Genomic DNA, 98,667 nt, shown 5'->3' with positions numbered 1-98,667 from the left:
TATTTGCTCGCCCGGGCGAAGCTTGAACTTAACCGCGGGCGCCGTCGTGCCCGCCAGCACGTCGTTCATTTGCGCAATCTGCTCCACTGAGCACTGGGGGGGGGAGGAGGAGGAAGCGGCAATGATTTTCCCGCGCAATGATTGCAGCTGTGAAGGCAATTCGGCTTCGTTTTTTAGCTCGTATAGGGCCAGTACCTCCTTCAGCAACCCCGCGCATGGGTCTGGTTGCCCGTCTTTTAGCGGGACCTTGATCTTGCCGTAGTCGGCGGGCAAAGTCAGCGGCGGTATGGCCACGCTGCTGCGTTCGGTCGAGACGTTGTAGTACACGCCCGGGAGCTTGTGTTGGAGGTAGACGACGACCTCCTTGTTGGCGTCGACCGTAACGGTCTGGCCCACTTGGGAAGACAGGTCGATTGCCTCCGACATATCAGGCCCTTGCCTTTGGTCGTCTTGATTGCCGCCCTGTTGTTGCTGCTGCTGGCCGGAACCAGCCTTGTCCTTTTTCTTTTGCGCGGCGGCTGGTAGGGCTGCGCAAGTAATGATAGCGGCCATGCCCAAGCCTAGGCCCAGCCGCGAGAAAGCGTAGAGGTTTTGATGCATAAAGTCTAGTTATTAAAATGGAAACCTAGCAATAGGGTGTTTGTGGGTAAGGGTAGGCGATGATGCAGCAGAAAGGCTAGGAGCAAGCCCAGGCGCGGGCAGCGTTCAGATCGGTGAAGGCACGAAACGCGGGCAGAGCTCCGGAAGCGGTCAGTTCGCCGATGAGGGGGCTAAACAGCTCGCGGCTTTGGGCGTGGTCGGAAGGAATTACGCCGAAGCGCTGGAGGCCCATCTGGCGCAGCATGGGGATGACCACGGTGCGGGCCCATTCCACATCGGCGGGCGTCGTGTTGTGCAGGGCTTGGTCGTTGGATACCCAGCCCGACACCTGGTGCCGGCGGGCGAGCATGAGGGCGGTGATGGTGCCCGCCTGGAGCTGTTCTTTGGTAGGCTGGGCGTACCAATCCACCTCCAAGGCTAAGCACTCGCCGCGCTGCAGCAGTCGCACCCGGTGAAACGAAGTGGAAGAAAGCACCCGCGCATTAGCAGTGGGCATAGGCAGGCTGGGTTGTGTGATGTTGCCGCTCCGGCAAGAGAATCCAGGTACTATTTATCGCGAGTGGTTTTGCACAGGTGTGGTCGAAGGTAGCGGAAGTTCGGAACTCATTTTTACGAATTCCACACCTAAAAAAACCTAGCTATGGAGAAGCCTCGTTACCTCTTTCATGCACCCCTTAGCTCTGCGCAGAATGCCGCTTTGGTACGCTGGGCAGGTGTGCCCACGGATACAGGGCTGCGTTCAGTACCGCCAGCATCACCGTCCATTGGGGGCTGTCTTTGTGCAGTTCGGCCGCGGCCATTTCCACTAGCTCGCAGGTGGCGCGCACTTGACGCTGCCAGGGTGCGGGCATGTCGCACCTGGCCAGGCGGGTTAGCACCGGGAGGGCCTGATCGGGCAGGCTGCGCAGCAGGGCATGGTCGTAGGGTAGCTGTCCGGTCACGCCGTCCAGCTGGTGGTGCAATAAGTGCAGGTCTTCCAAACTGGACAGGGGGGCATACGTTGTACTAGGTTGTCCAAGTACACAATCCGAAAGCTTTCGGGCAAGGCTAGGCCTTAGGCTGCAGCGCCTCGCTCGAGTAGGCACGCAGGATGTACCAGCGCACCAGGGTTTTCGCAGCTTCGGCATGGGCCTGGTGCAGCAGCTGCCGGCTGTGCGCTACCGCCAAACCATACATCGGGGGCCGAGCCGGCAACGCGTGCAGCTGGTTCAGGCTTTACGTGGGCATGAACCGCAACAGGTCTTAAGGGCGGGGACGGTTGGTTTCCTGCAGCAAGGGCGCCAATTCCCGCACGAAACCTCATTGGTTAGAGTAGATGATTACCCTAGAACCCGTCGTGATGAATCACCATGCCCGGTATTGCAAGTCCCCTGCTCAACAATAGCTTTGCCGGTTGGGGACGCTTGCAAAGCCCCGGTACGCTGTATGAAAAGACGTGTCACCACGCGGTATATGTCCGGAGTGGGTTTGGTGGGGAGCGTAATGCTGCTGGGCGCAGCGTTTGCCCCGCCGGCCAAGTCCGTGGCTGATGTGCGCTACCAATTGGTGCTCCGGACCATCTTGCATCCGGTACTGGAAGCGGCCAGCACCAACGTGTACCAGTACCGGCGCATCAGCGGAAAAAGCGGCGAACAAAAGGTGTATTCGTTCGTGGGCAACTTCAACCCGGCCTTCTACCCGGATACGCTCACCCTCTTTCGGGACGGGGCGCCGGGACGGCCGGGTCCGGGAGTGGACCCCACAGGCAAGTACATCGTCCGCAAGATGGGTAAGGCCTACTACGGCAGCTTTGGCAACACGGGCACCTTCCTCCAGTGCATTTGGGGAACCACCGCCATCGACGCCGACTTTGAGGCGCGGTTTCAACAGGAGTTTGGCGTCAGCCCGCTCAGCGGTCGCCTGCTTACTGCCGACGGCAAGACGTGGCCCCAGTGGTCGGGCAAAGCCGTGTTGCTGGTCTTCCAGAAATACTACGGGCCGCCGTCCTTTACTTTCCAGCACACGGCCTACCAAGCGCTCTACAACCTGGCCGCCAAGGAGTATGCCCGGCAGTACGTCGGCTTGCTGAACCACCTGCTGGTTCGCCGGCGGCCTGCCTGGAACGCATTGTGCGCGCAGTACGCCGCCGATGCCAAAACCAAACCCGACTTCGACGGGTCCCTGGCCAGTGCCCGCGCGGTCGAAAAGCTCTTTTCTAAACAGGAGCGGGAGCAATTCCCGGACATGAACGCCTACCTGTACCGGCCGGTGGGGGAACTGATGCGCCGGCAGTGCGACGGCAGCCTGCCGGCGCTGGTGCACTGCTTTCGCACCATCTTGCAGGACTACGACCCGGCCGCGCTGAGCCAGCTGCAAGTACAATAGTGCCGGGCGGTGGGTTACTTCCTCCCGGGGGCGGGTCTGCCGCGGCTCCTTGAACATCCAGGTTGATAAGTTAGCGGGCGTGTTGCTCGGGCGTTAGCATAACGGGGCCGGCGAATAGCGTGGTTTTAGAGCTTTGGATAGGGTCAGGCGGTAACGAAGAAGCGTCGCATAAGCGGGATGCGCAGCTGAGCTTAATTCGCTCCTGCGGCTGCGCTGGAAAAGTTGAAGTGCAGCATCTGCTTGGACTTTTAAACGAGTTGAAGACCAACAGCAATAAGCAGGCGGGCGCCAGCTAAGATTTAACCGGTAACGCTGTCTTTGCAACGTATTTTCCGTGTATAATCGGGCCTGCAAACCGCTCATCCGCAAGCCAATTCAACTGGCTCCCGGCCGGGTTTCTATCTTCTGCTATCCATGCCCGATTATCGCTACGTCCGAACCAACGAGGCACGCTTCTACGCCGCCGACAAACACACTGGCGCCCGCACCAGCAAGGTCATCAACCGCCTGCTGATGGGCTCCTACGTGCGGCTGCTCAGCCCGGCCGCCGTCGACGGGTATTACCACGTGCGCTCCATGGGCAAGGAAGGCTGGATGATGGAGGCGGATACCACGGACCGCATGGGCTTGAAGCTGTTCTTCCTGGATGTAGGTCAGGGCGACGGCGCCCTGATGGAAGTGGGCAAGTACCGCTTCCTCGTGGACGCCGGCCCTGATTCCCATATGAAGTCCTACCTGGTCAAGTGGCAATACAAACACCTGCTGAACGCCGGGCACTCCGTGCACATCGATGGGCTGTTCGTAAGCCACTTCGACGCGGACCATTACAACGGCTTCACCGACCTGCTGGCCGACTCCCGCTTTACCTTCGGCACGGTGTACCACAATGGCATCGGCAAGTGCGCCAAGAAGGACGGCGCTTTTCAGCCGCCCTTTAACTCGGGGTTGGGCGAGACGTACACGACCGCTGCGGGCGTCAAGTACCTCAAAACCAACTTCGACTCACTCGAAGACCTAATTGCTCTGCGCGAAGCCGGCGGGCTTCAGGCGATGTTCGTACGCTTTATCACGGCGCTCGAGACAGCCCACCGGGAAGGGCGATTAGGTAGCGTTCAGCGCTTGCGGCACGACGATACGCTGTTGCGCGATGAAGTCATCGACGGGCAGCTCTTCCGCCTGCGAGTACTCGGCCCGGTCTGCACGCAAAACGACGGCCGCTGGGAGCACCGCTGGTTTGACGACGATTCGCACACGGTCAACGGCCACAGCCTGGTGCTGCGCGTGGAGTTTGGCAACTGCTCCGTTTTGTTGGGCGGCGATTTGAACATCCAGGCCGAGGAACACCTGCTGGCGCACTTTGGGGAGCAGAATCCGTTCGAGGTGGACGTGGCCAAAAGCTGTCACCACGGCTCGTCGGAATTCACGGAACAGTTCATGGCTCGGGTGAACCCCTTGGCAACCGTTATCTCGTCGGGCGACAACGAGTCCTACGCGCACCCGCGGGCCGACGCGATTGGCTGCGCCGGCAAATATAGCCGGAGCCAGCGGCCGCTGGTGTTTTCCACCGAGCTGGCCCGCTCCACCAACCTCGAGTCCCAAAAGCTCCTCTACGGAATGATCAACTTGCGCTGCGACGGGCAACGCATCTACATGGCCCAGATGAAGGAAGCGCGCAACAGTGCGGACGTGTGGGACTCTTACGAGGTGAAATAGGCGCGACCCCAGCGGCTATGACGAAAGCAGTTACAGTGTCAATGGCCTAAAAAGTTGCTAAAGTAGGCCCGACGTAACAATGCCTTAGTACCGATAACCCTGCATTATCGGTACTAAGTGGGTAGCTGTAACTGGTTTTGGGCGAAGAGTCACGTAGGGACGCGGATGAGGGTCATCCGTTCCGGTAAATTCTCATGGACGCCGCCTAGCTGGCACCCACGGCGGGAATTGCGATATACCGTGGGAGAACAGTGGAACCGGCATCCATGATTTCTGCCACCCGTTTTTGCCACCCAAAACCGGGTGTCAGGCCACCTGCACGGTGGGGGCGTGGCGCTTGAACTGCTCCAGCAGTTTGAGCACGTCCACGCCCACGTAGTGGTTAAAGCTTTGCTCGGTGGTGTGGCCGGTGGCCATCATCACCATGCGCTGGGGTACGCCCTGAAAGAGCTTCAAGTTAACAAAGGTTTTGCGCCCGATCTTGGTGCTGAGCGTAAGCCAGGTCAGGTGCACCAGGCGGGCAATGAGCTTGAGGTACTCGTTGACCTTGGGGCAGCGCGGCACCAGCTGCGCCGAGCGGCCGGCGTACTTGGCCGTCAGGGCCACCGGCTTGAACGGCGCGTCGTCGTAGTAGGGGATGTGGCAGGCGTTGCCGGATTTGCCCCGTTCCCACCGGATGATCTGCCCGCGGATGTCGCCCGGGCCCAGCAGGTCGGCGTCTTGGATGCTCATACCGGTGTAGCAGCATTGCAAAAATTTGTCGCGGGCCAGCTCCACTTCGGCCAGGTAAGCGCGGAAGGGCGCGCCGGTGATGCCGGCGTCCTGCTTGTCGGGGTAGAGGGCAAAGATGCGCTGCTGCAGCGGCGGGCTCTGAAAGTCCAGCGCGGCGATGCTCAGCAGCTCCTCGTCGGTCAGCGCGTCCACGCCCACGTAGCGGCTGTAGGCGGTGAACTTGCGGTACTTGCGGTTGACCGGCAGCTCGATGTCCTCGTCGCACCAGCGCAGGAAGGTGTTTAGGTGAGCCACGTACTTGCCGAAGGTGTTGAGTTCCTTGCCCAAGTGCTCCAGCACGTAGAGGCGGAAGGGCTGGTAGAACTGCACCAGGTCCATGTGCTCAAAGGCCAGCAGTTGGCCCGCGTGCTGCTCGTAAGCGGCCAGGCGCTGCCGGGTGGCATTGTAGGCTTTGAGTGTGTTGGGGGAAGTGGCCTTGCCGGTTTTCTTCGACACCTTGGCGCCCTGTTCCTGCACCCAGGCATCAAACCACTGCAGTACGGTCTGCGGCACTGCGGCGGTGGGCGTAGCAACGGGGGCCGGCTTATCGGGCTTGGTAACTGCTTCCACGGCCGCTAGAAGCTCCGCCTCGGTTAAGCGGCGGCGTTGCTGTTCAGCGGTGTCCTGAGCCAGCTCCGCCGCGTTGTGAATGTCGTCTAGCTTGGGGTTAATCTGCGCGTAATACGAGCCTTTCACGGCGCGTACCCGGCTGACTTCCTCATCCCAGTGCTCGGGGCGGCACCGCTCGCCGCTGCTTACCCGCACGCGGTGACCCGCCCAGCAGATTGTTACCTGAATGGGGGCAAAGCCTTTTTTATTGAGTTTGTCCTTGCGCAGCTGGCGGGTGATTTCCATAGATAGTGCGACAAACTAGGAAATAGCTATCGTATTTATGTATTTACGATGGCTTAATTAGCTGGTCATTAGCTGCGCGTTTTTCTTGTTCCCATCATGAGTCCATCTGTATTCTCCGCCGGTCCACAGGCACTGGGATACTTATATCAAATCCAGTACGCGCTTTATGCTTTATTGGAAGAGCGGCGTACTGAAGCCAAACTCGCCATTGAAAGTTTAGATGACTATTCTATCGAGGACGGGGAGCACACGCAACTGGGGCAGCTCAAGCACCATCTGAACACCAAGAAGCAAGCCTCATTGACAGCGACCAGCTCCGATTTGTGGAAGACGCTACATATCTGGGGGACTATGCTCAAAAACGGGGAGTGGAAGCCAGGAGATACCACCCTAGCGCTGATAACCACTGCCTGGGCTCCAGATGATTCGCCTGCTGCTTTACTACGTAGAGAAAATAGGAATGAGAAGGAAGCGCTGCGTCTTCTTGTGGAAGCGGCTACTAATTCTAGATCGAATGACGAAACGCTTCAGAAGAACTTCAGGACTGTGCTAGAACTAGATTCCCTGCAGCAACTCATGCTGATGGATGCCATTGTAGTGTTTGACAATGCTCCTAAGATTCATGATTTGCCGGATCTAATTAAACAACATCTAGTGTATGGGCCGCCTCCAGATAAGATCAAGCCAATCTATGACCGCTTGGTGGGCTGGTGGCATGAGAAAGTAGTGGAACACTTGGTGGCCGGGTCGAAACAGACCATTTCATGGCTTGATCTACAGATGAAAATTGCAGACATCACCAGCCAGTTCCAGCGGGATAGTTTGCCCATTGATTACGCTCATACTATCATCGAGGACGCTTATTTCGATGCAGAGCAGGACAAGATGTACGTGCGGCAGCTGAAACACATCAAGGCTTCCCCTGAGCGCATTTACTGTGCCATTGACGATTATTTTCGGGCGTTCGAACAACGCACTCGGTGGGCCAGTGACAAATTGTTAATCGACAAAGAGCTGGAAGGCTACGAAGGGACTCTGAAAAAGGAGTGGAAGCGTTACGTTGGGCAGTTGAAGATGGATTTGGATGACGAAAACGTTCTGGAAACCGATTCTGCTTGCGTAAAATTTGGCAGGCAGGTGCTGAACTGGATGGAGGCAGCTAGGATACCAATTCGCAAGCAGATGCCCGCAGGCGACGAATACGTCATGCGCGGCAGTTTCCATATGTTGGCTAACCAGGAGCTGCCGCCTATCTACTGGCATCCCAGATTTCTGGAGCAGCTGCAACAGGTTGTTGAAGCTACGGCCCAGTAACCTGTAGTGGCATGTTACCCTGGAGTCAACGGCCAATAGAAGTGGCTAATTTGTTCAATCCAGCTTATTGTGCCTTGCTGCTGTACGAGGCTGTAAATGCGCATCAGCAGGAAACCGGGCGGGGCATGAACTATGCCGTGGCTTTTGTCGTGCTGCCCGTGGTATTGCATAAGGAAACCCGCGAGTTGCTGCCCAACTCGGTCTCGACCAAACTTCACGCTTGGCTACAAGCTCACCCGCAGGTGCGCGTGGGATTTGCCGAGCGGATGCAGCAAATGGTACCGATTACCCGGGAAGGGTTGATGTTCGCCCTGCATCACGGGGCGCTAACGCTGGATGAAACATCGGCACTTGTAATCGGACCGCACCAGCCGGGTAAATTCAAAGTGAGCAAGGATTCCGATGCCACTTTCTGCGTGAAGAAGGCACAATTTGTAGGACGCTGGTTTGCCAGTATACCCGATGCAGTAGCCTTCTTGAGCGTTTGGGATATAAAAATCAATTAATCGCACACATGCAAATCAGATCCATTATTCTATACAGCTACCAGGGCGAAAAGCGCGTGGTACCGTTTAAGCTAGGCCAGGTTAATATCATCACGGGCGAGTCGAAGACGGGCAAATCGTCTATCATCAACATCTTAGATTTCTGCTTAGGGCGCCAAGAGTTTACAATGTTCGAGGGGGTGAACCGCGATGTGGTGGCGTGGTACGCGGTGCTCCTGCAGATTGGCCCAACGCAGGTGTTCATTGCCAAATCACCGCCTAAAGGGCACTCGGTGCAGCAGAGCCAGGGCTACATTACAGTTGGGTCAGAAGTGCAGATACCGGAGCTGCAAGACCTAAGCTTCAATACCAATGACACCCGGATAACAGAATATCTATCCAGCTTGCTGGGTATTGCTCCGAACGAAACCGTAGGCACGGCCAGCGAAGGAGCCGACGTGTTTCAGGCGACGCTCGACCACGCTAAGTTTTATCTGTTTCAAAATCAGAGCTTGGTAGCTAACCCCAATCAGCTATTCTGGCGGCAAAATGAGCCGGTTATCCCGCGGCATATACGGGAAACGATGCCCTACTTTCTGGGAGCTATCCAAGACAACCGGATGGCGCTTAGTGCCGAGCTACGCCGATTGAAGAATGCGATGCAGAAGCTGCAACGGGATGCCCGGCAGGTCGAAGATGCTATCAGCAAGCGTAACGAGGGGGCCAATAAGCTGCTGGTTCAGGCACAGTCATTGGGGATGCTCAAAGAGGAAGTTCCGGAGTCACTGTTCCTTGAGGCGCTTATCACGCTGTCCGGATGGACGCCGACGCCCACTGAAGCGAGACCTACGGTAAACGCTACCCCGCTGGAACAGGAGAAGGCCCGTGCTAAACAGATGGGGGAGGCCTGTAAGGAACTAGAGCAGCAGATAGAAGCGGCGGAAGAGCACATTCGCAAAGCCAATGGATACGCCGCGGCCGTCAAGCAACACGTTGACCGGCTTACGGCTGTGAACTTGTTTGATCGTGCGGGCGACGGCCACCATAATCGGTGTCCTATGTGCTCCGAGCCTCTGAAGGAAGACGCGCCACCGACGGTAGCAGCGCTGAGCACGGCGCTCAACCGAATGGAAGCGGATTTGGGTGGCATGCAGCGGCAACGTCCACAACTGGAGCAGTACTTGGCCAGCCGACGAGCCCAACTGGAAACCTTGCGGGGCGAGTGGCGGGTGGTCGATCAACGCGTTAAAGCATTGGTTCGATTACAAAGGGGCAGCGCACAACTGGAACGGGACGAGCAAGCGCTGAAACTGGTCGGCAAAGTAGAAGGCTTCCTCGAAAACATCGAGGCGCTGCCCGATCTGGCTTGGTTGAAAGCGCGCATCGAGAAGGGTAAACGCTACATTGAGGGGCTAGAAGAACAATTGAGTAAGAAGGCAGTAGAAAAAATCATTGCGTACAGCCTGAGCGTCATTGCGCAAGACATGACGGCCTGGGCCAAGGACCTGCAACTCAGTCACGCGGGCCATCCACACCGACTCGAATGGGGTGATTTGACAGTAGTGGCTGACCACAACACCACAATCCCAATGGAGCGCATGGGCAGCGGCGAAAACTGGTTGGGTTGCCACCTGATTTGTCTGCTGGCGCTCCATAAGTTCTTCGTCGAAGCCAACCGCCCAGTGCCGCGCTTTCTGGTGTTCGATCAACCTACGCAGGTCTATTTTCCACAACTCAATTACTCCACGCTTGACGGCACGGTACAGGATTTAGCAGCAATAGGAGCGGATGAAGCCGCTGTAAAACGCATGTTTGACTTATTCTTTAAAGTAGTTAAAATGCTGGGCCCTAATCTGCAAATTATCGTGACTGAACACGCAAACCTTGATACACCGGAATTCCAAGCAGCATTGGTAGAAGAGCCTTGGACAAATGGTCGGGCATTGATACCCTCGGATTGGATAACTGCTAAAAATAATCAGTAATAAAAAAAGCCGGCTAATATTAGCCGGCTTTTTTTATTACTGATTGCTAGAAGTACTCAGCTGCATAAGTGTCAAATTCATCGGCCGTAAAAACAGTCGCAAGCCCTTGCTTACCAGCAAGCATTCCATAACAAATGGAATGCCTATTACTTACTGGGCTCTGTAAGGAAGCAAGATTGTAGGTGATAAGGTCTTTGTCAGTAAGATGAAACATGACGAAGTATTTCATTCGTACATCGTCGCGGTTTAGTAATGCCTTAACCCCATCAGTATTTGCACTATAAAGCGAAAGCGCCGAGGTGATAATGAAGATACTCTCTGCAACCTTAGCTCTAAGTTCCTCTTTCATGCCTTGTACCCACGCCTCAAAATCTGAAACAAATGCTGATTCATTATCTGGAGGGGGAGCAGACCAATAACGGGCAATGTGTGCTGATGCATCTCTCATCTCTATAAAGCACACAAGCCTTTTTTCTGCATCAATATGCAAACAATCAGCTGACTTAATAGTCGTCTTTATACCTAATCTATTACAAAAATTGTCTTTTACATCATCAAAATGTATGACAGGGAATGATGAAGGGCAACAACTAGATGGAACGGTATTGATAGGAAGAATTTGAGCATTTAGCTCCCCTATTAATACAGATTTTAGATTATTCATCCTGTGCTTTTGCTCTTAAAAATGCAATCCTTTTCATCGGATCAGCTAATAATTTATAAAGGGGGGCAGTGTCAGCTGTTATGTCCGTAAAAGTGCAGAGACCGTCAACCCGCTCTGAAAGGTAAAATTTTGCAAATTTTTCTATTCGATAAATTTTTGTATACGCTTCTAAAGCTTGAATGAAGTAGGGGCTATGTGAGCTAACAACGCAGTATACGTTGTTCGATACTAATATCGCTATAACCTCGGCATAAATAATTTGCCATGCTGGATGAAGGTGTACCTCTGGCTCATCTATAATTAGTAGATTACTAGCTGCTAATACGCCAGCTCTAGAAAGCATCTGAATTATGCCTAGTGTTTTTACACCGGAAGCGGTATTAGATATTTTTACACTAATACTATCATTGGAGGAAAAAACAAATGAATCTTCCTCTGTATCGTAATACAGGCTGCCATTGATTGTCGTGCTGATAAGACTGCTTATGTGACTATCATAGATACTATTTGGTTCGACATCTTTAGAAGCAAAATTAAGCTTTTCCATTAAGTCGGAAGTCGAATATGAGCTTGAATATTCACCACTAGGTAGACGTGGAGTTATAATTAAATCTTCTTCAAAATTAAGTATAAATGGTGTTTCTATTAAAGTAGCATCCTCAAAAAGAGTTGGAATAGCAGATTCTGTTACTTTGAATAACTTTTCATTCAAAGCGTTTTTTCTAAATGTAGCTGATAGTATTTGTTTATTGGCATCTAATAATTTAATACTTCCCTTGCTTGTGCTCTTTTTGTTGTTGATCTCGCCTTTAAAGATTGAATTGAATATATTTTTTACTGAAGCGGCATAGGTTAACTGCGGCTCATGTTTTTCTGATAAGACTGCCTTTATGTTGCTGATGTATTTGTCTAATATATCATGTCTAACTTTGTTTAGATGATTTATTTCATCTTGACTGTCTTTTATTTCCACAAGGATGCCTCCAGACTCGTGTCTAACGAGTCTGCGATGTGAGCGAATTTCTATTTCATGTATGACTGTATCCTTTATATCTTTGCTGAGTGTATCAAAATTTTTTAACCCATTATCATTCATAAATTTTCTTACATCTCTAAATCTTCTCAAACTATTGTTTAATATTGAAGGAGATATATTGGTGCTAGAAACTTGTCTTAATTCAGATATTAACTCTGAAATTATAGGCGTGATCTTATTTTGCTGTACGGCTACAAATTCATCTTCTGTGTTGCGGATTGCTTTTATAATTGAAAATAAGGTCTTCCCAATGGTTGACTTTCCTGTATCGTTTAACCCACCAATAACGGTTAAACCAGTCAAGTCAATTTCGGCAGAACCGATAGGGCCAATATTTTCAATGCTGAGTTGCATGGGCAGAGGGGGCAGTTAAGCTTGAATGTCAAGCCAAGCAGTCGGAACAAAGGTAGGCGAGTATGTCATACCGTGTAGGACGTATTTACCATTCTGTTCAATCAAAGTTTTAATTGGGCCGGTTGTGGCTGCCGCGTAGCAGCTCAGGCATCTGGGTTCCTTCTTCCGCTGCATCTCCAGCAGCTGGATTGTGCGTTAGAGGGTGTAGTGATGCTCGTACAACAACGACGGGAGCGGGTAGGGCCCTGTCACGTTCCGCACGTGCAGCTTGGTGGCCGTGTGCTCCAGCACAAGCATTTTGATGATGACGCGGGGATTGTCCACCAGCGTCTTGTAGAGCGTGTCGCCCTGCAGCCGGTAGGTGTAAGGTACAACCAGTGTGGGGCGGAACCAGTGGTTGTAGGATTTCCACTCGGTGGCCGTTACCTCGCTGTAGTTTTGCCCGGGTGGAATCGGCTCTTCCCAGATGGTGGTGGGGGTGCCGCTGGCCAGTTCCACTTGGGTGTTGCGCACCAGGTTCCAGCGGCCTTCTACATCAACCGAAGGCGTAGGGTCTTTCTTCTTGGAGCAGGCCGCAGCCACGATGAGCAGCAGGCCAAGGAGGAAAGTGTGAAGATGTCGATTCATGGATTACTTCTTCAGCGGCATCTCCAGCAGCTGGATGAATAGTTGATCTGTACTCAGTTACCGCCGCGCGTAGGTGTCTTCATCTTCATGCCGGTCTGCGTTAGGTCCTACGCTCGTGCCGCGGAGCTGCAAAGCAGTGGGTGTGAGTTCCACAATTGCTTTCCGAATTGTGAGACTAGGAGAACCGGCGGACGTGATCAACAAGGTGTCAGCTTTGCGGACGAAGGAATACTGTGTGGTGTTAGGAGCTCCTCCGACGAGTTGGTCATGGCCATATTCAATGGTGGAGCCAAAAATCTTTATGTAAGCGCCAGGCCGCATAAACCCATCTCTTACGCTGGTGATTTGGCCGTTTGTAAACTGAGTGTGGGTGCTTTTCGTCAGGGCCCAAGTGCCTTCCAGCGAAGGTTCGGGGTCTTTTTTCTTGCAGGCAGCACCTACGACGAGCAGCAAGCTGAATAGGAAGGTGGATAGATGTCGGTTCATAATTGAATTGAGAGAGGGATAATTGGGCGGGTTAGACGTATGGCGCGGAATCCACTAATTTGAGAGGAGCAAAAGTATGTTTCTGGCAGCGAACAAGCACATTATAATCCAAGTTCTTTCGCCGAATTATGCTGCCGTACATTGTCTAGACGGGTGTAGCGCCGGATCATCGCGCTCGTCTTGTGCTTGGTTTGGTTCATGACCTTAGAGTCGTCAGCGCCGTTAAGTTTGGACACCGTGACAAACGAGGCCCGGAGCGAGTGGGCCGTGAACTGCGGCCCCAAGTATTGCTGCACAATTAGGTTCGTATACTTTGTAGTCATTCGCCGCGTAGTAACCTGATTGTTCTTCCGAAGCGACACGAATACAGGCCCCTTGGTGCGCCCCAGAACGCGTAGCCAAGCCTGCAGCGATCGAATTGGGCACAATGCTGAATCAGGGGAGTAGAAAATAGCCTTTTCTTCAGCTTGGCCTTCCTGGTTGGTTTTGCTTTGCCCCAACGTGACTACCAAGCCTTCTTCGTCAAAGGCTAGGTCTTCAATATTCAGCGCCTCAAGCTCGGAGCGGCGGAACGCCCCGGTAAAGCCCAGCAGCAGCAAGGCTCGATTGCGCAATCCGGCGGGCGTGCTCACGTCGATGCTCTTAATCGTGCGCTTGAACGAGGCCAGCGAAAACGCCGGCGCCTGCTTTTGCCGGGTTTTCTTTTCGCGGGCAATGCCCTTGAGCAACACCTTGATTTTCTTATCCGCTGTGGGCGAGTCCAGTCCGGCCAGTTCGTGCGCTTTAGCAATGGCCGCCGCATGCCGCTGAATAGTAGCAAACTTTTTCCCCGCGTCGGCCAGCTCCGCCAAAAAGCCCACCAGCGCCTCAACCGGTGCCGGCAGCGACGCGAGCCCGTGCTGATCGCACCAAGCGGTGAAACGCTTCCAATCGCCGGCGTAGGCGCGCACGGTGTTGGCCGCCCCGCGCAGGCCGGACTCGACGTAGCGGTGAGAGGACTCGAGCAGGTGCGCGGGTACTTGCGGGGCGGGCGCGGACGGGGCGGCGGGCAGGTTGCTCACGGTAGCTATATAATATAGGAGTAAGTCGCCGAAAACCGGCGCTTTTCTTGGGTACAAGATAAGGAACGATAAGTAAACCTTATCAGTCCTTATTGTTGAAGCCTTCATCGCCTTCGTTAAGGCAACGATGTTGCGGATCCAGTCAAGGGTGCGCTAAAAAAGGGTCAGTAAAACGATGTCGAAAACACCCCTGCAAAACGACCCTTACCGCGCCATTTTCATTGAGGGCTCTGGTGTCCGTTAAACGAGGGATAAATCAATAGTTGAGGCAACGTAAGTTTACCTGTTATCTGCCTCACATCGCCCATGTCTAAACTTACCCCTGTCCCCCTTGACGTACTGCAGCAAGCAGTGGAGGGCTTGTATCGGGCGTTCGGTGGCTACCCGCTCTCCTCGCTCGAGGGCTGCCCCTGTTGCGTGTCATCGGCCAACAAAGAACAGGTCACCCACCGCCCCCTGCGAGAACTGACCGAGGACGACCTGGGCCGGTACGCGGGTAAGGCCATGACCACCTGGGGCACCGTCGAGGATTTCAAGCACTTTTTGCCCCGGCTCTTTGAACTGACCGCTGAGTTTCGGGCCCCCTACGAGGAATTCGTGGTCTTTGGCAAACTCGACTACGGCCGCTGGCGCGCGTGGCCGGCGACGGAAATCGCGGCCGTCGAGCAGTACTTCTTGGCCTTGTGGGGCGTAATGTTGGTCAGTGAAAGTCAGGCGTGGCAGTTCCGCGACTACTTCGTGGCCTTGGCTGGCATTTACCCGCGCTTTGACGAGTTGCTGCAGCGGTGGGAAGCCAGCCCGAGCCCCGTGGCGTGGGGGCTATTGAGCGACGAAGTCTTCGAGCACAGCCGCGCCATTTTTCAAAACCAGTACTTTAATGGCCCCTTCTTGGCGTCGGTCCCACTGAGCCAACACTTTAGGGCCTGGGTCACGTCCCAGGCCGTACGGGACAAACTGCTGGCTGCCTTTAGCCAGTGCTCCGATGAAGCCGCCGCTGAGAAACTGGGCGTGGCCTATGACCTGATTGAGTACGAGCTTAAATACCCTAGCTGAGTTCAGCGAAACGGTAGCCTATGTCATCACGTCCATTTATGTCAACTGCTGTACATCACGAGACTTATATGCACGGAGACATGGAAGCCTGGTAATGCCACTAATTTTGCCACTAGGATGGAATTAAGTGCTGCTAATGCTTCACAATAAGCTTTATTAGTATTTCAAGTTTTCCCGATGGAGAAAATTGCAATACACTTTTGTAATAACCAGTTTGGAAGATCGTCCTAACAGGCATTCGCCCTACATTTGGGTATTTGATTTACGATTTGCAAATTGCAAATCGTAAATCAACGAACGCAATCCATGCGCCAGCACAACGGGATGCGGCCCCAGGATGTCGTACTTCTGCTCAAGGTACTTTTGCTGGAAAATACTTCCTGGCAAAGCAAAGACCTAGCGCAGGCATTGCAGCTGAGCCCAGCCGAAATATCCTTTAGCCTGAAGCGGTGCCAGTACGCCCGCCTGCTGGAGGGCAAAGACCGGCGGGTGGCAAGGCGGACCTTCCTAGAATTCCTGCTCTACGGGCTGCCGGTGGTGTTCCCAACCCAGCCCGGCCCCTTGGTGCGCGGCATGCCGACGGCCCACAGCGCTGCACCCCTCAACCACCAGGTCGTTGCCGAGCAGCTCTACGTATGGCCCGACGCGGCCAGCGACAGCTGGGGCAGCGCCGTCGAGCCCCTGTACCCCGGGGTGCCCCAAGCCGCCAATGCCGACCCCCAACTGTACGAACTGCTGGCGCTTACCGATGCCTTGCGCGTGGGACGAGCACGGGAGCGCAAGCTGGCCGGGGACTTGTTGCGAGCGTTTATGTTGCCTGCCCATGCCTAACCAAGCCAACCTGGCCGCGCTGCAGGCCGTGGCCCGTGCCCTGGGGCCCTTGCGGGAGCGGGTGGTCTTTGTGGGCGGCAGCACCGCCGGGCTTTACAGCACTGTGCCCCGCGCCGCCGAGTCGCGCCCCACTATCGACGTGGACTGCATCATTGAGGTAATACCCCGCATGGCTTACTACCAGTTGGAAGAGGAGCTGCGCGCTCTGGGCTTTCGCCACGACCAGTCCTCAAACGTCATATGCCGCTGGCGCGTGGCCGGGCTCACCGTGGACGTGATGCCCGTGGGTGAAGACAACATCCTGGGCTTCTCCAACCCGTGGTATCCCGAAGGTTTTGCCCACGCCATTCCCTACGGCTTGCCGGACGGAACGACCATTCGGATCATGCCGGCGGTGTACTTCGTCGCCACGAAGCTGGCGGCCCTGCGCAACCGCGGGATGAGCGACATCCGCCTGAGCAACGATCTGGAAGACATCGTGTACGTGGTGGACAACCGCGTGGAGCTGGCCGCGGAGACCGGCGCCGCCACGGCCGCCGTGCGCGCCTACCTGGCCGCGGAAATCAACCAACTGCTGCTGCACCCTGAGCTCCGGGAAGCCATCGACTGCCAGCTGCCCTACGGCTCCGGCGAAGACCGGAAGTACATCGTCGAAACCCGGTTGCGCGACGTCGTGGCCGCCTGTCAGTAAAAAACCCGGCCGGTTCCGGTTTGGTACGTCGCCCGGCTAGTTAAACGAGCGGGCTCTAAGCAAATCCGAGTTGCTGAGCTTGAGCTTGAGGTGGCGCCCGCCGCCTTTCTCGTACACCTCAACAAGGAGGTTTTTCTGATCCGGGATGGTGAACTTACTGAACACGAATACCTGCTCCAGCTGGCCGTCGGCCTCGATCTTTTTCAGGGTGCCATTATACACGTAGGTAGGGGCAAGCTCAATGGCCTGCTCGGCCGTGCGCTTGGCGACCCGCTTGTCCTGGATGTAGAATTTCACGAAATCCACGTCGTAGCTCACGTTGGACCGGTTGGCCAGGTGGAGCGGGAAAAACAACGTTTCGTGTTGGTAGCCGACGCGGCCCACGCGCGCCCTCAGCTGATTTTTGCTTTCGCTGGCTGCCATACCGCCGCGGGCCAGGGCCCGTTTGGAATAAGCGTCCAGGTTGCCCTGGGGAATGGGCGTATTCGACAGGATGGCTTCCCCCGCACCGGCATTGGTCGAAGCCGAAGCCGCGCCCAGATCCAGGCTGAGCACCTTGGGGTCGTGCTGGTAGTTGACCAGGAATTGGTACAGCTTGCCCCCGGAGGTGAGCACGGTCATGTTGGTTTCGGCCAGGCCCTTACCGGCCGCTTTCACGCGCACGATGTTCTCCGCGCCCGTGGCCTTGGCCGCCAGAATGCCGCTGTTGCCCAAATCGACGTAGGTAACCGGGTAGGGAAACACCAGGTGGGTGGTTTTCTGGTCGCTGACGTAGAGCGGGAGCACCGGCAGCTTGCCGGCAGCGCCTTCGTGGGCCGTGCCCAGGTCGAGGCCCAGCAGGCGCGGGTTGCGCTGGTAGTTCACGACAAAGGAATACAACGTGCCCCCGGCCGTGAGCACGGTCAGGTTGGTTTCCCCGAAGCCCGCGCCGGCGGCTTTCACCCGCACAATGTTTTCAGAGCCGGTGGCCTTGGCGGCAATCAGCCCGGCGCTGCCTAGGTCCACGTAGGTCACGGGCGCTGGAAAGACCAGGTGCGTCGTTTTCTGATCCGAGACAAAAAGGGAATAGGTCGGGAGCCTGGACCTGGCATCCCTGCCGGCCACCGGCCTGGCGCTGGCCAGGGTAGTCGGGGATTGCGCCAGTGCGGGAGCCGCCAGGCCAATCGTCAGCGCAAGGGAAAAGGCAATTCTCATCGGGAGCTTATTTAGCAATCTTCAACAGGAGCTGGTAGCCGGCTTTCAGGCGCACTTTCACCAGGCGGAGCTTCTTCTGCCCCAGCCCCTTCACGGCTGTCACGGCGACCCCGGCCGCGGCCAGCGTGGGGTCGGCGCTCATGGTCATGGCGTCGGCGGCGTTGAGTCCGTCGGCGCCGGCTTGCTTGGCCGCGTCGCGCGTGATGGCACCCGGGATGTGCAGGCCTTCCAGCCCGTCCACGTCGTAGACTTCCAGCGCGGCCGGAAAGACCCGGTTACCGGCTTTCAGGGTTTCAATGGCGATGCTAAGCCGCTCGCCCGAAAGGCTGCACTTGCCGTGGATGAAGGTGTTGGCCGGCAGGGTATGGCCGTTGACAACGGCCGTTTCCGTCAGGCGCATTTTTACCAGCGAGCCGCTGACGACTTCCTGCGATTCGTGAATCACGGCCGGCAGCGTGTTGGCGTCTTCGGAGGCCGGGCGGCCGTCGTCCAGCCCCAGAAACGAGGCCGTGCGCTTTCGGCTGGCACCAGCAGCTCCTAAGCGGGAGACCACTGCATCCTCGTCCACCACGTGCGCCCTGGTTTTGGCTTTCTTTTTCGCAGCGGCTACCCGCGGCGCCGCGGGTCGGGGTGCTCCTCCCCCACCGCTGCTCCCGCTTTGGGCCAGCAGCTGCGCCATTTGCAGCTGCGCGTCTTTCTCAGCCAGCTCCCGCTCGTGCTGGCTGCGCATGAGCGCTAGCTGCTCCTGGGGCGTCAGGGCGCCCGCTGGATTCGCGGCCGCGTCCGCCGGCGCACCGGAGTTGAGCTGGGCCTGCTGGGCGGCGATGAGCTGCTGCTGGGCCTCGACTACGGCCTGGTCAACCGAGCCGTTGGGGCCTGGCCGCCCGTCGGCGCCGATGGCGTAGGACAGGCCCGTGGGCGGGCTGGTATCCGGGCGCGCATCCACCAGGCCGCGGTTGCGCAGCGAATCCACCGGGGTGGCGTACGCTTCGAGTTTGCTCGCGGTGATGCGGGTTTCTTCCGCCGTGGGCAGGGTGGTGTTAAAGCCGGTTGCGACGGGCTGCGCTTCGGCCGGCTGGCCCTGTCCGCCCCCGCCCAGGTAGAACATTACCGCCAGAAAGGGGACGCCCACCACCGGCAGGAAGGTGGCCAGCTTGCGGGTGCGGATAAACTGCGGATCAAGTGGTTTGGTGGCCATGCGTGGAGAGGGGCGTTAGCGGGGCAGCGTGCTCAGGTCCGTGTTGCGCAGCACGCGCCAGTTCTCGATCAGAAAGCCGTGCGGGTTGTTTTCCGAGCGCGTGACGTCCCGCAGGGTGCATTCGGAGACAAAGTCGCGGGTGGTGACGGAGGTAGCCCGAATCACGCGCTGGTGCCCGTAGCAGCGGGCCACGATGGGCCGCTGAGCGGTGATCACCACGCTGTCCACGGTCATTTCGAGGCTGATGTTGGCGGCAATCAGGTCGTTGTAGAAGCCCTTCTCTTTGAAGTTCTGGTACTGACGCTTGGCCGAGTTGTCGGCCAGGTACAAGGCCTTGTTCACGTTGCCGTCGATGGCTTTCGGGTCGGGGTCCAGGGTGAAGAACAATTCGTGGAAGCGGGCCACGTGGCTGCGCGCTTCAACCGGGCGGTTGGCCCGGGCATCGCGGGCGCCGGCGGTGAGCAGCTGCCCGTTTTCCAGCACGTAGATGGTCTGGGCCGCCGCGCGCGAATGCTGAAAGGCGAAGTAGGCCACGGTGCCCGCCAAAAGCAGCGCGGCCAGGATGACAATTAAGGCCAGGGCTTTGATCTGCTGAAACGCCGTGTTGATGGTTTTAAGGGAGGCAAACATGGATGGAAGAAGCTGGTGAATAGAAGAGGCAGGGCTACGAGGAGCGCCGGCCGAATACCCGTTCCCGGATGGCGGTGCCGGCGCGGTGGCCGAACTGCTCGCCGCGGCTCAGGTAGCCCGTCCCCGTGCTGACGGCTCCGGCTACCCCGGCTGGCCCCATCCGACCGGCCGTGCCGGCTATGGCGCCCGCGGTGGCCGCGGTGCCGATCAGCGCGCCCTGCATGGCCCGGGCTACGCCGCTGACGCCCGAGGCCGCAAGCATCATGTCGGTGATGAAGGGAATTACTAGGTAGCCGGCAATGGCGATGCAGAGAAAAACCAGGTAGCCAAAGTCGGCCGAGTCGACGCCTGCCCCGGTGTTCAGGCGGCCGATGTCGGACTCGAGCATCATCACCTGAAACTGCCCCATGATGGCCCCGAAGATGTTGGCCACCGGTACCCACAGGCTGATGGTGATGAACTGGCCCAGCCACTTGGCGATGGAGCCGGTGAAGCCCGGGAAAATGGCGATGCCAAACGTCAGCGGGCCGAGTACTGAAAGAACGATGAGCAGGAAGGTGGCCAGCACGTTGACGAGCAGGCGGGCGGCGATGTGGAAGAGCTCCAGGGTGTTCTTCATCCATTCCCGGAAGTCCTGCTTGACTTCGTATTTCAGCTTGTCAAAGCCCAAGGCCGCCTGCTGGCCGAGGTTGTTAAGACCAGTTGGCCCTCCCAGTTCTTCTAAGCGCTTCTCGTAGGCTTCGTCCGTAGCAAAGTGTTCGTTGCCCGGCTGGCGGGCTAGCAACTCTCGTTTCTGCTGCTGCAGCGCATCGATGCGGGCCGTTTGATCGGTGCGCACGGAATCGGTGCTCGAAGCCAGTGCCCCCGTGATACCCCGCAGGCCACCGAGCAGCTGCGGGAAGAGCAGAATGGCCAGGCCAATCAGAAACGGGCGCAGCAGCGGGTACATATCGATGGGCTCGGCCCGGGCGATGTGGCCCCACACGCGGGAGCTGATGAAAACAAGCGCGGCAATACCGCCCACGGCGCGGCCCAGGGTAAGGAATTGCGCCACCAGCGGCAGCATCGAGTCATAGAGCCGGCCCAGCATCTGCTCCATCTGGAGCATCTGCATGGTAATCGAATTCAGGTCCATAACGGCGGGGAAGGAGGGGCGGAAGAAATGCTAGCGGGTGGTATTGCCGGCGCCGATGAGGGCCAGGACCGAGGCCCGGTCCTGCCGGGCCTGCTGCTGCTGATAAGCCACGGCCCGGCACTTGCCCGTGTAATAGATCATCAGGTGCTGCTGCTGCTGCATCTGGTCGGCAATGCGGTTGATGAACCTGATGCGCTGCGCGTCGGTCATCTGCGCCCGGTTGGTGGTCATGACGGTCGTCAGCTCGGCGATCAGCGCAATGTTTTCCTGCAGCAGCGCCTGGTACATGGCGGAAGCCTCCGTGACTTGCGCGGGCGTAAGCCCGCGTGTGCGCAGCTCGGCTACGCCGCAGGAAAACTGCGTAATCATGGCGCTTTGGGCATCGTAGATCTCCCGCACCCGGCGGTAGTTGCGCACCCCGGTGCTGATCTGCCGCAATCCACTGTACCACTGCGCGTGCAGGGCCTGGGTTTGATCGGTGATGCCCTTGATGGCCGTGCTGAGCTTCTTGACGTCACTGGCCAGCTCCTTGGCTCTGCCCTTCAGGGTGGCCGAGACTCCCTGGTGGAAAATCTGCTTGCGCGAGATTCCTTCGGCGATGGGGGCCGAAATAACGGCTTGGGCGAGGGCCCGCTGCGTCGCCAGCCCCAACAGGCTCAGCAGCGCGAGGGTGCAGCTGGTTTTCATCGAAGCAGGGGGGTTACCGGGCGCGGGCGCCCATGAACGATAAAAGGGTCTGGCGGTCCTGCTCCACCTGCTTGGCTGACTGGAGCAGCATCATGTTGCGCCGGGTGAAGTAGCTCACCAGCCCCAGATGGTCCGTGATTTTGGCGTCCAGCTGGTCAATGAACTCCAGGCGATCCGCATCAGTCATCTTGAGCATGGCCGGGCTTGTAACCGTGCGCAGGTCGGCCACGGTGTTGGCGCCCTCGGCCAGCAGTTTGGCGTACATGCTGGTCATCTCCGTGAGCTGCTGGGGGCTGATGTAGGGCGAGGTGCGCAGGACGTTGATGGCGGCAGAGTACTGCTGGATGATCTGGGTTTGCTTGGCGTAGATGGAGCGCACCCGGCGGTAGTCGCGCACGGCGGCGCTCACCTTCAGCAGCCCCTCGTACCACGCTTTGTGCTGCTCCAGGTTCTTGCGGGCGAAGGTCTTGGTCAGCTCCTGCTCCTTCACGCCGAAGGCCACGAGCTTGTTGGCGGCCGCTTCCAACCCTTTCATGGTTTTTTGCAGGCCGGTCTGCACCGCGCTTTGCCCTTCCAGCAGGGGCGCGGACACCACGAGTTGGGCCGATGCCCGGGTAGTAGTCAGCCCCAGCAGTGCCAATCCGACGAAAATGATCTTCTTGTTCATGGGGTTCTCGCATTGCGAGCGGTGCTTATTGATTCCGGGTTTCGGGATGCTGCAGGTACTTCATGTGCCGCTCAGCCGCAAATCGTGCTTGGCCAGTGCCTCCCTCAAAGCCCATGAGAGTTGGCATGGCTTGGGTGGCCGTTACATTGGGCTCTTTCGTGAGGGACAGCAGCATGGCAGCCATTGATTCACAGCGGCCAGTAAGACCATTCCAGGTCTTAACATCTTCGGGTTTGACCCGCGGCATGCCGCGCGAGCGAATTACCGTCCGCAACACGTAGCGGTACCGTGCCCAGCCGCTACGCACGACCGGGTGATCCTTGACCGACACGTCCAGGGCACTGCCCTGCCAGGCCGTTACGAACTCGGCGTATTTGCGCGCCGCGGCTTTATCGGCCGGCTCTGCTTTGGGTAGCGCCGACAGGCTATCGGCCAGGGCTACCGCCGCGGCTACCTCAGGCGAAACAGCAGTCGATGCGCTGAGAGCGGAAGCAGCTTGCTCAGGCGAGGCGGAGGTGGTAGCATCAACGCCGCAGCTGCTGAGCAGCGCCAGCACGCTCAGGGGAAGCAAGGTCTTGTGCATATTTTTTCCCTTTTGTTGAAGTCAAATGGCTTAGCCTGCCCGCAGCTCGGCCGCGTACTGCTTGATGGCTGTAGGCATGTCGCCGGTCTGGCGCAGCTTCTCGAACAGCCGCACCTTCTCCGTTTCCTCCGTGGTATAAGTCACATATTCCTCCTTTGACACCTCGATGGCGTACACCTTCGACACGACCCCGCCCAGGCTGATGAACACCTCGGTGTAGCGGCCCCGCGCGGGCTTGTTGTCGCGGTTGATGGAGAGCACCAGGTCCTTTTCCTTGGGCGTGAGCGAGAGCAGCTGCTGGATCTCCTCGAAGCGGCTGAGGAACTTGCGCTGGTCCAGCAGGATCTTGCAGTCGGAGTTGTTGATGATGGCGTCTTTGACAATCTCGTTGCCGATGATGTCGTCGATTTCCTGCGTCACCACAATGGCCTCGCCGAAGAACTTGCGCACCGTCTTGAACAGGTACTTGATGTAGGCCGCCATGCCAGGCGTGGTCAGCGCCTTCCAGGCCTCCTCGATCAGGATCATCTTGCGGATGCCCTTCAGCTTGCGCATCTTGGAGATAAAGGTCTCCATGATGATCAGCGTCACCACCGGAAACAGGATGGGGTGGTCCTTGATGTTGTCGAGCTCAAAGACAATGAAGGGCGCCTGCACCAGGTCCAGCTCCTTGTCCGAGTTGAGCAGGTAGTCGTACTCGCCGCCGCGGTAGTAGGGCCCGAGCACGTAGAGGAAGTTGTCGATGTCGAAGTCCTTCTCGCGCACCTTTTCCTCTTCCAGGACCTTGCGGTAAGTGCCCTTGACAAACTCGTAGAACGTGTTGAAACCGGGCTTGATAGCCGGGTTGGCTTCGAGCATCACGTAATACAAACTCACGGCCGTGGAAAGCGACACGTACTCGGACTGGCTGACGCTTTCGTCGTCCTTTTTCCAGAGCGCCTGCAGCAGCGTTTTGATGCTTTCCTTTTTCTCCACGTCCAGCTTGCCGGAAATCAGGAAGGGGTTGAAGGCAATCGGGTGGTCCTCCTCGTAGGTGAAATAGACCCCTCCGACCAGCTCGCAGAGGCCCTTGTAGGAGTTGCCGGTGTCCACCAGCAGCACATGGGCGCCCTGCTCGTAGTACTGGCGCACCATGTGGTTGGTGAAAAACGACTTGCCCGAGCCCGAGGGGCCGAGCACGAACTTGTTGCGGTTGAAGATGATCTGCCGCTTCATAGGCTCGTCGGAGAGGTCCACCAGCACGGGCTTGCCGGTGAGGCGGTCGGAGAGCTTGATGCCCTTGGTAGCCCCCGTGGAGCGGTAGTTGGTTTCCGAGGCCCAGAAGCAGACGGCCTGCTCGACGAAGGTGTAGAAGGTTTCCTCGCTGGGAAAGTCGCCGGCGTTGCCCGGAATACCGCCCCAGTAGAGCGCGGCAATGTCCACGGTGTTGTGCCGCGGCTTGCAGTTCATCGCGTTGAAGGCCGCGCTCACCAGCTTGCGCACTTCCGCCAGCGCGTCTTCGCTGGGGCTCCAGGTGAGCACGTTGCAGTGCACCCGCACCGGGCGACGCTTGTGGGCAATGAGCTCGTTGAGGTAAGCGTGGTAGTACTCGACGTTGATGGCGTTCTGCCGCGAGTAGAGCGCGAGGGAGGTGAGCCGGTCTTTTTTCTGCTCGAAGGTCTTCACCGTTTGGGCGGTGTTATCCAGGAACACATATTGGTTCAGGATGTGATTGCAGCCCAGCAGCAGCCCCAGGGGCGCGGCGAAGGAGATGGGAAAATCGGAGTGCTCGGTGCTGTAGGGCTCGTAGCGGATGTCGGTTTCCACCGAGGTGGGCAGATCGTCCAGGTTGGCCACCGAGAACAGGTTGCAGAGCTCCGCTCCTACTTTCAGCCCCTGGCTCAGGTCCAGGTCCACTTGCCGGGCCTGGTCCGATAAGTCCAGCGACAGATACTTTTCCAGCAGGCCGGCCGCGTGCTCCGTGCCCGCCAGCTCGTCGGAGGTCAGCCGGTGCGCCTTGATAAAGGGTGCGTTGGTGGGTCCTACTGCTTCCAGCGTGCGCACAAACTGACCTACGCTATCAAGGAATGCTTCAAGCACCTTGGGGTCGAGCATCTCCCGGGGCACGATGTGGCGCCGGGCCAGCAGCCCCGAGGTGCTGCCCCAGTTGGGGCGCTCGGACGAGCACTTGGTGATGAACAGGTAGCAGCAGTGGTTGAGGAAAGGCCGCTCGTGGAAGTGGCGCTCGTAGGAAGCCGACAGCAGCGTGCGCTCGGCCTCGAAGCCCGGGGCATACCGGTCTTCCACGTACCAGTCCTGCTTGTGCACGACGCAGTGGTCCGGCAGCAGGCGCACGGCCTTGACAAAGGCGGCCTGCAGCTGCGCGTAGTCTTCCCGCGAAAGGGTAAAGATTTCCGGCAGCTGTAGCCGGAAAGCCACGGTCACGTCCGCGTTCTTCGAGATAAGGCAATCCTTCTCCACCTTGTAGATGGGCTGCTTGGATTCCAGGGAGGCGAAAGGCAGAACTTTAGCGCTCATACGGCAGCAGGCACGTCCGGCGCGGCCAGGCGCGTCCGGTCGAATCCTCGTTTAGGTGTTGGAACAGGCGGCTGCGGCGATTGGTGAGGTACTTCGGTGAGGAACGCCGCGCCGCGGCCTTGCTCAGGCCGTGCTCGCCGTAGCGGCGGTTCAGCGCAAACACCCCGGCCCACATCCCGCCGCCCGCCGCGAAGCTGAGCAGCACCGTCAGCAGCAGCGGAACGCCTAGCAGGTAGCAGGTCACGAACAGGACAAACACCAGGGCGATGCCGGCCACGAGGAAGTAGATGTTGCTTCCCACCAGGCCTTTGAACTCCACGGGCTTGTTGATGCCCCGGTTCAGCTCGTAGACGGGCATACCGGCGGTTTAAAGGAAAAACGCGCGGACCACGGTAGCCACAATAACCAGGAAGATCATGGAGCCAAACCACGACACCGCCGTCTTTTGCGTGTCCTGGTCACCGGAGTTCCACTTGCTGTACACCTTGATGGCGCCCACCAGGCCCAGCACCGCCCCAATGGCGTACATGAGCCGGGTAAGCGGCTCAAAGTAGCTTGTTACCTGCGTGGTTGCATCCTGGATGCCGGCCGTGCCATTGCCGCCCTGGGCGTAAAGCAGCTGCGAGGTAAGCAGTAAACCCAACAGGGCCAGGGCAGTGAAAAAACGCTTGTTGATCATAGCGGCAGAAAGGGAGTGAGGTTGCGATGGGTAGGAGCAGCTCGGCTCCGTCAGATTTCGTCGGCGCCGAACAGGGTGGCCAGCTCCGCGTTGTATTGTTCCAGGTGCTGAGCCATCTGCTCGGCCAGGCAAGAGCCGTGCATGGCCGCGGGCATCTCGGGATTCTGCCCGGCCTGCAGCAAGGCGATGTACTCCGTGACGGAATCGGCGGCGACCAGCTGCGGGGTGGGCTCCGCGGTGATGATGTCCAGGGGCGAGGCCACGGGCTCGTCGAACGAGGCCAGCGGTTCGTAGCCGGCTGGTACTTCGACCACCTGAAAAGCATCAAGCTTTAGAGCGTCCCCGGTGGGCCCGGAAGAGGCCCCTGCAGGCGTTTCCGGAGCCGGCACCGCTTCTACGGGTTGCGCCGGCGCGGCTTGGGCTTCACGCCGGACAAAAGCCGCCAGCCGTTCGTCGGCTACTTTTACCAGGGTTTCATCCTGCACTTGCGTTTCTTCCGGGGCCGCGCCGACAACGGTATTCAGGATGGGCTCCTCGCTGGGGCTCTCGTCCTGCCCAGTATCCGTTGCGGTGGAGCGGGGCAGCGCTCCTTCCACGACAGGCTCCGTAGCATTGGGTAGGTTCTCGGCGGCACCGACTTCGGGCGATTCAAGTTCGGTCGCTACTTCCGCAGCTGCGGGGTAACTGGCACCAGGCGTGGCCTGCCCAAAGGCGGAGGTAGGTCGCACGAGCGCGGGCGGGGCAGCGCCACCGGCGGAGGCTCCGACGAGCTGTCCCCTCCCCCCTTTTCTGCCGGGGGTAAGCAAGAGTGTAAGTTCCTCGCGGTAGTAGAGCAGGCCAACCACCAGGTAGTAGAGGATGACCAAGGCCAACACAAACAGGCAGAACTGGCTCCAGGTGTATTCGCTAAGCATCGCACAACAATGGGGTGGCAGCCCTGCATCAACCGATGCGGGCATCAGAATCCAAACCGTAGTTCGACGAGGCAAACCTACCGACGCAAAGGAGCCGGTTAGTAGAAAGTTGACGAGTGGTCAAAAACAGGTGATGAATTGCGCGAGCCGCACACGAGCGGCAGGGAACTCGATACCGCAAGCCGTCTTCCTGACCGCGGAATACCAGCGCCCTGATGATGTCTCCTGAGTAGTAGGATAATGCACGTTTACTGCCAGAGGGCTCAACACACGCATGGCACCAACAGCTGTTCGACTTAGCACGGTTACGTGTTTAGTCGAATGAGAATAGGCTGATTAGCCAGGTGCGCATTCCCCGCTATAAGCCGGCGTTATCGGACCTAATAAGACGCTGTCACATCATCCAAACTGCAGTTCGGAAAACGTTACGAAGGCTGTAAGGTCTTGTGATTCTGGAACAGTTAGTAATACCTGATACACCATCACGCTATCGTTTCATCGCTTGGAGGTCAATAAGCGCTGGCCTTTATTGAATGACTATCTTGATCGCTATCACCTTCTACTCAAGCACAATACAGCATGAAAATTAACCTTTCGTGGTTAAGCCTAATAGGGCTTTTTCTTGCTTGTCAAAAGCAAGAAAGAGGGCTTAAAGCTCTACTAGTAAGAGAGAGGAGTTGCTGGATCCACCATTCCCGTCCAGAAACTGAATCAAATGCACTGTTCAGTTTTTGCACCCAGTTTTCTGTTTCCCAAGAGTTTTTCTTCAGCACGTACTCCTTCCGTAATTTTCAAATTGGAGACGACGGTCTGTCGGAAGCTGTATCAATTCACGCACCCACTCTTCACAGAGGAACTTGGTCTTACTCTGATCTGGATAGTGCATTCAGTATCGGCGGAAATGAATTTAAAATGATACGCTACAACGAGGATACTATTGTACTGAAGACAAAACAAGGGCACATGGAGCTTCTCACGCGAGTTGAGTAGCGCTATCAGCAGGTCATTTGCCACTCGGATTGTGTGCTTATCCTGTAGAATCCTTAAAAAAGTGCTAATGAAGCTTTAACAGATGGGCAGGCAAAAAACTACCATTATTCCGAGGAGCCCGTGAGAACTCACATTACGTTAAGCAACATTTCCGGGATAATAGAGGGGCTTTCTAAAGGCCCTCAGCACGGAAAATATCCTAATTGTAGAACAATAACGCTTTTATCACGAGTGTAGCCTCCTAAGTGCGTTTAACGCGAAGGCAACTTACTCAATCCATGTCCTTTGCACCAAAACGATGGCCCACTGATTGTTGGTGCGCTTTAAAATAGCTTCTCCTCCTTCATAGACCATACGGAAGCTGACGCGGGCATAGATGAGATCTTGGTCAAAGGTGACCGCAGTAACAAGGGGATATGAGGTGAGTTGCCAGTAACCACCCCAGTGTCCATACCAGATCTTTAACTGCCGTTCCAAAAAAGCTTGTCGTTTCTGGCCCTCCTTGCTGGCACGTACTGGCTGCATGGTTCCACGGTTGCCTAGTTGTGTATGCTGCGGGCCAAGAAAAGCCGTCAAAGTTTCTGTCAGCTCCGGGGTCAAGTAGATGCTATGCTTACCGGGTACCTTTATAACGGGTCGAAAATCTAAGAGGGAATCCACCAATAGGGAAGCCTGTCGCTCTTCCTCTCGAAAGAAGGATTCCCCCAATACACCATAGTTCCGGCGGGTGATGTCGGGCAGCTTGCCATTCACGCGCTGGATCCAAGGTGGCACTTGCTGATTGGAACCCGTTTTCGTCCGGTAAGGACGAGCAATGATAGAATCTATCTCGGTATCCGAGTAATACAGCTTCTCGGTCTGCTTAATCTTAAGGGTATTTTGCACCAATAAAAAGCGGGCCTGGCTGTAGAGATTATTTCCCCATTCGGACCCGCCAAGGCTATCTACTTGATGTGGTTTGTAAAAGGCCGTAAACACCGCATAGGCTTGCTGCTGATAGGGTGTAAGAGCGGCGAGTTGTGCGGCTGTGACAGGTACCGAGACTTGCTGCCAAGTTCGCAGAAACTGTTCTAGCTTGGCGGTAGACCCTTCTCGATAAGCCGCGTCAAGTTGGGAGAGAACTTGTTGGGCATAGCTTTGTGTCAAGGGTAGAAGCGATAACAGAAGCAAATAGGCGTACTTCATTGTAGCAAAAGGACGGGATTTGTGAAGAGGAGTATAGCATGCGCACCCAAGTAAAAGAGTGGTCTACCATATGATGCCTTATTTACCCCTTTTCCATACGGAAGAAGACGTGCCCGAAAACGGCGCTTTAGATGAAGACAGCTAGAAGCTTTGGAACACTGTATAACACGAATTTTCAGCACTTATCCTCCCAGGTAATGCAAGTGGGTATGGGCGTATAAAAGGTATGTCTGATAAGTCCTGTGGCTGTTGCAAAACGAATAAAGATCAAGCAAAGCTGATTGGGAAGCGCTAGCACTAGTACCATTTCTGCTGATTGGAGTGGGTGGTGGTGCAGGTACTTCTTCAGGTTGTAGGCCATGGCCGCGACGTACATCACCTTCGCCGCCCCGTCCCGGCCTTTCTTGCTGATGTGGCGCAAGCCGTAGTAGTTGATCAGGCTGCCTAACATGGGCTCGACCGTGGCTGCCCGCAGCCGACGCATGCGCTTGCCCAGGCGGGTGGCCAAGCGGTCCGTCATGCGCTCGTAGTGGGCCTTGTACACCGTGTGGTGTAGCCGCTTCTCCCGCGCCTGCGGGCCCTTGCATTGCTTCGCCAGTGGACAGGTCCGGCAATCGGCGGCCTTGGCCAGGTACCGCTTCTTGGCGTTGCCTTGCGCGTCGACGAACACCTTGTCAAAGGCCAACCGTTTGCCTTGGCGGCAGACATAACTGTCCGTGCCGGCATCGTAGGTGAAGCCGGCCCGCGCCGCCTGGTACTTGCCGTGGGGCGGGATGTAGCCGGTCAGGCCCCGGGATTCCAATTGCGCGTAGTTCTCGCCGGAGCCGTAACCCGCGTCGGCCACCACGTTCTGCAGGGCCAGGCCCCACCCGTGCAGTCGGTGCCGGGTCGCGTCGACGATGGCCAGCAGGTAGCGGCTGTCGCGCCAGTCGGCCAGGTCGGCCTGGATGTGGGTGATCACGTGCCGCGCCGCGTCCACGCTTACGCTGGCCGTGTACGCCAGCTGGCGGGGCTTGCCCGTTTTGTAGGTGATCCGCGCCTCGGGGTCGGCCGGGCTGTAGTGGGTCAGGTTGCTGACGAGCTGGCCGGCTTTCTTGGGCTGGGCTTGCTCGATGACTTCGTGGTAGCGCTCAATGCGGCGCAAGCGCTGCGGGGAAGCGGTGATGCGCGGGGCGGTGGCCGGGCGGAAGGGGTTCGCCGGCGCGGCCGGCACGGCGGGAAGTTTAGGCTGCAGCCGGCTCATGGAGGCGTTGGCTTTGATGTAGGCCGAGTCGATCACCTGGGTGTGCCCGCTCACCAAGCCCTGCTCGATGCACAAGCCCACCAGGTGCGTGAAGCAGGCCTCGAAGGCCGCCACCGGGATGCGCTGGCGCGTGCGCGAGAGGGTGCTGTGCCAGGGCAAGGGTTCCTCCAGGGCGTACCCCAGGAAGGCGCGGATGCCCACGTGCAGGTGAGCCAGCTCCAGCAGCTTCCGATCGGAGGTAATGTTCTCCAGGTGCCCCACCAACAGCAGCTTCACAAACACGACCGGATCGAGCGAAGGCCGGCCCATAGCGCTGTAATAGGGGGCAAGCAGCGGCCGGACAAAGCCGAAATCCACGGTTTGCAGCAGGTGTTGGTACAAGTGGTGCGCCGGCACCAGCTTCGCCAGCGCCGGCTGAATCGGGTGAAAGCCTAGCATGGGCTAACAACCCTCAGACCCGCTAGCTGTTGCCTTTTGCAACAGCCACTCCTGTTACGTTAAGTAGTAGCCATAAACGGGCTTAGCGACCTACCCGACGCCAAGCGGCGGCGAGCAGCAGCAGTACTCCGCCCAACCCAGAAACCAATACCGTGCCCCAGAGCCACCATTCTTCGCGCGAGCTAGGCCATTCCCAACGCCCGTGATGATTGCCAACGGTCATCACCAACAAGGTGAGGAAGCATATAGTGAGCAAGAAGGCCGCACCCGTTTTCATACTAGTATGGAAGTAACTGTCTTCAAGGTAATTCAACAGCTCCTAGTGCAGACAGTACCAGGTCAAATCCCCCTTTGCTAGGAGTGTATGCTGGATAAAGTGGAACCATGAGGATTGCCTCCCCGAAAAGCTGTTTGACTTAAGCCTTACTTATTGAACTAAGAACTTAGGCCCAAGATGAACGCCGTATCACTTCCTTACCCCCTGCTGTCTGAGCTTTTGCACACGCTGGCAGAGCGCGATAACAGCGGCCCAATTTGGGTCAAGTCTGATGTCTCCAGCTTGTGCTTGCATTTCGCTTAGAACTGCCACTTTCTCTCGGACCTGTAGGCACAGTTGCATAATCTCCGGGGAAATAGCGCTGGCACTGACTAACAGCTCCAAGTTGATTGGGTGAAAAAACGTGTGTACAGATACCATAAACTCTTCATACAGCACCTCTTCAAGTAGCTCTGCTTGTCCGTTTAGATCTACACCGCAAATGTTTACCGTATCGTCGAACCATTCAATTCTGGTTTGCAGATCAGGCGTTATGTCATTCGTCATGGGCTAGCTGATTAGTGGGACGCTTCATAAGGTTGATCGGCGGAGGCTCAGTTGCAGCCTTAGAAAATAGTATTGTCTTACGAGCCACGCGTGGTAGAATGCTTAAAGCTATTCTTGGGAAAGTTGCTTAACGTAATGGCCCTTATTGGACTCATTGGCTACGCTGGTAACTCCTGCGCCTCAAAGCCTTCCGCAATGACATAACAGGGGCCTATGCTTAACAAGCTAAAGACAGCTGGAGCATTAAGTTTGAGCTCAGCCGGTCCAAAGGATTTAGTTGCGGCACCATGTTTCTCACATGCTGCGACCACTGCCTTTGCTACAGAAGCAGGGGCACCATCGAGCAGCATCCCGCTCCCTTGTGTAAGGTTTTGCTGTAACCAGGCTACTGCATTATCATCACTCCGCCCAAAGAAATGACAGCGCCAATCACGCCAATTCTGGTAAATAGCAGTAATGCCGAGGTGAATATCTGCCAGTAAGGCCTCTGGGTTATCCGGCTTAGAGTTGATGTAGATCGTTACCATGCCCTCGTTGTAATCCAGTAACAGCGGATGGTGAGTGTATAGGGCTAACTGCCCTTGCCTGCCCGGTTTTAGCTTTGCCTCTGCCTTGCCTTTGAACACTATTCTAAAAGTGGCTTCTTCAATTCGCAAGTCTACATAGGTAGACTGCGCGAGTGCTATTGTGGCTGTTCTATGCGTCTCAACTAATTCCTTAAACATGGGGAAAGATAACAGAATCAAGAGCCAGACGAGAATTGCTCATGAACACTGTTTCCCGTCCGCTTTGCTGTGGTTTGTTCGGCTGGAGCTTGCTAAAGCCTCTTTGCATGATAATTGAACATAACGGCGAAAGAAAAGCTGAGTGAGATGGGAAGTACTCACGGAATCCTTTCTTTACATAAGGGTAGTTCTTTCCGCCACCGCGGGAAAGTACCACCCACCACAAAACTCGTGGGTTGCTTTACAATGGTACTTATACCTTACATCTTTAAATTCAGAGCGTGTTGGGGTTTCTAGATAGATTAAAAGCCCTGCTCTTATAATCTGTGGCTTAAATTGACTTCTGCAAATCCCCAACAGGCCCTTCCTCTTCTAATTGTTCTTTACAATGCTGTTAGCTCTTTTTCTGACGGAAACTACTCCCATAGCTATAACAGGCTTATTCATTATAGTCCCAGTTGTGATAGCCCTGTATGTTCCCATTGTCTTGTTGTCGCGGCCGAAATCGTCTGGCGCCGCTAAGCTAGTAGCCCTGGGTCTAGCTTTACTGCCGATTTGGCTCAGCGACGGATTGAACAACGAATTTGGATACATGAAGTTCGGCTGGCTGGTGCCGTTGTTTTTTTACCTCCCCTTAGGAGTTGTTCTTGTGCAGCTAGTACGTAGCATCCCTAAAGCTTAACCTTGTAGGAGCCAACCTTGCAAGCTCTGCGTTACGCTTGGTTGCCTTGGGCGGCGCGGAGCCAGAGGCGCTGCACCTGCTTGTGGGTGTAACGGGCCCCGCGCCGGGTGCGGAAGCTCAGCCCGTTGAGCTCGCCTGCTGCGCCACTCTCGCCACGATCAACGCCGTGGCCTAACGGTTGGCCTCGCTCGTGCGGGCGTTGGCCCAGCAGACAGCCAAACCCTACGTGGTATGTATATTCCAGGACTTGGCGTTCCTCTATCTTGCGTCCTGACGGTTGTGTCAGCTGTTGCTTACTAGAAAAAAAGGTTTGTCGCCACGGATGAATACGAAACGGTTTCGCTCGGTGCTGGTGCTCGCTGGCTGGCTGCTGGGCGTGCTCCTCTCGGTGCTAACGGCCTTTACGCCCGTAGAATTCCATCCCCTGCCGCTGGAAAACGGGCCGCGGTGGCTCGTTTGGGGGCTGGTGTTTCCGGTTGCCCGGCAGCTGCGGGCCCGCTTTCCCGCACTTGGGTTGGTCGGGGCAGCGCTCCCCTGGCTGCTTTGGGGGCCGCTGCTGCTCGCGCAGGGCCTGGCCGCGCTGGCTTCGCTGGGGCAACCGCGGCCGCCGGTGTGGTCGCGGGTCTGGCAACCGGTGCGCGCCTTGTTTTTCAGCGAGGGCGTGTGGCACACGGACCGGGTGCTGTTCCGGCGCGGAGCCGAGCTCGTCGCGGTTCAGCGCCTGGTGCCGCTCTCCGCGCCTACGGTGGTTGCGTGGCCGAGCCGAACCGCTGTCCTTACGCCGCTGGCGCCTGGCGTGCAGCGGGCCCAGCGCATCACCCGCGACGGCGTGCTGGACAGCTCGTGGCGGTTCGTCGACACGCTCCGCACAGATCATTACACGTGGCAGGCGTTGCGGCTAAGCCGTGATTCCGCCGTGCACCGGTGGGCCCGTCCGTGGCTGCAGGCGCGCCGCCGGGCCTTCTGGCTCGCCCAACGCACCGGCTTCCGGGAGCGCCTGGGACCGCCGCGCCCGGATGTGGCCGAGCAGCTGCCCGCGCTTACCCGGCGCGGAGCCCAGACGCTGGGCTGCGTGCTTGCGGTCGCGGGCCGCGACCGCACCGAAGGCTTGCGGTTACGCCCGCTGGTGCGCCGGGGCCACGCGTGCCAAGCCGTCTTCGCGCCCGGATCCGCCCACGACGATCAGCCCCGGAACATGCTATCGGTGCGCGCGGACCTGCTGGTTAACGGCATTCCCCATGACTTTTCGTGGCGCGTGGTAGGGGTCGGCGGGCCGGGCACGTACCGGTTGCTCCCCTGTTCCAACGGCACCTGGAGCACGGGGCAGCTGTTCGATCCGTGGCATTACCAGCAGTATTGCACCGTTGCGGGCGTGGTGACGATTACGTACTGGTCACCGGCACAACAAATTGTTGCCGGCGTTTTCGAAGCCACGCTGCAGGCCGGAGGCCCAGGCCAACCCGTTGCGACGGTGCGCCAAGGTCGGTTCGACCTTCGCTACAAGCAACAGTGACGCGGTACGTACCGGTCCCGACGAAGCAGTAGGCAACAGGATGGGGTGCCAGGCGTGCAGGGCAGCTAACCAACTGCAGGGGCACGGGGCCGAATGAAATCGGATATCGCCTGCTTATGCTGGAAGTACGGCCTTGTTCAACCGGTGCTTAAGCAACGGACCTACAGGACAAGACGCTAGGCCCCGTTGGTCGCCCGCTGGCAGAGGCGTTGCACCTGCTTGTGGGTGTAAGCGGCCCCGCGCCGGGTGCGGAACCCCAGCCCGTTCAACTCCGCCGCAATTTGGCTGTAGCTCGCTTGTTGGGCTCTTCTAGCCACGATCAGCGCCGTGGCCTGCCGGTTGCTTCGCTGCTCTTTGCGTTGTTCTGGCGAGCCGCTAAGCCCTTTTGCCGGGCTTCGGTGGTGAGGTTCTGCGGGGAGCCCAACTGCCGGCCCTGGCGCTTGAGCACGGCCAGGGCCTTGCGCGTGCGCTCCGAGATGAGGTCCCGTTCCTGCTCGGCCAGGGCGGCGAAGATGTGCACGGTGAACTTGTTGGCCTGCGGCTGGTCGGTGGCCACGAACTCCACCCCCGCGTCCATCAGGGAAGCAATGAAGGAGACGTTGCGGCTGAGCCGGTCGAGCTTGGCGATGACCAGCACCGCCCCGTGCGCCTTGGCCAGCTGCATGGCCCGGTGCAGCTGCGGCCGGGCGGCGTATTTGCCGGACTCCACTTCCGTAAACTCCCCCAGCACGGTCCCGTCCTTCACGAACACCTGCACCATGCCCCGCTGCGCTTCCAGCCCCAGCCCGGACTGGCCTTGCTTGGCGGTACTCACGCGGTAGTAGGCGACAAAGGCGGGCATGGCGTAGCAGTTTCAGGTTGGGGGACGCCGCGAAGGTATTGCTTGCCGGACATTTTTTAAACGAGCGTTTAGGTGCGGTCTGAGCGTCTGCTAGCGAGCCCTTGCTAGTGGTCGTTTGTTTCCGTTGGCGACTGGCGGGTGGGGTGCTCCCTGTGCTGAACCTGCGTTACCCATCGCATAAGGAATGGCAAGCTATAAAGCGTTATTGACGACTTCGGTTCAGGCATCGCTTTCTCGCATCGGGGTACTCGTGATGCCACGGGCATCGGTGCCCCTACGCTCAGCGTCGTCTGGGAAATGCAGAGCACCACCCGAGTGGGCGGTTGCCGCGCTCGACAGGTGCGCTGAGTCGCGCCATCGTCAACCAGCCGTTTGGCGTGTCGGTTGACAGCACGATCGAAGCAGCAAGGGTACTAACCTTCCGGCCCCCCTCTTCACCGTAAAAGGGTCCTCAAGGCAGATTGAATACTCCTCCACCGTTCCTTATGGGCGTTTGGATCGGGTCCCTCGGCAGCTGGTTCCAATAACGAACGAGTTTCCCAATGCTTTGGGAACCATGCCCTTGCCGCCATGGGCAGCAAGGCTAAACTGCGTTAACTGATGGAACATGCCGCGAATAACGAGGGCGTGCCAAGGTTTAATTGCAACCGTGGCGAAATGCATGGATGCAGCGCAGCCCCTGTTTTTCTTTCGTTGGCAAGCTTACCTTGCGAAGGTATTTCGGTCTGCATTGTGCGGACTATTGCCACCTTCTTGATGAAACACTTTTTTACGATCTTCTTCCTTTTATCGATTCTGCTCGGTTGGCTACGCCCTGGCGCAAGCAGCGCCCAGGTGTTGGATCCAACGTTTCGGCCGGTGGTGTTACAAGTTCCCTACTCGGGACCGCTCCAAAGCGGCGTGCAGCGCGTTCTCATGCAGCCCGACGGCAAGTTGCTGGTAGCAGGCGGCTTTGATTTTGCGCACGGCCGTCTGGCCAGCAAGATCGTGCGCTTGCTACCGGACGGAAGCCGGGACTCCACATTCAACCGCGGTGGGGTCGGAGCCAGCGGCTTTATCGGCGTGATGGCCTTGCAACCCGACGGTAAAATCATCATCGGGGGCGGGTTTACCTCTTATAACACTACCCCGACCACCACCCTGGCCCGGTTGAACGCTGATGGCACGCTCGACCCGGGGTTTTCCCACGTTCAGTCCGATTGGCTGCGCCAAGTAACGGCGGTAGCCGTGCAGCCTGACGGGAAGATTCTGGTAGCCGTCGCACCCAATTTTAATGCCGCGGTCGATCAATCCAACTTGGTGGTACGCCTGTTCGCGGACGGCACCCCGGATGCGTCGTTTCGCTTGGGCCTGGCCGTTGCCCCGAACACGAACTACAATATCCAAAGCCTGCTCGTGCAGTCCGATGGGAAAATCTTAGTTGGAAGCACCGGACTGGGGGTGAATAGCTCCACCTTAGCGCGGTTAAATGGCGACGGCAGCGTCGATGCCGGGTTCGCCGTTGGCACGGGCTTCAACGGCACGGTTACCAGCCTGGCCCAGCAACCCGACGGCAAACTGTTGGTCGCCGGCAGCTTCACGCAATTCAACGGCCAGGCCGCGCCAGGCGTGGCGCGGTTGCAACCCAACGGGGCTTGGGACCCCAGCTTTGCGCCCGGGACCGGCGCCACGACCGCGACCGGCGCGGCAAGCTCGATCCGCACCATGCTGTTGCTCCCCAACGGTTCGGTGCTGATCGGAGGCGTTTTCAGCCGGTTCAACGGCATCCCGCGCGGGCGCATCGCCCGGCTACACGCCGACGGCTCGCTGGATGCCACGTTCGCCACCGGGGCAGGAGCCAACAACCAGGTGGCGTCGCTGGCGGTGCTGCCCGGCGGGCAAGTGGTGGTTGCCGGCGCCCAGACCCAGTACGATGGCCAACCGGCCACGGGGCTCAGCCGGACGACGGTGAGCGGGGATGCTGATCCCGCGTTCGCGGCGTCCTTTCAGGCCCGGGGCACCGTGGAATCGGCCTACCCGCTGGCGAACGGCCAAGTCTTGATCAGCGGCACCTTTTCCGAATTCAACGGTGTTCCGGCATCCAGCGCGACGGTACAACGCCTCAACGCGGATGGGAGTCTGGACAATACGTACGCCACCGCTGCGGCGGGGCGGCTCTACGGGGCCACTTCGTCGGGAAGCTTTTACACCAATACCACCAGCGGCACCCAATTCCGCCTGCAACGGGTGCTGCCCTCCGGTGCCCTGGACAACACGTTTACCGCGTTGCCGTTTGGCGCCACCACGGAGGCCGGGGCAACGTTCACCTTGCGCGGGCTGACCGAGCAACCCGACGGGCGCTTGCTGGTGTTTGGCTATTTCCGAACGTACGGGGGGCGGGCCTGCAACAGCATCATCCGGCTCAACGCCGACGGCACCCTCGATCCTTTGTTCAACTCCCCCAATCCCCCAACCAGTACTCAAAACACCGACATCATCACGAGTGCCGCTCCGCAGCCGTCGGGAAAGATCCTGATTGCCTATTACTCTCCGCTAATCGGCGGCACCAAGCTGGCCCGCTTGCATGCAAATGGTAGCTGGGACACGAGCTTCGCGCCCGGGCCCGAGATCAGCGCGGCGAACATCGCCTCGGTAGTGGTACAGCCGGATGGCAAAGTGTTGGTAAGCGGAACGTTTACCAGCGTTCAGGGGCAGGCCACTCCGTATGGGTTGGTGCGGCTGCTGGTTGATGGCGCCGTGGACAGCGGTTTCAACGGCTTAACGCGCAGCTATTCGGTGACCGAGGCCCTGCCCGACGGCCGCCTACTCGCCTGGCAGGGCCGGTGGGGAAGCACAGCGTTGGTGCTGCTGCACTCCGATGGCCGCCAGGACAACACGTTCACGCCCGTGGCCGTTCCTTCGGGCTTGTTCGTCGGAGACGATCAGGTGAGTGCGGTGAGGCAACCTGCAAACGGCACGGTTTTGTTGTACGGCAGCTTCCGTTCCGTTGCCGGCCAGGCGCGCCTGAGCCTGGCCCGTTTGGCTTCGTTGACCCCCACCGCCTCACAGGGGCCTGCAGCCCAACCGGCGTTTGACCTGTTTCCCAATCCCACCAGTCAGCACGTAACGGTGCGTCTGCCAGCGGTGAGTTTTTCCCGGCCGGCCAGCCTGCTGGACCTGTCGGGCCGCACGCTTCGTAGCTGGAATGTCCCGGCCCATCAGGGAGAGCTCCGCGTGCACTTGGGACCGCTGGCCGCCGGGGTTTACTTGCTGCGCATCGCTGGGGCGAACGGGATCCATCAACAAAAAGTGGTAGTGACTCATTAACCGCGCGAGTGTACATTGCGAAGTAGCCGGAACCAATGGGTAAAGGGGGTGAAGGAGCGCAAGACCCGCTACCGGGGACAGCCCACCCGCTGGTACACCCGGCAGCTCCAGCTCCAGCAGCCGGCCGCCGCGCCGGCGTTGTTGCAGCGGCTGGAGCGATGAATAACTTACCAAGGTCGACGGTGAAAACAGCGTCGACCTTGGTAAATCTTCAATCAGCGGACTGTCACGCCCCACGGCATAGACTGCGTATGCGCTCAACCCGCTATTGGATACAAATTGCCTACGCACTGCCGGGAATCCCGCTGGAGTAAGCCTTTGGCGTGACGGCACATTCGCGCGAGGACGCGTACCAGGTGCTGCTGGCGTCGCCGTACTACCAGCCCGCGGGCGCCCAACATCGTGGCCGTAGTGGAGCACATGCCCAACATGGCGCCGCCTTTCCATCGGGGGTGTGGTTCCCTCGCCCCAACGGAACGGCAGGCAGGCAACCTACTCTAGAATGCGCAGCGGCCGAAGCGGCGAACTGGCCCGCCCCAAGTTGCTGCAGCAGTTGCAGCCTCAACGCGGTCGAGCGCCCGGGTGGCCCTTGATCTTCCTGGTATTTTCAGGGCTGAAGAATTTGTCCACGCTTGGGATTTCCTTCTACCCGGCGGATCATAAGTCCTCTAGAGCCCTTTAGTCGGTTCAGCACCGGGGCTGCGGCGCCGGTTGCGTGCCATCCCAGCAGGGAGTGGCGTTTCCCTTATTGGGCAGGAAATTGGCGGTGGCCGTGGATGACGACGCCGCGGTGGCGCAGGTATTTGTAAAGGGTTACCTTGGAGATGCGCAGGCGCTGGGCAATCTCGTTGACGCCGAGCTGCTGTTCTTGGTAGAGCGTCTCGGCCACGATGGCCGTGCGCTCGGCTTCCTCGGAGAGGCCGCGGCGGCGCCCCCGACCCGGCCGGGGGCCCGGGCGGCCGCTAACCCGGCGTGGGTGCGTTCGCGGATGAGCTCGCGCTCGAACTCGGCCAGCGAGGCAAACAGGTAGAACACGAGCCGGCCTTGCGCGGAGGTGGTGTTGATCGCGTCGGTCAGGGAGACCACCCCTACCCCCCGATACTCCAGTTCAGCCACCATGTCCAGCAGGTGCTTGAGCGAGCGGCCCAGCCGGTCGAGCTTGTAGATGTAGACTGTGTCGCCGGGGCGGAGCTGCGCGAGCAAGCGGTCGAGCTCGGGGCGGGCAGCACTCGCCCCTGACGCTTTTCCTGGTAAATGACTTCGCACCCGGCCTGGGTCAAGGCGTCGAGCTGCAGCTCCAGGTGCTGGTCGCGGGTGGAGACGCGGGCGTAGCCAATCTTCATGGGCCTTTGTACAGGTTAACCGTGGCGAAGGTCGGCACTCTTGTACTATGATTGCTGTACAAGTTTACTGAATCATCTCCAGCGTCTGAAGCTAAGGAGGACCGAATATTCAGGTAACGGATGAGCTGTACAAGAAAACGGCCGTTTGAGTTAGGGTCAAAACAGAACACGGCCGCCCCACCGGAATCGTTTGGTGGGGCGGCCGTGTGCAGGTGAAGCGGGGGACAGTCGAGCGCATGGCGGCAAGGAGCCGGCCACGGCGGCTCAGTGCAGCACCACGCGCTTGGTCAAAAGAACGTCGCCAGCTTGTAGACGCAGCGTGTACACGCCGGGCGGCAGGCCGGCCGCGTCCACCGGCAGCTGCACGCCGCCCGCGGGCAGCGCGGCCGTGTGCCGGCGCACTGCTTGCCCCACGCCGTTGAACAACACGGCCTCCAGCTGCGCCGCGCCCGCCACGGCGGGCACGCGTACGGTGAAGCCCCCGTGCGTCGGGTTCGGGTACACTTGCACGCTGGCCGGAGCCAGTCCCGCCGCGGCGGAGGTCGGGCGGGCCGGGACGAAGCGCAGCGTAAAGCGCCCGGCCACGGCCCCGGCGGCGGCCGTGAAGCGGTAGCTGGGCTGCTGACCCAAGTCCACCGCCTGGCCCGTGGCGGCGTCGTGCAGGTACACGCCGGTGCCGGCCAGGTCGCGCAGCTCGGCCGCGTCGAGGGTGTAAGTGCCAGCGGCGGGCACGTGCAGGCCCAGCGGCACGGAGGTGTGGGCGGTGAAAGCGGGCAGGCCGTTGATGCTCAACTCGGCTCCGGCCGCCAGCGTGTAAAGCGCGGGGACTTCGCCCGGGGCCTGCGGCAGCCGCACGGCGTCGTAGCGGTCGTCCACGCCGGCCGTGGCCCCGGCTTCGGCGTACACGTACGCCTCGTCGTAGGCGGGTGCGTCAATGCCCTGCAGCCGCAGCCGCACCAGCGGGCGCCGATCGGGTGCCGAGCGGTACAGCGGCACGGTGTGGGCCAGCGTGTCGAAGGTGGCGTTGAAGGAACCGTTCAGGCGCATGCCGGTAGTGAAGGCGAACGTAATCGCGGCCCCGGGTTGGGGCACGTACACAAAGAAGGCCTGCCCCATGCCGATGTACGGGTCGCCCACGCCGTTGACGAAGCTGCGGTACCGCCCGCCGTAGCGGCTCGTGCTCTGGTAGACGTACATCGCGCCCGACAGCCCGGAAGGCAGCACCGCTTTGCGCCAGTCCAGCGGGCCCGGGTACGGGTTGCCCAGCAGGTGCCAGCCGCCGGCGGTCCCGCCGGCGTTCGTGAGCGGCACGGCCACGTCGGCGTTGGGGAAGGTGCCGCGCCAGACCAGCGTGCGCCCGCCCTCGACCTGCACGGTGTAGCCACGCCCGGGCACGAGCGCCTCGCCCGCCGCGGCGGGCGCGACCCAGCCCCGGTCAAACGGCGTCAGGTCGGTGGCCGGGCTGGCGGGCAGGCGCCGCTCGTCGTAGCCGAAGGCGGTGGGGAACGGCGTGACCCGGGTGGCGGCCGCGGCGGCGTTGTAGGCGGGGTTGACGACCGGGGCGGGCCCGCCGCCGGCCAGGTCGGCGACGGTGGCCCCGACCAGCGGCACGCTCAGGTGGCGGTAGCCGGGGCCGGGGTTGAAGTCGGGGGCGATGTAGCGCTCGACGGTGACCGTGCCGCCGGCCCCGGGCTCGATCGACCCCCCGCTGCTGGCGTTGGTCAGGAACGCGGTCGTGTCGGCGGTGCTGACCAGGCGCACGTGGTGCCCGTCCAGGTGCAGGGTGCCGTACAAGCCCAGCCACTGCCGCACGGTCACGTCGTTGGTGAGCCGCAACTGCCGCGCGCCCACGCGCATGGAGAGCTCGGCCACGGTGGCGGGCAAGCCGTCGCCGGTGACGCCGATGCCCCCGTCGCGGTAGGCGTACATGTAGCGCCCGGCCGAGCTGAAGAGGCGGGCCCCGGTGACCTGCACGGCCCCGGACGCGGCGGAGCGGGTGATGCCTTCGGCCGCGCAAATGACGAGCAGGCCGTTGGGCTGCACCTCGAACGAACCCGGCCCGACGACGGGGGAACACACGCTGCTCTCGAGGATTCCGCCCGCTTCGATGACCAGCCGGCCGGTCACGGTTAGCGGCGCGGTCAGATTCACGTTGCCGCCGCGCTTGATCGTGACGTTGCGGTAGGTGCCGCCCGGCAGTTGGCGGAACGCGCGGGCGACAACCAGGTCTTGTTGGGCCTGGGCAGCCGGGGCCGCAAGCAACAGCGCCAGCGCAGGCAGGGCGGGTCGGGGGATAAGACGGAGCATAGCGGGGACGCCTAATCGGCGGGGAATGGGTGTAATCAAGAAAATGCGTGGCAAGTTACCGCGGCGGACCGGCCGGCTGGTCGCGGCCGCCGAAGAAAAAAACTGCGGCCGCGGAAAACGCATCACGTCGGCATCGGCAGGATCGAACGGCTTGCCCGACTAGGTTGGAGTCGCGGTCGAAGACGAGCAGGCGCAGGTAGGCCGTGGGCACGCCGTCGGGCAGCTGCTGCAGCGCCTGGTAGGTGGCCAGGCCGACGCTGAGCAAGGGCAGCACGCGCTGGCGCGTGGCCCCGTCCGTGCCGGGTTGTGGCGGGGGCTGCTGCAGCAGCGAGGCCACGAAGCCGGCGAGCGAGTAGGCCCAGCTCGGGTGCTGCACCGGCTGCCAGTACGCCCCGTAGGCCAAGGCGTCCACCACGTCGCCCTTGCGCACGGCAAACCCGCGCCTCCAACATGGTTCACCCCTATCCTGTACTTAGAGCGGTTTCGCAAACGCTGCGCCCGCTCACCCGGCCGGCTGGGTATGGTAGCCACAATGGTCAAACCAGTTTTTCGCGTCCTGGCTGCTGATCCAGGAAACGGCCGCTTGCAAGGCGGCTTTGAGGGCGTCGTAGCTGCGGGCCTGTGCCTCTCGGAGCTTGGTTTTGAGCTTGCTCCAGGCCTGTTCGACCGGCGCGAAGTCGGGCGAGTAGGGCGGCAAAAACAGCACCGCCACGCCGCGCTCGGCCAGCCACTCGCGCAGCCCGCCGAGGTGGTGCACGCGCAGGTTGTCCAAGACCAGCACATCGCCCTTGCGCAAGGTCGGAGCCAGGCAGTAGGCCACGTACAAGGCGAAGCTGCGGTAGTTGAGCGCCCCCTCCACGAGCTGCACGGCCCCGTTTCAGGGGCACGGCCCCACCCACGCGGGCGCCGCCCGCGGCCCGGGCGTAAGGGCGGGCGTAGTCCACGCGCAGGCCGGTCTCGTCCAGGAAGTGGAAGCGGGCCACGTCCGGGCGGGTGCAGACCGTTTCCACGTGCTGCCGGCGGGCCGCTTGCACGTCCGGCCGGTCACGTGCCGTGGCGTGCAGGCTTTTTTTTGCGCCGCAGCCGGTGCGCGTCCAGCACCTGCCAGACGCAGGTCTGGCCCACGAGCCGTCCGCCGCTGGCCTGCCAGGCCGCGCCCAATTCGGCCAAGGTCACGTCCGGGTGCGCGCCCACGTAGGCCACCAGGCAGGCCTGCGCCTAGGCGTCGAGGTAGCGCAGCCGCCCGCCGCGTGCCGGCTTGGGCGCCAGCGAACCAGTTGCGCGCTGCTGACGCAGCAGCGACTTGACAAACGTCAGGCTCACGCTGAAGCGACGGGCCACGGCTGCTTTGCATGCGCCGGGCTCCTGGCAAGCCGCCGCCACGCGGGTGCGTAGATCAAGGGAATAAGGCTTCATCTACGCCTGTATGAAGGTACGCCAGCTCCGGACGCACCGTTCACGAATCCGCTATATAGGACTCTTTAAGTCACTATCATTATTACATTATGTTTCTATTTTGCCGAGAGCTTAAGGTGTATATTTTTATAGACTCCCGGCCATTAGAAAATTTTCTTAATAGCAGTAAACTATCGCTTATTTGTAATACTTTATAAAATTCATATTCAAGATATAAGGAGTCATTTTTAAAATACACTTTCATAGGATTTGATTTTACATCAGTCACTAAGTTCATATTCACAGACTTTTGTTTATCCGTATTATAAAATATGGTTGCGGCGCTGTCATTATTGAATACCAAACTATAGAGTGGAATGTTTGTTCTACAATTGAATGTAGTTCTCTCGATTTCTCGTTTTTCATAAACCAAATCCCAGAACTTTCCGAATGCTGGGTTTTTTATGATTGGTTCGTTCTTAGCTTTTGTGCATTGTGATGAAATCAGCACAATGAAGACCAAAACAATATGCAAGGCATTGATGCTTATTCTATTCATGGGTTTTCAAAAGTTTTGGGGGGGTGATTGTTTATTTGGTATACATTCTCTCGATATTCATTCGTAGTTACTTGAATATTTAGGCCGGCTTGTTTTAAAACTTTCGAGTGGCTTTCAATAAAGCTCTCAACGTCTCCTATTTGCATCCTAGGGTCAGAAGTAATGTCCTTCATCATCCCGCGTGCCATACCTTCTTTATCTTGCATGTCCAAGTTTCTAAAGTCATCATGATTCATTGCATCAATGTAGACTTTCCCATGTTGTATACCGACATCATCAGGCACACTCTCAGGTTTCCTTTCAAAGTTATTCTTGTGGCCCTTCTCATGTCTCAGCACTGTCCTCATCATGCCTTCAGTATTCAGTGCTGGATTAATTTTATTTCCCAATGCATTTATTCTTATTGATGTTTTTCCGTTTGGATCGAAGTAAGCTGCTGCACTTTTTGTTTTTACTTGTCCAACACCTACTTGTCCGGTTATGCCTACTTGACGTGAGTAGTAAGCGGTAATATTTTTAAGCATATTGACTTTTTGTTTACCTCCACCTTCAAACGCTGTCGACAATGGTACGGGTTTGCTCTTCTTATCCATTTGCACCATTATTTTCCCCTTGTATTCATCGCTTATTTTATTCCCATTTTGATCAAATACTGTTTTAGCTACTCGGCCATCTAGATCATTGTAGCGGACGGCGTTGTCGAGGCCGAACTGGTAGGTGGTCCAGCTTTCCTGGTCGGCTTCCTCGGCGTCGGGGTCGACGACGGTCCAGCGGCCGAGCTGCGGGTCGAAGAAGCGCCAGCCGTGGTCGTTCCAGTTCAGCCGGAACTCGTCCTGGCGCTCCTTGCCGTTCCAGGTGTGCTTGTTTTGCAGCCCCAGCGAGAAGCCCCGGTTCAGGCCGGCCAGCTCCAGCCCGTAGGGGTCGTACTGGGTCTCCTGCACCTGCAGCCCCTGCCGGTGCTCAATGAGGATGTCGTCGAAGTAGACGTCCGTGTCGCTCTCGTTGCCCACGTAGACGAGCACGTAGCCGTCCTGCTTGACCAGCACCGTGTCCTGCAACCTCTCCCAGCCCAGGGCGCTGGTGGCGTTGGCGCCGGCCGAGAGGCGGCGCAGCTTGGTGCGCACCAAGACGGAGTCGCGGTCGAAGACGAGCAGGCGCAGGTAGGCTGTGGGCACGCCGTCGGGCTGCTGCTGCAGGGCCTGCACCGTCTACCATATCGCCCTTGCACACCACCATTTTGATTGAAAGCGAGTTAAATAAAGACTAGTTTCCAGTCACGATGACGAAGCTTTTAGGACAATTATACAGTAACGAACAGATTTCAATCTGCTTTGAAACAGCTTAGTGTGAAAACGGCAGTGGACTAAACGGTGGTTCAACTTTGCGGATGTGGCAAATAGCCTTGAGGAATAAATGCACCAAGCAGCCAATTCATGCCAGTTGTGCTACTCTTCGGTGGGCCAATTACCTTCGGGAATGAAAGCACACGGTGATGATTAATCGGGTCGTTTATCCTTGGGAGCGGTTCTGGGTACCCGGCAACGGCACGACCGTGGACGAAGTCCTCATCCACGAAGGATATTTCTATCCCGGTCCGGACGCAAAGCCCCTGGCGCACTAGCAACAGGTCTATTGCCTGGTTTTGCTCGGCGAGCCCGGCATGGGCAAGTCTGCGGAATGGCGGTGCCAGGCGGACCAAGAGCGGGACGGCACAGCCCTGTTCGTCAACCTTTGCGATTTTAGCAGCGGCTGGAGCGTCGTGGCCGAGCTGGAGCGCGACCCCGCGATTCAGCAGTGGCTAAGCGCGCCAGGCACCAAGCTGACCCTGTGGCTGGACAGTTTCGACGAGGCCTTGACGCACGAATCCAAACTAGCCAAGGCTTTGAAGCGCCTGCTGGCCCGGTGGCCGCGCGCCGGCTCGCACCTGCACATCCTCAGCCGCACGGCCACGTGGCCCGCCTTTTTTACGGAAGACTTGAAGCGGCACTTCGACTCGCCGGAGCGCGAAGGCGACGTGGTCCTGTTGCAGTTGGCCCCGCTGACGCTCTCGCAGGTGGTCACGGCGGCCGAGCATGAGCGCATCGAGCCGCGGGCGTTTGTCGAGGCAGTCGAGCGCGCCGAGGCCGTGCCGCTCGCCGTGCGGCCGGTGACGTTGGGCTTGCTGCTGAAGCTGTGGCAGGCCGGCCAATTTGGGTCCGAACTGGGCCGGCGCACCGAGCTATTGGAGGCGGGTTGCCGGCTCCTGTGGCAGGAAGCCTGGGACGACTAACGAACGCTTGCGCCCCTGCACGACCCCGACCGCCGCTTGCGGGTGGCCGCGCATTTGGCCTTGGTAATGGTCGTCACGAACCGGCGGGTGCTGCTCTACCACGAGACGGAGCCGGCCGAACGGGGCCTGTGGCTAAGCGAGGTGACGGGCTACCACACCTTGCCGGGCGACAAACCCAGCATTTTCCTGGAACGAAACGTGGTCCAGGACGTGCTGGAGCACACGGGGTTGTTTGCCCCGGCCGCCGCGGCCCGGGTAGCGTGGGCGCACCAGGCGTACGCGGAATTTCTGGCCACCTGGGCGCTGCACCAAGCCCGCGTGCGTGGCCCAGCTGCGCAACCTGTTCCGGTCCGCCGTGCCCGGCGCGGGCGTCGTGCCGGGCTTGCGCGACACGGCCGTGTGGCTGGCCTCGCTTTTCGGCGCGTTCGCGGCGGAATTGCTGCAGCTGGACCCGTTGACGGCCATGCGCGCCGATTTGCTGACAGCGAGCCCGGCGCAACGGGCGGAGCTGGTGCAGCAGCTGTTTGCCCTGGCCCGGGAAAAGCACCGGTACCCGCGGCGGGCAGAACCCTACTTGGGGCGGCTGACCCACCCGGAATTAGCCGCGCAGCTAACCTCGGTACTCGAAAACCCCGACGAGACGCCGGAGGCCAAGTGGCTGGCCTACAAAACCGCGGAAGCCTGCCGGGTGCGGGAGTTAGCGCCGCTGCTGCGTGGGCATGTCCTAGATTCCACATTGCCCCTCCGAACCCGGACCGATGCCCTGCACGTGCTGCGCACCTTCGCCGAGCCGGGCAGCGGGGAGTTGTTGCGGCCGCTGCTCCCGGCGATGCCCCCGGACAACTTCGCCGATGAGTTTCGGGGAAGTTTGCTGCACCTGCTGTGGCCCGCCCACCTGGCGGTGCGCGAGCTGCTGGCCCTGCTAACGCCCCCGCGCAGCACGCGCTTTTTCGGCGCTTACCACAGCTTTGTCAACCCGGCTTTCGAGAGCGGGCTGCAGCGCGGGGTCCAGCCGGCGCACGTGCCCGCGCTGTTGTGCTGGGCGGTGCGCCGCACGCGGCAGCCTTACGGGAGCGGCTGGCGCGACGTGGTGAAAGGCGTGCGCTTCGCGGCGCTGGCCGTGGCCTGGCAACACCCGGACGAACCGCGCACCGTAGCGTGGCTTGCCTGGGCGGTGCGCCACCTGCTCCGCCAGCACGAGGAGTTCCTGATGCCCGCCGAGGCCCCGCCCCGCCACCGCGTGCTGCGGCAGCTAATCCACCGCGGGCAGCTGCCGAGCGCGCACCACCTCGTGCGCCGCCACCCCGTCGAGGTGAAGCGGTACGCCCAACACGAGGTGCGGCAACAGGCCTTGCTCGGGCCGGAAGACTGGCCCTTCCTGCTGGACCTGCTGGCCGCCCCGCAAGCACCGGCCGTCGTGCAGACGTTGTTTGGAGCCGCACTCCGGTTGCTGGAGGAAGCCCTGCCGGCCACCTCCGCCGGCTACCAGGCGCAGTTCGCGCGCTTGTACGCCGCTGCCGACGCCTTAAGGCTGCTCGGGCAGCCCGAACAGCTGGAGTGGGCCTGGGCCCTGGATTCGGACTGGGCCCGCGACAACCGGGAACGGGTGCGCCACGAGCAGCAGCATGCCCGGGCGGAACGGCAACGCGCCCGCCGGATTCGCCGCTTGAACCAGCGTACCTTCCGGCTGGTGATTCGGCTTACTTGCCCGCAGCGACCCGATGCGTACGGCAACTGGTGGCGCACCTGGTGGCTGCTGACGCGGACCCGCGACGGGCGGGGCAGCTGGTTTTCCACCGACGTGCCGGCCGGCTTCGCTTGGCTGCGCTCCTTCCCGCGGCTCCGGCAACGCGTGCTGGCGCTGGCGTGGCGCGTCACCCGGCACAGCCCGCCGCCGCGGGCCGCCTCCCCCCTCGACACGGTGTCCCAGGAGCAGGCCGCGTACCTGGCCGCCCTGGTGCTGTGCTGGGAGGAGGCGCCGGCGCGCGTGGAAGGCCTGACCAGCGAGGCGTGGCACCCGTGGGTGCACTTGTTGTTGTACGCGGGCATCGCGGGCGAAGACTGCCGCCGCCGCTTGTGGGCCGTGGCGCTCCGCCGCCACCCGCGGGCGGTGGTGCGGCAGATTGTCCGCACCACGGATTATTGGCAACAGGTCCGGGCCGAGCGCACGGGCCACTTGCGCGTCCGCGACTTGCTGCGGGACGCGCCCAGCGACGTGCTGCACCGGGCGGTGCTGGCCGATGTGACGGCCGGGCGGTGGCCGGTGGAAAGCACGCTTGCGCTGCTCCAGCACGGGTTAAGCGAAGGGTTTCGCCCCGCGCAGCTGTTTCGGGACGCGCTGCTGGCGCAGGACCCGGCGGGCCCTTATTGGCACCGGTGGACGTTCGTCGTGTTTCGGGCGGCGCTGTTCGAGGCGGCGGACGACCCGCGTTGGTGGGACACCTGGCAGCGCGTGATTGGCTTTGGCCCGGCCCTGGTGCGCGCGCTGCTGGGCTCGGTGGAGGGGCGGCCGTCCTGGGAGGGGCCGGTGCCGCCCCACCTGACCGACGCCCAGCTGGCCGAGCTGCTGACGTGGGTGGTGCGGGACTTGGGCGTGACCGAAGAAAACGGCGACCACGACTGGCGCAGCACCAGCCGGGCCACCCGCGTGCGCACGTTTCGCAACACCGTGGCCAAGCGCCTGGCGGCCCGGGCGACGGCCGCGGCGTGGGAGGCGCTGCGGGCCCTGGCCAACGAGCAGGGGTACCCGCGTTGGCTGACCTACACGCTGGAGGAAGCGGCCGAGACGTACAGCCGCGCCGCGTGGGAGCCGCCGGCCCCGGGCGCGCTCCTGGGGTTGCTCGGCCACGCGGCCGGGCGGTGGGTGCAGCGCGGCGCGGACCTGCTCGACGCCGTGCTGGAGTCGCTTGACCGGTTGCAGCAAGACCTGCAAGGGGAGCCCGCCCTGGCCGACCGGTTGTGGTTCCCAGCCCCCGGGCGCACCGCCGGCCGGGTCCGCCGCGGCAACCAGGTAATCAACGAAAACAAGGTAACGGACTTCGTGCAGTTCTATCTGGCCAAGGACTTGCCCCAGCACGTGTTCTCGGTGAAGCGCGAAGTGCAGCTGCGCGCCCCCGCCAGGGCCCAGCAGGGGCAGGACCTGGACTTGTACCTCGACGCCGTGGCGCGGGACGCGTACGGGAACCCGACGCCCGCCCACCGGATTTCGGTCTTCGTCGAAGCCAAGCACAACGACAACCGCGAGGTCGCCACCGCCTTGCAGCAGCAGTTGGTGAACCGGTATCTGCGCGGCCACCCCGCTCGGGTGGGGTTGTTCCTGGTGTATTGGCACACGGACGAGACGGGCCAGAGCCTCCGCCGCGGCAGCATCGCGCAGCTGCGCGCGGAACTGGCCCGCCAAGCGCAGGCCGCCTCGGTCAACGGCCTGCTCATCAAAAGCTACGTGTTGGATATTCGCTTGCCGGACGGCCAATGAAAACGAGGCTTTTCTGTGTGAATCAAGCTTAGCTAATCAGCCCATGTTTTGTAAATTACTGATAAATGGTCAAGCGGCCGAGCAGCAGATAGTCTAAGTATACCTCCGTGTCGCTTCTGTTGCTCCCATACGCCGTCATATATCCTTCCTGGGCCAGCACCGTTCGAAGCCGCCCAGCGCCGCTTCCATCAGCTGTACTGTGTGCTGGCCCACCAACCAGCACCAAGTGGCGGTTGTAAACCAGCGGGCGGGCGTAGGCCTTGGGCACGCGCCGGTGCCGAACCAAGGCGGGCTCCAACGCTCGCATCAGGCATAGCCCGCACCGGCGATGTAAGTGTCGTAAAGGCTGGTTTTCTCTCATATAATTAAAACACATCAACTTCTATTTTCCTAATTATACCATCGCTATTGACTAACTCTATGTAATTTTTGTTAATACTATTAGTGTACTCATCAAAATACTTTTCGATATGCAATATGATTTCTAGTTGTTCGGATATTATCATAATCCCTGATTCATAAATAATAAATAACAAGCGATTATCAATGTAAATAACCATTTCATGCCAAAATTCACTAAATTCATTGCTTCTGAAAGTTTTAATAGGCTTGATATTGTTATTCGATAAATCAATTATGTAAGAATTTTCACCTCCAAATAAAAAAACTTTATGATTTTTATTATTTGAAAATAAATAAAAATGTTCATGATCCACAGCTCTGCCATTGTTGAGAACATTTTCAACAATAAAACATTGCGTATCTGACAAGATTGATATCCTGTCATCTATTTTGCTGATCAAAATAGGTGGATCAAGTAAACTGCATTTTGTCTCATTGTTAAAAATTATTTTATTTATCAGCATGGCTACAAGGTTTTGGGGTCTATTGCTTTACCACCTAATTTGTCAACAGCCTTTCTCAGCGCCTTATCCTTCGTTACTAGTGTTGCCCCCCTGTCAATAGCAGTTGCTCCGATAATGCCATCTCGGTAGTTCCCTTTGACTTTTGGTGTCAACTCGCCTCTAACATTGATGCGAGTATGAACATTTTTGGAAGAGGGTACGTTTGGAATCTCGTTAGCAATTTTGGGGTACCCTTTGATCTTACCTCTTGCAACAATGTTTTTCAATTCTCCTTCTACAACTTTGTCTTTTACTATATTTAACCCGGCCTCCTTTAATCTTTTTCCATCCGAAAGTACAACATTAGTATCTAATAAGTATTCAGCTGCTTTTTCTCCAGTTTTTTGTAGTCCTTTCTTGGCAGCACTTCCGCTAACAAAGGGTATAACAACCCCAGCAGCCGCAAAGCTAATATCTGAAATGGTTGCAGAGCTACCGTCAGTATTTATCGCATTATCTACACCTCTGGTAGCCGCTGTGACAAGAACAGCAGCATCGTTTACATCAGTATACGATAATATCTTACCTGGCAGCGCTGCTATTGCTCTAGCCATGCTAGGGCCTATCATGCTTCCCGCGAGGCCTGCTGCACTTTGCGGCTCATTATCTCCTGGTCCCGGCTTGCGCCCGTCGAGGTCGTTATAGCGGACGGCGTTGTCGAGGCCGAACTGGTAGGTGGTCCAGCTTTCCTGGTCGGCTTCCTCGGCGTCGGGGTCGACGACGGTCCAGCGGCCGAGCTGCGGGTCGAAGAAGCGCCAGCCGTGGTCGTTCCAGTTCAGCCGGAACTCGTCCTGGCGCTCCTTGCCGTTCCAGGTGTGCTTGTTTTGCAGCCCCAGCGAGAAGCCCCGGTTCAGGCCGGCCAGCTCCAGCCCGTAGGGGTCGTACTGGGTCTCCTGCACCTGCAGCCCCTGCCGGTGCTCAATGAGGATGTCGTCGAAGTAGACGTCCGTGTCGCTCTCGTTGCCCACGTAGACGAGCACGTAGCCGTCCTGCTTGACCAGCACCGTGTCCTGCAACCTCTCCCAGCCCAGGGCGCTGGTGGCGTTGGCGCCGGCCGAGAGGCGGCGCAGCTTGGTGCGCACCAAGACGGAGTCGCGGTCGAAGACGAGCAGGCGCAGGTAGGCTGTGGGCACGCCGTCGGGCTGCTGCTGCAGGGCCTGCACCGTGCCCAGGCCCACCGTGAGCAAGGGCAGCACGCGCTGGCGCGTGGCCCCGTCCGTGCCGGGTTGTGGCGGGGGCTGCTGCAGCAGCGAGGCCACGAAGCCGGCGAGCGAGTAGGCCCAGTTTGGGTGCTGCACCGGCTGCCAGTACGCCCCGTAGGCCAAGGCGTCCACCACGTCGCCCTTGCGCACGGCGAGCTGCTTGAGCGGGCCGATGGGCTGCCCGGTGGCGGCGTTGGTGCGCGCAGCCCCGCCTCCGGTGCGCGCGAACTGCGTTCCGCTGGTGTTGACGCGGATGGGTTCGGAAACGGAGGCCGGGTCAAACTCGCTCCGCTCGCGAGTGCGCTCGGCCTCGTTGGGCTCGAGCTGCGCCCGGTATGTGAATTGCTCGCCGGGCTTGACGGCGGCGCGCAAGTTGCCCAGGTGGTCGGCGAGGGTGTACTCGTGCACGTAGCGCGGGGGCAGCACCCCGCCGGCCGCGTCGCGCTCTTCAAAGCGCAGCACCCGCCCGTCGGCGTGGCTGAGCCAGCGCAGCGTGTCGCGCTCGTACTGCCAGGGGCCGAGGTAGTCGGTCTGCACCACGGGCCGGCCGGCGGCGTAGGCGCGCTTGGCCAGCTTCTGGCCGGCGGCCGAGTAGTCGAACTGCAGCGAGTCGCCCGCGGCCCACGTGATGCTCTGCGGCAGGCGCAGGTGGTTGTAGCGGATGCGCGTAATGCCCTTGTTGCGGTCCTGCGTCAGCCCGCCCGCCGCGTCGTAGGCGTAGTCGGGCTGGTCCGGGGTGGTCGGGCCGTCCGAAAAGTCCGGCCGGGCCGGTTGGCCGGGGCCGGTCGCGCCTGCGGGCATGGCCCGGTCGTCTACGCGCTGCAGGCGGTTGCTCGCCGGCTCGGCCCCCGCGGGGGCGTAGCTGTAGTGCAGCAGGTCCGTGTCGGCGTACTGCCGGGGCGCGGTGCGCGTGGCTTCCTGCACCAGCCCGCGCCGGCGCAAACCCAGCAGGTTGCCGTTCGCGTCGTAGTGCGCGCCCCAGAAGCGGTAGGCCCCGCGCTCCGTGTCCCAGCCCGTGCCCGCCGCGCCGGGCCGGGCCACGAAGTCGCCCTGCAAGAGGCGGCTCAAGGCGTCGTAGCGGTAGCCGTAGGCGCGCTGCACGTTGTCGCCCGTCCCGCGCCAGGTCTGGCCCGACAGGTTGCCGTTGTACTGCGGCGTGTTGAAGCCGCAGTCGTAGTGCAGCGAGAGGGCAAACACGTCGCCGCCCAAGGGCAGGGGCTGGTCCGGGTTGTTGAGGCGCGTGAGCCAGCCGCGCACGTTGTACTCATAGTCCAGCGTCTGCAGGGCCGTGGTTTCATCGGCCCCGCCCAGGTGCTTCTGCTCCAGCTGGCCCAGCTCGTTGTAGCGGTGCACGGCCAGCGTCACCGGGGCCTGCTCGTCCAGCGTCTGCACCCGCGCCAGCAGGCGGCCGGCGTGGTCGTAGCGCATGGTGTCGCGCACGGCCACGTAAGTCTGACGCGGCCCCTGGTGGGTGGCGTAGGTGCTCAGCACCTGCCCGGTGAAGTCGTAGCGGGTGGTGGCCACGTCCAGCCCGCCGCGGGCGTTGGTGGCTTGGGTCTGGATCACGCGCCCCTCCGCGTCGTAGAAGAGGGTGGCCTGCAGCCACGTGTTTGTGCCCAGCACGCGGGTGCGGGTCTGGGTCGTGAGGCCCGTCACGCGTGCGTCGGCCGCGGGCACCGGCCCGCCGAGTTGCTCGCGCGTCGGCGGGGCGTAAGCCGCGTCGGCGGTGTCGTCCCGGTCGATGTCGTACGCGTCGTAGTAAGCTACCGTGAGCAGCTCGGCTGCGGCGTCCAGCACGGGGAAGGCCCGGTTGGTGTAGTGGGCCTGGCCCAGCAAGGCGGCCGGCGCCGGCTCCTCCCACAGCGGCGCGCTCTGCTCCGCTTGGCGCTGCAGCTCGGCCTGCACCTGGTCGGGGCGGCCGGCCAGGGCCGGAAAGCGCACCCGCGCGGTGTAGATGACCCGGCCCAGTGCGTCGTATTTGGCGGCCGTCCACTCCCGGTTGGCTTGCTGGGCCACATCCTGCGTAAGCACGGGGCGGTCCAGCGCGTCGTAGACCGTGCGCTGGTAGCCGTCCTGGTCGGGCACTTTCTTTTCGATCAGGCGGCCCTGCGCGTCGTGGTGGTAGCGGAACAACAGGCGCTCGACGCCGGCCCCATCCACGAGCCACTGATTAGTGTGAAGGCGCTGCACGGCCAGCGGGGGTAGCACGGCCCGCAACCGGCCGAAGTCGTCGTGCACGTAGTAGGTGCAAAGCCAGTGGCTGGCGCTGCCGACGCTCACGCGCTGGGCCACGCGCTTGAGCACGAGGCGGCCTTCTTTGTCGGTGAACTCCTCCGTCGTCTGCAGTTGCTCGTCCCGGGTGCGCTTGACCCACAACTCGCCTGGGGCGTAGGCCCCGCGGTGCGTTAGCTCCTCGCGCTGGCCTTCGTAACCGGGCTCCCAGCGCTGCACCGAGTCAGCAGCCGTGTTGGGCCGCTCCTCAACCGTCACGGCGCGGCCCGTGGCCATGGCCCAGCTTTCGCCCGGCGCAGCCTGGGCCAGCACCCGGTTTAGGGGCGAGGGCTCGAAGCCCGTTTCGGCGTAGGCAACGCCCGTGGGGGGCACGCCCGGCAGCTGCGGGGCGCGGTAGAAGCGGTCCTGCTCATACAAGGCGTTGGGACGATAGGCGCCGTCGGCCGAGCCCGTGGTGACGTAGGGCAGGTATTGCCGGGGCTGGCGGCCCAGCGCGTCGTAGGCCACGGGCTGCACCACGTCGTGGCGCGCGGGCGAGGCCTGACGCTGCACGGTCTGCACCGGCCGGCCTAACCCGTCGAGGTATTGCGTGGCGACGGCCACCGAGTCGACCACCGCCTGGCGCAGCCGGTCAGCGCTGGTGTATGCCCGGCGCGGCGCGTAGGTGCGCACGTAATTGACCGGGTCCGTAACTCCGCCCCGGTCCGGGATCGTGGCCGGGGTCCGCGGGTTCGGCGCGGGGGGGCAGTTGCCGGCCACGGGCTCGTTGAGCGGTAGCGCCGGGTAGGGCAGCACGCTCACGTAGACCGAGCGGGCGTAGAGGGTGATGCCGGGCACGGCGGTGTTGGTCACGCGCAGGCGGTACTCGCCTTCGTCTTCGGCGCGCAGCCCGCCGGGGGCCTGGCCCAGGCGCAGCGTGGGGGTCGTGTGCCCGGGCAACTCGGCCCAGTACTGGCCCACGCGGCGCTCCCACTGGTAGACGTTGCTCGCCCCGCCGAAGCGCACGGTCGTGTCGCGGCGCGTGCCGGCCAGCGCGCGCAGTTGGGCGGCCGGGCCGGGCGTGCGCTGGCCGTAGTCCCAGTGCTGGTAGACGCCGGGCGTGTTCTGGTTCGGCTCGTAGGAATCGAACTCGAGGTAGTTGTGCGTGAGCCCGAGCTGCAGTCCCGGCCAGCCGATGGGGCGGTGGAAGTCGGGGATGCCGGTGAGCTGGTTGCCGTCGAGCAGGATCTGCCAGTTGGTCGTGCTGCCGTAGCTCTCAGGCAAGCGCCCGCTGAGCTGGTTGTATTGCAGCAGCAGGAACGTGGCCTTGAGCGAGTCGGGTACCGTCCCGGTCAGGCGGTTGTGAGCCAGGCCCAGCGCGTACAGGCCGGCAAACTGCTTGTAGGCCGGCGGAATGGCACCGGTCAGGCGGTTGTGCTGCACGTCCAGGTACTGCAGCAGGCGGATGTCGGCCAGCGCGGCGGGCAGTTCGCCCGAGAGCTGGTTGCGGGCGGCCGAGAACTGGCGTAGCCCCTGCATGCGGCCCCAACTGGCGGGAATGGGGCCCGTGAGGCGGTTGCTTTCTACGCTCAGCCGCCACACCTGGTGCCAGTTGCCCCAACTGGCCGGCAAGGAACCGGTGAACTGGTTGTTACCCAGCTCCGCGATGATCATTAAGGGCGCGGCGCCCAGGCTCGCCGGCAGCGGGCCCGTGAGCTGGTTGTTGTTCAGGGCCAGGTAGCGCAGCTCCGGGCTCTGCTCCCATGTGTCGGGCAGCGCGCCGCTGAGCTGGTTGTGGCTCAGGTTCAGCTCCCGCAGCGCAGGGGCGCGGGCGAGCGAGGCGGGCACGGCCCCGGCGAGGCGGTTGTGGCCGGCGTCCAGCGTGTGCAGCTGCGGCCAGCCGGCAAACACGTCCGGCAAGGCGGTGAGCTGGTTGTAGCCCAGGTAAAGCGCGCGCAGCGCCGGCCAGGCGGTCCAGGCCGCCGGCACGGACCCGCTGAATTGATTTTGGTGCAAAGCTAGGTACTGCAGTTGCTGCAGGCGGGCAAGTGAGTCGGGCAACGGGCCGCTGAACGCGTTGGCGTGCAGGTCCAGCTCGAGCAGGCCGGCGAGCCTACCCAGGGCCGGGGGCAGCGGGCCGGACAGCTGGTTGCGGCTAAGGTAGAGCGTGCGCAGGCCGTAGCGGTTGGCCCAGTCGCCGGGCACGCTCCCGCTGAACCGGTTGCCCACCGCCTGCAGCTCGCGCAGCGCCGGGGCCGCCGCCAGACTCGCCGGCAGGGGTCCGGTCAGGGCGTTGTCGTTGAGGTTGAGCACGACCAGGGCCGGGTGGGCCGCGAAGCCGTCGCCGAGCGGGCCTACCAGCCCGCAGCGGTTGAGGTAGAGGTGGGTCAGGCGCGCGAGCGGGGCCAGCGCTGCGCCGGGCCAGGGGCCGGCCAGGCCGGGGTTGTCGCCCAGTTGCAGGTACGTGAGGGCCCGGAGCTGGCCCAGCACGGGGGGCAGGGGGCCGGCAAGGCGGTTGTTCGGCAAATGCAGCCCCACCACGTCGCCGTTGGCCACGGACACGCCCTGCCAAGCGGCCGCGTCGGCGAGCGTACTGCCGGTGAGCCAGCCGTTTTTATGGGCCCACTGCGGGCCACCCGTGGCGTGGTAGAACTGGCGCAGCACGCGCACCTCAGTCGAGTCCGATACTAGCCCTTCGGTTGACTGTGCCTGAAGCTGCTGAACTAAGCCATGAGCCAGCAACAGGACAACAAAAAGAAACCAGAGGGAACTCCGAGAGAAGAGACGGCGTCGCAATGCGACCATGTGTAATTCGATTAATGCCACGTAGATCATGGCCTAGCATATCTGTATTCTTGTTCACCTACAATGCGGCCCTGCTCGTCGCGGGTACGTAGTAGCCGGCCCGCAGCGTCGTATTCGTTCGCTGTTGTACGGCCCGCTGCATCTGTTTGCGAGGTGGTGCCTACCAACGGGTCGTAGGTGTAAGACGTAAGGCGTGCTTGCGCAGGCATTATGCGCAATTCGTCAATCAGAATAGAGGGTGCACCGCCAGCACTGATGCGGACTGCTGTTCCCACTGTGGGAGTGAAGTTTGCTCGGTATAGCTTCCACCCACCTGGTACAGCTGGGCCCGGCACGTAATTCAAAGCTAGCAATTGCCCTGCTACGCTGACGGTTGGGGCAGAACTTGCCCATACACTCAACGTATAAGTGTCGGTCGCCGACACCGTGTAGTGTACATCGGCAGCCCCGCGCAGTTCGTATGCCCACCGTCCTGTTTTGCCGCCTAAGGTTCGGTTGACAGGCTCAAAAAGCCAGCCGCCTGGACTAAGCGGCTCAAAGCTGGTGTACGCCACGCGGTTAGCATGGGCGTTGAGAACCTCCGCAATGGGATACGCTTGGCGGTAGCCCCAAACGTAGCTTTTGCGCACACCCGGACCTAACTTAACTTGTACAGGGTTGTACTTGGCATCGTACTGTTCTATGACGAAGTCGTCTTTATAACGGCGGTCAAACGTGAACTGGCCGGATGCGCTCACACCTGATTCAGTAAAATCGGTGAGTGGATGCGCGGCTGTTATTATTTGTTTGCGTCGTAACTGCGGGTAAGCACCGCTCGTGTACTCGTTGAGGGTGGCTTCCACCACCCGGTTTTTTTTCGTTCGAACAACTTCCACAGGGGCGTTAAGTATGTGACGGTTGATCATAGAGCGCAGACCAAAATCGCCCCCTATACTGCCCGTCTGAGAAAGCGGCGCATAGTCCAACGGGTAACGGGTTTTGGTAACTACCGAGTCGCCGGTGCTGGTTCGCTCCACCGTGGCTGTAGGCAGCATGTGGTCCAAGTTACCGTACCTGTAGGTTGTGGACCGGGCCCAAGCTTGGCCGCCAGCAAACGTCGAGTCGACTTGCGCGGACTGATAATAGACTGATGAGGGGTAACGGTAGTAAGCGTACCCAAAAACATAGCACGTGGCCACCGGCGAGGCACCTGCGCTGGTGTTGCGCACTACCCGCACCATGAGCCCCATGATGTTGGTGTCGCGCCATGCTCTGGGTGATGCGCGATGCGACCAAATATCACTTGGGTCGTGGAGCAACCGGTAGGTATTGGTAACGCTGTGTACTTTCTTCCACGTACCAGCGTCGTATTTGTAATGCACCTGCCGCTCCAGGTTGCCGCGCAACCAAGCGTAGCTAACCCGATTGATGAAGGGGTTCGGCAGGTACGTGCCGTCGAATTCGTCCTCTTGGTATGAATAGCTGTACGTTGTTCTCCCCAGATGCCCGAGCGAATCTTGCAGTTGCGTAACCTGTTTATAGAAACTTATGCCTTCGCCAAAACACAAGTTGCTGTACACTGGCGAGTTGCTGTAGACCATAACAGGATATGAATAGGATCCTGTATTGGGGTTGTTGTAAATATTCAACACGCGGCGCCCGTATTGAGGCACATAATTGGCCGCCGCGCTGCTGTATCGGAACCTTGTGGTTTTGACCAACTTCCCATTCAGGTCGAAATACTTTAGTTGCTTGCACCGCAGACCGTAATACGGTTCAGTTACCGTTACGCGGTAAGTTGTATCATGGCTGATCCCGGCGAAAGCAGGGTATTCGGCGCATGTGCGGTTGTTCAATGTGATGGTGTAGTAGGCGTTGCCTAATTCCACTGTGACCTCGCCTCTTGAACCCGAACGCACCAGTTCGTAACCGTCGTCGCCGCGAATGGAAAAGGAGCTACGGCAAGCGGTGCTTTGATCGGGTAGGCTCCACGTGATGCGGCGGGGCTGGCGGTTGCTTAACCAGAAGCGTCGGGTAATCGACTGCCCTTCTGCTGCGTCTACGGTTGCATCGGTGATACGGCGTTGCGTTGTTTGGACGCTGCGGTTGTGCGGCGTTTCATACTCGTACCGGAGTGTTGCCCCAGTTGGGTAAGTAATGCGCTCTAGTATCAGGGACCGGGTGAGTAAGGTGTCAGGCGACTTGTTAGCAACCTTGTTGTGAAACCCTTGCGGGTGATTCGCAAAATACACCAATGTGTTGTTGGCAGATTGGCCGTTGTAGAACCCAAAATGGTCTTGCGCAAAAGAAAACCGCTTAGGCAGGACTGCCTGTTCGTTGTAGCCAAATAAGTACGCCGGCTCGTGCGCTTCTTTCAGCGAAACGAGTTTAAGCCGTTGATGCAGGTACTGTTCTTCGGCCGGGGCCGAATTGTGGGTGGGGCTGCTGAAGTATGCGTGGGTCAGCGTGAACTCTTTCAGAACCTCACCGAGTAGGTTCTTGAGCACGATCCGGCTTAAGCGGTGGCTACCTGGGACGTCCAGGCGCTCGGCCGTATCGTATGCGAACTCAACGGCCCCGGTGCGGCTAGCGATTTTAGTGAGGCGAAGAGCGCTAACCGCTTGGGTGCGCTCAGTGTACACATCCGGAAAGTTCATGGCTGGAATATTGTGGTATTCCAGTGGCTCGCTGTATTCCTCGTCTGTCCCTAAGTAAGTGCTGTAACGGTTGCGTTCATAGGTGAATTGGATGGTGTCATCTGTGGCCGTCACGATCCGGCTCAGGTGCCAAGTGGATGTGTAATTGCCATCGTAGTTTGCCGGGCGGACCAAGTGCCCGTTGCGGCGGAGTTGTGTGCTTACTGACTCGAGATCGGCGAAAACGTATTGATTACCTGATGCATCTACGGCACTGAAATAAGGCCCTTGCGGACCGTTAAGCAGCTGCACATGCGTGGTGCTCCTGGGAATACCGTAGCAGTTTCCCGCCGAATCAAGAGCGAATTTGCTGCTTAACGTCGGCGTGCGCAGACTGAACTCGTCCGGCTCGGTATCGATCAAGCCTTGCATGACGCGCTCAGCAAAGTAATACTGTTGATAGTAGCCGGGGGACGGTTCCGGGTCATCGCATGAAATGTAACCTGCGCTGTTTTGCGCCGTCAGCATCCGCGAAAACGACCGGTGGGTTTTGTACAACTCGTCGTTCAGATCCGGTTTGCCCTTTACCGTTACGGTCACAGCTCCTCCGGCATTCAGCACCCACCCCAAACCCACATTGGTGGCGGATTCGTCCACGCGGATGCCGCTGCCTCCCGTGTAGGCCAAGGCAACGGCCGCGGGATAAGTCCCAGTACGTAGCGTAACTACGGGTATGCTGACCGGCACTTGCCCAGTTGCATTCACGTTGGACTCAGTCGGTACTTTGCTGAAACGATACGCTTCAGTGGGAGGTGGCAATACTGTTGTTTCCCAAGTAAAAGGTCCGTTAGGGCTTTGTGTCTGTGCGTGCGTGTCCTTCAATCCGCTTATAAAGCACGCCAACGCGGCAAATAGTAACCTAGACATCATAAAGTAGAAAAGTGCTTATTCATCAGACGTTGTGACCCAAATCGCAGTGCAGGGCATCTGAATGGCTAGAAACTAAAATGAACAAGGCATTACCAGGACGTGAACGAACCGGTTAGACGACATCAGGTCGAGCCTGGCCAGAGGTACTTGGTTGCCAAAGGGCATGTTCTCCGTGGAAATGGCAGGGCAGGCAAGCCGCTGCCGGAAGCCATTGCGCCTGCTCCGCCAAGCGTGCCGCAAAGCATGCAAAGGGAGACAGCATCCATGCAAGTGGGTGCTGCAACCAGCGGCGGAGAATACGTAGAGGGTGGTTCACGCGGGCAATACAGAGGCCTTCCAGGTGCGTACTGGTTCGGTTACTGTTGCAAAGGCGTGAGACGAGGGGGCGGAGCATTCTTCAACGGCCGCAAGCCGCCGCTAAAAGTCTTGCAATATTAATAGGCTATAGTCTCTTCCAAAGAGCGCTGAGTGAAAAAATGTATGGTTTCGAATAGGTGAGTAAACGAAACCTTCATTTTACTGAACAATAGCGAGGGAAAAGAGTGAGCTAAATAATAAGACGTACTATGCAGAAGACTTTTCACTTTAAAACAAACCACCTCATTGCTCAGGACTCCTTGTTCAACTCTGTCGTAAGCGAAATATTAGCAACTTGTTGACCATCAGTCAAATCCTTGCAGAGATGACCCGGCAGGATAGCTCCGGTAACGCCGACTTGGCGATGGTTAACCAGCACTTGGGTGCCCCCTGCCGGTTGAGCTTCGCCGAGTGACTTTACTAACGCTTAGTTTGATATAGTGCGGGGCCTGGGCACCTTTTATAAGTCCACTGCCGGGGAAACCTACCCTTCTGGTAAGGTCAGCAGTTAAGCCGCCCGGGCCTTGATCAGCCTACTAGATGAATACGGGCCTTCAACTCTTCCTTGCACGAGCGGCTCACCGGCACGTACTCTTTGCCGAGCAGCACCGAGCTCTCTTCGTAGGCCTGTACGTGGTCCAGGTTGACGATGTAGGAGCGGTGCGTTTTAAGAAACTGGTCGGGTAGCTTTTGCTCCAGTTCTTTGAGCGTGGAGTCAAACACGAAGTTTCCCTTGGTCGTGTGCAGGCGCACGTAGCTCTGCAGGGCCTCAAAGTAAAGGATGTCGCCGAGCAGCACTTTCACGTGGCCTGAGCCTTTGCGCACAAACAGGTAGTCCCGAAACTTGGGGCATCGCTCGGCCGGCCCCAATACCTCGGTGCCCGCCGCCGCGATTTCCGTAACGGGTCCCGTGGGCCCCGCCTGGTAGGCGTTGTAGAGGGCCAGTTCCAGCTGCGCCCGCAGGGAATCGTCCGTGAAGGGCTTGACCAGGTAGCCGTAGGGCTGGGCCAGCTTGGCCCGGTTCAGGGTGGCGTAGTCCGAGCAGGCGGTGAGAAACACCACCGGGACGGCGAACTGCCGGCGCACGAGCAAGGCCGTGGCAATGCCATCGCAGTCGCCGGCGATGTTGATGTCCATCAGTACCAGCTCCACCGGCTGGCGGGCCAGCACCTGCAGGGCTTCGTCGCTGGTATCAACGGGCTCCAGGGGGTGGTGACCCAGCCGGCTTAGCGTGCGGGCAATCTCATTGGCAATCAGGATTTCGTCTTCTACAATCAGGACGGTAGACATAGGTAGCGCGGTGGTAAGAAAGTAGTTTTAAAACCGTTATCAGGGGCGGGTAACTTCGATGCAGGTGCCCGAGGGGTGGTTGGCCGTGGCCGTAACCGTGGCCTTGAGCTGCTTGGCCAGCGAGGAGACCAGGTGCATGCCCATCGATTCTGCCTGGCCTTTAAGTCCGCTGCCGGGCAATCCCACGCCGTCATCCATTACCCGCAGCTGAAACCCGTAGGGGCACTTCTTTTTGCAGAGCGTGATGCGCAGGCGCCCGCGGCCCCGCGGGCCAAAGGCATGCTTGTAGGCATTGGTGACCAGTTCGTTGACCAGTAAGCCGAAGGCGCTGGCGTCTTTGGCTTCCATGATCACGGCATCCAGCTCCGCCGTTAATTCGATGGGCTTCTGCGCCGAGTTCAGCGAGCGGTGGAGCGACTGCAGCAACTCGGTCAAGTAAACATCCAGGCGGACCTGGGCCAGGTTGGCGGACCGGTACAGAAACTCGTGCACCAGCGCCATGCTTTGGATGCGGGCCTGGCTACCGCTCAGCACCTCGACCAAGGCCGGGTCCGAGGAGCGGCTGCATTGCCAGGATAGCAGGCTGCTGACAATCTGCAGGTTGTTTTTAACCCGGTGGTGGATTTCCTGGACCAGCACTTCCTTTTCGGCGATGGCAGCGCTGATTTCCTGGTGGGCACGGGCCAGCAGGTTTTGCTGACGCTGCAGGCGCCCGTAGCAAAGAGCCGCGGCAACCAGCCCCAGCCCCAGCAGCCAGGCTACCCCCGCCAGGGCGCGTTGGCGCTGCTGCTGCTCCCGTGCCGTGGCGGCCGCCGTACGGGCCTGTTGGGTCAGCAGTTGGATTTGCTGCTCCCGCACCTGGGCCTGCCAATCCACCGGCAACGGAAGCGGAGTGCTTTCCTTGCCGTTTGCTGCGGGCAAGGGCTGGATGACGGCCGGGGCCCCAGCCGACCCGGTCGCTAGCGGAAGACGGCTGAACTGCCCTGAGGCGGCATCCGGCAGGCGCGGCGAAAGCAGGGCCAGGCCAAGTAGCACTACTGCCAACGGCATAACGAGCAGCAACGGGGAACACTCAAATCAGCCGCCGCAGCAGTGCAGCTAATGGTAAGGATGCCGGGCGGCGTAGGTCCGCTCAGGAACTGCAGGTGCTCGCTTTCCTTACGCGGGAAGGCGGAAGCTAGAACTAGCATGCTACTTCGTTTGGTGGGAATGAGGAAGCATCATTCTTGCAACGAGCGAATGCCTTGCGCAGCAGGGGCTGGCCTAGCGGGGTAAGCTGCAAAGGAGGGGGTATTGGCAACCCGGAGACACCAGCGGGTTAAGCCGGGCCTTTCAGATTTCGCAGTTCAATAAGCTAGAGGTCTGCCCCTGCTTGCGAGGGCATTCGTCTACGATCGTAGCGGGCAAGTATCCTGACTTGTGCCATTCTCGTCAGCCTTCTCACCCGCAGGCAATGGCTATGCTGTTGACCAGAACTGGTTTGGCACTTACAGTTGCGCGACAGTCCGTGATTCTCACACGGTTCCTTTTTAATCCCGGCATTACCCGGAAACCTCGCTACGGCAATTGAAAAATGCAAAGAGCGTGTTGGGGGGTGAATACGGGCTTACTGTCCAGCTGGTTTCCTTCCATCGGCCCTGAAGGCCTCAAAAAGCTGGTTTTCACGACTCATGCCCGGGCATAAAAGGCTTGAAACCAACATCCGTGGCCCGGTACTCGGCAGAGGACCAGGCCACGGATTTGCGGGCGAAACTTCAACGGTTGTATGCGCTGGCGCAGCGCCCAGCAAGGCGTTTCTGCGTGGTATTGCAGGAGTACTGCCGGTAATAACCGGGTGAGCGCCCCCTCCCCTACCCCACCCACTCTTCGGGAACGGGAACTGCCACGGTTACTTGCCGGGAAGCTGTCTGCTGACGACGCTTGAGAGCTACTTTTTTACCGCTTGGGGGACATCATCTGGCGCATCTGCTTTTTCATCGCCTTCAGGATCTGCGCTTCGTGTTCCTCCCGGAATCGATTGAGGATGTTGTGGATGATGTCGGGGGCCGAGGCGCCATTGCCCAGGATAAAGCCCAGGTTGGTGAAGAACTGCTGGTGATCGGCCGTGATGCGCAGCGTGGTGCCCTTCTTTTCCGCTGAAGGCACAAACAGCGGGGCCAGGTCCAACTCGCCCGTGGCTACCGGGGCCGGGAGCGCCGGCTGCGCGGCCTCCGCTCCTTCCAAGTCATCGTCCTCTTCGGCTTCGTCTTCCTCATCAGCCAAAGCAGATGCGGCTGCCGGCGCGGCGGCTGGCCCCTCCCCTACCCGCTTCTGGGCGGCGGCTTTGCCGGCTGGCTGGGCGGGGGCGGGCCTATCTGCTGGCTCAGCCGCGGCTTTTTTTTCCTCTGGTTTACTTACCACGGGTGGCGGGGCCGCTGCCGGGGCCGCGACCGCGGGCTCCGCGGGCGCAGGGGTTACGAGCGCGGGAGCTTCCACCGGGGCCGGCGCGGCCGGCTTGGGCGCATCCCCCAGTAGGCTAAAGGCGGCTACGCCCGAGGTGAGGGCGGCAAGTTCGCGCTGGCGCCGCTCCGCGGCGGCCTCTTTCGATTCGGCTGGTTTCTTGGCCATGGGGAAGGTTAGTGGGCGTTCTCGTCGAGGGTTTCAGTGGCGGCAACCGGGGCGGGTTGCTCGTACTCCACGGGGGTGAAGTCGATGCGCTTGCCGGACGGGGTGAGCGTGCCTTTGCCCACCACCAATTCCAGGATCTCGGTGATCAGGCTGCCGAGGCCAAGCTTGCTTAATTCCCTTTCCGGCATCGGGAACATGGTGGAGCGCTTGTCCTTGATGCTGACCAGGGATTCCACCCGGCTGTTGAGCAGCGGGTAGCCCTTGTCGCGGAACAGCTCGGCGGTTTTGGTGTACACCGTGCGCTTCTCGGCCTTGAGGAACTTGTTCCAGAAGGCGTAGAAGCCGACCAGATTCGATTCGGGGCGCTGGGCCTGGGTGAAGTTGCCCAGGATGTGCATGTAGGACATGGTGGAGGCAATGGTGCCCATGTCCGGCTCCATGGGCAGGAAGATGTAGTCCACCCGCTCCAGCAGCTCGCTCAAGCCCACCACGTTGACCGTACCGGGGGTATCGACCAGAATAAAGTCGAATTCCTTTTCGGCCAGGGTGTCGATGGCTTCCACCGCTTTCTCCACGCTGGAAATGCCGATGGGATACGGGGTAACGCCTTGCTTGATCAGCCGCTCCTGAAAGGCTATGTCGGACTGCAGCAGCTGCTGCTCGTGATTCCGGTAGGCATGCAGGGTGTTCTGCGGATAGTCGCAGTCGAGCATGGCCACCTTGTAGCCGTAGAGGTAGCAGAGCGCCGAGGCTACGTGCGTCCCAATCGTTGACTTACCCGCCCCTCCTTTCTGGGTGGCAAAGGCGATCACAGTAGTTTTTTTCATGAAGAGAGAACGGGTTGACGGAGCGGCGACTTTATTAAGCGTGAAGCATTGCTTCGATGAATCACGGATGCAGTACTTCAATGGTGCTGTTCTTCAATTGCTATATGATACAATGAAGCTTCGAAGCAACGCTTCAAAGATATACAGAAGCTGCAATCTACCGAAGCAGAGAAGCAATTTATCTTTGAAGCATTAACTCGGTGCTTCACTGCTTCATGCGCTTAACGCTTCGATGATATATTGAACATATGAAGCAGTGAAGCAATAAATATACGAAGCTATGAAGCAAGATATCACTGAAACATTGAAGCAAAATAATATTGAAGCATGGATGCACTGAAGCACAAAAACGTTGAAGCGATAAAGCATGCTTCTAGTTAGGCACCAGTTGTTTATTTAGTGAAGCACTGAAGCAAAGAAGCATCGAAGCGAAAAGGCTATAGTTAGATATAAGCTTAATCTCTTGAAGCCCTTGAAGCATTGAAGCAACGATGTATTGAAGCTTAGAAGCACCATGCACTCAGACCAACTGCTCCTTTCCTGGTTTATAAAAAGGCACAAAAGCGATTTTGCTATAGCATCATGCTTGCTTCATTGAAGCACAGAAGCAATGACGCAGCGAAGCGTTCTTAGCGCTAGCCTAGCATCGTTCAACGTCCTCGTGCTGACGGCCCGTTCAACGACCAGCAAGCCATGTCATTGTGTACACAAACCTTGTTTGCTTCCCCAGTGACACCGCCCGATTCGCAGGCTTCTCGAACTTGGCTTGCTAGTCCAGGCGTAGTACATAGCCATAAAATGGGTTTGGCCGTAGGTTAGGGCTGTTAAGCAATTCTTAGAGGCATGATTAAAGAAATCAAACCAGCCGCAACGGAGACAACCCGCGACCAGCAGATGCACTTCCGGGTTACGGCCGAGGAAAAGAAAGCCATCGAGGCGAAGGCTATGGCCGCTGGGTTTAACAAAGTATCCGACTACCTGCGGGTGGTAGGAATGGGCGCAGAAGTAAAGGAAGTATTGCCGGCCGAGCTGCGCCGGCAGCTGGTGGGCATTGGCACTTCCCTAAATCAGCTTGCACGGTTGGCGCAGTCCGGCCAGGCATTTAGTCAGCACCAACAGCAGCTGCTGCAGGCGCTGGCTGTTATCCGGGGCCACTTGGTATGATTGCGAAAACCACCACCGGAAGCGACTTTGAAGGAGCGCTAACTTACGGGGCGGGCCAACGAAAGGACAAGGGAAAAGAGCCGGGGGAAGCACTGTTGCTAGTCGTCTCGAATGTTATTCCTGGCAGTCCGGTTGAGATGGCCCGGGAGATGCAAGCCATTGCAAGCCGGAGCAAAAAAGTGCTGAAGCCAGTGTGGCATACCGTGCTTTCCTGGAAGGAAGGAGAGGACGTAAGCCAGGCCCAAAAGGTAGCAGCGGCGCGTCGGTATTGCGAGTTGATTGGCGCGCCGATTGAGCGCCACCAGGTCGTCGTGTACGAGCACCGCGATAAGAAGCACGCCCACCTGCACATCTACCTCAACCGGGTGCCCATCGACGGCGGGCCCGCGCTGCGGACGGATAATAATTTCTACCGTCAGCCGGCTATCACCAAGCTCATAAGCCAGGAATTGGGGATGCGGCCCATCCCCGAGCGCCGCCGCAGTATCAAGGATCTGGACCCGCAAAAGGAAACGGCACGGGAGCAAGTGCGGCAAGTCCTGCAGCAAATCTTTACCCTGGCCGAAAGGGGAGGGGAGCAGTGGTTGGCCGCCTTGCTGCACAAGCAGCGAATTGCCGTGCGCTATACCCACGACAAAGGGGGGGCTTTGCGCGGGGTTAGCTTTGAGCTGAACGGAGTCGGCATCAAAGGCCAGGAGGTAGGCTTTAAGGCAGCGCAGCTGCGCGCGTTACTGGCGGAGGTAACCTCAAACCAGCGGCTCTTGGCTAAACCCGGTCCCGTTGAAAGTCGCCAGGTTCCTGCGGAAACTATAGCACCCAGCCGAGTCCGTAAACGAGGTCCCCGAAAGGGTTTGTAAGGCTAACGTGCGGCAAGCGAGCTAACCTTAGCCGAGCCACAGCGGCTCTGCTCAGGCTTAAGCCAATGCCGTTCACGGGCAATAGCAGCAGCTGATGCGCTTCTTTCGGCTACTCGTCAACTAATGTCCCCACGGGGCGGGAAGAGCTGGTAGGTTGGCTGTAAACCAACCTACCACTTGATGGAAGACGAAAAGGGATTACGCAAGATCATGGAGCTGATGCGCCTGCTGGCCATCGGGCTGCTGAGCCTGAACATTTACTACTACTGCTTCAGCTTTTTCAAAGCCCTGGGATGGGCTCCGGCCGTGGTGGAGCAGCTGCTGGTCAGCTTTACCCGGCACACCTTTCTCTTTACCGCCAGTTGGGTAAGCAAAACCCTGGCGGTGGTGTTTCTGCTGCTTAGCTGCCTGGGCACCCGGGGCCGGAAAGACGAGAAACTGCAGGGCATTTCCGTGGTGGCCTACCCAACATGGGTCTGGCGCTGCTGTACGGCGCGGACCTGCTGCGCAGCCTGAGGATGCCGGCCGGGTTGGCTACGGGGCTGTACGCCACGGTGGTCGCCACGGGCTTTTTGCTGCTGCTGAGCGCCGGCGCCTGGCTCAGCCGGTTGTTTAACAACGACTTGATAAAGGACATCTTCAACAAGGACAACGAGAGCTTTCCGCAGCAGGAGCGCCTGATGGAAAACGAGTACTCGGTGAACCTGCGCACCGAATACCAGCTGCGGGGTAAAAAGCGCCGCGGCTGGCTGAACGTCGTGAACCCGTTCCGGGCCACCATGGTGCTGGGCACGCCGGGCTCGGGCAAGTCCTTTGCCATCATCAACGAGTTTATCCGGCAGCACCTCGCCAAGGGCTTCTGCATGTACATCTACGACTACAAGTTTGACGACCTGAGCCGGATCTGCTACAACACGCTGCTGCGCCACCAGGACAAGTTTGACCGGCCGGTGGGCTTCTACGTCATCAACTTCGACAACCCCCGCAAAAGCCACCGCTGCAACCCGCTGCTGCCCGAGCTGATGACCGACATCGTGGACGCCTACGAAAGCGCCTCGACCATTATGCTGAACCTGAACAAGAGCTGGATTCAAAAGCAGGGCGACTTTTTCGTGGAGTCGCCCATCAACTTCGTAGCCGCCATCATCTGGTTTCTGCGGCTGGTGGAGAAGGGCCGGTACTGCACCTTTCCCCACGTCATCGAGTTCCTGAGCCTGGATTACGAAGAGATTTTCCCCGTACTGGCTTCCTACCCCGAGATTGAAAACCTGGTCAAGCCCTTCGTGTCGGCGTTTCAGAAGGACGCCATCGAGCAGCTGGAAGGGCAGATTGCCAGTGCCCGCATTCCGCTGGGCCGGCTGGCTTCCCCGCAGCTGTACTGGGTTATGTCGGGCAATGACTTTACGCTCGACATCAACAGCGTGGAGGAGCCCAAGGTGTTGTGCGTGGGCAACAACCCCGAGCGGCAAGCCATTTACGGGGCCGCGCTGGGCCTCTACAACGCCCGGCTGGTGAAGCTGGTGAACCAGAAGGGAAAGCGCAAGTCGTCGCTGATCATTGACGAGCTGCCCACCATCTACTTCAAGGGACTGGACAATTTGATTGCCACGGCCCGCAGCAACAAGGTATCCACCTGCCTGGGCTTTCAGGACTTCTCGCAGCTGGAGCGCGACTACGGCCAGAAGGAGGCCGAGGTCATTAAGAACACGGTCGGCAACGTTTTCAGCGGGCAGGTGTCGGGCAACAGCGGCAAGTGGCTAAGCGAGCGGTTCGGCAAAATCCTGCAGCAGCGCCAGGGCCTGAGCATCAACCAGCGCGAAACCAGCACCAGCCTCTCGACCCAGATGGACAGCATGATTCCTGCGAGCACCATTGCCAACCTGACCCAGGGCCATTTTGTAGGGGCCGTGGCCGACAACTTCGGGGAGGAAATAGGGCAAAAGGTCTTCCACGCCCGGATTCAGGTAGACGTGAAAACCCTGGCCGCCGAGTCCCGCGCCTTGGAACCCATCCCGGATATTACCAGCTTCATCAACCCCGCCACGGGCAAAGACGAGGCGGAGCAGATGATCAAGGCCAACTTCAACCGGATCAAAAGCGAGGTGAAAGAGCTGTGCGCGCGGGAGCTGCGGCGCATCAACCAGGACCCGAATCTGCGGCACCTCATCAAGGAGAAAGCGGACAAATAAGCGCAAAGCTCGCCCCGTGGGCGGCATACCCACGGCCGCGAAGCGGCCCGCCGTCAGGTTATTCAAACCAGCCCCGCCGGGCCGTTCGTGTAAAGTAACGGCGGCTCGCCCTCCATTTTCAGCCGCTCGTCAAGATTCTGCCCACGCCTTTTTCCCGGCCGGTAGGTTTGCTGGGTCGATTTCTGGTTTGCCCACCCCTTAATCTATCTTTTCATGGCAGAGCAAGATGAAACGCAGGGATTCCCTGACCAAGGCGCTGACACCTCGCTGGCAACAGCTTCACCCGCCGGGTTGACGCCGGCAGCCGCCGACCCGAGCACGGCTACCCCTGCAGGCGAGGGAGCCGGGAGCGAAGCGCCGGAGCACCCGGCGCCGGTAGGGGAGTGGGAGGCCAACAAGCCAAAGGTGACCACTCCGTTGGTTACACCAGCCGCCGGCGAAGAAGTAATGCCGGCCACTGCCACGGACCCCGTTGGGGAACTCGTAATTGAATGGAAGCAACAAGGCGACGCAGTAGCGCCGCTGCTGGAAATGCGCGCTTACCTCGCTCAATTCAAGGAGGCCGGCGTAGCCGTGGGGGCGCTGCAACTGGAGCGGGGAGCGGACGGCAAGCTCAGCGGCCGCTTCCCGGTCAGCTATGATCCGGACTCCAACCGGCTGGGCCAGTTGGAAGCCACGCTGCAAGGGTTAAAGCAAGTGGGGCAGGGGCTAGCCGTGCTGGAGCAGCCTGAACAGGCGGCGCGGCGCCGCCAGCAGGCGGGCTATGACGATGATTATGAGCCCCAACGCAGCCGGCAGGTAAAGCAAGGCTTTGGCCCCGACCAGTGGGACGCGCTGAGTGCGCAGCTCTCGGCGGTGCCCCGGCACGCCCTGACCGCCGCCGAGCAGATTCAGCAGCAGGCCGCGCAGCAGCGCGTGCAGCAGCTGGCTCAGCAGCAGGGCAAGACGACCGAGCAGGTGGTGCGCGAAGCCAAAAGCATCTTTGACATCGAGACCACGGGCAACCCGGTTTCCGCATTTCTAAAGAATTTCTATGCCCACCTCAACGGCGGACCCAGGACGCGGCAAAGCCTAGAAGTCGATTACGAGAAAACCCGGCAGCTGCTGCAGGCCCGCTTCCTGCGGCAAGCCGGTAACGCGCCAGCCTTAGCGGCTCCGGACCAGGTGCGTGAGCAGGCGCTGCCCACCGCGAGGGAAAACCCAGCGGCAAGGGAGGCTGCCGTGGCCCAGGCTCCTGTGGCCGCGCAACCACCTTCTTCCATGCCTTTTCAAGCCGACGAGGTGCCCCACAAGGTATTGGCTTCGCTCGGCGTGAGCGCCGAGGCGTTGGAGCAACGCGGGCAGCTGCAGAAGCTGCTGCGCGGCGAGAAAACCGACCTGGTAGCCATGCAGGTGGCTGGCAAAGCGGGGCAGGAGCCCGTCCGGTTTAAGGGAAGGATGGTGTTGGAGCGCGAGCCCGACGGCACGGCTACCCTAAAGCTGGAGCTGCCCCAGGCCAAGCTGGTCATTCCCCGCGAGATCGGCGGGCAGGCCATCACGGCGGAGCAGCGCCGGCAACTGGAAACGGAAGGCAATGCCGGGCTGATGCGCGGCCTGAAGGACGCGCAGGGGCGCGCGTACAACGGCTACGTGGCCGTGGATCCAGCCATGAACAAAGTGGTGGTGCTGCCCGAAAGCAAGGTCACGCTCCGCGATACCATCGCCGGGGTGAAGCTCAGCCCCGCGCAAAGCCTCGACCTGCGGGAGGGCAAGCCGGTGGCGCTTTCCAACATGGCCAATGGAAACGGGGGACCAACATTCGACGGCACAGCGCAAGTAAACGCGGCCCGGGCCTGCATTGAAATCAAGCCTGCCGCGCACGAGCAGCAACTGCGCCAGGCGCCCCGGCAGGAGCAGGCGAATAAGGTTCGCCGCCCGAAGGTAAAAGCCGGGACACCCCAAACCAAAACCCGCGGGCCGCGCCGCTAAGCGGGGTTTTACCCTTTGCAAACTGCAGACTGCAGAAGCCCGGCCGCACTACTCCGGGCTTCTCGTTTTTGCGGACAAGTCACAGGGCCGGTTGACGACCGAAACGGACCGGAGTTCTGCAACCGCCATTAGGGCTTTCTTTCCCGGGTAAGACGCTTCAGCGCAAACTTCCTTGGCGGTCAAAAACAGACCGTAGGTAATCCCGGATTGATTTCAGGTATCAGGCCATACGGCGGCAACCCGGCCGCCGTGGGTAGGGCTTGCTCATGCCCAGGTGAATCTTGCAGACCGCTCGCTTTGGAGCTGCTTTACGAGGAGCGCGTTGGGCGGCTAACGGCTGAGCTGCTCGCGCAGCAGGGCCGGCGTAATGTTGTTGGAGCCGTGGTGACCAATCATGCGCGTGAAGCGCAGCCCCTGCCGCTTCAGGTAGCGGTTCAACTCGTGCGTAACGGGTAGCGCCGGCCCCATAATTCCTTCTTCCGGCAAGGTGAGCAGGTCGCCCTGGTAGATCAGCTGCTCTTTGGGGAAATACACCAGGGCCATGCCTTCCGCGTGGGAGTTTTTGACCTCGTGAAACTCAATCACATGGTGCGCGTCGCCCCAGACCAGCTTGCCATGGACGGCCACCAACGGCGGCTGGGCAGCGGGTGAGGCCCCGGCAGCCCGAGGGGCAGCCGGGGGAAGCGGCAGTTGATGTACGCGGTGGCTGGTGGCCGGCGTGGCAATGAGGGTGGCGCCCTGGCCCAGCACCGGCGGGATGCCCAGGGTGTGGTCGGCGTGGAAATGGGTGGCAAACACGTAACGCACGGGCTTGCCGGGCAGCGTGCGGTGAATGTGGTCCAGGACCTGCTGGGCCACCGCCGGGGCCAGCGGCGGGTCGAGCACCAGCACGCTGCTGTCGAGGCTTACGAACAGCACGTTGCGGGCCCCGCCCACGTGGTCAATCAGGTAAATGTCGGGGGCCAGCTGGCTGACCTGCGAGGCCGGGGCGGGGCCACCGAGCTTGTAGCCGGCTGGCAGCGGCAGGCGGGCTTCGTCGAACGGCTGGTCGGTGCGCAACTCGCGGATGGTTTCGCGGGAGAACAGCGCGTCGCCGCGCAGCACGCGGGTTTGGGTAGCCGTCCAGAGCCCGCCCGGCACGGGGCGGTAGTTCTCGTAGAAGCGCTCCTCGGTCACCGGGCCGGTGGGCAGCGCCAGCAAGGTAGCCACCGACATCAGCCGTTTGGTGGCCTCGTCGAAGTAGTAGCGGGTCGGTTGGGGCTGGCCCCGGCGGAAGCGCTGCAGCACCAGCTGCCGGCGCCCGCCGCGCTGCACGGGCAGCGCCGCGGCCAGGGAGTCGGTGGTCGCTGCCAGGTCGCGCACGGCGAAGTAGGGCAGGTCCTGGGCCAGCGCGGCCAGGCTGGCGGTAACGGCCGCTGGCCCCTGGCGGCTTGCAGCGCGGCCCTGGCGGGTGCCGTCGGCGTCGTACACGTACAGCACGGAGTCATTGCCGGCCAGAAAGAAGTGAAAGTGGTAGCCGCCGGAGAAGTACGAGTGCAAATCGGCCCACAGCTTGCGGCGGGCCAGGTCGACGCCGCGGGTGGCCCTGACTGGTACGGGGGTGGCCTTGTAAGGGGAGAAGCTCTGCCAGGGGTCGAAGCGCAGGCCCTGGCTGCGGTAGGTCAGGGTTTGCACCTTGGCCCAGCCGCCGTAGGCCGCCAGGGCGGCTTGCACCAGCGCGGGCGGTGCGGGTTCGCTTCCTGAATGGGGAGCCGGTAATTGGGCCGCGGCGCGACAGCTGGCGGCGCCGATCAGTAACAGGGCCGCCAGGTAGCGGCGGAAAAAGCAGAGACGAAGCATGCCCAAACCTAGCGGCTGGCGCAGACCGGCGGCGGCTTATTCGCCGGGGGGCCGGCGCTGCCGGCCCGATAGCCGCGCGGGCCTCCCCAAGGCCGTTCGTCGTGGCTTAAGGCATTAGGCAAGCAGGTTGATGAGCGAGGGCAAAAGCTAAACGGGCGGGTTAATGCCCCGGCCGGCACGGCGTGTTTTGACCTTTTTAACTCCCTTACGAGGCAAGCCAAAGCCCGCATTTCGGTATGCCGCGCCGGCCTGAACGCGGTTTTTCCTCAACGCATGGCTCCCGGTAGCCCGCACTTGGCCGGAGCCCTGAGTTGGTACCGTGGCCCTGCTCGGCGTGCGGCGGCCTCTCTTGTGTTCCTGTCCTTTCAGGAGGAAAACAGCTTTGGGCCGCGGCCTGCGCCAGCAAACCGGTCCCACCGGGCTGCGCCCTGCTGAGATGCTCGTCAACCCTTTCCGGTGCGCGGTCTACTTGCGGGGCGCTCGTTTTCGCGACGGGGCTCGGGGTGGGGGCTTGGGCGCATCTTCCGGAGTGACGGCTTTTTTTGGCGCGCCGGCGGGCGCGGCCGGCTGGGGCAAGCGAGCCAGGCCGGTTAACTGCCGCAGATTCGTGCCATCGGCCTCGATCACGTACAGCTTGTGCTGGCCGGTCAGGTCGGTGTAAAAAGCAATGCGGCGCGAGTCGGGCGACCAGGCGCATTCGTAGCTAATAAACCCCGGGGCGGTAAGCGGTACCGGCTGGCCCGCGCCTTCCACCCGAGCAACGAATAACCGCCCCTTGGTGCCGTAAACAAACCGGCCGCCGTCGGGGGCCACTTCCACGTACCCATAAGACTCGGGCCGGGCGAATAAGCGCCGCTGCGCGCCCGTCTCCGGGTGCACGGCCCACGGCCCGGGCTGGGCGCCGATGGTTCCTCCGTGAATGACTTCGCCCGCCGGCGTCCAGCTGGCGTGGGAATCGTTACCGGGCAGCGTGGTGATGCGCCGGGTACCGGATCCGTCGGCGCGGGCCACGTAGATTTCGCCGTTGCCGTCGCGCCCCGAATCGAAAGCCACGTAACGGCCGTCGGGGGACCAGGCCGGGTGCCGGGCAAAGTACGCCGTGGTGTCCTGGCCGCGCGCGAGCAAAACCCGCTCGTCGGTGCCGTCGGGCCGGATGGTGTACAGGTTGAACACGCGTCCGCGGTCCGAGTCGAACACGATGCGTCCGTCAGGCGACCAGTGCGGGTGGGTGCTGTTGCCGCCCCCCGTCGGCAACCGCCGCTCGTCGGTACCGTCGGCATTCATGAGGTACAGCTCCCCCGCACCGCTGCGCCAGCTCTCGAAAACGAGCTGCCGGCCATCGGGCGACCAGGCCGGATTCAGGTTGATGAACGCTGATTCGGCCGCAGGAACCCGGCTTGGCAGCCCGCCGGTCGGCTCAGCAGCGGCAGTGCCTTGTTTTGCCCGAGGTGACAACGCCCCTGCCGGGTACTTCCGGCAGCTTACTGCCCAAGTCTGATGGGCCTGGCGGCTGCCCAGCGCTACTGGTGTTGTTGGACTTTCAGGAAATGAGGAAGCGACCAGCAGGTGGGCCGCCAAGCCAGAAATGGTAAATGCTTTTCTCATGGACATCTCGCTTTTCAACGATTGGTTTGTCGCTGGGCTTGGCACCGTGCTGCTCGTACCCGGTGGGGAAGGGGCGCGCGTGGTTAAGCCTTTTCGGAAGGGGGTTGGAGCATGCGTACCTGGCCAGGCAGCTGAAAGGGAAAGCACCAAAGCGGGAGACCGGACGCTAGGTACCTAAGTCGGGTTCAGCCGGCGGCCTACTGGCTGCAGTACCTGCGAAAGGTGCGGGCATACGCCGGTCGCCTTCGTGGAACAAATGAGCGCGGCGGCTGAGCGCATTCACGGACTTAGAGCTCCCCGCCGGGATGCCTACAGCCAGTGCACGGGCCCCAGGTTTACGCTTTTACCTGCCGCCGGCTGGGCCTGTGGCGGGGCGGTGAGCTTACTGCCTGCTTGTCACTGGCGTTGCTCAGCTCAGCCGCCGAGGGGCTCCAGGCGTCGGAACACGTCCTGTTTGTAGCTTTTCCCAATCGGTATTTCTCTGGCGCCAATCCGCACCTGCCCGTGGCTGAATCCGGAAATCTTGTCCTTGGCGACGATAAAGGAGCGGTGCACCCGCACGAAGGCGTGCTCGGGCAGCTTCGCCTCCATAATGGTGATGCGCTGGTAGGTAACAAGAGACGTATTGAGGGTTTGAATCTTAACGTAGTCCTTGAGACTCTCAATCCAGAGAATGTCGCGCAGGTACACCTTCACCATTTCCTTGTCGACCTTGAAGTACATGTAAGGCTCCGCCGCAGGTGCCGGAGCCGGCACACTGGTCGGAGGGACCGGCAACTGGTGGCGGGCAAGCACCCGGCCCACGGCGCGCAGAAAGCGCTCCAGCGACACGGGTTTGACCAGGTAATCGACTACTTCCAGCTCGAAGCCTTCCACGGCGTACTCGCGGTAAGCGGTGGTGAGAACGACGGCCGGCGGCGCGGCCAGGGCGCGCAGAAACTGCAGGCCGGTAAGCTGCGGCATCTGAATGTCGAGAAACAGCAGGTCGACGGGCTGGCGCTGCAGGGCCGTAAAGGCGTCGAGGGCGTGGTGGCAGATGCCCACGAGCTCCAGCTCAGGCAGCGTGGCAACGTAGCCGGCCAGCAGCTCGGCGGCCAGCGGCTCGTCGTCAACGACCAAGCACTTCAGCTTGCGAAGCGGGCTGCTCATGGGCGGGGGAGGGGGAATGAGGATCGGGCCGAAGCTTAAGCACTACCAGGAAACTGTCGGCGTCGCGGAGCAGGCGCAGGTCGTAGCGGCCGGCCCCGTACAGGATGTCGAGACGCTTGCGCACGTTCTCCACGCCCAGGCCGCCGCGAAAGCGGTCGGTGGCGGGGGAGGGCGCGGCTTCGGGCAGGCTGTTTTCAATCTTGACGTGCAGCCACCCGTTGACTTCCGCCACGTCAAGGCGCAGCCAGCAGGGGCCGGTTTGCTGGCTCAGGCCGTGCTTGAAGGCGTTTTCCACGAAGGGCAGCAGCGTAAGCGAGGGAATCTGCCAGTGGCCGGGGGCGTCGTAGGTGAGCAGGGCCACGTCGAGGCGGGGGCCGTAGCGCACCTGCTCCAGCGCGATGTAGTTGCGGATGTAGTCCAGTTCCTTGTCCAGGCTGAGCCAGGCCTGCTGGCTGTCGTAGAGCATGTACTCGAGCAGGGCCGACAGCCGGAAAATCATGCCGGCCGTGTGGGGCGAGTCTTTCTGCGCCAGCGCGTAGAGGTTGTTGATGGTGTTGAAGATGAAGTGCGGCTGCACCTGCGACTTGAGCAAGCTCAGCTCGGCCTGCCGCATGGCGGCTTCCAGCTCCTGGCTGCGCTGCTGCTGCCGGGCCCAGCGCCGCCCGAAGTAAAACATCAGCACAAAGCACACATTGAAGGTGATGTTGCCGATGTAAATGGCCAGGCCCGAGACCGTAAATATTTCGGTGTGCAGGCCCGCCGGTGGGCTGGGCATGGGCGCAATGATGAGGTAATGGTTTAGCGTGCGCATGAGCACGGCCGCCAGCACGATGGCCCCGCCGGTAGCGGCCGCGAAGGCGGTGCGGCGGCCCCGGTCGAGCAGGCGCGGCAGCAGCCCGAGCAGCACGCCGTACACCGTGAGCATGAGCACGGCCACCCGCACCGTGACGTATTTCAGCTCCAGCACGTAGTCCCGCTCACCGGTAAGCACGCCCTGCTTGAACAGCCACTCGTAGAGGAAAAACAAGCCCCAGGCAAGCAAGTGGAGGCCAACAACGTGCAGGGGCTTTTTCATGATAGCGGCAAAGAAATAGGCGCCCGGCCAGGCGCTGGCGCACCGGAGTTCTACCCTAAAAATAGCGTATTCGCTTCGGGCCCGGGCGGCCGCGGGGTTTGTTTTCGCCCGACGGCCGGCTTTTTCGACGAACGGCCCCTGAGCACGACGAACGATCCTGGAGCGGGGCGCGATGTCCCCGTGGTCTTTCGGGGTAGGGGAGGGGACGGGATGTACGTTAACAGCAAGGACAACCGCGGGAAGGGCAGTGTCATCGACTGAATGAAGAACCGGATGAACTGGGGGCGCATTGTTGGCATCCGCTTAAAGCCCGGGTGCAACGTGTGGCAGGCCGTGATCTCCAGCTCGTGCTCAGCCACCTCGATCAGGGTGTTCAGCGCTAAAATGAGCAGGTTCGTATCCTGCAGCAGCTGTGTTAGTTCCTGGTTGCGCTGCTGCACTGCTTGAACGTCTTGTTTCTGGGTGCGGGTTATGATCAGCGCAACGAACAAGCCGGTCTGGATCTTACGCTGGACTGACCCACCCAATTAAGCAGCGTGAACCCGTTGTGAATGTCCAGATCCGCCGTGACGTGGCGGGGATCTTCCCCGCCGATGAGGATACGGAAGGCGGCGGTTTCCTTCAGCTGCTCGCTGTACTGGAAGCGTTGCAGCAGGTTGCGGATGAGGTCTTGCATATGGACAGTTTTGAGGAAAAACTGTCAACTCATTCCAGGACAAGACAGTTTGGTAATGGGTGGCAAAGGTTTGCGAGGCCTCGTAGTTCAGCGCCCAGTTCTCAAACAGTTGCGATGGAGCTTCCACAAAATCTTGCTTCACATTGAAGCCCGCTTGCATGCCAGGTCGGCCGTGGTCAAGAGTCAGGGGCGGCCCGCGGGCATCGCTGGAATTTCTGATGACCGCCAGCACTGCCCGGTGCGCACTCATCTGCCACAAACGCTTCCCGGATCACTTCGCTCCGATAACGAAATCAGTTGCTTTCACATTTAAGACCGGAAATAAACACAAACGCTACCCCAACAGGAGTAGCGTTTGGGCAGCCGTTAGCTTAGCCACTAACTAGCGTGAGCGGTGTTTGTGCAAGCGGCGAAGGGCATAGGCTGCTCCTCCTGCCAGTAGCAAGGAGGCGCCGCCGTCGATGGGTACGGCCGTGGGGGCGGGATTGTCGGGCTGCGGGCCACCCGACCCCGGCCCCTGGGCGTGGGTTCGGTAAGCAACCAGTAGAAGCAAGCCAACCGCGGAAAGGTATTTGAGCAGGTGCATCAGGAGTAGAAGAATAAATACATGGGAACAGCCGGGCACCGTGTGCGCCGGATGAGGTGGGAGCACACGGGGCAGGGCCTTTATTGGCGCACCAGGTGCTTGGTCACGGCGCCTTGCGGCGTGGTCAGGCGCAGCTGGTACACGCCTGCGGGCAGGGCCTGCACGTTCAGCTGGGTTTCGGTGGCGGGCAGCACGCGGCGCATCACTACCTGGCCTACGCTGTTGAGCACGCTTACTTCCGTGCTACCCCAGGTGCCCGGGCGCAGCAGGGTGAGCTGGCCGCTGGTCGGGTTGGGGAAGAGCTGCACCTGCTGGGCTGCCCGGGCCGCGGCGCCGGCCGTCACGCGGCTGCCGGCTTCGAGCCAGAAGCGGCCCGGGGCCGGGGTGGCGCTGAGTTGCGCGGTGTAGCTGCTGCCGGTGCTCAGCGGGGTGCGGGCGCCGGTCTGCTGGTCCACCAGCGTCAAGGTCAGGCCGGTGGGCAGGTTGGCTAAGTGCTCGGCCCGGAGGACGTAGGCGCCGGCGCGCGGCACCTGCACCGTGAGCGGAATCAGCGTGGCCGGGCCGAAAGCGGCGCGCCCGTCGATGGACATTTCCTGTCCGCCGCTGGCCACCGAGGCTATATTCAGGCCCGTGGTGTTTGGCAGCTTCAGGGCGTCGAACTCGGCGTCAGCCGCGTCGGTGGCGCCGGCTTCGGCGTACACGGTCAGCGCGTCGCTGAGGCCCTGGCCGCCGAGCTGCAGGGTGAGCTGCGGGCGCGGGTCGTTGCCGCGGCGCACGGGAGCCGGCTGGTTGTAGTCGGTGACGCGGTTGGCGTTGGTGAAGGTAATCGAGCCGCTGGTCTGCCCGCTGCTGACGCGCATAAAGAAGGCCTGGGCCGTGCCGATGATGGGGTTGCCGAAGCCGTTGACGTAGGTGCGGTACTGCCCGCCGAACTGCGAGGTGCTTTCAAACACGTAGTAAGCGGCATCCACGTTGATGCGCTGGCTGCTTTGCACGGTGCTAAAGTCCAGCGGCGAGGCGTAGGGGTTGCCGACGAAGTTCCAGCCCGCGTCGGCGGCCGTGGCCCCGCTGTTCCGGCTCATCGCAATGGCGCCCTGTCCCTGCGCCAGCGAACCGGTGAAGCTGAGCGTGCTGGCCCCGGGCAGCTGCACGGTGTAGCCCGCCAGCGCCAGCTGCATGGATTCACCGGGAGTAGAGGGCGCTATCCAGCCCCGGTCGAAGGCGGAGAGCGTGGTGGCAGGCGAGGTAATCAGGCGGGCCTGGTCGTAGCGGAACACGCTGGGGAAGGGTGTCACCGTGGTCGGGTTGGCCGAGCTGTTGTAGGCGGAGTTCAGCACCGGGGCCGTGCCACCCGAGCCCAGGCTGGCTATGGTCTGGCCCGTGGTAGGCGCCGCAATGTGGCGGTAGCCCAGGCCTGGGTTCAGGCTCGGGTTGATGTAGCGCTGCACCGTTACGTTGCCCGATACCGTGCCGCCGGCATTCACCAGTAGGGCCGTGCCCGAAGCATCCGAGAGCAGCGTCAGCGGGTAGGTGGTAAAAATGCCGGTCGAGAGCGTGCCGCTGATCAGGCGCAACGTTTGGCGGATGCTGACGGCCTTACTCATAATAAGCCGGCGGCTGGCCGGCACGCGCACCTCCAGGCTGCGCACCACGGCGGGCAGCCCGTCGCCGGTGCCCGGGTCGAAGGAGGCGTTGTTGCTGGCGTACACGTACGTGGCATCCGAGGCGTAGGAGCGGACGCCGGTGCCGCGGAACACGCCGGCGCTGGGGTTGGGGCCGGGGTAATTCCAGATGCCGGCCACGGAGGTGATGACCAGCTTGGCCCCGTCGGCGATGGTGATGGTGCCCGGACCGCTCACGTAGTTGTTGATGTCGCCGTCCTGTAGCTCACCGCCGGATTGCACCACCAGGCTCGCGTTGACGGTAACCTGGCCGCCCAGCACCGCCACGCCCGTGCCGGTGATGGTAATGTTGTCATAGGTGCCAGCTGGTATGCTGACGGGATTGGCGGACGTGCCCGTGTTGACGGTAAGGTCAGCTGCTACCAATAAAGAGGAGCTGGTGGCAACGCCCGGGGCCGCGTTGGTACGCGCCTGAGCGGTTAAGGTCAGGCCCAGCGAGAGGCCTAGGGCCAGGGCCCGGCGGGTGGTGGACGAAGCAAAAAGTAGTGGTGTGTGCATGCGAAAAGAACAGTAGAAAATAACCTGAGGGAACAGTGTCGCTGCCAAGCGGTGCAACCAGGGACAAAGCTCACGGTCGGCTGGCGCCGGTACCAACTCGTGGATGTCCCCATTTTTGAGGACACGCGTTCAATAAGCCGCAAAGACCTGAAGCGGGGTTGGACGCACCTGGCTGCGGGCTTTGGGTATGGTTCATTCCCGCAGGCACACCGGCGCCGCGTCGGCTGGCTTGCAGTAATCGGGTTGAAGGCGATAACCACGTCGCCCGTGTAGCTTTCCCGGCGCGTTGCCGCCACGGCACAAAGCACATCGGTGCGCCGTGGCAACCTTGTTCCGCCGCGTCCTCATTTCTGATGACACGGAGCACTGCACCTGGTATTTTTACTAATTAGAACTTCGCGCACCGATTCACCCTGATTCCCCCTATGCCCTCGTCTGCCAGTATCTCTCCACTTGGGGCCGCCGTACCGACGCCTCCTGCCGGGCCTTTACGCTTGGCCCTCGTCGAGGACGACGCCACGGTGCGCCAGCTGCTGCACCAGTACCTAAGCCGCTGTCCCGAGTTCGAGTGCATTGCCGTGGCTGACAGCATCGAAGCGTTGTGGATCGAGTTGGCCGATAGTCTGACGCCGCAGCTGCTGTTGCTGGACTTACATCTGCCCGGGCAAAGCGGGCTTGAGGCCCTGCCGCGCCTGCTGCAGCGCTGGCCCGCGCTGGGCGTGCTGGTGCAAACCACCAACGACGCGGCGGACGTCATCTACCAGGCCCTGCGCCTGGGGGCGCGCGGGTACGTGGTAAAAAGCGCGACGCCGCTGCCCGCTTACCGGCAGGCCCTGCTGGACGTGGCGGCCGGCGGGGCGGTAATGAGCCCCTCGGTGGCGCGCAAGATGCTGGAATACTTCACGCCCGTGCCTTCACGGGAGGTCTCCTTGCTTAGCGAGCGGGAGCGGCAGGTGCTCGAGGCGCTGGTGGCGGGCCTGACGGAAAAGCAAACCGCCGCCCAACTGGGCTTGAGCCCAGCCACCGTGCGCACCTACGTGGTCCGATTGTATGAAAAGCTGCGCGTGGCCAATAAGGGCGAACTACTGGCCCGGGCTGCGCAGGGCCGTCTGTAACGCAGGGGGGCGAGTCACCGCGCCTGCCGGTGAAATCCAGCAGCTTGCTACGTGCCGGCTTTGCTACGCGGCCAAGGGCCGGGGCACGCGCAGGCGCACGAGCCAGCCGCCATCGGCGGTGGCGCCGCAGGTTTCCAGGTGGCCGCGCAACTGCTGGGCGCGGGCAGCCATGTTGCGCAAGCCCTGCCCGGCGCGGGCTTGCATTCCGGGCAGGGCAGCATGGCCGTCTGCCGGGCCGTCCTGGTGCAGCTCCAGCAGCAGCTCTTCGACCGATACCACCAGCCGCAGGTGCAGCGCCGCGCCGGGAGGAGCGTGTTTGAGGGCGTTGGTCAGGGCTTCGCGCCCGATCAGGTAGGTGTGCTGGCGCACGTCGGGGCGCAGGCGCGCCGCCTCGGGAAACGCGGCCGGTAGCCGTTCAAACCGGGCGGGGCGCCCCGCAGCTCGCCCGCTTTGGCTTAGCAGGTCGAGCAGGCGGTCGGCCAGGGCTCCGGCCGTATCGGCGGCCGTGTCCACGCTCCAGATCAGGTCGCGCACGGTGGCCGCGGCCGAGCGGCTTTCCGTCAGCAGTTCGTCGAGCAGCTGCGGCTCGGGCAACTCGCGCACCAGCTCGGCGCGCAGCGTGACGCGGGTGAGCAGGTTGCCGACTTCGTCGTGCAGGTCGGCGGCCAGCCGGGCGCGCAGCTGCTGCTCGCTCAGGCGCCGGGCGGCCTGCGTGCGCTGCCACCCGTACACGCCGGCGCCCACCAGCCCGGCCAGCAGTACCGCCCCCAGCGCCCACGTGGTCGGGCGGCGCAGCCAGGGCACGCGCACCACCAGCGGGAGCTGCAACAGGGCCGTGGGGGTGCCAGCGGCCGTTTCCCCGCGTACCTGCAGCGTATAGGTGCCGGACGCTACGTTCTGCAGGCGCAAGGTGCCGGTAGCCCCAAGCGACAACCAGCGGGGAAGCGGCTGATCGGCCGAAACAAGCCGGTAAGAAAATTGGCCCTGGGAGCCGGGTGCGTAATCAGCCAGCGACAAGTCCAGGTCCACAAATGCGTCGCCGGGGTTTAGCGTCAGGTTCAGCGGCTGCCCCGGAAGCGGGTAGCGCGTGGCCATGACGCCCCGGGCCGCGTGGTGCTGCCGCACGGCTGCCAGCAGTACCTGCGGGCGGGCATCGGCCCTGTGCAAGCCGGCCCGCCGCGGTTCAACCCGGCTAACGCCGCCCACGCCCCCCGCGTACAAGTGGCCGGTGGCGGCTTCGTACCACAGCGACTGGCGGTTCAGCTCCTCGGCGGCCAACCCGTCGGCGGCCGTAAGCGTCCGCAATCGGTGGGTGGCCGGCTCATAGCGCACCAAGCCGCGATACGTACCCAGCCACAGGCCGCGCCGGTCGGTGGGCAGGCGGGTGAGCGAAGCTACCGACTCGCTCGGCAGACCCTGGGCGAGGGACAGCTGATGACGCAGGCCCAGGCGCGGGTTGAGCAGCAGCAGGCCCTGGTCGAAGGTGCCCAGCCACAGGCTGTCGGGGTGGGTCAGCAGCAGGCAGCGCACATCGGCAGTGGGCAAACGACGCGGGCCCGGCTCGCCGGGGCCGTAGCGAAGCAACTGACCGGTCGCCACGGTCAGCCGGTACAGGCCCTGCGCCGTGGCCACCCACAATACGCCGGCTGGTCCTTCCGCCAGGGCCTCAATGCGGCGCTGGTGGAGCACAAACGCCGTGTCGGCCTCCCGGTAGCGGCGTACCTGACCGCGCGCCACGTCAATTTCAAAAAGCCCGGCCACGGTGCCGCCCCAGGTGCGGCCGGCAGCGTCGCGAAGCAAACACAGACCGTTGGTTTCATAGAGGCTGGGGTGCCTGCCTACCCAGGGCAAGCGGGTCTGCCGGCCCCGGTCCCACACATCGAAGTGGCCCAGCTCGTTGGCCACCAGCAGGCGCCTGCCGGGCAGCGGCAGGGTAGCAAACCACACACCAGCTTGGCGGGTGGAAGCCAGGTGCTGCAAGCGCGCCAGCGGCGAATCGGCGGGTTGGGTGAAGAGTCCTTCGTAGGTGCTGACGAACAGCCGCCCATCGGGCAGGCGGCCAATGGCGCGCGTGCTCAACGCCTGCGGCGGGGCCACAGGCAGCGGCTCGGCCACTTGTTCGTCCGGGGCCACGCGGATAGCGCCCGGCCCGTCGCGGCGAAAGCCCAGCAGCGCCGGTCGGCCGGGCAGCGGCACCAGCACCAGCTCGCGGCCGAAGGCGAGCGGGGTTCGTCGGCACCGCACCACGGGGGCAGCGGTAGCGCGCAGGCCCCGCAGGGACACACTCAGCAGTTGCTCGCCGGCCGACCAGAACCAGGTGCTGTCCTGCTCGACGACTTGCAGCACGGGCGGTACCTTGAAATCGGGCAGCGGCCACCTCTGGACGCGGCGCGGGGCGCGGCCAGCCCGGCAGTCGTACAGCCCATCGAAGGCCACTTGCCAGCGGCCCCCGGTACCGGGCAGCGGCAGGCGGTTGCCGTGCCCGACCCACCGCCGGTGCCCGGTGGCGGTGGTAAACACGCCGTGGTAGGGTTGCGGCTGCGGCAAGTAACGCCACCGGCCGTTTAGAGCCGGCTCCCAACGCTCCTGCAGTCCCAGTACCAGCCAGCGGCCCAGCGAGTCGTAGGCAAAGTCCTGCACGTAGCCGCGGGAATGCCGCAGAACCGACTTCAGCCGCTGGCCGGGATGGCGCAGGTCCAAGCGCAAAACCGTGAGGGGGTCCGTGTCAATACCCACCCATAGGGCGCCGGCGTGCTGTCCCAGGGCCGTGACGCCATTGCGGGTAGTCCGGCGCGTGGGCAACGGTATCGGCTGGAGTTGGCCCGTGGCCGGGCGAAAGGCAAACAGCCCAGCCCGGCCGCCAAACCAGACGGTGCCGGTCGAATCGAGCAATACCGACTGCAAGGGCTGTGAGCCGAGGCGGGGCCCGGAGGAACTGAGCGCCTGCAGTGGTACCAGCCGCCGCCCGTCATAGCGGAAGGCGCCACGGTCGGTGGCCAGCCACACCCAGCCGCTGGGGTCCGGAGCGGCTGCCCAGACGACAATGCCTTTCAGGAGCGGATCCAAGGCGAGGCGCTGGGCCTGTGCCGAAACAAAAGCGAAGAACAGCAGCAGTCCGATTAATAAGCGTTGCGGCAGACGCGCATTCTTCACAGCAGAGCGATATTATCCATAGCTAAATTCTACAAAGCTAATACTACTTAGTGAGCTATGTGCTATCATGGATGGTAGCTTCACGGTCAGTGCAAACGCATACACAAGCATGCCTACGTGCGACCCCACATGGGGCCGGAAGAGTATGAAGCGCCGCAGCGTGCCCCGAAGGCGCTATCGTAAGTCCGGTATCAAGGCAGCTACCCCGAGTGGCTAAGCTGGCGTCTCGCCCATTCTTTCCCTTCTGTTTCTTAGCTGCTGTGCTAGCTGCCGGGATGACTAGCGCAACCCGACCATCTTCAAAAACAGGCCGCCCGGGTTCTTATCGGCTTTCACTTTGCCCGTTTTGTGCTTGTAGCAGAAAGAGAACAAGGCATTGAGCTTCTTGGCGTCCCCAAGTATCTGACTGATTAGCTTGGGGTCCCGGATTTCCAACTCTTCCAGGTTGTGCAGGGCCCGCCGTTGCTTTTCCTCCTCGGCGCCGTCTTCAAAGGGAATGGGCAGCTGCTGGGGCACCTGGGCGTTCACGAAAAACTTGATGCTCTGGTAGGAGCGGCCCTTCTTGATGAGCTCGTAGTTGATGCGCAGGTCGGTGTGCTCGTTGATTTGCGAAGTGGCCACGTCCAGCACGTACTTCTGCAGCGCCGAAATCTTTTCGTACTGCTCGGGTTCCAGCCCCTTGGGGTCCTTGAGCGAGAGCATGATCTTGAACTCGTCCAGCGTAAAGGTTTTGGTTTCCCCGATGTCCTTCCACTGCGAGGCAATCTGGTAGATGCGCTTGGCGTACTTGCTGGAGAGGCTGAAAACCGACTGCAGGCGGTAGGAGGTAAAGTTGTTCTTCAAATCAATCAGGTAGCGCCGCATGCGCTCGGATATCTCCAGCTCGATGATGCCTTCGCCCTTCACGTACAGCGCCGAGGCCAGCAAACCTACCTGCAGCACGTGCTTGTTGTCCTCGATGTGGTATTCGCGGCTGCGCAGGTTGGACGTGGCTTCCAGCAGCCGCTGGTAGTTCCAGGCCCGACCGGTCATCTGCTCCAGCTCCTTAACCCGAATGCGGTAGATCGTGCCCGGCTTGTCTTCTTTGCGCAGCACCGAGAGCAAGGAGAAGACGATGTCCATCTCGCACGCGCTCATTTCGTAGCGGGCGGTAGTGATGGCGTTATGTTGCCGAATCTCCAGGAAGGAATCACCCGTCGCTGGGGTGCCGGAAGTAGCAGGAACACTCATAATGGAGGGAACAGGTAGCGCTATACGACCAAATGTAAATAAGTTGTAGTAATTTGGGTAAGCCTTCCTTAAGTTTCTATCCTTTGGCTTACAATCTCTATCCCTAGCACTTACAAAAGCTATCCTTTGGCTTACCGTTTCTATCCCTTGGCTTACAAAAGCTATCCTTCCCGCTTACCAATCCTATCCTTTAGCTTACCAAAGCTATCCTTATACCTCGGCAACAGCTGTCAAATCAATGAGTTACGAGCCCTGCAAATAGAGTAAATACTTGACAAATAAAAAAAACTCACAAATTTGTTGATGTCCGGTTCCAGGTTAGCTGTTTAAGGGTACAAAACCGAAGAACGGAGCAAGAAAACAACAGGAAATAAGAGTACAAATTAGCATTAAAGCGCGATTGCACTTTTCCAATAAAAATTTGTACTTTATATTACTTTATAGACCTGTATATAAGAAAGAATGCTGCTCCAGCCCCGTGCGAAATAGTATAAAATTGGCCTCTACACTCCATGCTGGCCGTTTTTAGCATGAAGCCGTCTGTAGCGCTCCCGGTAAACGGACGAGCTTGCCTCCTCGACCTTGAGACGCAGCCAAAGGATAGAAAATGCATCCCCTTTCCGGCTGTAGATCTCAAAAGGATAGAAATGGTAAGCGAAAGTGGGGGGTACCCTGCTAAAGGATAGAAATGGTAAGCGCTTTCAGTGGCTCAGGGGGCCTCATGGCCATTTTCCTCATCGTTTCTCTCTACAAGCGGCTGGATTGACTTACAATTTCTATCCTTTCACGCATCCGCTTGGATTCCTGCCAATGGGTGAAAAGTGGCTATAAGCACTGCATTCAGTGTTTTTTGGGTTGATCAAGGCACTTGTTCGGCTAAATCAGGGTGCAAATCAGGCTTAGGTTAAGGCCAAGGCAGGGTGTCCGTACATCCTCGGCCGGCTTACAAAATCTATCCTTTCGCTACTCCTTCACTAACCAGGCGCTATGCTTTAGCTTATTGGCTCGCTTACAAAAACTATCCTTTCGCTACTGCGTGACTTACCGCACCCTACTTACCAGGCATTTACTGCTAGGCCAGGCATGCCTTTCCAGCTAGTAAGGCCTGCTCAGCAGCTCCGGTTGCTAGGCCCAAAAGCAGCCCTTGACCGCTGGAAAACCACGTTTTATAAGCCAGTGGTGTTGACCATTGAGTAAAGGATTCCCACTAGCCAAGCTGCCGCATGAGGCAGTCCATTAGAAGGGCTGCACGTAATAATGCCAATTAAGCTTACTTTTTTACGGCATGAAGACCCCTAAAGCAACCCCACCCAGCGTCCAGGTAATGCCCCTGGAGCGTGAGCAGGAGCCTATCAGGCCCGTTTCCTGTAGCTCATTGGCGGAGCTGATTCACTCGTTGGGGACCCGCAAGGAAGTGGCCGAGGCTTGGAAAGTCGTGCCACGTACCCTGGCGCTGCGCAGGCAGAAGCCGGAAACCGCCACGTTGGGGGAACTGCAGCGCCTGGCTGTCCTGGCCTGACTGGATCTGCCTGCGGTGTTCGAGCTGGCCTATTACCAGATGCAACCCCCAGTGCCTATTCCGGCTCCGCAGCTGGGCCGTCCCAAGCAACACTGATGACGTGCTGCCCCGACCAGCTACCCTAAAGGTGTAGTAGCTATGCTTTGGCCCCCAAATGAAATAAGCAGACACCTTTCCTGATGCGGTTTGCCGGGACCATTCGCGTAAGCCCGGTGCACTTCACCGCCAACTTTTTACCATTCGTCCTTTTTTCTCCCAGCGCCTATTCAGGGGGGCTAGTTTCGCGGTGTACCACTTGGCTACCCCATCTGAGCTAAGCCACTGGCCTCAACTAATAGCCTGCTGGAGCCACAAGCGCGGCTCTGCCGGAGTAAGCCGGCAGGCTTGGATGGTCCAACCAGATAAAGCATGGAAGCAGTAAAAAGCCCCGAAGTAGCCCCGCTGCCATTCCCAGACTTGAGTTTAACCGTTTCCTATGCCGAAGCACTGCGTTACGTTCAGGGGCGCCTGAAAATGCTGGGCAGCGGGGGGCTAAAGCCTTTTTGCGAGCAGCATCAGCTTACTTATCCCAACGTCATCAACCTGAAAAACGGCAAGCTCAAACGCGAGGAGCCGCGCCTGGTGCAGCGCCTGCTCGGCACGCTGGCCGTGCCCGCGGAATTGCTCCAGTTTCCGCTCACGAGCAAAACCCCGTGCTTTCTGCTGCCGGACGCCGCGGCGCTGGCCGACTTTCAAGCCCAGCTTCAGTTTCTCACGGCCCATGAGTAAGCCGGCAGGAACCGTCAACTTTCCCACGTTCCGGATGTGCCACTACGGGTACGAGCTCAACCGCGACGCCAGCCAGCCGGCGCTGAGCAGGGAGGAGTTCTACCGGCGGTGCCAACAGGACGACGCGTTCAAAGCCTGCTACGCCCCGTTGCTGGATTTGGCATCCGTAGACCCCGAAGAACTACAAGAGGCTTCGTCCGTTACCTGATTTTTCCCTTTTGTCGAGCCGTTACCCGGCTAGCCACCTACCACGCCGGTAATCGTGCTAAGCAGTGGTAAACCCAGCCGGTAGGGGAGCCTTTTACGGCCATATTACGTTTATTTTAAAGCAACAACGCACCCTCTGATGGACCAACACATCACGTACTCCGAGCGGAAGAAAACCCCCGCCCAGCGGCAGCTGCTCATCGACAAGGCCCGCGCCTGGAGCGTGGCTCAGGGGGCCGTGCTGGGTCCGCTGTCCGAAGCGTTGTATGCGCGCTACGTGGCTGGCGAGATAACGCTGCAAGGGGGCACCGACGAGCTTAAAAGCTACTATGCCAGCCGGGCTGGGGCTGCCACGAGCGCAGCCGGTACTTCGTCGTCTCAGCCTCCCATGCAACCCGAGGAATTGCTGCTGCCCTAAACAGCATCCTTTGGATGGATTCTGATAACCCGCTTGGCTTTCGCTGGGCGGGTTCTTTATCTCTTACTGCTGCTTGATTTGGCTACTGCGGACGGCTTTTACGACCCCGCCCACCAAGTGGTTTACAACCGGCTGGGCATTACCAACCAGGACGAGTTACGGGAGGCCAAAAGAGCGCTGTCGATTCCGGCCATGCTGCGCATAGTGTTCCTTGGCCGATTAGATGGCGTAGACGGCGGCTTCATCGTCGGGGTCTGAGTTGCCTTCAAACCGAAAGTGCTGGTCGATGGCAAACTCCGCGGGCATGAGCCGGATGACGGAGCGTTTAACCGTCAGGTAAGCGTGGTCCCGGTTGAAATCTTCGGTGTAACCCTCAGTCTTCAGACGGTTTAGGGTTTCCAACGGGGTAGTCATGGCAATCATGGCATGGGGCGCAGGAAGGTTAGATCAGGGAGGTATAGCAACTGCTGGTCGGAGTAGTGGGTATGACCTGCGCCGGTTCCTGCGCGCTGAGGAAACTACCCCAAGCGAGTTGGAGAGAGGTTACTATGGCAGCGCAACGACTTAGTTGAAGCTGGGGAAGGCAAAGCCCAGTTGGAACTGAAATACCGAGTTGCGAATGCTATTCCCGCCGGGAAGCGCGGCATCGCCGTCGTAGAGTTTGGTGATGCCGCCGTTGTAGCGAATGCCGACGTTGGGGCCGCTCTCCAACTGGTAGCCCACGCCCACAATGTAGCCGAACAAAAGCTTGTTGAGTTGGCCCCGGCCGGTGATGTCCGGCATGGTGGAATCTTCAAACTCGGTCTTGTGCGCGAATAAGTAGCCCACTTGCGGACCGGCCTCAAACACCAGGCCCGCCGCGTTGATGCGAGCCAGCAGCGGCACATCAATGTTGTGGAAAGTCGTTTTGGAAACATTGTCAATTTGGTAGCCGCGCTGCGAATACAGCAGCTCCGGGTGCAGCTCGAAGAGTCCGCCGACGCCCAAGGTTGTCGTGGTGGTCACGCCGGCCTGAAAACCGAAACGATTTTGCACATTGCCGCGGAAGTCTTTGTCATCGCCGGCGAGCGTAGCAGCGACCACGCCCACTTTGAGGCCGAAACGGGTGCCGCCATCAGCGGTGGATTGGGCTTGGGTACCGGCAGCGCCGGCAAGCAAAGCCAGAGACAGAATAATCTTTTTCATGGTTAGCAGAAAGAGAGAGTTGGTAGGAAATGAATGTGCTGGCGGATGCTGCTGAGCAAGGTTGAACCGGATGGCGCCGTCTGCTAAAGGGGCTTGGCACCCCTTGCCGGAACTGGTCTGAACGGTGTAATGGCGAATAGAAGTCTGTTGTCTTCTGATTGGCGGGAACCGGCTAACAGCTCGTCCATTGTTTGCCCTACTAAGCCCGCGAGCAGATAAAACGAGCCGCTTGAATGGGCAGGGCCAGGCGTTTGGCCTCCGGGATGCTGCGGTGACCTTTTCCTAGGTGAGCAGTACGGGCGTCAAGAGCTGGGTTATCGTAGAGGAATGCGCAGGCCATCAAATCGGTGGAAATGCGGCGGGCTAAAACGAGACGAGCAGCGCCCTGCCCCGTGCGTGAGAGAAAAGCCACGAGTCGCCGGCTCTCATTGGGGGCGTGGCGAGCGGGCAGTGTGGCAACGAACATGGAGCGGAAAAACGAACTAGGGCAAAGCTACTGCGCCTCTCCAGCCGCTGGAATGTTGAATATCAATCCCCGGGTTGACAGGCGTCAAGTCCTTTAATGCCGAAAAGACTCAGTAGCGTGACCGAAACGGCCTTATTGCCGATCACGGGCTTGGGGGCCGCTTGGTTTCCGTTGCAGGTCGTTTGGGCTTTGGGTAGCATCCCACTTTACTTGCGATTTCGTGTGCCACCATACTGCCGGCCAGTGCGCGAAAGAAGCTTGCCTTACTGGCTTCGGATGCTGGTAATTGCGCTTCCAATCATCTCTTATCCTCTTTTTCGCTTACCCTCTTGAAACACTGTTTGCTTCTCCTCCTGTTCGTTCCGCTTTAACGGGCGCGCCTGCTGCGCCATTTCCCCGCACGCTCGACGCCATTCACGACGCACCCCAATTCGCTACAAAGCCAAACTGCCCCTAACTGTGCTGTTCATTGGCAACAACTACGTCATTGCCCAAGGCTTCCATGTCAGTATGTGGTGGTCCGTCAATGACAACGGTGGAATAAAATGCTTCCACTATGCTGGTGCAGGTTAAAGCGAAAAAGTCGTTTTAAGAGGGTCTTTTAGCAAACGGGGACTTGTTGCAGCTAATTAGCCGAAGTGCGTCCTGGGGGGCTATAGTCGCGTGGTTTGGGTCTCCGCTGTAAGCTTGTCCGACTGTTGTAGTCGCCTCTAAACGGCAGTCTGGTTAAATTGCAAACAATTATAATCCAAATTATAATTATAGATCATTTATAGTCTATATTGATCTGAAGTTGGTCTTTGAGGGCTCCTAAGGGCTACTTCTTATTTTTTATCTGAAAAACGCTGCTATATGACTGGTCTTCTAACACATGTGCTTCTGTTTATTACGCTGTTCGTGCCAGTCTCCGCACCGGTAGCAGATCCTGAAGGGTGGGAGCTTCTCAAGAATACCATTGGAAAAACCTTGTTTTCAGAAGTTTCGACACTTCGAGGTCGTTCATTTGATTTAAGAGTACCCGGAGCAACAGAAGCATACAAATTGGCTGTAGAACCGGCAAATGCTTTTCGGATTGAGCGAATTGGATCTGATAGATTCCGTGTGACAATTACGGAACCTGAATTATTGGTTGTAAGAGGGCTGATTGTTAAATACCGTCCGATTGGTTGGGAGCTAAAAAAGAATGACGGATTTGATAACATTATTGACGGCAAAGCAACTTGCAGCTATAACGTAATATTCAGCCAAAGAGGCGTTGGAGAACTTGATCTTTCGAAATTCGATGCTGATTATGACGTCTCGTATGAGCTTGAAAGTCCTGAAAAGGACATATCAGTAAAACGGGCAGGGCGGGGATACGAAGTAATTAGAAAGCAGGATTCTTCGACAGAGTTAAAAATCAGGCTTAAAATCAAAGAAAAATCAACCAGCGACAACCTTCAAACCGACTGGGTTATCATACCGGCTTGTAAGTATTCCGATGCTGTTCCTTCCCCTTCAGTTCCGGTTGTTCCTACTATTGCCAAACCGGAGCCAGTACTAAGCCCTTTCGACTTAATCGACGTGAAAACTACGTCTGTCAGTCACTGCGAAGATGCTACTGGGAGGTTCTGTGCTACTCTTTTTGTACGTGTTACCAACAGGGGTTCCCAACTTGTACGTTGTAATGAAATATCTTTTTTTATGAAATATGGTGATAGAGTTGTTGCTTCCAACAACGCATGGGTAGACCTAGGTGGAGGTGAAAGCGTTAACTTGGAAATAAGTCTGATAGCCCCTTACAAACCGCAGGGCGGATGGTCCTATTCTCACAAAAAATTAGAATGCATTTTTAAATAAGTTTTACTGCGCTAATATCTTTTCAATAACAGATAATATATTTTAAAATAAAGGTTGAGTAGTTTTGTAGAAGTTATTCAAAAGGCATTTATGTTCATAAGCTTTTATCCAAAGTTGTTCAACGCGCAGCATTCGTGTTGGTGCGCATGTCGGTTCCGGTTAGCCTTACCTGCACGGGGTGCTGAATTTTTATATTATTTAATCAAGTGGTTACGCCTCACGAATGCACAAGTACCGGTCGCCGGATGAGTGACCTTCGAAATACGCGACTTTACCGGGGATAAACGACACAATGGTGGTGGAGCTGCTGCCGACCACTTCTTCCAGTGCTTGGTCAGTGGACCATGTTTGCTGGTGCCATGGCGTATAAGCCGACAGCACGTAGCAGGACGTCAGCCGGTACTTAGAAAGTGCTTGGCGAAGAAATACCACGTTCTGCTGCTTACTTCCTTTAGGCAGCAAGTGACAGTAGCGTTCATCTAATTCCCGGTACAAGGCGTCCATGCCTTTCATCACATCTTCGCGCTTGCTGCGTGACAAAGCTTGCAGCCAGCCCTTCTTGTAATGTTTGTCAATGAAGGCTTCGAGAAACGCTTGCAGGTGCACAGACATAGGTCTTGGTAAAAGTTACTTCAATTGGCTGGCGAAGTAGTAACTGTGAATTCGAATCAGACCAAAATAGCTTGTTCACTTAATGCTTCGCCAACGAAACAAGACAGGCTTGAATCCGCTTATCGTACGCCCCCTGCGTCAAATCCAGCACCGTCACTTGTTCGATAGGTGCTTCGTAATAATGGGCTATGCACACAGCAAACGCTAAACCCTCTTCCAACTCTTTGTGCCACGTGGTCATGACGAGGTGCGGCGGCAGGTAATGACCCTCGACGTCGCGGAATGCGATTTCTTCGTCCAGCAAATCATGCACCCATTCGCCTTGCTGGCCGACGCAGCAGACCCACGCAACATTGCGTAGCAGCAACTTGGGCAATACTTCATCTAAATACCTGCGGGGCGTTCCATCGGCCAGTAACACGCACAGCCAGTTCGCTTGGGGCAATTCACGCAGCCAGTTTCGCTCCGTGCTGTACGAAACACATGACACTGTGCGGTTATGTAGGTGCATGGCAGTTCAATGGGGCAGTAGTAGGCAATTTCAAATTATTTAATAAATCAACTTCGTTAACCAAGCTCCACTACGAACTTAATCGGCCCATGACAACAGCGGGTATACTACTGCTTTGATGTAGTCCATGATGCAGTTATCCGCCCGCTTTAACCAGTCCTGCCTTTTGTTCAGTTCAGCAATGACCCGGCTTTTTAGCTTGGTATTGGGGCGTGGATGGTGGCCAGCCGTGTTGTCGTACACCAGCACGCACAACGCATTCAGTAAGATGTTCCGCTTGTCTTCTAGTATCGGTAAGGTGTCAAGCACTTGAAGCAGCATATCTAGGTACCTTTCCTCGGCTAGCACCAAGTCTTCGTCCTGTTCCAGTAAGTACAATTCTTCATTCGTGGCCCACTCCTGCAGCAAGTCAAAGTCAAGTTCAGGCATGGGCATAGCGGTTGAAAAAGCAGTGGACGCGCAACGGGGGCAGACCCGGCCCAAGAAAGCATTGACGTCTACGAGGTGAAATGCCGCTTCGCGTTTGGAAACTTGAATGCTGTCTTGGTGTCCACAGCGCGTGCAACTCCTAGTTACCTTCCAATCTTTGGCAGCGTGCAGCATTCGCGTGGTTCGTGTTAATCAGCGTCCGATGGGTACATGCGCCTTCTCATTCGGGACCCCATTCCCCGCCCGTAATGCGTTTGGCTACATAAAACGACAGAAAAGCAGCCAGCACGAAGCCGTAGCGGAAGGCAAGCTCCTCGATGATTTGGTAATGTTTTAAGACGTAAACGAAGCCGCAACTAACGCCAGCGACAAGAATCCAGAGGCAGATGAATTGAAAGGTTTCTTTCACGTTGCAGTATCAATCAACGAATTTCAATGACCAGCTCCGGTATGTCTGCCTGTGCTTTTCGGCACACTTCCAACACCCGTTCGGCATAGTCCCCGAGGTGCTGTTTGGAGGCGGCGAAATCCAGCCACGTCACCGTCAGCGGCACCGCTACATAACTTGTCAAGCAATCCCACAAAGCGTCCAGATTAGCGCCGTAGTATGGCGGGAAGCCCAACCGAGTTTTGAGCTGTTCATGTAGCTCCTCTGGACTGCGCATGTTGGCTCCGGTTAGCATTACCTGCACAGGGTGCTGAATTTTTAAATTATTTAATCAGCAGGCTTCAATAGCTCTACCCGGAAAAACGTGGCGCGTTGGTCAACCGCGTTTTCGCCCTTTTTCCCAAGGGGTGAGAAGTGCAGTTGGTACACGGTGCTGCCAAGCGTGATGATTTGAATGAAGCGCAGCTGCGGTTTCCCATTGCTGCCCGGTCCGCGCAGCTTCACGCCGATGACATCAACACCGTCCAATTGAAAAATCTGTTGTTCCACCACTTCGTTGCGGCCTGCCAACAGCGGTATGGTGCGGGCTTGGTAGTACGCCGAACGCTCTTCAAACGAAGCCGGGAAGTTAGGCGCTTCGGGTAGGGGTATCTTGACCAGCACGTAACGCGCCAACGCATCCTGCGTCACGTACGTTCGGGAAGCCTGCACCATGGGGTCCTGCTTGGTTTCAGGCTTTTGGACAGCCAGTGCTCCGGCAGCATCCACTTCCTGCGGCGGCGCTGGAAACCGGACGGCCAACTGCTCGTCCACCTGGTACAACTCCCAATTCAGCGTCTGGCCGAATGCCGAGCAGGCCAATAAACAGCAGACGAGCAGTAGGGGGTATCGTTTCACGATCGAAGCTAGCACGTCGAAGCGGAACCACAACCAAGGGCAGTCCTAGTTCGGCTGGTACAGGTAACCGATTTCGTTCATTTTTGGGTAGTCGCGGCAGTAAATGATGTCCAGCGTGTCGCCTTTCGCTCGGGAGTAGTTGCCCTCTGCTTTGTATGCCGTTTGGTAAGTGGACCCCGCGACGGTGAAGGTGCAGCGGAATTGCCAGTACGGTTCCCCACGCCTGGCTTTTACCTTCATTCGCTCGCTGATGACGCCACGGGTCCAGACGCCCTGCTGATGCAAGGCTTGATTTTCCCGACGTTCCCACCACAAGCCGAACGTTGGACCTACAACCAGCGGGGACAAAGCCATCAACAGGGTAGGCCAATGGCTTTCCCAAGCAAACGCCTTCGCAGTTACATAAACCAACGCTGGCACTAGCCCAAATATGTACCCAAGTAGGAACAAACCATGGCCGGGCCACTCTGCATAGAGCAGCTCCCGAGGCATGAAATAGAGAAACCACAAAGCCATTACAAGCCCCACCGCCCAATACTTGGAAGGAACCCATGTGAAGGCAGGGCCAGTGCTTGTGGCCGTTCGTTTGGGAGCCTTTCGGCGGCGTGTACTGCGGCTCTTTGGCAAGTGAACAGGGTAGTGGAAGGCAGTGAAGCACTGCCTGTGCAAATTTACCCGTTTGCAGCTCGTCTTACGGCAGGAGCAAGCTTCGATTCTCTAAGGCGCGTGATTCGCTTCGGGAGCATAAAACCAAGCTAAAAACGGCAGCAAGCCAGGCGTTATCGCTTGAATTGATAACCACTCTGAATCAACAAACGTCACCCAGTGGGTCAATGGCAGCTCCAACGCTTTTGCCAACGCGTACACCACGTTGATCGGGTCAGTAGTTGCCTCTTCTTTTGTCAACGTACTTTCCAAGCAGCCACAAGCCAATGATTGTTGCGATCACGACGGGACCAAACATCGGCGGCAGTTTAACCCCCATGGGCAAACGGCTAATCAGGAAGACTGAATGCAGAATCACGGTTGAACCAGGTACCTCCTACGAAAGATAAACCCGGATTAAAAAAGCGCGTGTGAGCTCATAAGCTTTGGACGGGGGCTTCCTTAGTAGCCAGCTACTTTCGCTGCAGCGCTATGCGAGCACGCAGATGTGTTAGCGGGTGTAGTAATGCTCGTACAGCAGGGACCCGAGCGGGTAGGGCCCTGTCACGTTCCGCACGTGCAGCTTGGTGGCCGTGTGCTCCAGCACAAGCATTTTAATGATGACGCGGGGATTGTCCACCAGCGTCTTGTAGAGCGTGTCGCCCTGCAGCCGGTAGGTGTAAGGGATAACCAGTGTGGGGCGGAACCAGTGGTTGTAGGATTTCCACTCGGTGGCCGTTACCTCGCTGTAGTTTTGCCCGGGTGGAATCGGCTCTTCCCAGATGGTGGTGGGGGTGCCGCTGGCCAGTTCCACTTGGGTGTTGCGCACCAGGTTCCAGCGGCCTTCTACATCAACCGAAGGCGTAGGGTCTTTCTTCTTGGAGCAGGCCGCAGCCACGATGAGCAGCAGGCCAAGGAGGAAAGTGTGAAGATGTCGATTCATGGATTACTTCTTCAGCGGCATCGTCAGCAGCTGGATGATTCTTCCCTTTTTATTCCAAGGACGAGTTAAGGATGCGGTGCTTTGCTACCGCTACCGAGTCAAGTGAACAATACTAAAGGTTCGGTAGGGGTATTGCGCGTCCAGCGAGTTTTCCTCCAGCACCAGTTCGGTATTAGTCAGTTGCTTGATGAGGACAGCAACCGGCACGCTGCTACTACTTAGCATATCCCGACAATTCAAGGTGTTGTCGGTGCGTGTGTACAGGTAGGTGCTTGGCCGGGTGCCCCGCATGACCCGCAGCTCGGATGGCGTAAATGCATAAGTCGTGGTAGCCGGAGGAACGTAGTAGCTGTCGCGCATCAGCACCGAACCGTCGGTAGCATACACCGTCCGGTCCATGTATTGCACCGTCCAGGTGCCTTCCAGCTCAGGCTCGGGATCCTTTTTCTTGGAGCAAGCTGCGGCTACGATGAGCAGCAAACCCAATAGGAGAGCAGGGAAATATCGAATCATAGCAGATGGTTGGTTGGGCCGGTTATAACCGCCCTTGAGCAGCAGGATCATCTCATTATTGGCCTTTGCCTTATTGTTGCCCCTGCGCCCGGTTGAACGGCGCCTCGCTAAAGCGGAAGGAAAGGGATACGAATGGGTTGATGACGTAATTGTTGGAGTGCAGCTGCGCTTCCGTGAGCGGCTCCGCGACGCGCTGGTTCTCCTCGTACCGGCCGAGCAGCACGCGCTGCTGGTGGGCCACCACGCCGGCGTGCAGCTTGATGTTTTGGTTGAAGGAGAGCGTCGGGCCCAGAAAGATGGTGGGGCGGGCGGCATCGAAGCCCAGGCCGCCGGACAGGCCGAGGGAGAAGTCCGTGTAGCGGGACTTGGCCGGCATCCAGGTAAAGAACAGCGACGGGGCGAATACCAGGCGGTTGCGGCCTTTCTCCCGGCGAATGGTGTAGACCGAATCGGTGGGGGCGGCATAGTACACCCGCTCTTTGTCCCAGATCTGGCCGATAAAGGAAAAGCCGTACGAGATTTGGAATTCGCCGCGGGCTTCGGTGGCGTAGGTCTGGGTCCAGGTGCGCTGCTGGCCTTCTACCTGCCGGGTGACCTTCACGAC

The 98,667-nt window shown here is 59.8% G+C and carries 92 protein-coding genes, 1 pseudogene and 1 riboswitch; of the genes and pseudogenes, 25 read left to right on the top strand and 68 right to left on the bottom strand.

Annotated elements, in window-relative coordinates:
- The 4 genes from AC5FXY_RS17300 to AC5FXY_RS17285 all read right to left on the bottom strand — a co-directional run.
- Positions 1 to 600 (bottom strand): hypothetical protein (locus tag AC5FXY_RS17300; RefSeq protein WP_493557962.1); only part of this gene is annotated, 600 nt, incomplete at its 3' end.
- 76 nt (positions 601 to 676) lie between these two features.
- Positions 677 to 1,096 carry a hypothetical protein gene (locus AC5FXY_RS17295; protein WP_493557961.1) on the bottom strand — a complete coding sequence of 140 codons (420 nt, stop codon included), beginning with the start codon at positions 1,094 to 1,096 and terminating at the stop codon, positions 677 to 679.
- 178 nt (positions 1,097 to 1,274) lie between these two features.
- A complete protein-coding gene (locus tag AC5FXY_RS17290; protein ID WP_493557960.1) occupies positions 1,275 to 1,580 on the bottom strand; it encodes a hypothetical protein in 306 nt (101 codons plus the stop codon).
- A gap of 67 nt (positions 1,581 to 1,647) precedes the next feature.
- Positions 1,648 to 1,776, bottom strand: a complete 129-nt coding sequence (locus AC5FXY_RS17285) for a hypothetical protein (RefSeq protein ID WP_493557959.1) — start codon at positions 1,774 to 1,776, stop codon at positions 1,648 to 1,650.
- A 249-nt stretch (positions 1,777 to 2,025) separates the two neighbouring features.
- Between AC5FXY_RS17285 and AC5FXY_RS17280 the strand changes: the two genes are divergently transcribed.
- Together AC5FXY_RS17280 and AC5FXY_RS17275 are read left to right on the top strand one after the other, a co-directional pair.
- Positions 2,026 to 2,964, top strand: a complete 939-nt coding sequence (locus AC5FXY_RS17280; protein WP_493557958.1) for a hypothetical protein — start codon at positions 2,026 to 2,028, stop codon at positions 2,962 to 2,964.
- A 414-nt stretch (positions 2,965 to 3,378) separates the two neighbouring features.
- Positions 3,379 to 4,677: a ComEC/Rec2 family competence protein gene (locus tag AC5FXY_RS17275; protein WP_493557957.1), complete on the top strand. Its 1,299-nt coding sequence runs from the start codon at positions 3,379 to 3,381 to the stop codon at positions 4,675 to 4,677.
- 306 nt (positions 4,678 to 4,983) lie between these two features.
- On the opposite strand, the gene AC5FXY_RS17270 is transcribed toward AC5FXY_RS17275, so the two are convergent.
- Positions 4,984 to 6,303, bottom strand: coding sequence for a hypothetical protein (locus AC5FXY_RS17270; protein WP_493557956.1), 1,320 nt, complete (start codon positions 6,301 to 6,303; stop codon positions 4,984 to 4,986).
- A 96-nt stretch (positions 6,304 to 6,399) separates the two neighbouring features.
- On the opposite strand from AC5FXY_RS17270, the gene AC5FXY_RS17265 reads away from it, so the two are divergent.
- The 3 genes from AC5FXY_RS17265 to AC5FXY_RS17255 are packed head-to-tail and all read left to right on the top strand — an operon-like array spanning position 6,400 to position 10,087.
- Positions 6,400 to 7,617: an ABC-three component system protein gene (locus AC5FXY_RS17265; RefSeq protein WP_493557955.1), complete on the top strand. Its 1,218-nt coding sequence runs from the start codon at positions 6,400 to 6,402 to the stop codon at positions 7,615 to 7,617.
- An 11-nt stretch (positions 7,618 to 7,628) separates the two neighbouring features.
- The gene (locus AC5FXY_RS17260; protein ID WP_493557954.1) at positions 7,629 to 8,123 is read left to right on the top strand and encodes a three component ABC system middle component; all 495 of its coding nucleotides are present in this window, start codon (positions 7,629 to 7,631) and stop codon (positions 8,121 to 8,123) included.
- An 8-nt stretch (positions 8,124 to 8,131) separates the two neighbouring features.
- Positions 8,132 to 10,087: a DUF3732 domain-containing protein gene (locus AC5FXY_RS17255; RefSeq protein WP_493557953.1), complete on the top strand. Its 1,956-nt coding sequence runs from the start codon at positions 8,132 to 8,134 to the stop codon at positions 10,085 to 10,087.
- 46 nt (positions 10,088 to 10,133) lie between these two features.
- Here AC5FXY_RS17255 and AC5FXY_RS17250 read toward each other — a convergent pair whose 3' ends face one another.
- The 5 genes from AC5FXY_RS17250 to AC5FXY_RS17230 all read right to left on the bottom strand — a co-directional run bounded on the left by AC5FXY_RS17250 (position 10,134) and on the right by AC5FXY_RS17230 (position 14,204).
- Positions 10,134 to 10,751, bottom strand: coding sequence for a hypothetical protein (locus AC5FXY_RS17250; protein WP_493557952.1), 618 nt, complete (start codon positions 10,749 to 10,751; stop codon positions 10,134 to 10,136).
- The gene (locus AC5FXY_RS17245) at positions 10,744 to 12,141 is read right to left on the bottom strand and encodes an AAA family ATPase (RefSeq protein WP_493557951.1); all 1,398 of its coding nucleotides are present in this window, start codon (positions 12,139 to 12,141) and stop codon (positions 10,744 to 10,746) included. Before AC5FXY_RS17245 ends, AC5FXY_RS17250 begins: the two co-directional genes overlap by 8 nt.
- 195 nt (positions 12,142 to 12,336) lie before the next feature.
- The gene (locus AC5FXY_RS17240; protein WP_493557950.1) at positions 12,337 to 12,768 is read right to left on the bottom strand and encodes a hypothetical protein; all 432 of its coding nucleotides are present in this window, start codon (positions 12,766 to 12,768) and stop codon (positions 12,337 to 12,339) included.
- A gap of 57 nt (positions 12,769 to 12,825) precedes the next feature.
- Positions 12,826 to 13,254, bottom strand: coding sequence for a hypothetical protein (locus AC5FXY_RS17235; protein WP_493557949.1), 429 nt, complete (start codon positions 13,252 to 13,254; stop codon positions 12,826 to 12,828).
- 101 nt (positions 13,255 to 13,355) lie between these two features.
- Positions 13,356 to 14,204, bottom strand: a complete 849-nt coding sequence (locus AC5FXY_RS17230; RefSeq protein ID WP_493557948.1) for a tyrosine-type recombinase/integrase — start codon at positions 14,202 to 14,204, stop codon at positions 13,356 to 13,358.
- 417 nt (positions 14,205 to 14,621) lie between these two features.
- On the opposite strand from AC5FXY_RS17230, the gene AC5FXY_RS17225 reads away from it, so the two are divergent.
- From AC5FXY_RS17225 to AC5FXY_RS17215, 3 genes are all read left to right on the top strand, one after another.
- Positions 14,622 to 15,368 carry an HAD family hydrolase gene (locus AC5FXY_RS17225; protein WP_493557947.1) on the top strand — a complete coding sequence of 249 codons (747 nt, stop codon included), beginning with the start codon at positions 14,622 to 14,624 and terminating at the stop codon, positions 15,366 to 15,368.
- Between the two features lie 306 nt (positions 15,369 to 15,674).
- Complete coding sequence (locus AC5FXY_RS17220; RefSeq protein WP_493557946.1) at positions 15,675 to 16,199, top strand: hypothetical protein; 525 nt, start codon at positions 15,675 to 15,677, stop codon at positions 16,197 to 16,199.
- Positions 16,192 to 16,890: a hypothetical protein gene (locus AC5FXY_RS17215; protein ID WP_493557945.1), complete on the top strand. Its 699-nt coding sequence runs from the start codon at positions 16,192 to 16,194 to the stop codon at positions 16,888 to 16,890. The genes AC5FXY_RS17220 and AC5FXY_RS17215 overlap by 8 nt, the downstream gene beginning before the upstream one ends.
- Before the next feature lie 36 nt (positions 16,891 to 16,926).
- Here AC5FXY_RS17215 and traN read toward each other — a convergent pair whose 3' ends face one another.
- The 16 genes from traN to AC5FXY_RS17135 all read right to left on the bottom strand — a co-directional run bounded on the left by traN (position 16,927) and on the right by AC5FXY_RS17135 (position 32,498).
- Positions 16,927 to 18,084: a conjugative transposon protein TraN gene (gene traN, locus AC5FXY_RS17210; RefSeq protein ID WP_493557944.1), complete on the bottom strand. Its 1,158-nt coding sequence runs from the start codon at positions 18,082 to 18,084 to the stop codon at positions 16,927 to 16,929.
- 7 nt (positions 18,085 to 18,091) lie between these two features.
- Positions 18,092 to 19,282 carry a conjugative transposon protein TraM gene (gene traM, locus AC5FXY_RS17205; protein ID WP_493557943.1) on the bottom strand — a complete coding sequence of 397 codons (1,191 nt, stop codon included), beginning with the start codon at positions 19,280 to 19,282 and terminating at the stop codon, positions 18,092 to 18,094.
- Positions 19,283 to 19,297: 15 nt separating this feature from the next.
- On the bottom strand, positions 19,298 to 19,912 hold the full coding sequence (gene traK / locus AC5FXY_RS17200; protein WP_493557942.1) for a conjugative transposon protein TraK: 615 nt from the start codon (positions 19,910 to 19,912) through the stop codon (positions 19,298 to 19,300).
- Between the two features lie 34 nt (positions 19,913 to 19,946).
- The gene (locus AC5FXY_RS17195; RefSeq protein ID WP_493557941.1) at positions 19,947 to 21,047 is read right to left on the bottom strand and encodes a TraJ family protein; all 1,101 of its coding nucleotides are present in this window, start codon (positions 21,045 to 21,047) and stop codon (positions 19,947 to 19,949) included.
- A gap of 30 nt (positions 21,048 to 21,077) precedes the next feature.
- Positions 21,078 to 21,734 (bottom strand): hypothetical protein, encoded by a 657-nt coding sequence (locus AC5FXY_RS17190; RefSeq protein ID WP_493557940.1) that lies wholly within the window; start codon positions 21,732 to 21,734, stop codon positions 21,078 to 21,080.
- A gap of 13 nt (positions 21,735 to 21,747) precedes the next feature.
- The gene (locus AC5FXY_RS17185) at positions 21,748 to 22,401 is read right to left on the bottom strand and encodes a hypothetical protein (protein WP_493557939.1); all 654 of its coding nucleotides are present in this window, start codon (positions 22,399 to 22,401) and stop codon (positions 21,748 to 21,750) included.
- Between the two features lie 25 nt (positions 22,402 to 22,426).
- Positions 22,427 to 22,984 carry a hypothetical protein gene (locus AC5FXY_RS17180; protein ID WP_493557938.1) on the bottom strand — a complete coding sequence of 186 codons (558 nt, stop codon included), beginning with the start codon at positions 22,982 to 22,984 and terminating at the stop codon, positions 22,427 to 22,429.
- 30 nt (positions 22,985 to 23,014) lie between these two features.
- The gene (locus tag AC5FXY_RS17175) at positions 23,015 to 25,501 is read right to left on the bottom strand and encodes a TraG family conjugative transposon ATPase (protein WP_493557937.1); all 2,487 of its coding nucleotides are present in this window, start codon (positions 25,499 to 25,501) and stop codon (positions 23,015 to 23,017) included.
- Entirely contained in the window at positions 25,491 to 25,859 is a 369-nt protein-coding gene (locus AC5FXY_RS17170; RefSeq protein ID WP_493557936.1) for a DUF4133 domain-containing protein, read from the bottom strand. The genes AC5FXY_RS17175 and AC5FXY_RS17170 overlap by 11 nt, the downstream gene beginning before the upstream one ends.
- Positions 25,860 to 25,868: 9 nt before the next feature.
- A complete protein-coding gene (locus AC5FXY_RS17165; RefSeq protein WP_493557935.1) occupies positions 25,869 to 26,180 on the bottom strand; it encodes a DUF4134 domain-containing protein in 312 nt (103 codons plus the stop codon).
- 50 nt (positions 26,181 to 26,230) lie between these two features.
- Positions 26,231 to 27,094: a hypothetical protein gene (locus AC5FXY_RS17160; protein ID WP_493557934.1), complete on the bottom strand. Its 864-nt coding sequence runs from the start codon at positions 27,092 to 27,094 to the stop codon at positions 26,231 to 26,233.
- Positions 27,095 to 28,351: 1,257 nt separating this feature from the next.
- The gene (locus AC5FXY_RS17155) at positions 28,352 to 29,269 is read right to left on the bottom strand and encodes a hypothetical protein (RefSeq protein ID WP_493557933.1); all 918 of its coding nucleotides are present in this window, start codon (positions 29,267 to 29,269) and stop codon (positions 28,352 to 28,354) included.
- A gap of 175 nt (positions 29,270 to 29,444) precedes the next feature.
- A complete protein-coding gene (locus AC5FXY_RS17150) occupies positions 29,445 to 30,950 on the bottom strand; it encodes an IS1182 family transposase (RefSeq protein WP_493557932.1) in 1,506 nt (501 codons plus the stop codon).
- 82 nt (positions 30,951 to 31,032) lie between these two features.
- Positions 31,033 to 31,227 carry a hypothetical protein gene (locus AC5FXY_RS17145; protein ID WP_493557931.1) on the bottom strand — a complete coding sequence of 65 codons (195 nt, stop codon included), beginning with the start codon at positions 31,225 to 31,227 and terminating at the stop codon, positions 31,033 to 31,035.
- Positions 31,228 to 31,416: 189 nt separating this feature from the next.
- Positions 31,417 to 31,773 (bottom strand): hypothetical protein, encoded by a 357-nt coding sequence (locus AC5FXY_RS17140; protein WP_493557930.1) that lies wholly within the window; start codon positions 31,771 to 31,773, stop codon positions 31,417 to 31,419.
- A 158-nt stretch (positions 31,774 to 31,931) separates the two neighbouring features.
- Entirely contained in the window at positions 31,932 to 32,498 is a 567-nt protein-coding gene (locus tag AC5FXY_RS17135; RefSeq protein WP_493557929.1) for a hypothetical protein, read from the bottom strand.
- 719 nt (positions 32,499 to 33,217) lie between these two features.
- Between AC5FXY_RS17135 and AC5FXY_RS17130 the strand changes: the two genes are divergently transcribed.
- Positions 33,218 to 33,355, top strand: coding sequence for a hypothetical protein (locus AC5FXY_RS17130; protein WP_493557928.1), 138 nt, complete (start codon positions 33,218 to 33,220; stop codon positions 33,353 to 33,355).
- A 147-nt stretch (positions 33,356 to 33,502) separates the two neighbouring features.
- The gene (locus AC5FXY_RS17125; protein ID WP_493557927.1) at positions 33,503 to 34,693 is read left to right on the top strand and encodes a hypothetical protein; all 1,191 of its coding nucleotides are present in this window, start codon (positions 33,503 to 33,505) and stop codon (positions 34,691 to 34,693) included.
- A gap of 176 nt (positions 34,694 to 34,869) precedes the next feature.
- Here the strand turns inward: AC5FXY_RS17125 and AC5FXY_RS17120 are convergent, their stop codons facing one another.
- Complete coding sequence (locus AC5FXY_RS17120) at positions 34,870 to 35,010, bottom strand: recombinase family protein (protein ID WP_493557926.1); 141 nt, start codon at positions 35,008 to 35,010, stop codon at positions 34,870 to 34,872.
- 2 nt (positions 35,011 to 35,012) lie between these two features.
- Complete coding sequence (locus AC5FXY_RS17115; protein WP_493557925.1) at positions 35,013 to 35,534, bottom strand: recombinase family protein; 522 nt, start codon at positions 35,532 to 35,534, stop codon at positions 35,013 to 35,015.
- A 756-nt stretch (positions 35,535 to 36,290) separates the two neighbouring features.
- Between AC5FXY_RS17115 and AC5FXY_RS17110 the strand changes: the two genes are divergently transcribed.
- Positions 36,291 to 38,840 carry a T9SS type A sorting domain-containing protein gene (locus AC5FXY_RS17110; protein ID WP_493557924.1) on the top strand — a complete coding sequence of 850 codons (2,550 nt, stop codon included), beginning with the start codon at positions 36,291 to 36,293 and terminating at the stop codon, positions 38,838 to 38,840.
- 745 nt (positions 38,841 to 39,585) lie between these two features.
- Here the strand turns inward: AC5FXY_RS17110 and AC5FXY_RS17105 are convergent.
- The 7 genes and pseudogenes from AC5FXY_RS17105 to AC5FXY_RS17075 form a co-directional block, all read right to left on the bottom strand.
- Positions 39,586 to 39,729 (bottom strand): hypothetical protein, encoded by a 144-nt coding sequence (locus AC5FXY_RS17105; protein ID WP_493557963.1) that lies wholly within the window; start codon positions 39,727 to 39,729, stop codon positions 39,586 to 39,588.
- 110 nt (positions 39,730 to 39,839) lie between these two features.
- Positions 39,840 to 40,183, bottom strand: a pseudogene (locus AC5FXY_RS17100) (recombinase family protein); the annotation flags it as partial.
- Positions 40,184 to 40,447: 264 nt separating this feature from the next.
- A complete protein-coding gene (locus AC5FXY_RS17095) occupies positions 40,448 to 42,490 on the bottom strand; it encodes a T9SS type A sorting domain-containing protein (protein WP_493557923.1) in 2,043 nt (680 codons plus the stop codon).
- Positions 42,491 to 42,545: 55 nt separating this feature from the next.
- Entirely contained in the window at positions 42,546 to 42,920 is a 375-nt protein-coding gene (locus AC5FXY_RS17090) for a hypothetical protein (protein ID WP_493557922.1), read from the bottom strand.
- A gap of 72 nt (positions 42,921 to 42,992) precedes the next feature.
- Positions 42,993 to 43,358 (bottom strand): transposase, encoded by a 366-nt coding sequence (locus AC5FXY_RS17085; RefSeq protein ID WP_493557921.1) that lies wholly within the window; start codon positions 43,356 to 43,358, stop codon positions 42,993 to 42,995.
- Between the two features lie 350 nt (positions 43,359 to 43,708).
- On the bottom strand, positions 43,709 to 43,906 hold the full coding sequence (locus AC5FXY_RS17080) for a transposase (RefSeq protein ID WP_493557920.1): 198 nt from the start codon (positions 43,904 to 43,906) through the stop codon (positions 43,709 to 43,711).
- Positions 43,907 to 44,440: 534 nt separating this feature from the next.
- Positions 44,441 to 45,619, bottom strand: coding sequence for an RHS repeat-associated core domain-containing protein (locus AC5FXY_RS17075; protein ID WP_493557919.1), 1,179 nt, complete (start codon positions 45,617 to 45,619; stop codon positions 44,441 to 44,443).
- A 467-nt stretch (positions 45,620 to 46,086) separates the two neighbouring features.
- Between AC5FXY_RS17075 and AC5FXY_RS17070 the strand changes: the two genes are divergently transcribed.
- Positions 46,087 to 46,713, top strand: coding sequence for a hypothetical protein (locus AC5FXY_RS17070; protein ID WP_493557918.1), 627 nt, complete (start codon positions 46,087 to 46,089; stop codon positions 46,711 to 46,713).
- 132 nt (positions 46,714 to 46,845) lie between these two features.
- Here the strand turns inward: AC5FXY_RS17070 and AC5FXY_RS17065 are convergent, their stop codons facing one another.
- Complete coding sequence (locus AC5FXY_RS17065; protein WP_493557917.1) at positions 46,846 to 47,106, bottom strand: hypothetical protein; 261 nt, start codon at positions 47,104 to 47,106, stop codon at positions 46,846 to 46,848.
- Here AC5FXY_RS17065 and AC5FXY_RS17060 point away from each other — a divergent pair.
- A complete protein-coding gene (locus AC5FXY_RS17060) occupies positions 47,096 to 50,188 on the top strand; it encodes a hypothetical protein (protein ID WP_493557916.1) in 3,093 nt (1,030 codons plus the stop codon). The genes AC5FXY_RS17065 and AC5FXY_RS17060 overlap by 11 nt on opposite strands.
- Before the next feature lie 55 nt (positions 50,189 to 50,243).
- On the opposite strand, the gene AC5FXY_RS17055 is transcribed toward AC5FXY_RS17060, so the two are convergent.
- The 8 genes from AC5FXY_RS17055 to AC5FXY_RS17020 all read right to left on the bottom strand — a co-directional run bounded on the left by AC5FXY_RS17055 (position 50,244) and on the right by AC5FXY_RS17020 (position 65,937).
- Positions 50,244 to 50,495, bottom strand: a complete 252-nt coding sequence (locus AC5FXY_RS17055) for a hypothetical protein (protein ID WP_493557915.1) — start codon at positions 50,493 to 50,495, stop codon at positions 50,244 to 50,246.
- Between the two features lie 58 nt (positions 50,496 to 50,553).
- Positions 50,554 to 51,054, bottom strand: a complete 501-nt coding sequence (locus AC5FXY_RS17050) for a hypothetical protein (protein ID WP_493557914.1) — start codon at positions 51,052 to 51,054, stop codon at positions 50,554 to 50,556.
- Between the two features lie 2 nt (positions 51,055 to 51,056).
- Positions 51,057 to 57,248, bottom strand: a complete 6,192-nt coding sequence (locus AC5FXY_RS17045; RefSeq protein WP_493557913.1) for a DUF6443 domain-containing protein — start codon at positions 57,246 to 57,248, stop codon at positions 51,057 to 51,059.
- Between the two features lie 89 nt (positions 57,249 to 57,337).
- Complete coding sequence (locus tag AC5FXY_RS17040; RefSeq protein WP_493557912.1) at positions 57,338 to 60,613, bottom strand: RHS repeat protein; 3,276 nt, start codon at positions 60,611 to 60,613, stop codon at positions 57,338 to 57,340.
- Between the two features lie 1,128 nt (positions 60,614 to 61,741).
- The gene (locus AC5FXY_RS17035) at positions 61,742 to 62,503 is read right to left on the bottom strand and encodes a LytR/AlgR family response regulator transcription factor (RefSeq protein ID WP_493557911.1); all 762 of its coding nucleotides are present in this window, start codon (positions 62,501 to 62,503) and stop codon (positions 61,742 to 61,744) included.
- Positions 62,504 to 62,542: 39 nt separating this feature from the next.
- On the bottom strand, positions 62,543 to 63,553 hold the full coding sequence (locus AC5FXY_RS17030) for a sensor histidine kinase (RefSeq protein ID WP_493557910.1): 1,011 nt from the start codon (positions 63,551 to 63,553) through the stop codon (positions 62,543 to 62,545).
- A 335-nt stretch (positions 63,554 to 63,888) separates the two neighbouring features.
- Positions 63,889 to 64,076, bottom strand: a riboswitch (cobalamin riboswitch).
- Between the two features lie 362 nt (positions 64,077 to 64,438).
- Positions 64,439 to 65,110 carry a hypothetical protein gene (locus tag AC5FXY_RS17025; RefSeq protein WP_493557909.1) on the bottom strand — a complete coding sequence of 224 codons (672 nt, stop codon included), beginning with the start codon at positions 65,108 to 65,110 and terminating at the stop codon, positions 64,439 to 64,441.
- A gap of 8 nt (positions 65,111 to 65,118) precedes the next feature.
- Complete coding sequence (locus AC5FXY_RS17020; RefSeq protein WP_493557908.1) at positions 65,119 to 65,937, bottom strand: ParA family protein; 819 nt, start codon at positions 65,935 to 65,937, stop codon at positions 65,119 to 65,121.
- Between the two features lie 843 nt (positions 65,938 to 66,780).
- Between AC5FXY_RS17020 and AC5FXY_RS17015 the strand changes: the two genes are divergently transcribed.
- The 5 genes from AC5FXY_RS17015 to AC5FXY_RS16995 all read left to right on the top strand — a co-directional run bounded on the left by AC5FXY_RS17015 (position 66,781) and on the right by AC5FXY_RS16995 (position 72,115).
- Complete coding sequence (locus tag AC5FXY_RS17015) at positions 66,781 to 67,101, top strand: plasmid mobilization protein (RefSeq protein WP_493557907.1); 321 nt, start codon at positions 66,781 to 66,783, stop codon at positions 67,099 to 67,101.
- Positions 67,098 to 67,958 carry a relaxase/mobilization nuclease domain-containing protein gene (locus tag AC5FXY_RS17010; RefSeq protein ID WP_493557906.1) on the top strand — a complete coding sequence of 287 codons (861 nt, stop codon included), beginning with the start codon at positions 67,098 to 67,100 and terminating at the stop codon, positions 67,956 to 67,958. The genes AC5FXY_RS17015 and AC5FXY_RS17010 overlap by 4 nt, the downstream gene beginning before the upstream one ends.
- 180 nt (positions 67,959 to 68,138) lie before the next feature.
- Positions 68,139 to 68,474 (top strand): YWFCY domain-containing protein, encoded by a 336-nt coding sequence (locus AC5FXY_RS17005; protein WP_493557905.1) that lies wholly within the window; start codon positions 68,139 to 68,141, stop codon positions 68,472 to 68,474.
- Positions 68,429 to 70,147, top strand: a complete 1,719-nt coding sequence (mobC, locus tag AC5FXY_RS17000; protein ID WP_493557904.1) for a conjugal transfer protein MobC — start codon at positions 68,429 to 68,431, stop codon at positions 70,145 to 70,147. Before AC5FXY_RS17005 ends, mobC begins: the two co-directional genes overlap by 46 nt.
- 213 nt (positions 70,148 to 70,360) lie before the next feature.
- A complete protein-coding gene (locus tag AC5FXY_RS16995; protein WP_493557903.1) occupies positions 70,361 to 72,115 on the top strand; it encodes a DUF3945 domain-containing protein in 1,755 nt (584 codons plus the stop codon).
- A 330-nt stretch (positions 72,116 to 72,445) separates the two neighbouring features.
- On the opposite strand, the gene AC5FXY_RS16990 is transcribed toward AC5FXY_RS16995, so the two are convergent.
- From AC5FXY_RS16990 to AC5FXY_RS16955, 8 genes are all read right to left on the bottom strand, one after another.
- Positions 72,446 to 73,954, bottom strand: coding sequence for an MBL fold metallo-hydrolase (locus tag AC5FXY_RS16990; RefSeq protein WP_493557902.1), 1,509 nt, complete (start codon positions 73,952 to 73,954; stop codon positions 72,446 to 72,448).
- Between the two features lie 465 nt (positions 73,955 to 74,419).
- Positions 74,420 to 75,559: a hypothetical protein gene (locus AC5FXY_RS16985; RefSeq protein ID WP_493557901.1), complete on the bottom strand. Its 1,140-nt coding sequence runs from the start codon at positions 75,557 to 75,559 to the stop codon at positions 74,420 to 74,422.
- 414 nt (positions 75,560 to 75,973) lie between these two features.
- The gene (locus AC5FXY_RS16980) at positions 75,974 to 76,708 is read right to left on the bottom strand and encodes a LytR/AlgR family response regulator transcription factor (protein WP_493557900.1); all 735 of its coding nucleotides are present in this window, start codon (positions 76,706 to 76,708) and stop codon (positions 75,974 to 75,976) included.
- Entirely contained in the window at positions 76,668 to 77,783 is a 1,116-nt protein-coding gene (locus tag AC5FXY_RS16975) for a sensor histidine kinase (protein ID WP_493557899.1), read from the bottom strand. Before AC5FXY_RS16975 ends, AC5FXY_RS16980 begins: the two co-directional genes overlap by 41 nt.
- 50 nt (positions 77,784 to 77,833) lie before the next feature.
- On the bottom strand, positions 77,834 to 78,274 hold the full coding sequence (locus AC5FXY_RS16970) for a hypothetical protein (RefSeq protein WP_493557898.1): 441 nt from the start codon (positions 78,272 to 78,274) through the stop codon (positions 77,834 to 77,836).
- Positions 78,259 to 78,459: a hypothetical protein gene (locus AC5FXY_RS16965; protein WP_493557897.1), complete on the bottom strand. Its 201-nt coding sequence runs from the start codon at positions 78,457 to 78,459 to the stop codon at positions 78,259 to 78,261. The genes AC5FXY_RS16970 and AC5FXY_RS16965 overlap by 16 nt, the downstream gene beginning before the upstream one ends.
- 382 nt (positions 78,460 to 78,841) lie before the next feature.
- Positions 78,842 to 79,045 carry a PID-CTERM protein-sorting domain-containing protein gene (locus AC5FXY_RS16960; protein ID WP_493557896.1) on the bottom strand — a complete coding sequence of 68 codons (204 nt, stop codon included), beginning with the start codon at positions 79,043 to 79,045 and terminating at the stop codon, positions 78,842 to 78,844.
- 80 nt (positions 79,046 to 79,125) lie between these two features.
- A complete protein-coding gene (locus AC5FXY_RS16955; RefSeq protein ID WP_493557895.1) occupies positions 79,126 to 81,225 on the bottom strand; it encodes a T9SS type A sorting domain-containing protein in 2,100 nt (699 codons plus the stop codon).
- Between the two features lie 425 nt (positions 81,226 to 81,650).
- Here AC5FXY_RS16955 and AC5FXY_RS16950 point away from each other — a divergent pair, with 425 nt between their 5' ends.
- On the top strand, positions 81,651 to 82,340 hold the full coding sequence (locus AC5FXY_RS16950) for a response regulator (protein ID WP_493557894.1): 690 nt from the start codon (positions 81,651 to 81,653) through the stop codon (positions 82,338 to 82,340).
- 63 nt (positions 82,341 to 82,403) lie between these two features.
- Here AC5FXY_RS16950 and AC5FXY_RS16945 read toward each other — a convergent pair whose 3' ends face one another.
- Both AC5FXY_RS16945 and AC5FXY_RS16940 read right to left on the bottom strand, forming a co-directional pair.
- Entirely contained in the window at positions 82,404 to 85,493 is a 3,090-nt protein-coding gene (locus tag AC5FXY_RS16945; RefSeq protein ID WP_493557893.1) for a sensor histidine kinase, read from the bottom strand.
- A 279-nt stretch (positions 85,494 to 85,772) separates the two neighbouring features.
- A complete protein-coding gene (locus AC5FXY_RS16940; protein WP_493557892.1) occupies positions 85,773 to 86,723 on the bottom strand; it encodes a replication initiation protein in 951 nt (316 codons plus the stop codon).
- 1,285 nt (positions 86,724 to 88,008) lie between these two features.
- On the opposite strand from AC5FXY_RS16940, the gene AC5FXY_RS16935 reads away from it, so the two are divergent.
- From AC5FXY_RS16935 to AC5FXY_RS16915, 5 genes are all read left to right on the top strand, one after another.
- On the top strand, positions 88,009 to 88,242 hold the full coding sequence (locus tag AC5FXY_RS16935) for a hypothetical protein (RefSeq protein WP_493557891.1): 234 nt from the start codon (positions 88,009 to 88,011) through the stop codon (positions 88,240 to 88,242).
- Positions 88,243 to 88,698: 456 nt separating this feature from the next.
- Positions 88,699 to 89,010: a hypothetical protein gene (locus AC5FXY_RS16930; RefSeq protein ID WP_493557890.1), complete on the top strand. Its 312-nt coding sequence runs from the start codon at positions 88,699 to 88,701 to the stop codon at positions 89,008 to 89,010.
- Positions 89,003 to 89,218 carry a hypothetical protein gene (locus tag AC5FXY_RS16925; protein ID WP_493557889.1) on the top strand — a complete coding sequence of 72 codons (216 nt, stop codon included), beginning with the start codon at positions 89,003 to 89,005 and terminating at the stop codon, positions 89,216 to 89,218. The genes AC5FXY_RS16930 and AC5FXY_RS16925 overlap by 8 nt, the downstream gene beginning before the upstream one ends.
- A 138-nt stretch (positions 89,219 to 89,356) precedes the next feature.
- Complete coding sequence (locus AC5FXY_RS16920; RefSeq protein ID WP_493557888.1) at positions 89,357 to 89,635, top strand: hypothetical protein; 279 nt, start codon at positions 89,357 to 89,359, stop codon at positions 89,633 to 89,635.
- 78 nt (positions 89,636 to 89,713) lie between these two features.
- Positions 89,714 to 89,893, top strand: a complete 180-nt coding sequence (locus AC5FXY_RS16915; protein WP_493557887.1) for a hypothetical protein — start codon at positions 89,714 to 89,716, stop codon at positions 89,891 to 89,893.
- Here AC5FXY_RS16915 and AC5FXY_RS16910 read toward each other — a convergent pair.
- From AC5FXY_RS16910 to AC5FXY_RS16900, 3 genes are all read right to left on the bottom strand, one after another.
- Positions 89,855 to 90,049 carry a hypothetical protein gene (locus AC5FXY_RS16910; RefSeq protein ID WP_493557886.1) on the bottom strand — a complete coding sequence of 65 codons (195 nt, stop codon included), beginning with the start codon at positions 90,047 to 90,049 and terminating at the stop codon, positions 89,855 to 89,857. The genes AC5FXY_RS16915 and AC5FXY_RS16910 overlap by 39 nt on opposite strands.
- A 150-nt stretch (positions 90,050 to 90,199) precedes the next feature.
- Positions 90,200 to 90,820, bottom strand: a complete 621-nt coding sequence (locus AC5FXY_RS16905) for a porin family protein (RefSeq protein ID WP_493557885.1) — start codon at positions 90,818 to 90,820, stop codon at positions 90,200 to 90,202.
- Positions 90,821 to 91,019: 199 nt separating this feature from the next.
- Positions 91,020 to 91,286: a hypothetical protein gene (locus AC5FXY_RS16900; RefSeq protein ID WP_493557884.1), complete on the bottom strand. Its 267-nt coding sequence runs from the start codon at positions 91,284 to 91,286 to the stop codon at positions 91,020 to 91,022.
- Positions 91,287 to 92,138: 852 nt separating this feature from the next.
- Here AC5FXY_RS16900 and AC5FXY_RS16895 point away from each other — a divergent pair.
- On the top strand, positions 92,139 to 93,125 hold the full coding sequence (locus tag AC5FXY_RS16895) for a hypothetical protein (RefSeq protein WP_493557883.1): 987 nt from the start codon (positions 92,139 to 92,141) through the stop codon (positions 93,123 to 93,125).
- A 210-nt stretch (positions 93,126 to 93,335) separates the two neighbouring features.
- Here the strand turns inward: AC5FXY_RS16895 and AC5FXY_RS16890 are convergent, their stop codons facing one another.
- The 11 genes from AC5FXY_RS16890 to AC5FXY_RS16840 all read right to left on the bottom strand — a co-directional run.
- Positions 93,336 to 93,737 (bottom strand): hypothetical protein, encoded by a 402-nt coding sequence (locus AC5FXY_RS16890; RefSeq protein WP_493557882.1) that lies wholly within the window; start codon positions 93,735 to 93,737, stop codon positions 93,336 to 93,338.
- Positions 93,738 to 93,816: 79 nt separating this feature from the next.
- Complete coding sequence (locus AC5FXY_RS16885) at positions 93,817 to 94,248, bottom strand: DUF7684 family protein (protein ID WP_493557881.1); 432 nt, start codon at positions 94,246 to 94,248, stop codon at positions 93,817 to 93,819.
- Between the two features lie 78 nt (positions 94,249 to 94,326).
- The gene (locus AC5FXY_RS16880; RefSeq protein ID WP_493557880.1) at positions 94,327 to 94,677 is read right to left on the bottom strand and encodes a hypothetical protein; all 351 of its coding nucleotides are present in this window, start codon (positions 94,675 to 94,677) and stop codon (positions 94,327 to 94,329) included.
- Positions 94,678 to 94,897: 220 nt separating this feature from the next.
- On the bottom strand, positions 94,898 to 95,086 hold the full coding sequence (locus tag AC5FXY_RS16875; protein WP_493557879.1) for a hypothetical protein: 189 nt from the start codon (positions 95,084 to 95,086) through the stop codon (positions 94,898 to 94,900).
- A gap of 13 nt (positions 95,087 to 95,099) precedes the next feature.
- Positions 95,100 to 95,360, bottom strand: a complete 261-nt coding sequence (locus AC5FXY_RS16870) for a barstar family protein (protein ID WP_493557878.1) — start codon at positions 95,358 to 95,360, stop codon at positions 95,100 to 95,102.
- A 32-nt stretch (positions 95,361 to 95,392) separates the two neighbouring features.
- Positions 95,393 to 95,962 (bottom strand): hypothetical protein, encoded by a 570-nt coding sequence (locus AC5FXY_RS16865; protein ID WP_493557877.1) that lies wholly within the window; start codon positions 95,960 to 95,962, stop codon positions 95,393 to 95,395.
- 45 nt (positions 95,963 to 96,007) lie between these two features.
- A complete protein-coding gene (locus tag AC5FXY_RS16860) occupies positions 96,008 to 96,310 on the bottom strand; it encodes a hypothetical protein (RefSeq protein ID WP_493557876.1) in 303 nt (100 codons plus the stop codon).
- 369 nt (positions 96,311 to 96,679) lie between these two features.
- Complete coding sequence (locus AC5FXY_RS16855) at positions 96,680 to 96,880, bottom strand: hypothetical protein (RefSeq protein ID WP_493557875.1); 201 nt, start codon at positions 96,878 to 96,880, stop codon at positions 96,680 to 96,682.
- 238 nt (positions 96,881 to 97,118) lie between these two features.
- On the bottom strand, positions 97,119 to 97,550 hold the full coding sequence (locus tag AC5FXY_RS16850) for a hypothetical protein (protein WP_493557874.1): 432 nt from the start codon (positions 97,548 to 97,550) through the stop codon (positions 97,119 to 97,121).
- Between the two features lie 90 nt (positions 97,551 to 97,640).
- Complete coding sequence (locus AC5FXY_RS16845) at positions 97,641 to 98,063, bottom strand: hypothetical protein (protein WP_493557873.1); 423 nt, start codon at positions 98,061 to 98,063, stop codon at positions 97,641 to 97,643.
- A gap of 70 nt (positions 98,064 to 98,133) precedes the next feature.
- A partial coding sequence (locus AC5FXY_RS16840; protein WP_493557872.1) for a hypothetical protein occupies positions 98,134 to 98,667 on the bottom strand: 534 nt, incomplete at its 5' end.

This window comes from Hymenobacter sp. FMD4, from assembly GCF_058932745.1.
Note: the sequence above shows the minus strand (reverse complement) of the source record. Positions and strands in the feature narration are given on the sequence as shown.

Coding starts and splice junctions, on each gene's coding strand:
- AC5FXY_RS17295 (WP_493557961.1), bottom strand. CDS start 1,096: ATGCCCACTGCTAATGCGCGGGTGCTTTCTTCCACTTCGTTTCACCGG.
- AC5FXY_RS17285 (WP_493557959.1), bottom strand. CDS start 1,776: ATGTATGGTTTGGCGGTAGCGCACAGCCGGCAGCTGCTGCACCAGGCC.
- AC5FXY_RS17280 (WP_493557958.1), top strand. CDS start 2,026: ATGAAAAGACGTGTCACCACGCGGTATATGTCCGGAGTGGGTTTGGTG.
- AC5FXY_RS17275 (WP_493557957.1), top strand. CDS start 3,379: ATGCCCGATTATCGCTACGTCCGAACCAACGAGGCACGCTTCTACGCC.
- AC5FXY_RS17270 (WP_493557956.1), bottom strand. CDS start 6,303: ATGGAAATCACCCGCCAGCTGCGCAAGGACAAACTCAATAAAAAAGGC.
- AC5FXY_RS17265 (WP_493557955.1), top strand. CDS start 6,400: ATGAGTCCATCTGTATTCTCCGCCGGTCCACAGGCACTGGGATACTTA.
- AC5FXY_RS17260 (WP_493557954.1), top strand. CDS start 7,629: ATGTTACCCTGGAGTCAACGGCCAATAGAAGTGGCTAATTTGTTCAAT.
- AC5FXY_RS17255 (WP_493557953.1), top strand. CDS start 8,132: ATGCAAATCAGATCCATTATTCTATACAGCTACCAGGGCGAAAAGCGC.
- AC5FXY_RS17250 (WP_493557952.1), bottom strand. CDS start 10,751: ATGAATAATCTAAAATCTGTATTAATAGGGGAGCTAAATGCTCAAATT.
- AC5FXY_RS17245 (WP_493557951.1), bottom strand. CDS start 12,141: ATGCAACTCAGCATTGAAAATATTGGCCCTATCGGTTCTGCCGAAATT.
- AC5FXY_RS17240 (WP_493557950.1), bottom strand. CDS start 12,768: ATGAATCGACATCTTCACACTTTCCTCCTTGGCCTGCTGCTCATCGTG.
- AC5FXY_RS17235 (WP_493557949.1), bottom strand. CDS start 13,254: ATGAACCGACATCTATCCACCTTCCTATTCAGCTTGCTGCTCGTCGTA.
- AC5FXY_RS17225 (WP_493557947.1), top strand. CDS start 14,622: ATGTCTAAACTTACCCCTGTCCCCCTTGACGTACTGCAGCAAGCAGTG.
- AC5FXY_RS17220 (WP_493557946.1), top strand. CDS start 15,675: ATGCGCCAGCACAACGGGATGCGGCCCCAGGATGTCGTACTTCTGCTC.
- AC5FXY_RS17215 (WP_493557945.1), top strand. CDS start 16,192: ATGCCTAACCAAGCCAACCTGGCCGCGCTGCAGGCCGTGGCCCGTGCC.
- traN (WP_493557944.1), bottom strand. CDS start 18,084: ATGAGAATTGCCTTTTCCCTTGCGCTGACGATTGGCCTGGCGGCTCCC.
- traM (WP_493557943.1), bottom strand. CDS start 19,282: ATGGCCACCAAACCACTTGATCCGCAGTTTATCCGCACCCGCAAGCTG.
- traK (WP_493557942.1), bottom strand. CDS start 19,912: ATGTTTGCCTCCCTTAAAACCATCAACACGGCGTTTCAGCAGATCAAA.
- AC5FXY_RS17195 (WP_493557941.1), bottom strand. CDS start 21,047: ATGGACCTGAATTCGATTACCATGCAGATGCTCCAGATGGAGCAGATG.
- AC5FXY_RS17190 (WP_493557940.1), bottom strand. CDS start 21,734: ATGAAAACCAGCTGCACCCTCGCGCTGCTGAGCCTGTTGGGGCTGGCG.
- AC5FXY_RS17185 (WP_493557939.1), bottom strand. CDS start 22,401: ATGAACAAGAAGATCATTTTCGTCGGATTGGCACTGCTGGGGCTGACT.
- AC5FXY_RS17180 (WP_493557938.1), bottom strand. CDS start 22,984: ATGCACAAGACCTTGCTTCCCCTGAGCGTGCTGGCGCTGCTCAGCAGC.
- AC5FXY_RS17175 (WP_493557937.1), bottom strand. CDS start 25,501: ATGAGCGCTAAAGTTCTGCCTTTCGCCTCCCTGGAATCCAAGCAGCCC.
- AC5FXY_RS17170 (WP_493557936.1), bottom strand. CDS start 25,859: ATGCCCGTCTACGAGCTGAACCGGGGCATCAACAAGCCCGTGGAGTTC.
- AC5FXY_RS17165 (WP_493557935.1), bottom strand. CDS start 26,180: ATGATCAACAAGCGTTTTTTCACTGCCCTGGCCCTGTTGGGTTTACTG.
- AC5FXY_RS17160 (WP_493557934.1), bottom strand. CDS start 27,094: ATGCTTAGCGAATACACCTGGAGCCAGTTCTGCCTGTTTGTGTTGGCC.
- AC5FXY_RS17155 (WP_493557933.1), bottom strand. CDS start 29,269: ATGAAGTACGCCTATTTGCTTCTGTTATCGCTTCTACCCTTGACACAA.
- AC5FXY_RS17150 (WP_493557932.1), bottom strand. CDS start 30,950: ATGCTAGGCTTTCACCCGATTCAGCCGGCGCTGGCGAAGCTGGTGCCG.
- AC5FXY_RS17145 (WP_493557931.1), bottom strand. CDS start 31,227: ATGAAAACGGGTGCGGCCTTCTTGCTCACTATATGCTTCCTCACCTTG.
- AC5FXY_RS17140 (WP_493557930.1), bottom strand. CDS start 31,773: ATGACGAATGACATAACGCCTGATCTGCAAACCAGAATTGAATGGTTC.
- AC5FXY_RS17135 (WP_493557929.1), bottom strand. CDS start 32,498: ATGTTTAAGGAATTAGTTGAGACGCATAGAACAGCCACAATAGCACTC.
- AC5FXY_RS17125 (WP_493557927.1), top strand. CDS start 33,503: ATGAATACGAAACGGTTTCGCTCGGTGCTGGTGCTCGCTGGCTGGCTG.
- AC5FXY_RS17115 (WP_493557925.1), bottom strand. CDS start 35,534: ATGCCCGCCTTTGTCGCCTACTACCGCGTGAGTACCGCCAAGCAAGGC.
- AC5FXY_RS17110 (WP_493557924.1), top strand. CDS start 36,291: ATGAAACACTTTTTTACGATCTTCTTCCTTTTATCGATTCTGCTCGGT.
- AC5FXY_RS17095 (WP_493557923.1), bottom strand. CDS start 42,490: ATGCTCCGTCTTATCCCCCGACCCGCCCTGCCTGCGCTGGCGCTGTTG.
- AC5FXY_RS17080 (WP_493557920.1), bottom strand. CDS start 43,906: ATGAAGCCTTATTCCCTTGATCTACGCACCCGCGTGGCGGCGGCTTGC.
- AC5FXY_RS17055 (WP_493557915.1), bottom strand. CDS start 50,495: ATGCGAGCGTTGGAGCCCGCCTTGGTTCGGCACCGGCGCGTGCCCAAG.
- AC5FXY_RS17050 (WP_493557914.1), bottom strand. CDS start 51,054: ATGCTGATAAATAAAATAATTTTTAACAATGAGACAAAATGCAGTTTA.
- AC5FXY_RS17035 (WP_493557911.1), bottom strand. CDS start 62,503: ATGTCTACCGTCCTGATTGTAGAAGACGAAATCCTGATTGCCAATGAG.
- AC5FXY_RS17030 (WP_493557910.1), bottom strand. CDS start 63,553: ATGCCGTTGGCAGTAGTGCTACTTGGCCTGGCCCTGCTTTCGCCGCGC.
- AC5FXY_RS17025 (WP_493557909.1), bottom strand. CDS start 65,110: ATGGCCAAGAAACCAGCCGAATCGAAAGAGGCCGCCGCGGAGCGGCGC.
- AC5FXY_RS17020 (WP_493557908.1), bottom strand. CDS start 65,937: ATGAAAAAAACTACTGTGATCGCCTTTGCCACCCAGAAAGGAGGGGCG.
- AC5FXY_RS17015 (WP_493557907.1), top strand. CDS start 66,781: ATGATTAAAGAAATCAAACCAGCCGCAACGGAGACAACCCGCGACCAG.
- AC5FXY_RS17010 (WP_493557906.1), top strand. CDS start 67,098: ATGATTGCGAAAACCACCACCGGAAGCGACTTTGAAGGAGCGCTAACT.
- AC5FXY_RS17005 (WP_493557905.1), top strand. CDS start 68,139: ATGGAAGACGAAAAGGGATTACGCAAGATCATGGAGCTGATGCGCCTG.
- mobC (WP_493557904.1), top strand. CDS start 68,429: ATGGGTCTGGCGCTGCTGTACGGCGCGGACCTGCTGCGCAGCCTGAGG.
- AC5FXY_RS16995 (WP_493557903.1), top strand. CDS start 70,361: ATGGCAGAGCAAGATGAAACGCAGGGATTCCCTGACCAAGGCGCTGAC.
- AC5FXY_RS16990 (WP_493557902.1), bottom strand. CDS start 73,954: ATGCTTCGTCTCTGCTTTTTCCGCCGCTACCTGGCGGCCCTGTTACTG.
- AC5FXY_RS16985 (WP_493557901.1), bottom strand. CDS start 75,559: ATGAGAAAAGCATTTACCATTTCTGGCTTGGCGGCCCACCTGCTGGTC.
- AC5FXY_RS16980 (WP_493557900.1), bottom strand. CDS start 76,708: ATGAGCAGCCCGCTTCGCAAGCTGAAGTGCTTGGTCGTTGACGACGAG.
- AC5FXY_RS16975 (WP_493557899.1), bottom strand. CDS start 77,783: ATGAAAAAGCCCCTGCACGTTGTTGGCCTCCACTTGCTTGCCTGGGGC.
- AC5FXY_RS16965 (WP_493557897.1), bottom strand. CDS start 78,459: ATGCAAGACCTCATCCGCAACCTGCTGCAACGCTTCCAGTACAGCGAG.
- AC5FXY_RS16960 (WP_493557896.1), bottom strand. CDS start 79,045: ATGCACCTGCTCAAATACCTTTCCGCGGTTGGCTTGCTTCTACTGGTT.
- AC5FXY_RS16955 (WP_493557895.1), bottom strand. CDS start 81,225: ATGCACACACCACTACTTTTTGCTTCGTCCACCACCCGCCGGGCCCTG.
- AC5FXY_RS16950 (WP_493557894.1), top strand. CDS start 81,651: ATGCCCTCGTCTGCCAGTATCTCTCCACTTGGGGCCGCCGTACCGACG.
- AC5FXY_RS16940 (WP_493557892.1), bottom strand. CDS start 86,723: ATGAGTGTTCCTGCTACTTCCGGCACCCCAGCGACGGGTGATTCCTTC.
- AC5FXY_RS16935 (WP_493557891.1), top strand. CDS start 88,009: ATGAAGACCCCTAAAGCAACCCCACCCAGCGTCCAGGTAATGCCCCTG.
- AC5FXY_RS16925 (WP_493557889.1), top strand. CDS start 89,003: ATGAGTAAGCCGGCAGGAACCGTCAACTTTCCCACGTTCCGGATGTGC.
- AC5FXY_RS16920 (WP_493557888.1), top strand. CDS start 89,357: ATGGACCAACACATCACGTACTCCGAGCGGAAGAAAACCCCCGCCCAG.
- AC5FXY_RS16910 (WP_493557886.1), bottom strand. CDS start 90,049: ATGACTACCCCGTTGGAAACCCTAAACCGTCTGAAGACTGAGGGTTAC.
- AC5FXY_RS16905 (WP_493557885.1), bottom strand. CDS start 90,820: ATGAAAAAGATTATTCTGTCTCTGGCTTTGCTTGCCGGCGCTGCCGGT.
- AC5FXY_RS16900 (WP_493557884.1), bottom strand. CDS start 91,286: ATGTTCGTTGCCACACTGCCCGCTCGCCACGCCCCCAATGAGAGCCGG.
- AC5FXY_RS16895 (WP_493557883.1), top strand. CDS start 92,139: ATGACTGGTCTTCTAACACATGTGCTTCTGTTTATTACGCTGTTCGTG.
- AC5FXY_RS16890 (WP_493557882.1), bottom strand. CDS start 93,737: ATGTCTGTGCACCTGCAAGCGTTTCTCGAAGCCTTCATTGACAAACAT.
- AC5FXY_RS16885 (WP_493557881.1), bottom strand. CDS start 94,248: ATGCACCTACATAACCGCACAGTGTCATGTGTTTCGTACAGCACGGAG.
- AC5FXY_RS16880 (WP_493557880.1), bottom strand. CDS start 94,677: ATGCCTGAACTTGACTTTGACTTGCTGCAGGAGTGGGCCACGAATGAA.
- AC5FXY_RS16870 (WP_493557878.1), bottom strand. CDS start 95,360: ATGCTAACCGGAGCCAACATGCGCAGTCCAGAGGAGCTACATGAACAG.
- AC5FXY_RS16850 (WP_493557874.1), bottom strand. CDS start 97,550: ATGAATCGACATCTTCACACTTTCCTCCTTGGCCTGCTGCTCATCGTG.
- AC5FXY_RS16845 (WP_493557873.1), bottom strand. CDS start 98,063: ATGATTCGATATTTCCCTGCTCTCCTATTGGGTTTGCTGCTCATCGTA.